100 protein-coding genes and 1 tRNA gene (2 of these 101 running past the window's edge) are annotated in these 115,343 nt (G+C 40.6%); 34 read left to right on the forward strand and 67 right to left on the reverse strand.

Annotated features, from left to right (window positions below; genetic code table 11):
• Both VXS03_RS03080 and bolA read right to left on the reverse strand, forming a co-directional pair.
• A protein-coding gene (locus tag VXS03_RS03080) for a Na(+)-translocating NADH-quinone reductase subunit A (protein ID WP_327761912.1) crosses the window boundary here: on the reverse strand, nt 1–346 show its beginning. 995 nt of this gene lie to the left of the window's left edge; only the first 346 of its 1,341 coding nucleotides appear in the window; its start codon is at nt 344–346; its stop codon lies beyond the left edge, outside the window.
• Between the two features lie 562 nt (nt 347–908).
• Nucleotides 909–1,223, reverse strand: coding sequence for a transcriptional regulator BolA (gene bolA, locus VXS03_RS03085; protein WP_327761913.1), 315 nt, complete (start codon nt 1,221–1,223; stop codon nt 909–911).
• A gap of 153 nt (nt 1,224–1,376) precedes the next feature.
• On the opposite strand from bolA, the gene VXS03_RS03090 reads away from it, so the two are divergent.
• From VXS03_RS03090 to VXS03_RS03125, 8 genes are all read left to right on the forward strand, one after another.
• Nucleotides 1,377–2,501 carry a methyltransferase gene (locus VXS03_RS03090; RefSeq protein ID WP_327762036.1) on the forward strand — a complete coding sequence of 375 codons (1,125 nt, stop codon included), beginning with the start codon at nt 1,377–1,379 and terminating at the stop codon, nt 2,499–2,501.
• An 81-nt stretch (nt 2,502–2,582) separates the two neighbouring features.
• Nucleotides 2,583–3,158, forward strand: a complete 576-nt coding sequence (locus VXS03_RS03095) for a YajG family lipoprotein (protein WP_327761914.1) — start codon at nt 2,583–2,585, stop codon at nt 3,156–3,158.
• Nucleotides 3,158–3,709: a peptidylprolyl isomerase gene (locus VXS03_RS03100; RefSeq protein WP_327761915.1), complete on the forward strand. Its 552-nt coding sequence runs from the start codon at nt 3,158–3,160 to the stop codon at nt 3,707–3,709. The genes VXS03_RS03095 and VXS03_RS03100 overlap by 1 nt, the downstream gene beginning before the upstream one ends.
• 48 nt (nt 3,710–3,757) lie before the next feature.
• The gene (locus VXS03_RS03105) at nt 3,758–4,126 is read left to right on the forward strand and encodes a hypothetical protein (protein WP_327761916.1); all 369 of its coding nucleotides are present in this window, start codon (nt 3,758–3,760) and stop codon (nt 4,124–4,126) included.
• Nucleotides 4,127–4,305: 179 nt separating this feature from the next.
• Nucleotides 4,306–5,694 (forward strand): AmpG family muropeptide MFS transporter, encoded by a 1,389-nt coding sequence (locus tag VXS03_RS03110; RefSeq protein ID WP_327761917.1) that lies wholly within the window; start codon nt 4,306–4,308, stop codon nt 5,692–5,694.
• A gap of 322 nt (nt 5,695–6,016) precedes the next feature.
• Nucleotides 6,017–6,823: a nucleoside-specific channel-forming Tsx family protein gene (locus VXS03_RS03115; protein WP_327761918.1), complete on the forward strand. Its 807-nt coding sequence runs from the start codon at nt 6,017–6,019 to the stop codon at nt 6,821–6,823.
• A gap of 107 nt (nt 6,824–6,930) precedes the next feature.
• Entirely contained in the window at nt 6,931–7,836 is a 906-nt protein-coding gene (gene panE, locus VXS03_RS03120) for a 2-dehydropantoate 2-reductase (protein ID WP_327761919.1), read from the forward strand.
• On the forward strand, nt 7,829–8,437 hold the full coding sequence (locus VXS03_RS03125) for a DJ-1 family glyoxalase III (protein ID WP_327761920.1): 609 nt from the start codon (nt 7,829–7,831) through the stop codon (nt 8,435–8,437). The genes panE and VXS03_RS03125 overlap by 8 nt, the downstream gene beginning before the upstream one ends.
• A 132-nt stretch (nt 8,438–8,569) precedes the next feature.
• Here VXS03_RS03125 and thiI read toward each other — a convergent pair whose 3' ends face one another.
• The 3 genes from thiI to pomA form a co-directional block, all read right to left on the reverse strand.
• Nucleotides 8,570–10,021, reverse strand: a complete 1,452-nt coding sequence (gene thiI / locus VXS03_RS03130; RefSeq protein WP_327761921.1) for a tRNA uracil 4-sulfurtransferase ThiI — start codon at nt 10,019–10,021, stop codon at nt 8,570–8,572.
• A 224-nt stretch (nt 10,022–10,245) separates the two neighbouring features.
• Nucleotides 10,246–11,148 carry a flagellar motor protein MotB gene (locus VXS03_RS03135; RefSeq protein ID WP_327762038.1) on the reverse strand — a complete coding sequence of 301 codons (903 nt, stop codon included), beginning with the start codon at nt 11,146–11,148 and terminating at the stop codon, nt 10,246–10,248.
• Nucleotides 11,149–11,157: 9 nt separating this feature from the next.
• Complete coding sequence (gene pomA, locus VXS03_RS03140) at nt 11,158–11,919, reverse strand: flagellar motor protein PomA (protein ID WP_080157137.1); 762 nt, start codon at nt 11,917–11,919, stop codon at nt 11,158–11,160.
• Between the two features lie 357 nt (nt 11,920–12,276).
• Here pomA and xseB point away from each other — a divergent pair, with 357 nt between their 5' ends.
• The 3 genes from xseB to dxs are packed head-to-tail and all read left to right on the forward strand — an operon-like array spanning nt 12,277 to nt 15,304.
• Nucleotides 12,277–12,522: an exodeoxyribonuclease VII small subunit gene (gene xseB / locus VXS03_RS03145; RefSeq protein ID WP_045037567.1), complete on the forward strand. Its 246-nt coding sequence runs from the start codon at nt 12,277–12,279 to the stop codon at nt 12,520–12,522.
• The gene (gene ispA / locus VXS03_RS03150; RefSeq protein ID WP_107276208.1) at nt 12,512–13,414 is read left to right on the forward strand and encodes a (2E,6E)-farnesyl diphosphate synthase; all 903 of its coding nucleotides are present in this window, start codon (nt 12,512–12,514) and stop codon (nt 13,412–13,414) included. The genes xseB and ispA overlap by 11 nt, the downstream gene beginning before the upstream one ends.
• A 24-nt stretch (nt 13,415–13,438) precedes the next feature.
• A complete protein-coding gene (dxs, locus tag VXS03_RS03155) occupies nt 13,439–15,304 on the forward strand; it encodes a 1-deoxy-D-xylulose-5-phosphate synthase (RefSeq protein ID WP_327761924.1) in 1,866 nt (621 codons plus the stop codon).
• A gap of 85 nt (nt 15,305–15,389) precedes the next feature.
• Here the strand turns inward: dxs and pgpA are convergent, their stop codons facing one another.
• From pgpA to purL, 12 genes are all read right to left on the reverse strand, one after another.
• Nucleotides 15,390–15,878 (reverse strand): phosphatidylglycerophosphatase A, encoded by a 489-nt coding sequence (gene pgpA, locus VXS03_RS03160; protein WP_327761925.1) that lies wholly within the window; start codon nt 15,876–15,878, stop codon nt 15,390–15,392.
• A gap of 9 nt (nt 15,879–15,887) precedes the next feature.
• Complete coding sequence (thiL, locus tag VXS03_RS03165) at nt 15,888–16,871, reverse strand: thiamine-phosphate kinase (protein WP_327761926.1); 984 nt, start codon at nt 16,869–16,871, stop codon at nt 15,888–15,890.
• 74 nt (nt 16,872–16,945) lie between these two features.
• Nucleotides 16,946–17,419: a transcription antitermination factor NusB gene (gene nusB, locus VXS03_RS03170; protein ID WP_080157149.1), complete on the reverse strand. Its 474-nt coding sequence runs from the start codon at nt 17,417–17,419 to the stop codon at nt 16,946–16,948.
• The gene (gene ribH / locus VXS03_RS03175; RefSeq protein ID WP_036795804.1) at nt 17,419–17,889 is read right to left on the reverse strand and encodes a 6,7-dimethyl-8-ribityllumazine synthase; all 471 of its coding nucleotides are present in this window, start codon (nt 17,887–17,889) and stop codon (nt 17,419–17,421) included. Before ribH ends, nusB begins: the two co-directional genes overlap by 1 nt.
• 202 nt (nt 17,890–18,091) lie before the next feature.
• Nucleotides 18,092–19,195: a bifunctional 3,4-dihydroxy-2-butanone-4-phosphate synthase/GTP cyclohydrolase II gene (gene ribBA / locus VXS03_RS03180; RefSeq protein WP_327762039.1), complete on the reverse strand. Its 1,104-nt coding sequence runs from the start codon at nt 19,193–19,195 to the stop codon at nt 18,092–18,094.
• A gap of 44 nt (nt 19,196–19,239) precedes the next feature.
• Nucleotides 19,240–19,896, reverse strand: coding sequence for a riboflavin synthase (locus tag VXS03_RS03185; RefSeq protein ID WP_327761928.1), 657 nt, complete (start codon nt 19,894–19,896; stop codon nt 19,240–19,242).
• Nucleotides 19,897–19,919: 23 nt separating this feature from the next.
• Nucleotides 19,920–21,047: a bifunctional diaminohydroxyphosphoribosylaminopyrimidine deaminase/5-amino-6-(5-phosphoribosylamino)uracil reductase RibD gene (gene ribD, locus VXS03_RS03190; RefSeq protein ID WP_442957415.1), complete on the reverse strand. Its 1,128-nt coding sequence runs from the start codon at nt 21,045–21,047 to the stop codon at nt 19,920–19,922.
• A 23-nt stretch (nt 21,048–21,070) separates the two neighbouring features.
• Nucleotides 21,071–21,520 (reverse strand): transcriptional regulator NrdR, encoded by a 450-nt coding sequence (gene nrdR, locus VXS03_RS03195; protein WP_327761930.1) that lies wholly within the window; start codon nt 21,518–21,520, stop codon nt 21,071–21,073.
• A gap of 218 nt (nt 21,521–21,738) precedes the next feature.
• Complete coding sequence (gene glyA / locus VXS03_RS03200) at nt 21,739–22,989, reverse strand: serine hydroxymethyltransferase (protein ID WP_327761931.1); 1,251 nt, start codon at nt 22,987–22,989, stop codon at nt 21,739–21,741.
• A 297-nt stretch (nt 22,990–23,286) separates the two neighbouring features.
• The gene (gene glnB, locus VXS03_RS03205) at nt 23,287–23,625 is read right to left on the reverse strand and encodes a nitrogen regulatory protein P-II (RefSeq protein ID WP_006646656.1); all 339 of its coding nucleotides are present in this window, start codon (nt 23,623–23,625) and stop codon (nt 23,287–23,289) included.
• A gap of 105 nt (nt 23,626–23,730) precedes the next feature.
• A complete protein-coding gene (locus tag VXS03_RS03210; RefSeq protein ID WP_327761933.1) occupies nt 23,731–24,135 on the reverse strand; it encodes a hypothetical protein in 405 nt (134 codons plus the stop codon).
• Between the two features lie 183 nt (nt 24,136–24,318).
• Nucleotides 24,319–28,236 carry a phosphoribosylformylglycinamidine synthase gene (gene purL / locus VXS03_RS03215; protein ID WP_327761934.1) on the reverse strand — a complete coding sequence of 1,306 codons (3,918 nt, stop codon included), beginning with the start codon at nt 28,234–28,236 and terminating at the stop codon, nt 24,319–24,321.
• A gap of 390 nt (nt 28,237–28,626) precedes the next feature.
• On the opposite strand from purL, the gene mltF reads away from it, so the two are divergent.
• Nucleotides 28,627–30,093, forward strand: a complete 1,467-nt coding sequence (gene mltF, locus VXS03_RS03220) for a membrane-bound lytic murein transglycosylase MltF (RefSeq protein ID WP_327762040.1) — start codon at nt 28,627–28,629, stop codon at nt 30,091–30,093.
• A 253-nt stretch (nt 30,094–30,346) separates the two neighbouring features.
• Entirely contained in the window at nt 30,347–30,517 is a 171-nt protein-coding gene (locus tag VXS03_RS03225) for a hypothetical protein (protein ID WP_327761935.1), read from the forward strand.
• A gap of 61 nt (nt 30,518–30,578) precedes the next feature.
• On the opposite strand, the gene tadA is transcribed toward VXS03_RS03225, so the two are convergent.
• Together tadA and VXS03_RS03235 are read right to left on the reverse strand one after the other, a co-directional pair.
• The gene (gene tadA / locus VXS03_RS03230; RefSeq protein WP_327761937.1) at nt 30,579–31,112 is read right to left on the reverse strand and encodes a tRNA adenosine(34) deaminase TadA; all 534 of its coding nucleotides are present in this window, start codon (nt 31,110–31,112) and stop codon (nt 30,579–30,581) included.
• Nucleotides 31,113–31,124: 12 nt separating this feature from the next.
• Complete coding sequence (locus VXS03_RS03235) at nt 31,125–32,015, reverse strand: LysR substrate-binding domain-containing protein (RefSeq protein WP_045037555.1); 891 nt, start codon at nt 32,013–32,015, stop codon at nt 31,125–31,127.
• Between the two features lie 226 nt (nt 32,016–32,241).
• Between VXS03_RS03235 and VXS03_RS03240 the strand changes: the two genes are divergently transcribed.
• Together VXS03_RS03240 and fghA are read left to right on the forward strand one after the other, a co-directional pair.
• Nucleotides 32,242–33,372, forward strand: a complete 1,131-nt coding sequence (locus VXS03_RS03240; RefSeq protein ID WP_327761938.1) for an S-(hydroxymethyl)glutathione dehydrogenase/class III alcohol dehydrogenase — start codon at nt 32,242–32,244, stop codon at nt 33,370–33,372.
• Between the two features lie 91 nt (nt 33,373–33,463).
• Complete coding sequence (fghA, locus tag VXS03_RS03245; protein WP_080158896.1) at nt 33,464–34,312, forward strand: S-formylglutathione hydrolase; 849 nt, start codon at nt 33,464–33,466, stop codon at nt 34,310–34,312.
• 172 nt (nt 34,313–34,484) lie between these two features.
• On the opposite strand, the gene VXS03_RS03250 is transcribed toward fghA, so the two are convergent.
• The 3 genes from VXS03_RS03250 to guaB form a co-directional block, all read right to left on the reverse strand.
• Nucleotides 34,485–36,044, reverse strand: coding sequence for an AbgT family transporter (locus VXS03_RS03250; RefSeq protein ID WP_327761939.1), 1,560 nt, complete (start codon nt 36,042–36,044; stop codon nt 34,485–34,487).
• Nucleotides 36,045–36,465: 421 nt separating this feature from the next.
• Nucleotides 36,466–38,049 (reverse strand): glutamine-hydrolyzing GMP synthase, encoded by a 1,584-nt coding sequence (guaA, locus tag VXS03_RS03255; protein WP_080158898.1) that lies wholly within the window; start codon nt 38,047–38,049, stop codon nt 36,466–36,468.
• A gap of 113 nt (nt 38,050–38,162) precedes the next feature.
• Nucleotides 38,163–39,626, reverse strand: coding sequence for an IMP dehydrogenase (gene guaB, locus VXS03_RS03260; RefSeq protein WP_327761940.1), 1,464 nt, complete (start codon nt 39,624–39,626; stop codon nt 38,163–38,165).
• A 272-nt stretch (nt 39,627–39,898) separates the two neighbouring features.
• Here guaB and xseA point away from each other — a divergent pair, with 272 nt between their 5' ends.
• Entirely contained in the window at nt 39,899–41,251 is a 1,353-nt protein-coding gene (gene xseA / locus VXS03_RS03265; protein WP_327761941.1) for an exodeoxyribonuclease VII large subunit, read from the forward strand.
• 71 nt (nt 41,252–41,322) lie between these two features.
• Here the strand turns inward: xseA and VXS03_RS03270 are convergent, their stop codons facing one another.
• The 22 genes from VXS03_RS03270 to trmJ all read right to left on the reverse strand — a co-directional run bounded on the left by VXS03_RS03270 (nt 41,323) and on the right by trmJ (nt 62,055).
• Nucleotides 41,323–41,553: a zinc ribbon domain-containing protein gene (locus VXS03_RS03270; RefSeq protein WP_327761942.1), complete on the reverse strand. Its 231-nt coding sequence runs from the start codon at nt 41,551–41,553 to the stop codon at nt 41,323–41,325.
• Nucleotides 41,554–42,084: 531 nt separating this feature from the next.
• The gene (locus VXS03_RS03275) at nt 42,085–42,993 is read right to left on the reverse strand and encodes an alanyl-tRNA editing protein (RefSeq protein ID WP_442957411.1); all 909 of its coding nucleotides are present in this window, start codon (nt 42,991–42,993) and stop codon (nt 42,085–42,087) included.
• A 76-nt stretch (nt 42,994–43,069) separates the two neighbouring features.
• Complete coding sequence (der, locus tag VXS03_RS03280) at nt 43,070–44,575, reverse strand: ribosome biogenesis GTPase Der (protein ID WP_327761944.1); 1,506 nt, start codon at nt 44,573–44,575, stop codon at nt 43,070–43,072.
• A gap of 176 nt (nt 44,576–44,751) precedes the next feature.
• The gene (bamB, locus tag VXS03_RS03285) at nt 44,752–45,915 is read right to left on the reverse strand and encodes an outer membrane protein assembly factor BamB (protein WP_080158903.1); all 1,164 of its coding nucleotides are present in this window, start codon (nt 45,913–45,915) and stop codon (nt 44,752–44,754) included.
• Nucleotides 45,916–45,925: 10 nt separating this feature from the next.
• Nucleotides 45,926–46,537: a YfgM family protein gene (locus tag VXS03_RS03290; protein ID WP_327761946.1), complete on the reverse strand. Its 612-nt coding sequence runs from the start codon at nt 46,535–46,537 to the stop codon at nt 45,926–45,928.
• A gap of 13 nt (nt 46,538–46,550) precedes the next feature.
• A complete protein-coding gene (hisS, locus tag VXS03_RS03295; protein ID WP_080158905.1) occupies nt 46,551–47,819 on the reverse strand; it encodes a histidine--tRNA ligase in 1,269 nt (422 codons plus the stop codon).
• 104 nt (nt 47,820–47,923) lie between these two features.
• Nucleotides 47,924–49,036 carry a flavodoxin-dependent (E)-4-hydroxy-3-methylbut-2-enyl-diphosphate synthase gene (ispG, locus tag VXS03_RS03300; protein WP_327761947.1) on the reverse strand — a complete coding sequence of 371 codons (1,113 nt, stop codon included), beginning with the start codon at nt 49,034–49,036 and terminating at the stop codon, nt 47,924–47,926.
• A gap of 16 nt (nt 49,037–49,052) precedes the next feature.
• Nucleotides 49,053–50,006: a cytoskeleton protein RodZ gene (gene rodZ, locus VXS03_RS03305; RefSeq protein ID WP_327761948.1), complete on the reverse strand. Its 954-nt coding sequence runs from the start codon at nt 50,004–50,006 to the stop codon at nt 49,053–49,055.
• Nucleotides 49,996–50,754, reverse strand: coding sequence for a type IV pilus biogenesis/stability protein PilW (gene pilW, locus VXS03_RS03310; protein WP_327761949.1), 759 nt, complete (start codon nt 50,752–50,754; stop codon nt 49,996–49,998). Before pilW ends, rodZ begins: the two co-directional genes overlap by 11 nt.
• A gap of 57 nt (nt 50,755–50,811) precedes the next feature.
• The gene (locus VXS03_RS03315) at nt 50,812–51,933 is read right to left on the reverse strand and encodes a bifunctional tRNA (adenosine(37)-C2)-methyltransferase TrmG/ribosomal RNA large subunit methyltransferase RlmN (RefSeq protein ID WP_327761950.1); all 1,122 of its coding nucleotides are present in this window, start codon (nt 51,931–51,933) and stop codon (nt 50,812–50,814) included.
• A 245-nt stretch (nt 51,934–52,178) separates the two neighbouring features.
• Nucleotides 52,179–52,610, reverse strand: a complete 432-nt coding sequence (gene ndk, locus VXS03_RS03320; RefSeq protein WP_327761951.1) for a nucleoside-diphosphate kinase — start codon at nt 52,608–52,610, stop codon at nt 52,179–52,181.
• A 77-nt stretch (nt 52,611–52,687) separates the two neighbouring features.
• Complete coding sequence (gene pepB / locus VXS03_RS03325; RefSeq protein WP_327761952.1) at nt 52,688–53,965, reverse strand: aminopeptidase PepB; 1,278 nt, start codon at nt 53,963–53,965, stop codon at nt 52,688–52,690.
• A 130-nt stretch (nt 53,966–54,095) separates the two neighbouring features.
• Nucleotides 54,096–55,379: an aminopeptidase PepB gene (gene pepB, locus VXS03_RS03330; RefSeq protein ID WP_327761953.1), complete on the reverse strand. Its 1,284-nt coding sequence runs from the start codon at nt 55,377–55,379 to the stop codon at nt 54,096–54,098.
• Between the two features lie 146 nt (nt 55,380–55,525).
• Nucleotides 55,526–55,723 carry a Fe-S cluster assembly protein IscX gene (iscX, locus tag VXS03_RS03335; RefSeq protein ID WP_327761954.1) on the reverse strand — a complete coding sequence of 66 codons (198 nt, stop codon included), beginning with the start codon at nt 55,721–55,723 and terminating at the stop codon, nt 55,526–55,528.
• Between the two features lie 125 nt (nt 55,724–55,848).
• Nucleotides 55,849–56,187: an ISC system 2Fe-2S type ferredoxin gene (gene fdx / locus VXS03_RS03340; protein ID WP_080158914.1), complete on the reverse strand. Its 339-nt coding sequence runs from the start codon at nt 56,185–56,187 to the stop codon at nt 55,849–55,851.
• Nucleotides 56,188–56,189: 2 nt separating this feature from the next.
• Nucleotides 56,190–58,043 carry a Fe-S protein assembly chaperone HscA gene (gene hscA / locus VXS03_RS03345; RefSeq protein ID WP_327761955.1) on the reverse strand — a complete coding sequence of 618 codons (1,854 nt, stop codon included), beginning with the start codon at nt 58,041–58,043 and terminating at the stop codon, nt 56,190–56,192.
• A 32-nt stretch (nt 58,044–58,075) separates the two neighbouring features.
• Nucleotides 58,076–58,591 carry a co-chaperone HscB gene (gene hscB / locus VXS03_RS03350; RefSeq protein WP_080158961.1) on the reverse strand — a complete coding sequence of 172 codons (516 nt, stop codon included), beginning with the start codon at nt 58,589–58,591 and terminating at the stop codon, nt 58,076–58,078.
• Nucleotides 58,592–58,679: 88 nt separating this feature from the next.
• Nucleotides 58,680–59,003: an iron-sulfur cluster assembly protein IscA gene (gene iscA / locus VXS03_RS03355; RefSeq protein WP_080158916.1), complete on the reverse strand. Its 324-nt coding sequence runs from the start codon at nt 59,001–59,003 to the stop codon at nt 58,680–58,682.
• Between the two features lie 20 nt (nt 59,004–59,023).
• The gene (gene iscU, locus VXS03_RS03360; protein ID WP_045030777.1) at nt 59,024–59,410 is read right to left on the reverse strand and encodes a Fe-S cluster assembly scaffold IscU; all 387 of its coding nucleotides are present in this window, start codon (nt 59,408–59,410) and stop codon (nt 59,024–59,026) included.
• 33 nt (nt 59,411–59,443) lie between these two features.
• Nucleotides 59,444–60,658 carry an IscS subfamily cysteine desulfurase gene (locus VXS03_RS03365; RefSeq protein WP_327761957.1) on the reverse strand — a complete coding sequence of 405 codons (1,215 nt, stop codon included), beginning with the start codon at nt 60,656–60,658 and terminating at the stop codon, nt 59,444–59,446.
• A 31-nt stretch (nt 60,659–60,689) separates the two neighbouring features.
• Nucleotides 60,690–61,205: a Fe-S cluster assembly transcriptional regulator IscR gene (iscR, locus tag VXS03_RS03370; RefSeq protein ID WP_045037132.1), complete on the reverse strand. Its 516-nt coding sequence runs from the start codon at nt 61,203–61,205 to the stop codon at nt 60,690–60,692.
• A gap of 109 nt (nt 61,206–61,314) precedes the next feature.
• Nucleotides 61,315–62,055, reverse strand: coding sequence for a tRNA (cytosine(32)/uridine(32)-2'-O)-methyltransferase TrmJ (gene trmJ / locus VXS03_RS03375; RefSeq protein WP_327761958.1), 741 nt, complete (start codon nt 62,053–62,055; stop codon nt 61,315–61,317).
• Between the two features lie 245 nt (nt 62,056–62,300).
• On the opposite strand from trmJ, the gene suhB reads away from it, so the two are divergent.
• Nucleotides 62,301–63,101 carry an inositol-1-monophosphatase gene (gene suhB / locus VXS03_RS03380; protein WP_080158919.1) on the forward strand — a complete coding sequence of 267 codons (801 nt, stop codon included), beginning with the start codon at nt 62,301–62,303 and terminating at the stop codon, nt 63,099–63,101.
• Between the two features lie 320 nt (nt 63,102–63,421).
• On the opposite strand, the gene secF is transcribed toward suhB, so the two are convergent.
• The 5 genes from secF to queA all read right to left on the reverse strand — a co-directional run bounded on the left by secF (nt 63,422) and on the right by queA (nt 69,113).
• A complete protein-coding gene (gene secF / locus VXS03_RS03385) occupies nt 63,422–64,369 on the reverse strand; it encodes a protein translocase subunit SecF (protein WP_080158920.1) in 948 nt (315 codons plus the stop codon).
• A 12-nt stretch (nt 64,370–64,381) separates the two neighbouring features.
• Nucleotides 64,382–66,235 carry a protein translocase subunit SecD gene (secD, locus tag VXS03_RS03390; RefSeq protein WP_080158921.1) on the reverse strand — a complete coding sequence of 618 codons (1,854 nt, stop codon included), beginning with the start codon at nt 66,233–66,235 and terminating at the stop codon, nt 64,382–64,384.
• Between the two features lie 37 nt (nt 66,236–66,272).
• Nucleotides 66,273–66,611, reverse strand: a complete 339-nt coding sequence (yajC, locus tag VXS03_RS03395; RefSeq protein WP_080158922.1) for a preprotein translocase subunit YajC — start codon at nt 66,609–66,611, stop codon at nt 66,273–66,275.
• Nucleotides 66,612–66,637: 26 nt separating this feature from the next.
• Complete coding sequence (gene tgt, locus VXS03_RS03400) at nt 66,638–67,765, reverse strand: tRNA guanosine(34) transglycosylase Tgt (protein WP_327761962.1); 1,128 nt, start codon at nt 67,763–67,765, stop codon at nt 66,638–66,640.
• A gap of 295 nt (nt 67,766–68,060) precedes the next feature.
• Complete coding sequence (gene queA / locus VXS03_RS03405; RefSeq protein WP_327761964.1) at nt 68,061–69,113, reverse strand: tRNA preQ1(34) S-adenosylmethionine ribosyltransferase-isomerase QueA; 1,053 nt, start codon at nt 69,111–69,113, stop codon at nt 68,061–68,063.
• Between the two features lie 273 nt (nt 69,114–69,386).
• On the opposite strand from queA, the gene VXS03_RS03410 reads away from it, so the two are divergent.
• On the forward strand, nt 69,387–69,869 hold the full coding sequence (locus tag VXS03_RS03410; protein ID WP_327761965.1) for a CBS domain-containing protein: 483 nt from the start codon (nt 69,387–69,389) through the stop codon (nt 69,867–69,869).
• Between the two features lie 69 nt (nt 69,870–69,938).
• Here the strand turns inward: VXS03_RS03410 and aceA are convergent, their stop codons facing one another.
• The 3 genes from aceA to VXS03_RS03425 all read right to left on the reverse strand — a co-directional run bounded on the left by aceA (nt 69,939) and on the right by VXS03_RS03425 (nt 74,492).
• On the reverse strand, nt 69,939–71,246 hold the full coding sequence (gene aceA / locus VXS03_RS03415) for an isocitrate lyase (protein ID WP_327761966.1): 1,308 nt from the start codon (nt 71,244–71,246) through the stop codon (nt 69,939–69,941).
• 37 nt (nt 71,247–71,283) lie between these two features.
• Nucleotides 71,284–72,897 carry a malate synthase A gene (gene aceB / locus VXS03_RS03420; protein WP_327761968.1) on the reverse strand — a complete coding sequence of 538 codons (1,614 nt, stop codon included), beginning with the start codon at nt 72,895–72,897 and terminating at the stop codon, nt 71,284–71,286.
• A 692-nt stretch (nt 72,898–73,589) separates the two neighbouring features.
• A complete protein-coding gene (locus tag VXS03_RS03425) occupies nt 73,590–74,492 on the reverse strand; it encodes a hydrogen peroxide-inducible genes activator (RefSeq protein ID WP_327761970.1) in 903 nt (300 codons plus the stop codon).
• Nucleotides 74,493–74,623: 131 nt separating this feature from the next.
• Here VXS03_RS03425 and VXS03_RS03430 point away from each other — a divergent pair, with 131 nt between their 5' ends.
• Nucleotides 74,624–75,232, forward strand: coding sequence for a peroxiredoxin C (locus VXS03_RS03430; RefSeq protein WP_080158929.1), 609 nt, complete (start codon nt 74,624–74,626; stop codon nt 75,230–75,232).
• A gap of 237 nt (nt 75,233–75,469) precedes the next feature.
• A complete protein-coding gene (locus VXS03_RS03435) occupies nt 75,470–76,210 on the forward strand; it encodes a copper homeostasis protein CutC (RefSeq protein WP_327761972.1) in 741 nt (246 codons plus the stop codon).
• Nucleotides 76,211–76,330: 120 nt separating this feature from the next.
• Here VXS03_RS03435 and phoU read toward each other — a convergent pair whose 3' ends face one another.
• The 4 genes from phoU to VXS03_RS03455 are packed head-to-tail and all read right to left on the reverse strand — an operon-like array spanning nt 76,331 to nt 81,796.
• Nucleotides 76,331–77,038, reverse strand: coding sequence for a phosphate signaling complex protein PhoU (gene phoU, locus VXS03_RS03440; RefSeq protein ID WP_327761973.1), 708 nt, complete (start codon nt 77,036–77,038; stop codon nt 76,331–76,333).
• Between the two features lie 11 nt (nt 77,039–77,049).
• A complete protein-coding gene (gene pstB / locus VXS03_RS03445) occupies nt 77,050–77,886 on the reverse strand; it encodes a phosphate ABC transporter ATP-binding protein PstB (RefSeq protein ID WP_327761974.1) in 837 nt (278 codons plus the stop codon).
• 29 nt (nt 77,887–77,915) lie between these two features.
• On the reverse strand, nt 77,916–79,553 hold the full coding sequence (gene pstA, locus VXS03_RS03450; protein WP_327761975.1) for a phosphate ABC transporter permease PstA: 1,638 nt from the start codon (nt 79,551–79,553) through the stop codon (nt 77,916–77,918).
• Nucleotides 79,554–79,567: 14 nt separating this feature from the next.
• Nucleotides 79,568–81,796 (reverse strand): ABC transporter permease subunit, encoded by a 2,229-nt coding sequence (locus tag VXS03_RS03455; RefSeq protein WP_327761976.1) that lies wholly within the window; start codon nt 81,794–81,796, stop codon nt 79,568–79,570.
• A gap of 175 nt (nt 81,797–81,971) precedes the next feature.
• On the opposite strand from VXS03_RS03455, the gene VXS03_RS03460 reads away from it, so the two are divergent.
• The 5 genes from VXS03_RS03460 (at nt 81,972) to VXS03_RS03480 (ending at nt 89,803) form a co-directional block, all read left to right on the forward strand.
• Entirely contained in the window at nt 81,972–82,478 is a 507-nt protein-coding gene (locus VXS03_RS03460; protein WP_327761977.1) for a glycine cleavage system protein R, read from the forward strand.
• A 102-nt stretch (nt 82,479–82,580) separates the two neighbouring features.
• Complete coding sequence (ppk1, locus tag VXS03_RS03465; protein ID WP_327761978.1) at nt 82,581–84,677, forward strand: polyphosphate kinase 1; 2,097 nt, start codon at nt 82,581–82,583, stop codon at nt 84,675–84,677.
• 34 nt (nt 84,678–84,711) lie between these two features.
• Nucleotides 84,712–86,211, forward strand: coding sequence for an exopolyphosphatase (gene ppx / locus VXS03_RS03470; RefSeq protein WP_327762042.1), 1,500 nt, complete (start codon nt 84,712–84,714; stop codon nt 86,209–86,211).
• Nucleotides 86,212–86,648: 437 nt separating this feature from the next.
• Nucleotides 86,649–87,179, forward strand: coding sequence for a type II secretion system protein (locus VXS03_RS03475; RefSeq protein WP_327761979.1), 531 nt, complete (start codon nt 86,649–86,651; stop codon nt 87,177–87,179).
• A gap of 446 nt (nt 87,180–87,625) precedes the next feature.
• Nucleotides 87,626–89,803: an autotransporter domain-containing protein gene (locus tag VXS03_RS03480; protein ID WP_327761980.1), complete on the forward strand. Its 2,178-nt coding sequence runs from the start codon at nt 87,626–87,628 to the stop codon at nt 89,801–89,803.
• A gap of 74 nt (nt 89,804–89,877) precedes the next feature.
• On the opposite strand, the gene VXS03_RS03485 is transcribed toward VXS03_RS03480, so the two are convergent.
• The 5 genes from VXS03_RS03485 to VXS03_RS03505 all read right to left on the reverse strand — a co-directional run bounded on the left by VXS03_RS03485 (nt 89,878) and on the right by VXS03_RS03505 (nt 98,288).
• A complete protein-coding gene (locus tag VXS03_RS03485) occupies nt 89,878–90,882 on the reverse strand; it encodes a PstS family phosphate ABC transporter substrate-binding protein (RefSeq protein ID WP_327761981.1) in 1,005 nt (334 codons plus the stop codon).
• A gap of 16 nt (nt 90,883–90,898) precedes the next feature.
• Complete coding sequence (gene phoR, locus VXS03_RS03490) at nt 90,899–92,224, reverse strand: phosphate regulon sensor histidine kinase PhoR (protein ID WP_327761983.1); 1,326 nt, start codon at nt 92,222–92,224, stop codon at nt 90,899–90,901.
• Nucleotides 92,225–92,376: 152 nt separating this feature from the next.
• A complete protein-coding gene (gene phoB / locus VXS03_RS03495; protein WP_327761984.1) occupies nt 92,377–93,066 on the reverse strand; it encodes a phosphate regulon transcriptional regulator PhoB in 690 nt (229 codons plus the stop codon).
• A gap of 177 nt (nt 93,067–93,243) precedes the next feature.
• Complete coding sequence (locus VXS03_RS03500; RefSeq protein ID WP_327761985.1) at nt 93,244–97,041, reverse strand: AAA family ATPase; 3,798 nt, start codon at nt 97,039–97,041, stop codon at nt 93,244–93,246.
• A gap of 14 nt (nt 97,042–97,055) precedes the next feature.
• A complete protein-coding gene (locus VXS03_RS03505; RefSeq protein WP_327761986.1) occupies nt 97,056–98,288 on the reverse strand; it encodes an exonuclease SbcCD subunit D C-terminal domain-containing protein in 1,233 nt (410 codons plus the stop codon).
• A gap of 208 nt (nt 98,289–98,496) precedes the next feature.
• Between VXS03_RS03505 and VXS03_RS03510 the strand changes: the two genes are divergently transcribed.
• The gene (locus VXS03_RS03510; protein WP_327761987.1) at nt 98,497–98,982 is read left to right on the forward strand and encodes a VOC family protein; all 486 of its coding nucleotides are present in this window, start codon (nt 98,497–98,499) and stop codon (nt 98,980–98,982) included.
• Nucleotides 98,983–99,108: 126 nt separating this feature from the next.
• Nucleotides 99,109–100,020 carry a recombination-associated protein RdgC gene (rdgC, locus tag VXS03_RS03515; protein ID WP_199190773.1) on the forward strand — a complete coding sequence of 304 codons (912 nt, stop codon included), beginning with the start codon at nt 99,109–99,111 and terminating at the stop codon, nt 100,018–100,020.
• A gap of 147 nt (nt 100,021–100,167) precedes the next feature.
• Here rdgC and VXS03_RS03520 read toward each other — a convergent pair whose 3' ends face one another.
• Nucleotides 100,168–101,667: a permease gene (locus VXS03_RS03520; RefSeq protein WP_327761989.1), complete on the reverse strand. Its 1,500-nt coding sequence runs from the start codon at nt 101,665–101,667 to the stop codon at nt 100,168–100,170.
• Between the two features lie 319 nt (nt 101,668–101,986).
• Here VXS03_RS03520 and trhP point away from each other — a divergent pair, with 319 nt between their 5' ends.
• Together trhP and VXS03_RS03530 are read left to right on the forward strand one after the other, a co-directional pair.
• Nucleotides 101,987–103,375, forward strand: a complete 1,389-nt coding sequence (trhP, locus tag VXS03_RS03525; protein ID WP_327761991.1) for a prephenate-dependent tRNA uridine(34) hydroxylase TrhP — start codon at nt 101,987–101,989, stop codon at nt 103,373–103,375.
• Between the two features lie 5 nt (nt 103,376–103,380).
• A complete protein-coding gene (locus VXS03_RS03530) occupies nt 103,381–103,635 on the forward strand; it encodes a YfhL family 4Fe-4S dicluster ferredoxin (RefSeq protein WP_327761993.1) in 255 nt (84 codons plus the stop codon).
• Between the two features lie 103 nt (nt 103,636–103,738).
• On the opposite strand, the gene mepA is transcribed toward VXS03_RS03530, so the two are convergent.
• Nucleotides 103,739–104,521, reverse strand: a complete 783-nt coding sequence (mepA, locus tag VXS03_RS03535) for a penicillin-insensitive murein endopeptidase (protein ID WP_327761995.1) — start codon at nt 104,519–104,521, stop codon at nt 103,739–103,741.
• A gap of 934 nt (nt 104,522–105,455) precedes the next feature.
• On the opposite strand from mepA, the gene fdnG reads away from it, so the two are divergent.
• The 5 genes from fdnG (at nt 105,456) to selB (ending at nt 112,913) form a co-directional block, all read left to right on the forward strand.
• A complete protein-coding gene (fdnG, locus tag VXS03_RS03540) occupies nt 105,456–108,470 on the forward strand; it encodes a formate dehydrogenase-N subunit alpha (protein WP_327761996.1) in 3,015 nt (1,004 codons plus the stop codon).
• 3 nt (nt 108,471–108,473) lie between these two features.
• Nucleotides 108,474–109,349 carry a formate dehydrogenase subunit beta gene (fdxH, locus tag VXS03_RS03545; RefSeq protein WP_327761998.1) on the forward strand — a complete coding sequence of 292 codons (876 nt, stop codon included), beginning with the start codon at nt 108,474–108,476 and terminating at the stop codon, nt 109,347–109,349.
• Entirely contained in the window at nt 109,346–109,981 is a 636-nt protein-coding gene (locus VXS03_RS03550) for a formate dehydrogenase subunit gamma (RefSeq protein ID WP_327762000.1), read from the forward strand. Before fdxH ends, VXS03_RS03550 begins: the two co-directional genes overlap by 4 nt.
• A 101-nt stretch (nt 109,982–110,082) precedes the next feature.
• Nucleotides 110,083–110,973 (forward strand): formate dehydrogenase accessory protein FdhE, encoded by an 891-nt coding sequence (locus VXS03_RS03555; RefSeq protein WP_327762002.1) that lies wholly within the window; start codon nt 110,083–110,085, stop codon nt 110,971–110,973.
• A gap of 17 nt (nt 110,974–110,990) precedes the next feature.
• Entirely contained in the window at nt 110,991–112,913 is a 1,923-nt protein-coding gene (gene selB, locus VXS03_RS03560) for a selenocysteine-specific translation elongation factor (RefSeq protein ID WP_327762004.1), read from the forward strand.
• Nucleotides 112,914–112,930: 17 nt separating this feature from the next.
• Here the strand turns inward: selB and VXS03_RS03565 are convergent.
• From VXS03_RS03565 to VXS03_RS03580, 4 genes are all read right to left on the reverse strand, one after another.
• Nucleotides 112,931–113,025, reverse strand: a tRNA-Sec gene (locus tag VXS03_RS03565).
• Nucleotides 113,026–113,132: 107 nt separating this feature from the next.
• Nucleotides 113,133–114,113, reverse strand: a complete 981-nt coding sequence (locus VXS03_RS03570) for a sugar-binding transcriptional regulator (RefSeq protein WP_327762005.1) — start codon at nt 114,111–114,113, stop codon at nt 113,133–113,135.
• 136 nt (nt 114,114–114,249) lie between these two features.
• Nucleotides 114,250–114,741 (reverse strand): fimbrial protein, encoded by a 492-nt coding sequence (locus tag VXS03_RS03575; protein WP_327762007.1) that lies wholly within the window; start codon nt 114,739–114,741, stop codon nt 114,250–114,252.
• A gap of 64 nt (nt 114,742–114,805) precedes the next feature.
• Nucleotides 114,806–115,343: the 3' portion of a hypothetical protein gene (locus VXS03_RS03580; RefSeq protein WP_327762008.1), read on the reverse strand. 527 nt of this gene lie beyond the right edge of the window; only the last 538 of its 1,065 coding nucleotides appear in the window; the start codon falls outside the window, past its right edge; its stop codon occupies nt 114,806–114,808.

The following is a 115,343-nucleotide window of genomic DNA, read 5'->3' on the forward strand; positions in this document are numbered from 1 at the left end:
CACGGCTTAACTGTGCTAATTGTGCTGCATCATATTTGTTAAACGTGATTTGCTCATCACCTTCTACAGCAATAACAACTGACTGTAGAACGCGCTTAGCACCACGGTTAACTTCTATTACCTTGCCGCTAGCCGGTGCAGTGAACTTAACACCAGGATTCTTTTTATCTTCAAAAAGAACCTGACCTTTTTTCACTACATCCCCTACGCGAGTATGCATTGTAGGACGCATACCAACATATTCTTCGCCAAGCAAGGCGACTTTAGAGATGGCATTACCATCATGTATCGCCTGGGCTGGAGTCCCTGAAATTGGGATATCCAAACCCTTTTTTATTGTAATCATACGCACTTGCACTACATTAAAGGGAAAAAAGAATTTTCATATTGCGTAATTAAGATACTACGTTCCTTGGCCTGATATCGATGAACAGGCAGTGGAAGAAACCACTGAACGACTCCGTATCGCAACATCCAGTTAACTATCGCGCCACAAACATTAATGCGCGAGTAATTTTTCAGCCCGCGATTCTACCATTAATTAACTCGTTTTTTCTATGGTAATCCACGCGATTCCGTGTGAAAACCAAGCAACAAATAAGACGCAATAGGTTTATTAACTAATAAACATGATCAACTGCACATTTACGGGATTTTTTCACATAAATATTAAATTCCAAACCCAACGATTTATTTAACATTGCTGTAAAAAAAAACACCCAATAACACATGATGTCAACATAAATACAAACTTATCAATAACCATGTGATAGTCAGTCTTATCCAAACCATAACATTAACAATCAAGCAACAACACAGCTAAGTAATAAGTAAGACAATAACCACTGCAAAATGCTATAAGAAAAAAGCCGTCTTATTAACGACTCTTATAATTATAGACACTCTTATCAATTATCTAATGTTGAACCACCATGGCAGTGTGGTGATGCGGGGGCATGCAGTTGCTGCTGCCATTCAAATTCAGTATAAGTATGAATCGCAAGTGCATGAATATGATTTGCTAATTCATCAGCTAAACACTGATTTACAGCGCGATGTCGAGTAATAAGGCGCTGACCTTCAAACTGCGCGCTCACGACAACGACTTTAAAATGACTTTCTGCACCTTCAGGAACGTTATGCATGTAGCTTTCATTGATAACCTCAAGATGAACAGGCATAAAATTGTGGTTTAATTTTGCTTCGATTTGGGGTTGAATCATAATGTCCTCAACTAAAAAAGCGGATTTTCAGCACCGATAATAACAATTCCTCATTATTATGGCGTTAACTTGATAGATTTCCTTTCAAGCTTTTCACTGTTCTGCGAAAATGCTCTATTATTTCTTCGTCAACATACTCGAAAGTTATTCTTAATGAAACCAGAGCTAACCTTGCATCAACGTACGTTAACGTTAACCCGTTTCCCTGTACGCAAAAATGAAACCCTGCAAGCATGGGATGCCGCAGATGAATATTTGATCAATCATTGTCATACAATGGATCTTGATCCTCAACGGCCCGTACTCATTCTCAATGATAATTTTGGTGCATTAAGTTGTTGGTTCGCAAATCAAGCACCAGTAACAACGGTGACAGATTCCTTCATTACCCAGCAAGCTATTATAAATAACCTCAGCGTAAATGAATTACCGTCTGTCGCAATTATTGATTGCCTCGCTGATTTACCTGTTGATCCACAGTTAATACTCATTAAGCAACCTAAAAATAACCGCCTCTTAAGTTGGCAGTTACAGCAACTTTGTCATTTATTACCTCAAGATTGTGTGGTTATTACCGCAGGTAAAGTGAAAGAGATTCACTCTTCAACCTTAAAATTATTTGAAAAATATTTAGGGGAAACCAAAACATCATTAGCGGTTAAAAAAGCACGATTAATTTTTACTAACGTCAATAAATCATTAGCAGCACCAATGCCACAACCAACAACGTGGACAGTACCTGATCATGATTTGACGATGACTAATTATGCTAATGTATTCTCAAGTGATAGTTTAGATATTGGCGGCAGATTTTTATTAGATTTCATTCCATCAAAAGTACAATATAACGACATTATTGACCTTGGTTGTGGTAATGGTGTTATTGGTATTAAAGCGGCTCGATTAAACCCAAATGCCAATATTACCTGTGTTGATGAAAGTTTTATGGCTGTTGCATCTTGTCGTGAGAATGCGCAGTTAAATCTGCCAACGACAGAAAAATTTAACGTAATTGCATCAAATTGCCTCGATAACTTTGACAATCAAAGTGCAGATCTGGTGTTATGTAACCCACCATTTCATCAGAACAATACCATTACCGATCATATTGCCTGGCAAATGTTCTGTGATGCTCAGCGAATATTACGTCAACATGGAGAGCTCATTATCATTGGTAATCGTCAGCTCAAATACCATGAAAAATTAAGCCGTATTTTCGCCAAGGTCGACACCATTGGTAATAATGATAAATTTGTCGTATTACGAGCAGTAAAATAAGCCACGAGTAATTGTTGTTTAAATCAAAACTAAAATAGCAGTAATAACTTTTCTTAACAAAATAGGCAAAGGGAATGCTTTATGATCAAAAAATACGTTGTTCTAGTATCAACATTGGTATTAAGCGCATGCGCAACGACACCACCAGCGCCCGTTGCATTAATGCCGACAGCTGTCTTTACCTCGCAGCCATGGGCAAATAATAAAGCACTTAACCTTACTTGTGTTGATCAAGCACCAAATAGCTATATTGCAGTTATTGATAATGGCAGCACTGAAAATGTTCAAGTCATTCAGCCACAACAGCCAATATCGTTAACATTACGTCAAGCTTTAGCACAACAACTGACAGGCCAAGGCTTTAACATTGCTGACAATGCAACATCAACAATGGCTGTTAAAGTTGAAAAAGCATTAGTCACTGTTGAACAAGGGCTAGTAAAATATGATATGCACAGTGAACTGCAATTACAGCTAACAGTAAGTACGCCTAATGGACAATTTTCTAAGCGTTATACAGGTCGCTCAAGTCGTGAAGATGCACTCACTGTATCAAATAAAGAGATTGCAACCAGCATGAATAAACTCATGAATTCCGTACTTCATGAAATCGCTAATGATAGTGAATTAAATAAATACCTTAAGGAGAATGTATAATGTCGCGTTTTTTATTAGCTTTATGCTTATTGATTGCCTTACCCGTTAGTGCTGCGACCAAAGTATTGGTAACAACTAATATTGGTAATTTCACCGTTGAATTAAATGAAGCAAAGGCACCAATCACGACCAAAAACTTTTTACGTTATGTTGATGATGGCAGCTATGTTGGTACTATTTTTCATCGCGTCATTCCTGGCTTTATGGCACAAGGTGGTGGTTTTGATAAAGCACTAAAACAACGCTCAAGCTACCCGCCAATCAAAAATGAAGCGGATAACGGCTTACCAAATGATATCGCAACCATTGCAATGGCACGTACTCAAAATCCCAATTCCGCTACGCGCCAATTTTATATCAACCTCGCAAATAATGCGTTCTTAAATACTCAAGGCAACCGAACAGGCTATGCTGTATTTGGTAAGGTAATAAAAGGCTTCCCTGTTGTTGAAAAAATGGCAACGATACCGACAACCTCAAACCCACAAACAGGTATGAGCGATATTCCACAACAACCGATTATTATTGAAGCCATGAAAGTCATTAAATAATGTGATTACGTCACCTGTACGTGATCACTCACGTAACAGGTGACATCTATGTTAACACTTGCTTATAATCGTGCCTCAATTCCGACTCAAGAACAGCATTTACAACAGTTTGTTGTCGATAATGCCCCTATCTTAGCCCTCAATGCCATCGCAGCTAGTCACGGTCAAATTACTTATATCCAACTACAAAATTTATTTAATCACCAATTAGCCCAATGGTGGATGCTTCCTTACGACAATCCACAACCTGCAAACCAATATGAAGCTAGTTATTGGTTGTTAATAGAAACATTAAGCGGCATTAATGATTATCAATTAATGGGAAATCGCTTTATTCAGCACAAAGTCGCCACACTTAGCTGCTATTTACTCAATATTGGACCTTGCCCTAAAATTACGCAGATAAATCGCCCGTAATGGAATTAATTTGCGTAAATAGAGCCAAAAATAGAATTAAATAGTAAAATATTTGTCTGAGAATCATCAAGTCAATGCGTAAAAATTTGAGAGCTGCTAAGCTTTCGTTTTACAATAAAAATTTCAAATCTTCAGTACGCTAGCAACAAGTATTGTGACCTTGATTTCCAGAGGAATATATGGATAAAGCGACACCTCAAGCAGACACCCAAGGTTGGCGAGTCTACGCCAACCCTAAAGCCTTGATCATGTTAGCACTTGGATTTTCATCAGGATTACCAATCTTATTAGTCTTTGGTACTCTGTCTTTTTGGCTACGTGAAGCCGATGTGAGTAAAACAAGCATTGGATTTTTCAGTTGGGTCGCCTTAGCTTATGGCTTTAAATGGGCATGGTCCCCTCTGGTCGATCGTTTTCCTTTACCTCTTTTTTCCCACTTATTTGGCCGGCGTCGCGGGTGGATGTTATTTTCACAAATTGTGATTATTTTATCTTTATGCGGCATGGCATTAAGTAATCCACAAACAGACCTGTTTCAATTCGCCCTTTTTGCCATTCTGGTTGCATTTGCTTCTGCAACCCAAGATATTGTTATCGATGCCTTTCGTATTGAACTTGCAACAGAACGCATGCAGGCCGCATTGTCAGCAACCTATTTAGCCGGTTACCGTTTAGCGATGATCATGGCAGGTGCTGGCGCTCTCGCTTTTGCCGCCTGGTTTGGATCTGATTCTGGTTACGATCCTAGTGGTTGGAAAAGTGCCTATTTCATTATGGCAGCTATGATGCTTATCGGGGTGATCACCACCCTTATTGTCAAAGAGCCAACCATAGATAACAGCGCTATCAACACCATTGAAGCCAATTACAAACAAGAACTTATTAATAAAGGCTATAATAAGCATCACGCAAATTTAAGTGCTTGGTTCTACACTGCGGTGATCATGCCGTTTCGAGACTTTTTTCAGCGCTACGGTAAAAATGCACTACTCATACTGTTATTAATCAGTTGTTACCGTATTTCAGATATTGTGATGGGCGTAATGGCGAATGTGTTCTATGTCGATATGGGCTTTACTAAAAATGAAGTCGCTTCAATATCAAAAGTATTTGGAGTCGCAATGACCATTGCTGGCGCAGGATTAGGCGGTATTTTAGTCAGTAAATTTGGAACACTAAAAATATTAGCATTAGGCGCACTGCTATCAGCTATTACTAACTTGTTATTTATTATGTTTAGCTATGTCGGTAATAATCTTGAAATGCTGACATTGGTTATTTCGGCAGATAATCTTGGGGCAGGCATTGCTACTGCGGCCTTTATTACTTTTATGTCAAGCTTAACCAATGTGGCATTCTCTGCGACTCAATATGCGTTATTTAGCTCGATAATGGTATTATTCCCTAAATTCCTTGCGGGGTTTTCGGGCGTCTATATTGATCACTTTGGTTACAATGTTTTTTTCTTAACCACCGCCTTAATGGGAGTACCCGTATTAATACTGATCCGTATGCTAGCCAATAATTCAGCACTTAATATTATTGCCGAGCCTACCCGCCCATCTTGATAAAATAAGTCATTTAACTTACTCAATCTCAAAGGCTGGCCATCACAGCTAGCTTTTGATCTTTCCTGCTAAAACTAATCATTATTATCGAGCTGAAGTTAGTCAGCCAAGATAAATTAAAGTTCATTCTTATTGATATTCAATGGATCAATATCACACTTTTAACTAATGTAATCGATTACACTAGATCGCGATCACAAATGGTAAAGGATTGCGCAAACGTTTCATTCCCAAACGTGTAATAAAGCACTAGAATCAGCGCCAACAAACGGGGCGGCCAAATCCCACCATCTATCTAGATCAACATGAGCGAGATAAAAAGATGCGCAAATCACTAGTAGCATTCAGCGTTTTAGCAGCAACAGCACTTCCTTCGTTAGCTAATGCAGCAGATTACTCTGACAACATCCACAAAAATGATTATAAGTGGATGCAGTTCAACCTAATGTACGCGTTAAAAGAATTACCTCGCCCTGCAGATGCACATACAGGTCACGATTACTTAGAGATGGAGTTTGGTGGTCGTTCAGGAATTTTTGACCTTTATGGTTATGTTGATGTATTTAACCTAACAAACTCTGATAGCAGCGATAAAACATCTGCAGACGATAAAATGTTCATGAAATTTGCGCCACGCATCTCTCTTGACGCATTAACAGGTAAAGATCTATCTTTCGGCCCAGTAAAAGAACTTTATGTAGCAACACTATTTAACTGGGGCGGTAACAACGGCGGCGTAAACAATTACTTCGTTGGTCTAGGGTCTGATATTGAAGTGCCATGGTTAGGTAAAATGGGCTTTAACGTTTACTCACTATATGACATGAACGTTAAAGACTGGAACGGTTACCAAGTATCGACTAACTGGTTCAAGCCGGTTTACACCTTTGAAAACGGTACTTTCATCTCTTACCAAGGTTACATTGATTACCAATTTGGTATGAAGAAAGAATACACATCAGCAAGCAATGGCGGCGTGATGTACAACGGTATCGTATGGCACACTGATCGCTACGCAGTTGGTTACGGTCTAAAAGCTTACCACAATGTCTACGGTATTGATGATGGTACTTTCGGTCTTAAATCATCAGGTGTTTCACAATACTTCAGCCTATCTTACAAGTTCTAAGCTGACGGTATAACACCATAAAAAAGGCGCTGATAGCGCCTTTTTTGATCGCTGTAATTAGCCACAATGTTATCATGCAACAAATTAAGCTAATAACGGATTAAACTGTGAACATAACTCTGCTAGGTGCTGGTGCTATTGGTGCATTATGGGCCATAAAATTAACCCAACAACGACACAATGTGCAGTTATGGACCAGAAACTCTGAAACCAAAGCAACGCTGCACTTTAATGAATTAACAACACCAGCAACCACGAATAGCTATTCTTTTAGCTGTAATAGCACAGATGAGCTCGCCGCTTGTGAACTGTTAATTGTTACTGTCAAAGCCTTTCAAGTAACCGCTGCACTCACACCACTATTACCTTATCTAAGCCCTGATTGTATTGTGGTAATTATGCATAATGGCATTGGTAGCCAGCAACAAGTTCAGCAATTATTACCCCATAACCCGATTATCTATGCCACGACCTCTCAAGCTGCCTTTAAACCCACCCCAACAACCATTCAGCACACAGGCTTAGGGCAAACCTCACTGGGCGCTATCAATGATCCTGCACAATCTCAGTCCCATATAGTCACTCTGTTTGATGGTGCTTTAGCACCTGCGCAGTGGCAAGCTAATATCTATCAGCCGCTATGGCAAAAACTGGCCATCAATTGTGCCATCAATCCACTGACAGCTATCCATCAATGCTGTAATGGCGATTTAGCCCGTCCTTGCTACCAATCACAACTCGATGGTATTTGTTTAGAAGTGGCACAAGTTATGACAGCGGAAGGCTTTGCAACTACTCAACAACAGCTACGCCACCAAGTTGATAATGTTATTAAAGCAACAGCCAGTAACTATTCATCCATGAATCGTGACATTTTTCATCATCGACTCACTGAAATCGATTATATTAATGGGTATTTAGTTCAACAAGCCCAACGCCATAACATTGATACTCCAATTAATTATCAATTATGGCAGGCTATTAAACACATGGAGTCACTAGACCATGCCTGAGTTATGTCCTCGCGTCGTTGTTTGTATTGCCCCTGGCAGTGAAGAAATGGAAGCAATTAATACCATTTCTATTTTAAAACGGGCTCAATTTGAGGTCATTGTTGCGAGTGCCGCAGAAGATGGCGGATTAATTATTGAAGGTTCACGAGGCATTAAACTGGTTGCTGATACTGCATTAATTACGATTGCTGATGAACAATTTGATGCAGTTGTATTACCCGGCGGCGTTGCCGGAGCTGAGCATTTTCGTGATAGCCCATTAGTGGTCGAATTTGTTAAACAGCACCACTATGATGGCAAATTGATTGCCGCAATTTGTGCAACACCAGCCATTATGTTTGCAGCCAATGACATGTTTCCTAAAGCGTTAATGACTTGTCATCCGGCTTTTCATGATCAAATTCCAGCACCACAATTGCGTCCTAAACGTGTTGTCTATGACAAGCATGCTCACTTACTGACTAGCCAGGGTCCAGGTACAGCACAAGAATTTGCACTTGATATTGTGACTCAACTAACTAATAAAGCCACAACAGCCGCTATTGCCGAATCAATGGTGGTGTGGCCAAACATGCATTACGATGTTATGCCTGAACGTTAATACCAATTGCGATCATTCTCTTAGTGACAGATTAAAAAGTGAAGTATAAAAAAGCCCTCAGTGATCAGATCATTGAGGGCTTTTTGATATCACAAGCGCGGTATTAGCTCCGCACACGTGACATAAATTAAATTATAGTGGGCGATAAACTTTAACGTTCTCAAAGCCATTCTCTTTCAAGTATAGCGCTTGTAAACGACTCATCACACCATGAGCACAGTAAAGTAAGTAAGTCTTCTCTTTTGGTAAATCACCAAACTGAGTCGCTAACTTGTAGAATGGAATATGTTTTACTTCCACACCGTCAAGCTCTAGCGGACTTTCGTCTTCTTCATCTGGACTACGAATATCAAGTACAACAGCATCAGCTGAGATATGCTCAACTAATTCAACTTCAGGGGCTTGTTCTTGGCTCTGTTTTTCGATTTCACGAATATCCATCACTCGTGCCTCATCTATAACGCGATCCAGAATAGTAAAATCAAATTTCGCTTCTTCAATTTCAAGCTTTGATTTTACAGCTTTGACTGTTGGGCTCTTTGAAATCACACCACAAAACTCTGGCATGGTTGCAGCAAAATCTTCAGTACCAATCTGACGAGAAACATCGATAATATCTTCTTTGTCCCAGTTGATCAGCGGACGCAGAATTAAAGTATCGGTTACATTATCAATATGGCGCAAGTTCGTTAGCGTTTGGCTTGAAACCTGACCTAACGCTTCACCTGTTACTAATGCCTGAATACCAAACTTCTCAGCGACACGACCCGCAGCACGCATAAACATACGTTTTAGGATCACACCCATTTGACCATCATCGACTTTTTCTAAGATCTCGCCAACAACAGGATCAAAATCAACAGCGATAAATTTAACTTTGGCGGATGAACCGTATTTTTTCCATAAGAAGTGTGCAACTTGCTTAACACCAATCTCATGTACAGGGCCACCAAGATTAAAGAAGCAGTAATGTACTTTACTACCACGCTTAATATGAAGGTAACTTGAAACACCTGAGTCAAAGCCACCAGAAATAAGGCTTAATACGTCTTCTTGCGTACCTAGAGGGAAACCACCTAGGCCTTTATGGCGGAATAACACTTGGTTAAGCAGATTATGCTCAATTTCAATGTTAACAGTAACGTCAGGTTTTTTCAGTCTAACTTTTGCAGATTCAATCGCTTGGTTAAGACCACCACCAACATAACGCTCAGCTTCAATTGAAGTGAAGTCATGTTGACCAACACGTTTCGCGCGTACACAGAATGTCTTACCTTCAAGGCTATCACCAACAAGGGCAAGTGTTTGCTCAAAGATATTATGAAGATCAGTAAATTCCGTCTGTTGAACTTCAAGTGAATGGTGAATACCAGGCGTTTGCGTTAAAGCAGCAAGCACCATCTCACGTTTAGTTTCATCAGGTTCGTTCACTTCTAATGAAAAGCGACGATTATAAACACTAACAGACTCAGACTGACGCTTTAAAATAATGCGCAGGTTAGACTCAAGAATTTTGATAAAACGCTTACGTACTGAGTCACTTTTAACAAAAATCTCTGGATGTGGTTTAACTATAAATTTCATAACACACTTCGCTTTACTGGGTCTAAAGTACCAAACAGAATAAAGTACCAAACGGAATTAAAGGCGCGAATTATACAGCAAGGTGCCTGCTACTGGAACAAGGATATACGAACAGCACAACTTATCTTGCTCAAGCTCGCGCATGTTATTGGTGTTTATACTGTGTTTACCTTAGTCATAATCACATCAACCAGCAAATATCATCACGAAAAAACACGGCTCACTTATTTCTTGTCAGCACTCACTTCTTCAGAATAATGAGGTCGCCCTTGTACAATTGAGATTTCAACTCGGCGGTTTCTACTTCGTCCCTCAGCGGTTTTATTATTCGCAATAGGTGCAGTATCTGCCATTCCCACAACTTGCATTCGCTTTCTATCAAACCCTTTTACTTGTTCCATAACCTGTGCGACAGATACCGCTCGTTGCGATGAAATATCCCAATTTGAACGATAAAGCTCAGAATCTAATGGGAGATTATCAGTATGGCCACTAATACGAATAATGCCTGGAACATCTTTGACTAACTCTGTGACTTGTTTAATAAGAGGAATAAATTTAGGTTGTAAAAAGGCAGAACCTTCAGGAAATGCACCTTTTTCTTTAATTCGAATGACCAATTGCTGCCCAAATGCTTCAACCTCAACCGTATTGTCACTAATTTCTCGCGCTAAAGCTTGAGTTAAGACTTGAGCCGTTTGTGACTGCGCTTGCATTTGTGCTTGCTGTTCATGTTCAGAATGCTCACTTGGACCATTGTTTGAGGTTGTATCCTCTTTACGCATTCCACCATCACGTTCATTCAAACCATCATGAAAATCTAAGGAACGCTTAGTAATATCGATTGTCTGTTGCATTATCACTTCAATCGGTGTTGGCTCTGGTCGTCCTGGTCGAAACTCTTGTGCAATAACACTGGTACCTTTAGGAATATCATTCACGTTTAATACATTTTGAACCCCAAAAGCATTTTTCATCGATCCAGCAATTTGCTGAAATTTAAGTACATCCATTTCAGAGAACGACAACAATAATACGAAAAAGCACATCAACAAGGTCGCAAGATCAGCAAAAGTAGCCATCCATGCCGGAGCACCTTTTTTCTGTTGCGGTGGTAAAGAATCCATCATCCACTCTTATTCATCAAAATTAATACGACGCTTTTTCTCATGCAGATAATTTTTTAAATAACTATCAATAACACGTGGGTTTTGACCTTCTTGAATCGCTAACACACCATCAAGAATCAATAGTCGATTCAACCGTTCTTCATTTTTACGCAGCATTAATTTATCAGCGATAGGCAAAGCCACCATGTTAGCCAAAATAGAACCATATAATGTAGTTAACAATGCCACCGCCATTGCCGGCCCAATTGACTTAGGATCATCCATATTCGATAGCATCGCCACCAAACCGATGAGTGTTCCTATCATTCCCATTGCAGGAGCAACATCCCCTAATGCAGAAAAAATACTAGCCCCTTGTTCATGACGCTCATTGGTCAATGCTATATCTTTTCTTAATATCATCCTTACCGTGTCCGCATCATGACCATCAACCAACAAATCAATGCCTTTACGTAAAAATGGGTTTTCTACTTCCATCTCTTCCAATGCTAAAAAACCGCCTTTACGAGCAGAATCTGCCATGGTGACAATTTGCGCAATAAGATCATCGGGTTTATCCGTTTTAAATATAAACGCTTTAGCCGCAATTTTAGCTGCGCCAAAAAATTGACTAATGTTGTATTTCATCAGCACGATAAATAAACTGCCACCAAAAACAATTAACACCGAGGAGGTATCGGCAAACATCACTAAATCGCCGCCCACCAACATTGCCATTAAAATAAAAGCGAATGACCCAACCAATCCGATAAGTGTTGCCAAATCCACGCAAGAACTCCTTCGCTGTCGTTTTTAATTTTTAATTTAACGATCTGACAGCCAATTAACATAGGATAAAAATTTACAAGGATAATGTTTACTGTCCATTAAGCAGCAACGCCATATCGTCTCATAAAATAAAACATTGCGATCATAGGATAAAACGTCAACAGCACTATCTATCGCAAGCTAACTCTTTATCGACCATAATCACGTTTCATTTAGGGTTTTATTTTCATCATTGAGTGATATTTATTGATCCCAACGATGAAAATTACTGTCTGTGGCACAGATTACTGTGACATAATTTGACCTTAGATAGTCACTACGTTATTTTTCTTGCACTTAGATAAGAGTGAAAATGATATGGCAGCAAAAAAACCTGAAAATATGGCATTCGAAGCCGCACTTGATGAGCTAGATGCCATTGTCAATGAACTAGAATCGGGTGATATCCCACTGGAAGATGCGCTGAAGAAATTTGAGCGTGGTATTTCATTGGCTCGCAACAGTCAGCTAAAGTTAACTCAAGCAGAACAGCGCGTAGAAATTTTATTACATGCTGATGATAATGCTCCACTAACCGACTTTGAGCCAAGCCATGACGAATAGTGTACCGCTATCGCAGACGCTTAAAACGCTGCAACAACGAAACAACCAATGCCTAATCGATTGGTTAAATAAACAACCTTTTTCAGACCAAACCCTGCTAAAAGCCATGAAGCATGGTACCCTATTGGGCGGAAAACGTGCTCGTCCCTATCTGACATATGTCACAGGTGAAATGTTGGGTGTCGATTATGATGATCTTGATACTGCCGCTGCGGCTGTTGAATGTATTCATGCATATTCGTTAATTCATGATGATTTGCCCGCAATGGATAACGATGCATTGCGCCGCGGTCAACCCACTTGCCATATCGCTTTTAATGAAGCGATCGCTATTTTAGCTGGTGATGGATTACAAACGTTAGCCTTTGAAATTATTGCTCAAGGTCGTTTAAGTCCAGAAGGACATCAACAACGTATCGCCATGGTTAGCGAATTAGCGCAAGCCTCTGGTGCTGCAGGTATGTGTCAAGGACAAGCACTCGATTTAGAAGCTGAAGGCCAACACGTTGGGCTAGAGCAACTAGAATTAATTCATAAACACAAAACAGGCGCCTTGATCCGTTGTGCGGTTCGCTTAGGTGCACTGGCTGCTGGTGAAAAAGGACGCGAAATTCTACCTCAGCTCGACAAGTATGCCGATGCCATAGGCCTTGCATTTCAAGTTCAAGATGACATCTTAGATGTAATCAGCGACACTGAAACGCTAGGTAAGCCTCAAGGTTCAGATCTTGAGTTAGATAAAAGTACCTATCCTGCACTACTTGGGTTAGAAGGTGCGCAACAAAAAGCGCAGCAACTTTATCTAGAAGCGCTACAAGCATTAGCAGCAATACCTTACAATACCTATCAATTGGAAGTTTTTGCCCGATATGTTATCGAGCGCAACAACTAAAATCAGTAAAAGCGCCGAACTGTTATGACTTTGGATATATCAAAATACCCGCATCTCGCATTAGCTAATACGCCAGATGAATTACGATTATTGCCCGCAGAAAGTCTGCCTCAAGTCTGTGATGAGTTACGTACTTATTTACTCAAGACGGTTAGCCAAACGAGCGGTCACTTTGCCTCCGGACTCGGTACAGTTGAACTTACCGTTGCGCTTCACTATGTCTATAATACCCCGTTTGATCATGTGATCTGGGATGTTGGCCATCAAGCTTACCCGCATAAAATTTTAACGGGCCGTCGCGATCAAATGTCGACCATTCGCCAAAAAGGTGGATTACATCCTTTTCCTTGGCGTGATGAAAGCGAATACGACGTTCTGTCTGTCGGTCACTCTTCAACGTCAATCAGTGCTGGTTTAGGCATGGCGATTGCGGCTGAAAAAGAAGGTCTTGACCGCAAAGTTGTCAGCATTATTGGTGATGGCGCGATTACGGCGGGTATGGCATTTGAAGCCATGAACCATGCCGGTGATATACATAGCGATATGTTAGTCATTCTTAATGATAATGAAATGTCGATTTCTGAAAATGTCGGTGGGTTAAGTAACCACTTAGCACATTTGTTGGCAGGTAACTTTTACGCATCCATTCGTGAAGGCGGTAAAAAAGTACTCTCTAATGCGCCACCAATTAAAGAAATCGTTAAACGCGCAGAAGAACACATTAAAGGTATGGTTGTTCCAAGCACCATGTTTGAAGAACTTGGCTTTAATTATATTGGTCCAATTGATGGCCATGATATTGATGAGTTAGTTAAAACACTCAAGAATATGCGTCATCTTAAAGGACCGCAATTTCTGCATATCATGACTAAAAAAGGCAAAGGCTATGCGCCAGCAGAAGCCGATCCAATTAATTATCACGCGGTTCCAAAATTTGATTTAAGTGAAAAACCACTGCCAAAAGCAAAAAATACTAGCCCAACATTTTCTAAGATTTTTGGTGACTGGCTTTGTGACATGGCCGCAGTTGACGATAAACTGATGGCTATTACACCTGCCATGCGTGAAGGTTCGGGCATGGTACGCTTTTCCAAAGAATACCCTGACCAATATTTTGATGTTGCAATTGCAGAACAGCACGCGGTTACACTCGCCAGCGGTATGGCCATTGGTGGTTATCACCCAGTTGTAGCAATTTATTCTACCTTTCTACAACGTGGTTATGACCAACTGATTCATGATGTTGCCATTATGAACTTACCAGTGATGTTTGCAATTGACCGTGCGGGCTTAGTCGGTGCTGATGGTCAAACCCATCAGGGTGCATTTGATATTAGCTTTATGCGCTGTATTCCGAACATGGTGATCATGGCACCAAGCGATGAAAACGAATGTCGCCAAATGCTTTATACTGGCCATCAACACCAAGGCCCAACAGCCGTGCGCTATCCGCGTGGTTGTGGTCTTGGCACTGATGTAGAAACGACCATGACAGCACTTGAAATTGGTAAAGGCATTGTCCGCCGTCAAGGCGAGAAAGTGGCCATTTTAAACTTTGGTGCCATGCTGGGTTATAGTTTGGATGCAGCGGAAAACTTAAATGCAACCGTTGCCGATATGCGTTTTGTTAAACCGCTTGATGAAGCTTTAATTCTTGAACTAGCCGCTAACCATGATGTGTTGGTTACTGTTGAAGAAAATGCGATTGCTGGCGGCGCAGGTAGCGGTGTGATTGAGTTTCTAATGCAGCAAAAGTGCATTAAACCAGTATTAAACATTGGTCTGCCCGATCGATTCATTGAACAAGGGACGCAAGCTGAATTACACCATATGTTAAAAATAGATGGTGCCGGTATAGAAAAACAAATTGTTGAATATCTTGCTAAATAAGCGTTAATTTACATTAGCAACGATCAAAAAAGCCATGAAGCATACACTTCATGGCTTTTTTACTGCTTACTCATTAAGGTAAAACTTAGAAACCTAACCAGTAACCAACAAACCACAATGAGATCATTGCCATAAAGCCAGCTAAAACATCATCAATCATGATGCCAAAACCACCCTCAACATGTTTATCAAGCCAACTTATCGGCCATGGTTTTAACATGTCAAAAAAGCGGAATAAAATAAAACCGGCTAATATCCACTGCCATGACACAGTTGGTGCGACTGCCATTGTGATCCAAAAACCAACAAACTCATCCCACACAATGCTGCCATGATCATGTACCTTCATGTCAGTAGAGGTAATATGGCAAATACGGATCCCGATCAACGCGGCAATCAATACAGCGACTAAATACCAACCAAAAGGCAATTGAGCAAGAATTAGGTATAACGGAATGGCGGCTAACGTTCCCATAGTACCAGGAATATATTTTGCTAAACCACTGCCAAATCCTGTGGCTAATAAATGCCAAGGATTATTCATTTTTAATAAATCTTTTGGATTTGTACTCACGTTAATACCCTAATTATTTGTTATACCAAAATGATCCCAACCGGATAATTTCCAGCGTAATGGTTCACCTAATTGCAATAACGATAAACCACACCCCGCAGTCACTTGACCAATACAGCTATATTTGACATTAGTATGCGCTAAAGCTACCGCTAATGCATCTCGATTAGCTTTTGAAGCCGTAAAGCACAGTTCATATTCTTCACCACTGGTTAAGGCTAACTGCTGTGCTTGTTGACGGTCACCATCACAAAATGCCAATAGCTCAGCAGATAACGGTAATTTTTCAACATCGATATCAATCGCAACTTGAGAGCGATCACTAATATGTGTTACATCAGCAATCACGCCATCAGAAATATCCAATGCCGCGGATGCAATACCACGTAAAGCTTCACCAACATTCACCCGTGGTTGTGCTTTAAAATGCCGTTCAATCAATGCAGCAGCCAGAGGTGAATCACATTGGGATTGATTTAATATCAAAGCAAGCCCTGCTGCACTATCGCCTAGATTTCCCGTCACATAAATATCATCACCCACTTGTGCGCCACTGCGGGTTAATGCCTGACCTTGTGGTACAAGACCTTGTATGGTTAAGGTAATACTTAATGGACCTTTGGTAGTATCGCCACCAATTAATTGAATATTATATCGATTAGCAAGTTCAAAAAAACTATGGCAAAAAGGCGCTAACCACGCTTCATCAATGGAGGGTAATGTCAGTGCTAAAGATACCCATGCCGGCGTTGCTCCCATTGCGGCTAAATCACTGATATTAGATGCTAATGCTTTATAAGCCACTAACGCAGGATCAGCATCAGCTAAAAAGTGTGTGCCTGCAACTAATGAATCAGTACTTATTGCAACATAATGATTCGCAGGAACATTCACTAGCGCACAATCATCACCAATCGCTAACACAACATCATCACGTTGTTGTTGTTGATGTGCAAAATACTGTTTGATGATATCAAATTCATTTTTTGCCATAGTTGTCTATTCCTTTAATAAAAAAAAAGCCAGCTAATAAGCTGACTTCTTTCATCGTACTTAACGTAAAAAAATTATTTATCTTTTTTACGTAAAGATGGTGCAGCTTTATCTAACACACCATTGACGAATTTGTGGCTATCTTCAGCACCGAAAAGTTTTGCTAATTCGATGGCTTCGTTGATCACAACTTTAAATGGTACGTCTTCACGCTTAACCATTTCGTACATTGCAAGACGAAGTAGAGCAAGTTCCATCTGGTCAAGATCCTGAAGCGGACGAGACAAGTATGGGCGCATTTTGCTATCAAGTTCTTGATGGCTTAATACAACACCTGCAAATAAATCACGGAAGTAGCTAACATCAGTTTCTGGCGCTTTACATACAGGCGCATCAGCTTGATGTTCTTCTTCTTCAAACTTATCGCCTGAAAGGAAATATTGCTCAATATCCGCAACATTACCTTTAGTAAGTTGCCAAGAATAAATTGCTTGTACAGCAAATTGACGTGCATTACGACGCGCGGCTGGTTTCACAGTAACCCCCATTAGGATTCGATTTGGGACAGGACATTTACCATTTCGAGCGCGCTTAGTGCAGCCTCTGCCCCTTTATTACCAGCCTTGGTACCGGCACGCTCAATGGCTTGTTCTATAGAATCAACAGTCAACACACCGAAAGCAACTGGAGTATTATACTCTAGTGCAACTTGTGCTAGACCTTTATTACACTCACCGGCAACATAGTCAAAATGAGGTGTTCCACCACGAATAACAGAGCCTAAAGCTACGATAGCATCATAGCGATCACTCTTCGCGACTTGCTGGGCAACAAGCGGTAGTTCATAAGCACCAGGGCAACGAACAACAGTGATATTATCTTCACTAACCTGACCTTGACGTTTCAGCGCATCTAATGCACCTGAAAGTAAACTTTCGTTAATAAAGCTATTAAAGCGTGCAATTACGATAGCAATTTTTGCGTTTGGTGCCGCGATGGCGCCTTCAATTACCTTCATGGGCCTTCCTGTGACTATGTCTTTCCAGTTTGAGAAACCGCGGGAGTCTAACACACTTTACGATATGTCTGCTACGCACAACCGTCGGTTTCAGTGGATTTGTTAATATTTATTGCTTATTCGTTGTAGAACCAACCAATAAGTGTGCATTATCAGTAATGATAATGCTCCGTGAATTCATTTCAGCAAATACAATGCGCTATTATTCGCAAATATATTCAACTACTTCAAGCCCAAAACCCGATAGTGAATGGTAACGTTGTGTACTTGATGACAATAAACGCATTTTACCAATACCTAAATCAGATAGAATTTGCGAACCGATACCAACTTGGCGTGAAGGATTATATGGATTCGCCTTCACTTGTGGGCGTCCTTCATTTTCAGCTGCAATATTTTTCACTTTATTGATAATACTATCGGTTGACTCTTGTTTACTCAAGACCACGAGTACACCATTCTCAGCACTAATACGTTGCATTGCTGCTGGCAGTGTCCACTGCGTAGCACCTGATTGAAGAATATCTTTAAAAGTATCTTGTAAATGCACTCGAACTAAGGTCGCACCATTTTCTTCAACGTCGCCTTTTCGTAATGCATAATGAATTTGATCATCGATCTTATCGCGATACGTGATCATATCAAACTCACCAAATTCGGTATTAAGCTTACACTCACCTACACGCTCAATCGTCGTTTCATGAAGATTACGATATTCAATAAGGTCAGCAATCGTACCTAATTTTAAGCCATGTTTTTCAGCAAAGACTTCTAATTGTGGGCGACGCGCCATAGTGCCATCGTCATTTAAAATTTCCACAATAACACTTGATGCTTCAAGACCAGCTAAACGTGCAACATCACAACCCGCTTCAGTATGTCCCGCGCGTGTAAGTACACCACCTTCTTGTGCCATTAATGGGAAGATATGACCAGGCATAACAATATCTGCAGCTGTTGCATCAGCAGCCACAGCCGCTTGTACTGTACGAGAACGATCCGCCGCTGAAATACCTGTCGTTACACCTGTTGCAGCTTCAATCGAAATAGTAAAAGGCGTTCCAAATTGTTCAGTATTATCCTGAACCATTAACGGTAAACCTAATTTCTGACAACGTGTTTTGCTTAATGTTAAACAAATTAAGCCACGGCCATTTGTCGCCATGAAGTTAATCGCTTCAGGGGTGATATGTTGTGATGCAATAATAAGATCGCCTTCGTTTTCACGATCTTCATCATCCATCAGAATAACCATTTTTCCTTGGCGAATATCATCAATGATTTCTTTTGCACTACTTATCATAATACTACCCTTAATCTTATGTTGCTTTATTAAGCATAAAGCAATGCTTAACCGAGAAACCCAGTTCTCGCCAATAAATCCATCGTTACTTGGGATTGCTTTTCCGCCGCTTTATCACCGAGCATTAATCGCTCTAGGTAGCGCGCGATAACATCAACCTCAAGGTTAATTTTTCGGCCAACTTTAAAATCAGCCATAGTCGTTTCAGCCGCTGTATGTGGCACAATCGTTAACTTAAACTCATCACCACGCACAGCATTAACGGTCAAGCTAATGCCATCAACAGCCACAGAGCCTTTCTCTGAAATATACTTAGCAAGTTGCGGTGGCACTTTAATCCAAAATTCAATCGCACGACCAATATGTTGACGCTCAATCACTTCAGCGACAGCATCAACATGGCCTGACACCATATGGCCACCAAAACGTGTCGTTGCCAACATCGCTTTTTCTAAATTAACCACTTGGCCTGCTTTATAATTGACAAAAGCAGTACGGTTTAATGTTTCCAATGAAAGATCAGCAACATAACCTTTACCCGTTAATTTAACGACGGTAAGGCAAACACCGTTAGTCGCAATACTATCGCCTAATTTAACATCTGATAAATCTAACGATCCTGAATCAACAGTAACAGAAACATCAGCACCTTTTGGTGTAATTGCTGATATTTTGCCAACAGCTTCTATAATTCCAGTGAACATGATAAACCCTTAATTTCACTACTTTAGTTATTGTTTTGTACTGTTGCTATAATACGAACATCATCACCAATCAACCTCACATCGGTAATAGTTAACAGTGGTGTTTGTGCCATGGTGGTTAACCCAGTGATATCAATCAATCCACGACTATCGCTGCCCATTAATTTAGGGGCTTGATATAAAATCAAACTATCAACTAATTGCTGTTGCAATAATGCTCCCGCTAAACCAGCACCCGCTTCAACCCAAATATGATTAATGCCATAGCCAGCTAACCGTGACAATAAAGCCACCAGATCAAGTTGGTTACTATTTAGTTGCGTTGGAATTTGCCATTGTTGTACGGAGTCTGGCCACGCTTCGGTACCGAGTATAGTGCGAGCGAGAATAGTCTCTCCCGGTAAGTTGAATAGTTGATATTCAGGTGTCAATCGATTCTGACTATCAATAATAATCCGTAGAGGTTGGCGTAAAGCTGACTGAGGATATTGTTGCTGAACAGATGCATCAAGCTCACTCCAGCGTACATTCAGTGATGGATCGTCAGCAATAACGGTGGCGCTGGTCGATAAAATAGCACCAGCACAGGCACGGAACTGTTGAACATCCGCTCGCGCTTTAGGACCTGTTATCCATTTACTCACACCATTTGCTAATGCGGTACGCCCATCTAAACTCGCTGCCAATTTAAGTTCAACATAAGGCATCTGGCAGGTCATTTGTTTAATAAAACCAGGATTTAGTGCTTGTGCTTGCGAGGCTAAAATACCAATGTCAACTTGAATACCTGCCGCTTGCAGCAATGCAATACCACGCCCAGCAACAACAGGATTAGGATCGACCATCGCACAAACAACCCGCGAAACATTGGCATTGATTAATGCTTCAGCACAAGGTGGTGTTCGACCATGATGAGAACACGGTTCTAAAGTAACATAGACGGTCGCCCCTTGAGCGCGCTGCTGTGCCTGCCGTAATGCAAACACTTCAGCATGGGGTTGTCCTGCTTGATAATGATACCCTTCACCAACAATGTCGCCATTATTTACAATCACGCAGCCTACCTTCGGGTTAGGCGCTGTGGTATAGCGACCGCGCTTAGCCAGTGCAATCGCTCGCGACATCATTTGTTGATCAGTATGTGTCATTATTGTGATCTTAACGATTATGTATTTTAACGTTCCAGTTTAGCGATTTCTTCACCAAACTCACGAATATCTTCAAAACTACGATAGACAGAAGCAAAGCGGATATAAGCGACTTTATCCAGTTCTTTTAAAGCTTCCATCACTAAATTACCAATCATCTCAGATGGTACTTCACGTTCACCGGTTGCTCGAAGACAAGATTTTATATTATTAACCGCACGTTCAATGTCGTCAGTACTCACCGGACGTTTTTCCAACGCACGTTGAATACCACCGCGTAATTTTTCTTCATTAAACGGATCACGGTTACCATTCGTTTTTACTACGCGAGGCATTACAAGTTCTGCCGTTTCAAACGTAGTATAGCGTTCATTACACGCTAAACATTGGCGACGTCGGCGCACTTGGTGGCCATCTGCAACCAATCGAGAATCGATTACTTTGGTGTCATTTGCACCGCAAAAAGGACAATGCATTTAGCCTCCTACATTCAATCGACTCAGTGTAACTCATTTCATCACTTTAATGAGACTATCCCCTTCCTTTTTTGTAATAAATAGCCTTAAAAGTAACAATTATCATTAATAATGGTGCATTTTATGTTATTCACAAAACAAAAAAGGCTCACCTATGAAACAGGTAAGCCTTATTTTGATACACAACAATGTGCAACTAATACTGCATCATGTGCAAATTATGCGTAAACAGGAAGACGCTTACAGATTTCAAGCACTTTCTCTTTTGTCGCTTCAATCACTGCAGCATCATTAACGTTATCTAAGATATCACACATCCAACCTGCAAGTTGACGTGCATCATCAGCATCAAAACCACGACGAGTAATTGATGGTGTACCGACACGAATACCCGAGGTTACAAATGGGCTACGTGGATCGTTGGGTACACTGTTTTTGTTAACAGTGATATTTGCAGCACCCAATGCCGCATCGGCTTCTTTACCTGTAATGCCTTTATCAATCAAATCGACAAGGAATAAATGGTTTTCAGTACTACCAGAAACGATGTTATAACCACGTTTAATAAATTCAGCCACCATCGCTTTAGCATTAACAACCACATTCGCTTGATAAACTTTAAACTCAGGTTCCATCGCTTCTTTAAAGGCCACCGCTTTCGCTGCGATAACATGCATTAACGGACCGCCCTGACCACCAGGAAAAACAGCAGAGTTAAGCTTTTTGTAAAGATCTTCACCTTCGTTTGACAAAATCAAACCGCCGCGAGGGCCAGCTAATGTTTTGTGAGTTGTAGTGGTAACAACATGCGCATGAGGTACAGGGTTTGGATAAACACCCGCCGCAATTAAGCCCGCAACGTGCGCCATATCAACAAATAAGTAAGCGCCAATTTTATCTGCGATTTCACGCATTTTTGCCCAATCAACAACTTGAGAGTAAGCAGAGAAGCCACCAATGATCATTTTTGGTTTATGCTCTAATGCCAATGCTTCCATTTCTTGGTAGTCAATCTGACCATTTTCATCGATACCATAAGGAATGATGTTGTATAACTTACCAGAGAAGTTTACAGGTGAGCCGTGCGTTAAGTGACCACCATGCGCCAAACTCATGCCTAATACCGTGTCACCTGCATTTAATAATGCCATGTAAACTGCATTATTGGCTTGAGAACCTGAGTGTGGCTGAACGTTCGCGTACTCTGCTCCAAATAGCTGACAAGCACGATCAATTGCAAGTTGCTCTGCTTTATCAACGAACTCACAACCACCGTAGTAACGCTTACCAGGATAACCTTCAGCATATTTATTTGTCAGCTGTGAACCTTGTGCTTCCATTACACGTGGGCTGGTGTAGTTTTCAGAAGCAATCAACTCGATGTGTTCTTCCTGACGGGCTGTTTCTTCCTGAATAGCTGCAAATAGTTCCGCATCATAATCAGCAATATTCATATCGCGTTTTAGCATCTGTATCTCCTGACTCGGCAAAGTTTTATACTATTTTTTAGTGGTAAACGAAAATCACAAACCTAGACGCCACGTGGACGCAATCGTTTTCGTTTTAATTTCTATCTGTAACCTATATTACATAAATTGATCTAAATCAGAAAGTCCTAAATGTGCTTTTCTTTGTGGTAACAGTAATCGATTACTAGACTGACTTCATGCTTCGACAGCTATTTATTAGCATAAAATGAAGTCATAAAAAAGGAGCTGCATAATTGCAACTCCTCTTAATGTTTCATCATGATTAACCATCACAAATTAAATAGCATCTTCATCTTCTTCGCCGGTACGAATACGTACCACACGCTCAATATCAAACATGAAGATTTTACCATCCCCAATCTTGCCGGTTTGAGCGGTTTCTACAATGGTGTCGATACATTGTTCTGCAACTTCATCAGTCACTACAATTTCGATTTTCACTTTAGGTAAAAAATCGACCATGTATTCAGCACCACGATAAAGCTCAGTATGGCCTTTTTGACGACCAAATCCTTTGACTTCTGATACTGTCATGCCCGTGATACCCACTTCCGCTAACGCTTCGCGAACATCATCAAGTTTAAATGGCTTAATAATGGCTTCAATTTTTTTCATTATCATCATCCTTTGCTGAGCAGAAGATCGGTACCGTGATTACGAACACCGACTTGATTAAATTAAGGCTATTATCACAGATTCAATGCAGTAATTTAATACCATTTAATATTCTTTAATGTAATTAGTCTCCATTCGTCGCAAAAGTAGCGACACGGAGTACAGTAATACCAAGCTATTGATCACCATAATAGCAATATCATGATGTTTAACAGGAAAAATATTAGGTATAAAAGGAATTAAACTCACTTGAAGAAATAACGTTGCAGCAGGAATGTAAAAATAGAGGGGGATAAATCCCCATTTTTTACCTCGAAATAACCCAATACAAGCAAGTATTCCTGAGATCAATACTAAGACAGTGATACTCATCGGCACCATACTCAGTAAATCAAAACGTAAGGCTTTAATTATCATATCAAAATGTTGAATAAGACCAATAACAACTAACACTGCAAGTAATTTAGTTGCACCAATTAGACGGTAACTACTGGGAACATCCCATCCCATTGTTTCATCCTTGTAACGACGCCGTGGTCATTTTTACGTATTCGTTACGTTAATTATCCCAATGTTCCCTCAAGGTTAATGTGATCAATATCAACTTCACCTTTAAATTTATAAGCGACACAGTTACACCATAAAAAAAGCTGCCAATAAATGACAGCTTTATATGTTTTATGAATGTAAAGCTTAACCTAGGTTAACGCGTGCATTACGGAACATTCGCATCCATGGGCTATTTTCGCTCCACTCATCTGGATGCCAAGAGTTAGCCACAGTACGGAATACTCGTTCTGGGTGTGGCATCATAATCGTGACACGTCCATCTTGAGTGGTTAAACCTGTAATACCATTTGGCGAACCATTAGGGTTAGCTGGGTAATTTTGAGTGACATTACCGTAGTTATCAAGATAACGCAGCGCAATCGTTCCTGACTGCTCAATCGCCGCCAAATGCTCATTATTACGTACTTCAACGCGACCTTCGCCATGTGAAACTGCGATTGGCATCCGTGAACCTGCCATTTCATTAAAAAATAATGAATCACTCTTTTGTACTTCAACCAAACTAAAACGCGCTTCAAAACGCTCTGATTCGTTACGCACAAAACGCGGCCACAAATCAGCACCAGGAATCAGTTCATGTAGGTTAGACATCATCTGACAACCATTACACACACCTAACGCCAGTGTATCTGGGCGAGTAAAGAATGCAGCAAATTGATCACGGGCAATATTGTTAAATAATACTGATTTTGCCCAGCCTTCACCTGCACCTAATACGTCACCATAAGAGAAGCCACCACACGCCACTAAGCCATTGAAGCCATCAAGTTGTACTTTGCCGCTAAGAATATCACTCATATGAACATCTTTAGCTTCAAAGCCTGCACGATCAAACGCAGCGGCCATTTCCACATGCGAGTTCACACCTTGCTCACGTAAAATTGCCATTTGCGGTTTAGCACCAAAATTAATGGAAGGAGCAATAAATGGCGCAGCAACATCCTCATTAAGATCAAATGTTAACTTAGTATGTAAGCCTGGATCTTGGGTATCTTTCTTCGCTTCAAATTCTTGTAATGCTCCCGCTGGATTATCACGCATCGCTTGCATTTGGTAAGTAGTTTCAGCCCAGATTGCACGTAATTCAGTGCGATTCTGTTCAAGCACTAAATCATTACCATTCCAAATCCGTAGCGTATCTTCATCGATTACTGTACCAATGATATGACTACATACTTCTAAACCATTAGCCGCTAATATTGCTTGAACAGCGTCAACATCGTCACTGCGCACCTGAATCACAGCACCTAGCTCTTCACTAAATAACGCTGCTAGCACATCATCACATGCATCCGTTGTCGTGGTATTAATATCAACTTCAATACCCGTGTGACCCGCAAATGCCATTTCAGCTAAAGTGACATATAAACCACCATCACCACGATCATGGTAAGCCAATAACTTCTCATCACGCACCAAGGTTTGCATCGCATTAAAGAAGCCTTTTAATAATTCAGGGCTATCAACATCAGCGGCTTTATCACCTAACTGCTTATAAACTTGTGCCAATGCTGTCGCACCCAAACGGTTTTGACCACAACCGAGATCAATCAACATTAAGCGAGATTCGCCTTTATCAGTGCGTAATTGCGGTGTCACGGTTTTACGGACATCTTCAACGCGACCAAAAGCGGTGATCACTAATGACAATGGTGATGTCACTTGTTTTTCTTCACCATCCTGCTGCCACTTGGTCTTCATCGACATTGAATCTTTACCGACAGGAATAGTTAATCCTAGTGCAGGACATAACTCTTCACCAATGGCTTTTACTGCTTCATATAGACCAGCATCTTCACCGGGGTGACCGGCTGGTGACATCCAATTAGCCGATAAGTTAATCCGCTTCATATCGCCAATATCAGTGCCTGCGATATTGGTGATTGCTTCACCTACCGCTAAACGCGCTGAAGCACCAAAGTTAAGCAGTGCAACAGGCGTACGCTCACCCATCGACATCGCTTCACCGTGATAGCTATCATAACTCGCCGCTGTTACCGCACAGTTAGCCACTGGCACCTGCCAAGGACCCACCATCTGATCACGCGCAACTAATCCAGTCACACTGCGATCACCAATGGTGATTAAGAATGTCTTTTCCGCGACAGCTGGTAAACGTAAAACTCGCTTGGTTGCATCTTCAATGGTTATTTCACTGCGATCAAGCGGTTGCCCTGCCACTGTTAATGTTGTGGCATCACGATGCATTTTTGGTGCTTTACCCAACAAAATATCCATTGGCATATCAATGGGAGTGTTATCAAAATGGCTATCTTCAAGGCTTAAATGACGCTCAGCTGTGGCTTCACCCACCACCGCATAAGGGGCACGCTCACGCTGACAAATAGCATCAAACGTAGCCATATTTTCAGGCGCAATTGCTAATACATAACGCTCTTGTGATTCATTACACCAAATCTCAAGAGGGCTCATGCCTGGTTCATCATTAGGTACATCACGTAATTGGAACTTACCACCACGCTCACCATCGTTAACTAATTCAGGTAAAGCGTTAGAAATACCACCTGCGCCAACATCGTGAATAAAGGCAATCGGGTTGTCGTCGCCCATTTGCCAACAGCCATCAATCACTTCCTGGCAACGACGTTCCATTTCTGGGTTTTCACGCTGTACAGATGCAAAGTCCAGATCTTCAGCTGATTGACCTGATGCCATTGACGACGCTGCACCGCCACCAAGACCAATATTCATAGCGGGACCACCCAGCACAATTAACTTGGCGCCAACAGGTATTTCTTTTTTCTGCACATGATCAGCACGAATATTACCCATGCCACCCGCAATCATAATTGGCTTATGGTAACCACGTACTTCCTCACCTGCATGAGAAGTAACTTTTTCTTCGTAAGTACGGAAATAACCTAGTAAGTTTGGACGACCAAATTCGTTGTTAAATGCTGCGCCACCAAGTGGGCCTTCTAGCATAATATCTAACGCGGTAACGATACGATCTGGCTTACCAAAATCGGTTTCCCACGGCTGTTCAAAACCAGGAACACGTAAGTTTGATACTGTAAAACCAACTAAACCTGCTTTAGGTTTACCACCAATACCCGTTGCGCCCTCATCACGAATTTCACCACCAGATCCTGTAGCTGCACCCGGCCATGGTGAAATTGCTGTTGGGTGGTTATGCGTTTCCACTTTCATCAAAATATGAGTATCTTCTTGATGATAAGTATATTGACGTGATTGTGGATCAGGGAAGAAACGCCCAACATGAGACCCTTCCATAACCGCAGCATTGTCTTTGTAAGCCGACAGCACGTGCTCATGGTTATGCTCGTAGGTGTTTTTGATCATTTTAAATAATGATTTTGGTTGATCGACACCATCAATCGTCCAATCGGCATTAAAGATCTTATGGCGGCAATGTTCTGAGTTCGCCTGAGCAAACATCATTAATTCAATGTCATTGGGATTACGTTCAAGCTTGATAAAATTTTCAACCAAGTAATCAATTTCATCTTCAGCCAATGCAAGGCCTAAGGTGAGATTCGCTTGCTCTAATGCTTGACGGCCCCCCGTTAGAATATCAACACTTTTCACTGCTGCAGGTTGCGCTTGTATAAATAATGCACCCGCGGCTTCAACATTATCTGTCACCACTTCCATCATTCGATCATGAAGTAATGCTTTTAAGTTATCTAATTGTACTGCAGTAAGTGGTAATGATGATTCAATATAATATGCTGTACCACGCTCAAGACGTTTAATCGTTGTTAAACCACAATTACGTGCAATATCGGTCGATTTTGAAGACCAAGGAGAAATCGTGCCAGGACGAGGAGTAACAAGTAGCAATAAACCTTTAGGCTCGTGCTCTGCAATCGTTGGACCGTATGTGAGTAGACGGGTAAGTTTAGCTTGTTCATCAGCGGTTAGCGTTGTCACCACATCAGCAAAATGGGCAAACTCAGCATAGATATGAGTAATTGGCAGATCTAACTCATGACAACGCTCAAGTAACTTATTAACGCGAAACTCAGACAAAGCGGGTGAACCACGCAAAATTTCCATGTGCAAAGGTCTCTCGATTAGCAGATTAAAAAAAGTGATATTGAGGTAAATTTCACACTGTAGAAACTTACTTCAATAGCACCTAGTACAAGACTATTCACTGCTTAACTATCACTACGTTATTCACGAGCACCTAGTATAAGGGAATTTTTTTTGTGACGTAACACCTGACGCAACCGTTTGCGTGTTTTTTTTTCAATCTTAATCAAAATATCAAAAAAACCTTCTTTGCTATTATTTTTGGGTCATTTTTTAACCGTGAAATAGCATAATGCAATTATATCCATTCCAATATCTAAATTATGATCATTAATTGAGCAGTTCAACTTTGCGCAATTAACAGGGTTTGGTATAAAGAGCGTTAATTTTCAGATTAGGTCTGCTTAGTTGATAAATATTCAGTTTTTCACTCTCGTGCGTCGTTTTATAAGTCTGCTATTACTCACGGTATTGATCAATGGCTGTCAATGGCAAGAAAATACCCCCACCAGCCTTGAGAAAATTCGAGACAGTGGCGTATTAAGAGTAGGAACCTTAAACAATCAACTGTCTTACTATATTGGTGCAGAAGGTCCAACAGGGTTGGATTATGAACTGGCACAAGCATTTGCTAAAAAACTCGGGGTTAAGCTTGAAATAACCGCCATGTTCACCCTCTCTGAATTATTTCCCGCATTAGAACGTGGCGATATTGATATTATTGCCGCAGGACTCACCGTGACACCCGACCGTCTTCAAGGCTACCATCCTGCACCCGCTTATTATTATGCGAGCCAAATAGTAGTCTATAAAAAAGGTCAACGTCGACCTCGAGATCTCGATGAACTAGCTCAAAATAATAAACGTTTAGCTGTTGTCAAAGGCTCAAGCCATGAGCAAAAATTAAAGCTTCTGCTTACCACTCACCCAACCTTGAAATGGCAATCAATTCCCGAGTCAGACATTAATGATCTATTAATCAAAGTTGCTACAGGTGAGCTTGACTATACCGTCGCCGATTCTGTTGACGTCGCATTACTACAACGTACACATCCTGATATTGCTATCGCTCTTGAACTCACGCAAGACGAACCCGTTAGTTGGTTCGTTAAACAAAGCGGCAACGATAGTTTATATGCATTGATGATTGAATTTTTTGGTCAAATGAAACAAAACGGCACTATGACACTGCTGGAAGAGAAATATTTCGGCCATATAGATCAATTTGATTATGTTGATACTCGCGCCTTTTTACGCGCGGTCAACACAACATTACCGCAATGGGAAGCACTCTTTAAACAGTATGCTAATGGATTTGATTGGCGTTTATTAGCAGCATTATCTTATCAAGAATCACATTGGAATCCACAAGCCGTATCACCAACAGGTGTCCGTGGCATGATGATGCTTACTTTACCAACGGCAGAATCAGTAGGGGTTACTAACCGTTTAGATCCTGAGCAGAGTATTCGCGGCGGCAGTGAGTATCTTCGTAAGATGATCGCCCGCGTACCCGATAGCATTGAAGATCATGAAAAGGTCTGGTTTGCACTCGCTTCTTATAATGTCGGCTTTGGACATTTAATGGATGCACGTCGGCTGACCAAAGCCCAAGGGGGAAACCCTGATACTTGGGTTGATGTAAAACAACGCTTGCCATTATTAGGTCAACGTAAATATTACATTCAATCACGCTATGGCTATGCGCGAGGTAATGAAGCACTTAATTATGTTGAAGGGATTCGCCGTTATTACCAAAGTATTATTGGTTATGAACGGGCTCATAGCAGCCAATTTGAAAGTGATAATTTGAAAATTATTGATGGTTTACAAACAATTACACCAACACCGTCGCCCCCAACCATCATCATTGAGTAACCATCCAGTTATTGGTATCAGAATAGTGATTTAATCGTATTCATCGGTATAGATTTAGAATAATCGACTTATTTTTTACACAATGAGAGTTTGATCAACGTTTGGTGACTAACTTATAAAGATCACTATCAAAAAGTGCACTGTCATGCATAATAAATGTATTGTATAAACAATGACATTATTAACGGTGACAGCGATATCTTAATTCGCTGATGAATGCTTTAGCCGTTATGTTAACGCGATGGATGGAACCATGAAAGTTATCAAATTAAGATCAAAAACACAGCGTATTGCAAAACACCTCACGACAGCAGCCACACGTCGTAAACGCCTTAGTAGCAATATTCGTAAAAAGATTCTATGGCGTCAGCGCAGTTGTATTCTGACGGCAACGACGAACATAGCAGTTCAAGCTATTAGCTAATAAGCTTGGAATCATTTATCTAATAATAAATCACCACCAAGCTTATTCGATTTAACTGAACTCATTCATCATGTTGCTGTTGTCTTGCTAATAATTTAGCGGCTTTTTTCTCAGCTCGACGGCGCTTAAAAAAGGCTTGTAATTGCGCACGGCATTCCATCGCTAATACATCACCTTGAAACAGCACATGGTGATTAACACCGTCATAGCTAAGTAAGTTCATCACACTGCCTGCGGCACCCGTTTTCGCATCATGCGCACCAAATACCACTTTACCAACGCGACTATGAACAATAGCCCCAGCACACATCGGACACGGCTCTAATGTGACATACAATGTCGTATCAATAAGACGGTAGTTTTGTAGCGTTTGTCCGGCTTGACGTAATGCCATCATTTCAGCATGGGCGGTCGCATCATGATGACCAATAGAGCGATTCCAGCCTTCGCCAATGATCACGCCATCATGTACCACAACCGCACCAACAGGCACTTCGCCTTCAGCTTCAGCTAGAGCGGCTAACTCCATTGCACGACGCATAAAAACATCATCTGTTGCTGCTGAATCCTCAGCATCTAATTCTTTATTTAACATCTGTATAAGTACTTACAAATCATAATGGCTAATGTGAGGTAATTGTTCAGCAAGGTAATCCACCAACATTCTCACTTTAGGTGATAAATGACGGTTATGCGGATAAAGCGCCCAAATGCCTTCATCAGGCTCTTGATAATTCGTTAAAATAGGAACAATAGCCCCTGATTCTAAATCCTTATCTATATAATAATCAGGCAATTGCGCTAAGCCGATCCCTTTAATCACCGCATCACGTAAACCATAACCACTATTACAATTAAGGGTACCGCTCACACGAATACTTTTTTCTTTACCTGATTCTTGAAAGCGCCAGTGATCGTAGTTACCAATCAAGCAATTATGCTGACGTAATTCAGATAATGAATGTGGAATACCAAATTTCTGTAAATAAGCGGGTGAAGCACAAACATACATGGTACGACTAGTTAACCGTTTCGCCATCATTGATGAGCTGGTCAAACGCCCTAAACGAATTGCGAGATCAAAACTGCCTTCTACTAAATCAACTTGACGGTTAGTTAAATCAATCGTCACTTCCACTTCCGGATATTGCAGCATAAAGTCATTAACTAACGGCATAATGTACTTTTCGCCATAAGTCACAGGCGCAGTTAATTTGATCAATCCTTGTGGCTTACCGCGTAAATTACTGATTGCACGCTCAGCATCTTCAAGGCCATCTAATACTTGACGGCAATGTTGATAATAAACATTGCCCTCTTCCGTTAATGAAACCTTACGCGTAGTACGATAGAATAACTTCGTGTTGAGTCTGTTCTCTAATGCACTTACCTGGCGGCTAACTTGTGCCGTAGAAATACCGAGTCGTTTTGATGCCGCAGTAAAACTTTCCGTTTCCGCAACAGCTACAAACTCAGTCACCCCTTCCCATAGAAACATTTTAAATACCTATTAGTAACATGAACGATCGTGAAAATGATGATTACGCGGCTTATTATTACACACATGTAAAAGTAATTTGCACTTTTAGGTAATTATCTTTATTCAAGAAACAAATACAATAGCTACCATCGAAACGGGGCAAGAAAATAATAACTTTTCCCTTTCCACCTAATTCTCATCTACTTTTGATGAAGTAGAAATAAATAAAACTAGAGTGAAGATTATGACTGACAAATTTATCAAATCAAAAGCGGCTATCGCATGGGGACCTAAACAACCTCTTTCTGTTGAAGAAATTGATGTAATGTTACCTCGCGCTGGCGAAGTATTAGTTCGTATCGTTGCAACTGGCGTATGTCACACAGATGCATTCACATTATCTGGTGACGATCCAGAAGGTATCTTCCCGGCGATCCTTGGTCACGAAGGTGGCGGTATCGTTGAAATGATCGGTGAAGGCGTAACAAGTGTTGAAGTAGGCGATCACGTTATCCCACTTTACACTGCTGAGTGTGGCAAGTGTAAATACTGCTTATCTGGTAAAACTAACCTTTGTCAGGCTGTACGTGAAACACAAGGTAAAGGCTTAATGCCAGACGGCACTACCCGTTTCTACAAAGACGGTCAACCGATCTTCCATTACATGGGTTGTTCTACTTTCTCTGAGTACACTGTACTTCCAGAAATCTCTTTAGCTAAAATCAGCAAAGAAGCACCACTTGAAGAAGTCTGTCTATTAGGTTGTGGCGTAACAACCGGTATGGGCGCAGTACTTAACACTGCTAAAGTTAAAGAAGGCGACACTATCGCTGTGTTTGGTCTTGGTGGTATCGGTCTTGCGGCTATCATCGGTGGCACGATGGCGAAAGCTAGCCGTATCATTGCGATTGATATCAACGAAAGTAAGTTCGATCTAGCAATGAAACTAGGTGCGACTGAATGTATCAACCCAATGAAATTCGACAAGCCAATTCAAGAAGTGATTGTTGAAATGACTGACGGCGGTGTTGATTACTCATTTGAGTGTATTGGTAACGTTAATGTAATGCGTTCAGCACTTGAGTGTTGTCACAAAGGTTGGGGCGAATCAGTGATCATTGGTGTTGCTGGTGCAGGTCAAGAGATCTCTACTCGTCCATTCCAACTCGTGACTGGTCGTGTATGGCGTGGTTCTGCATTTGGTGGTGTTAAAGGCCGTTCAGAGCTTCCAGGTATCGTTGACCGTTACATGGCGGGTGAATTCAAACTTGATGATTTCATCTCATTTAACATGGGTCTAGACGACATCAACAAGTCATTTGACCTACTACACGAAGGTAAGAGTATCCGTACGGTTATTCACTTCGATAAGTAAGCTTTTTATACATCAGTATTACTATAATAACGCCATAAAAAATGTGCAGAGTCCCGATACTCTGCGCAGCTTTAACAAGAGACCAAATCCAATGCCTTTAGAAAATATTAGCTGTAACAAAAGTGCTGGCGGCTGGCATAAGCAATATACTCACCGCTCAGAAGTTCTTAATTGTGATATGCGTTTTGCTATTTACCTGCCGCCGCAATGTGCCGCAGGGCAAAAAGTACCGGTTATTTACTGGTTATCAGGACTAACATGTACTGATGAAAACTTTATGCAAAAAGCAGGCGCACAACGCATGGCGGCAGAATTAGGTGTTGCGATTGTAGCTCCTGATACTAGCCCACGTGGCGAAGGCGTTGCCGACGATCCACAAGGTGCTTATGATTTTGGTCTAGGTGCTGGTTTCTATGTTAATGCTACAGAAGCGCCGTGGAATCGTCATTACCATATGTATGATTACATCGTAAATGAACTGCCAACATTAATTGAAGCACACTTCCCTGTCACTGAGCAGCGTGCAATCAGTGGTCACTCAATGGGTGGACATGGTGCACTCATGATCGCCTTGCGTAATCCGAAGCGTTATAGCTCTGCATCTGCATTTAGCCCAATCGTTAATCCAATGAATTGCGCTTGGGGCCAAAAAGCATTTACCGGTTATCTGGGTACTAATACTCAAAACTGGAAGCAATATGATGCAAGTGAATTGATGCGTATTGCTGAGATCAAATTACCAATGTTAGTTGATCAAGGTACGCACGATAACTTCTACAATGACGGTCAACTTCGAACTGAAACTCTGATTGCGGCAGCAGAAACCAATAGCTACCCCGTTGAGGTTCGTATGCAAGATGGTTATGACCACAGCTACTACTTTATGGCATCATTTATTGATGAGCATCTTCGTTTCCACGTTGAAAACTTCAATAAATAACCGCTAATTTATTAAACTCCTTTTTTGCAGACAGGGTTTAATAAGACACAAAAAAGCCTCGACCAGTCTAACTGTTCGAGGCTTTTTATTGTTTAACGATAACGCTGTATTAATACTAACTATATTAAAGCTAACTATATTAAAGCTAATTACCGTTATTACAGTCTATTAATTACATGCTGTAAGTGTAAGGCGCTTGAACACCTAGAGGAATACCTAGTGTCCAGAATACTAACAGGAAGATAGTCCAACCAATTAGCATCGCAATTGAGTACGGCATCATCATTGACGCTAAGGTACCAATACCCGAACTCTTAACATAACGCTGCATGTACACAACCACTAATGGGAAGAACACCATCATTGGCGAAATAATGTTAGAGACAGAGTCACCAACACGGTAAGCCGCTTGAGTAAGTTCAGGTGAAATACCAACAGCCATTAACATTGGAACCATGATTGGACCAATCAATGCCCATTTAGCAGAAGCAGAACCCACCAACAAGTTAACACTTGCAGTTAGTAAAATCATACCAACAATAGTTACTTGGCCGGGAAGGTTCATTTGTTGCAATAACTGTGCGCCAGAAAGAGCTAATAGTGTACCTAAGTTTGACTGAGTAAACGCAACTAAGAACTGAGCAATAAAGAACACCATCACCATAAAGCCAGCCATGCCCGCCATTGTGGTCGACATTGCTTTAATCACATCACTGCTTTGCTTAAATGTGCCCGCAACTTTACCGTAAATAATACCCGGAATAACAAACAGAATAAAAATCAACGGTACGATAGATTGCATCACTGGCGCATTAAAGGCCGCCACTTCACCCGTTGGTGAGCGTAATGGTGATGTTTCAGGCCAAACCGCAGCAACTAATAATACGATACCAACAACCATGGTCCAGCCAGCGTATGAAAATGCTTTACTTTCTAGTGGTGTAAAAGAGCCCATATCTGGAGCTTCTTCTGCATCTTCGTCAATCGCTGTTTTTTGTAAACGAGGCTCAATCACTTTATCAGTGATGTACCAGCCAATACCGACAATGACAAATGATGATAAACCAGTGAACATTAGGTTTGCTAACGGGTTAACAATGTAAGTTGGGTCCATGATACGTGCAGCTTCTTGAGTGAAGCCCGCTAATAATGGGTCGATACCAGAAGGAATAAAGTTAGCAGAGAAACCACCAGAAACACCCGCAAACGCAGCCGCAATACCAGCTAGAGGGTGACGACCCGCAGCGTGGAAGATAATACCACCAAGAGGAATAACCAATACATAACCGGCATCAGCCGCAGTGTGCGATACAATTGCCACTAAAATCAGCATCGGCGTTAATAGCTTAGCTGGCGTGACATTTAGCATTTTTTTCAGGCCTGTATTGATAAAGCCTGACGCTTCAGCAACACCAACACCTAACATAGCAACCAAAACAATACCTAATGGCGCAAAACCGGTGAAGTTTTTCACCATATTAGCCAAGAAGCTTGCCATGGCATCGCCCGTTAGCAAGTTATTAACTTGTACCACATCTTTAGTAACTGGGTGCACAAGACCAAAATCAAACTGTGATAATACAGCCGAAAGAATCCAAACGGTGACTAAACCCCAAAAGAACAGTAAAGCGGGATCAGGAATTTTATTACCTGCGCGCTCAATACCATTTAAAAACTTGTCCATCGCACTCGTCGATGGAGGTGGTGCTTGCTTCAGTGTTTTTTCGTTCATGGTAATGCCATGTCCTTATGCTGGTTATGTTTGCTGTTTGGATCTACTTACATGCAGTCGATCTCATTGTGTTTTTCGCCCAAATAAAATCTGAATATTCGCTGAACGATTGTAATGAAATTACCACAACAAACAGTGTTATAGACCTATTTATAACACTCTTATACCACAACATATTGTAACTAATCATTAATACGAAACTTACTAAAAACAATAAAAAAACATACCTGCAACATTTGTGGGGATTTACGATTTATCTCCCTCCTTACCTACCCCCTTATTAGGGCTACCCTCCTTTTGCTGATACACAAAAATAAACAACCACTATTAGCTTTTGTCCTTCAATCGCCTTAAATTACAGCAATAAAAAAAGCACCCGTAGGTGCTTTTTATTATTCAATTCGTGCTGATAAGCCCGTAATTATTCCCACTCAATCGTGGCTGGTGGCTTACCAGAAATATCGTAAACAACACGTGAAATGCCATTAACTTCATTGATGATACGGTTTGATACTTTACCTAAGAAATCGTAAGGTAAGTGAGCCCAATGCGCGGTCATAAAGTCGATAGTTTCTACCGCACGTAGCGATACAACCCAATCATACTTACGGCCATCGCCCATCACGCCTACAGAGCGTACAGGTAAGAATACAGTAAATGCTTGTGATACTTTATTGTAAAGATCAGCATTATGTAGCTCTTCAATGAAGATAGCATCAGCACGACGTAGTAAGTCACAGTACTCTTTCTTCACTTCACCTAATACACGTACACCTAAACCAGGTCCTGGGAATGGGTGGCGGTATAGCATGTTATAAGGTAAGCCAAGCTCTAGACCGATCTTACGTACTTCATCTTTAAATAATTCACGTAATGGTTCAACTAAGCCCATTTCCATATCATCAGGCAAACCGCCAACGTTATGATGTGACTTAATCACATGTGCTTTACCCGTTTTAGACGCTGCAGATTCGATAACATCAGGGTAGATAGTACCTTGTGCTAACCACTTAGCATTTTTTAGTTTCTTTGATTCTTCATCAAAAATATCAACAAACACGTGACCGATAATTTTACGTTTTGCTTCTGGCTCATCAACGCCCGCTAATGCCGTTAAGAAACGATCTTCAGCTTTAACGTGAATAATGTTTAGGCCGAATTTATCACCAAACATGTCCATTACTTGCTGACCTTCGTTAAGACGAAGTAAACCATTATCAACAAATACACATGTTAGCTTATCGCCAATTGCACGGTGAATAAGCATCGCAACCACTGATGAATCAACACCACCAGAAAGACCAAGGATAACTTCATCGTCACCCACTTGTTCTTTGATTCGTGCAATCGCATCTTCAATAATATTGGCTGAAGTCCATAGCTTTTCACAGCCACACACATTCATTACAAAGTTTTCAATTAACTTCATGCCTTGGCGGGTATGCGTTACTTCTGGGTGAAATTGCACTCCGTAGAAACGCTTGTCTTCATTTGCCATTGCCGCAAATGGACAGGTATCTGTTTCAGCGACTTTAATAAAATCTGCTGGAATTTCGACAACTTTGTCACCGTGGCTCATCCATACATCAAGTAATGGTGTACCATCCGCAGCAACAGCATCTTGAATATCTTTTAAGAAAGCAGTCTGCTCAACAATTTTAACTTGCGCATAACCAAATTCACGCTCATCAGAACCGGCAACTTTACCACCCAGTTGTTCTGCCATGGTCTGCATGCCGTAACATACGCCAAAAACAGGAACACCCGCTTCAAATACATATTGTGGTGCACGAGGAGAACCCGCTTCAGTTACACTTTCAGGACCACCAGAAAGAATAATACCGTTTGGATTGAAATCACGAATATCAGCTTCATCAACATCCCAGCTCCAAAGCTCACAGTAAACGCCGATTTCACGGATACGACGAGCAATTAACTGAGTGTATTGCGAACCAAAATCCAAAATAAGAATACGTTGGTCATGAATATTTGCGGTAGTGGTCATTATAGAGCTATCTCAAAAATTGAATGTATTGGGGGCTATATTTAGCCCCGATTTTATCTAACTTCGCAACTTAGGCAATCGTTTTCGTTTAATGAATACCGACTGCTTAATAATTAAGCCATACGGTAGTTAGGTGCTTCTTTTGTAATCGTCACGTCATGTACGTGTGACTCTTTCATACCTGCACCTGAAATACGTACAAATTCAGCTTTAGTGCGTAAGTCTTCAATTGTCGCAGAACCCGTTAGGCCCATGCTTGAGCGTAAACCACCCATTTGCTGATGCACAATTTCCTTCATCAAACCTTTGTAAGCCACACGACCTTCAATACCTTCTGGTACAAGTTTGTCTGCTGCATTATCTGATTGGAAGTAACGGTCAGAAGAGCCTTTTGACATTGCGCCAAGAGAACCCATACCACGGTATGATTTGTATGAACGGCCTTGGTACAGTTCAACTTCACCTGGTGCTTCTTCAGTACCTGCAAACATTGAACCAACCATTACACATGATGCACCCGCCGCAATAGCTTTACATAAATCACCAGAATAACGAATACCGCCATCCGCAATAACTGGAATACCATATTGATCAGCAACAGATGCCGCTTCTGAAATCGCTGTAATTTGTGGAACACCCACACCGGTTACGATACGAGTAGTACAGATTGAACCAGGGCCGATACCCACTTTAACCGCACTTACACCAGCTTCAATCAGTGCACGAGCACCTTCAGCAGTTGCAACGTTACCGCCAACGATAGGCAAATTCGGAAAAGCTGCACGTGTTTCACGAATACGTTGTAAAACACCTTCAGAATGACCGTGAGATGAATCGATAAGTAATACGTCAACGCCAGCTTCAACTAATGCAGCAACACGTTCTTCATTACCCGCACCAGCACCAACAGCAGCACCTACACGTAAGCTACCGCGCGCATCTTTACATGCATTAGGTTTACGTTCTGCTTTTTGGAAGTCTTTCGCTGTAATCATGCCTTTTAGGCGGAAGTTATCATCAACAAGCAGTACTTTTTCAACACGGTACTTTTGCATGATAGCTTCAACTTCTTCACGAGATGCACCTTCTTTAGCAGAGGCTAGTTTCTCTTTTGAAGTCATTACTTCTTCAACTTTAATTGAAAGGTCGGTAACAAAACGAACATCACGACCAGTAATAATACCGATCAATTCGTTGTTATCTGTAACCACAGGGTAACCTGCGAAACCATTTTCTTCCGTTAAACGCTTAACATCTGCAATAGTGTTATTTGGTTTAACGGTAACAGGCTCTGCAACAACGCCAGCTTCGAACTTTTTCACCATGCGAACTTCAGCCGCTTGTTGTTCGATTGACATATTCTTGTGGATAAAACCAATACCACCCTCCTGAGCAAGAGCAATAGCTAGGCGACCTTCAGTCACTGTGTCCATAGATGCTGATAGCATAGGAATGTTAAGAGCAATCTCTTTCGTGAGACGGGTGCGCAGATCGGCAGTGTTAGGTAGGACTGTAGAATGAGCAGGAACTAATAATACATCATCAAACGTCAACGCTTCTTTTTTAATTCGTAACATGCAATATCTCACACCAATTTAAAGGTTTACAAAGAAGATTAAAATATTGCGAACGGATTATACGTATGAAGCAATCGTTTGGCTAGCTTTATTTTTTATTTTTTTATTGACAAAAAACATTTGCTGTGTAGTATATTTCGGTTAACTATCCGGTGATGCGGTCGACGAAATACGGCCAAGATCTGTCCATTGATCTGCCTAGGCGTTTTTCGTTCTATTTGATAGTTTTCTGACCGCCTGCCGCCATTCATTCGTTAGCAGGTGCTTCCTTCGTGACTCTATTCGCTTCTCAAAGCCAATCCAACGATCGTATCTACACCGTTTCTAGTCTCAATGCGCAAGTCCGTCTAATCCTTGAAAATGAAATGGGAATAGTGTGGCTCGTCGGTGAATTATCAAATTTTTCAATGCCCGTTTCTGGTCATTGGTATTTCACCCTCAAAGATTCTCGAGCCCAAGTTAAATGCGCAATGTTCAAAGGCAATAATCGTCATGTCACCTTTAAACCGAGCAATGGTAATCAAGTATTAGTTAAAGCGCGCTTATCTATTTATGAGCCTCGCGGTGACTATCAATTGATTATTGAAAGTATGCAACCTGAAGGTGATGGCCGTTTACAGCAGCAATTTGAACAACTTAAAATGACCCTTGCCGCTGAAGGCTTATTTGCTCAATCATTAAAAAAACCATTACCACAACAACCGCAACGTGTCGGCATTATTACTTCTAAAACAGGCGCGGCTCTTCACGATATTCTGCACGTATTAAAACGTCGCGATCCAAGTTTAGCCGTGGTTATTTATCCCACAATGGTTCAAGGGGATGGGGCTGCGATATCAATAGCTCAAGCGATTGGACGGGCAAATGCACGCCAAGAATGTGATATTTTAATCGTTGGTCGTGGTGGCGGTTCATTAGAAGATTTATGGGCATTTAACGAAGAAATTGTTGCACGGACAATTGCAGCAAGTCAGATACCCATCGTAAGTGCAGTCGGCCATGAAGTCGATATCACTATTGCCGATTTTGTCGCAGATATGCGTGCACCTACCCCCTCAGCTGCAGCAGAATTAATCAGTCGAGATAGCACCGCACAAACTGATAAAATCGCTCAAAAGCAGCAACAATTGCGCCATGCTATTCAATTTTATTTTGCCGATAAAAAACAACATATTAATCAATTAAAGCATCGTTTAGATCGCCAACATCCACAATTACGCTTAAACCAACAACAACAGCATCTAGATGAGATCAGTCGTAGACTTCAGCAGATAATGCTGAAAAAAATACAAATACAGCAACAACGTATTACTCAGAACCAATATAAATTATCGCTTTATTCACCACAGCAGCAACTTCAGCATCACACTGCAACACTCATTAACACCAAGCGACGTTTATTGGATGCGATGGATCGACAATTATTAAATGCGAACCATAAATTAGTCTTAGCGGCAGAAAAATTAGATACGGTAAGCCCATTGGCAACGCTTAGCCGCGGTTACTCAATTACGCGAGATGACAAAGGAGAGCTTATTCGTCGTTGTGATCAAGTAAAAGTAGGGGATCAACTGATCACAACCGTTACCGATGGTAAGATCCATACCACAGTTAATAGCAATTAATACTCGCTACCTATTAGACTTCTATGCCGCAATATGGCTCTTTATTATTGCGGCATAACGGCATTAAAAGATTAACCTTCCGCTTTACTAAATACGATTTTTACTCGTGACTTTGATTTTAACTCATTGCAATAATGACAAAAATAACTAGCAGAACCACATGCTTGTAACTTCTCTAATTGTTCCGAACAATCAGGACAAAATGCTGTTTTAGTCACTCCTTGCTGGCAATAATCACAAAAATACCCCTGATCTTTCCAACTCAATTCACTCTCACATTGCGGACAAGTATTTTTAATCACTTTATTTCACTCCTAAATGAATTTGTTCTAGCATGCAAAATTATTGAGTGAGATGCTACTAAATTTAAATACCATTCTCTAAATCTTAGGCATACCCCTAACAATATTTCACCATTATCACGTTTTACCCATGATGGCAGTGAGACTAAGATCACCAAGATGATCATTACCCTTATGGGTGATCATTGTGTTTATTAAATCTGATCAGCGATCAGCTATCAAAAGAATATTTATCAATACACATCCCGAAAGCATAAGTTACATATTCTGCATATGGATTTTAAACAGTATAAAACTCCAATCTTTCTGCTTAAAAACCCACAGATCTAATATTTAATAAATTAAGATCATACTTAAAAAAGAATAAATATTGACCACATTTACCATGTTATACATTTCGATAATGTCGATTTATTCTTATTCAATAATAGTCACCTGTATAAAAAATCCCACTAACATTATAAAAAATAGACAATTACAGATATAAAAAAATCGTCCGTAGACGATTTATAAATAATAATGCCATCTTATTTATGCGACGATGGCGGTCGTTATCATGACAATTTCTTGCTCAGAGATAATCTCAAACTTTACCGTTAACGCGTAATATTCTGCTAAGGAAGTAGCATGTGTTCCGCCGCAGGGAATTTCAATTATCCCCTCATCACCAAGATCACATTGCCAATAGCGTGAGTCTGTTAATGCATCCCCTTCACGACGCATTACAATCGGCGTAGCAAGTTGGATCCATTGCGCCAGTTGCTGATTAATAGCTACGGTTATTTCTGCTAAGCTTGCTACCATTTCAGCACTATTTAGGCCTCTTTTACGCAAGGTTTTACCTAAACGATAATGATCGGTGCTGCGATTTTCACTAACAATACTCTTTTCTTGCGCATAACTATGAAAATCGTAATGACCTAATTCATCACATCGACTTGGATCTTTACGCCAGAAATCAGTATGTAATACTTTATTTAGCGCTAGTGATGATAAATGTCCTCCACTGTGACCACGGCTTAAACTCTGCTGATACCCTTTATCAACAACCAGTGTTACCTTCTCACCAACACAAAAGTTCACCGCTGACGCAACATGGTGTACCACAACAAATACCCAACCATCAGTATCACGCTTAACAGGAATATTGGCAGCAATATACAGTTGTTGAGTCGCTATTTCGATTGCGCCTACAACGCAATCGATCACCGAGTATTGCTCGGTTTGAAACACTAAGTCACCACGATCTGCAGGATGATCAGGCCAAATATGACTCACAGGATGAAACGGTGTTTGTTCAGTAACAATCCATGTACCGCCATTTTTATTAGCAACCGCACAAACAACAGCTGTGGTTATTTGCCATTTATTTTGCGTAAAAAGAACGGTGGTTGGGTTAATCATTATTGGTTTAGCAATCATTGGTATAACACCTGCCATGATATTTTCCTTATAAAAAAGCCCAACACTATGGTTGGGCTTTCACATTTAGAGACAACAGACTTAATCGCTAATATTACTTTCTGCGATCGTGTAAAGCACTCGTTAAGCGCTTACGTTGACGTTCTTGAGAAACAGTCAACTTCTGCTTTGTTGTTTCAAATGGGTTTTCACTATTCTGGAATTGAATTCGAATAGGTGTACCCATCATTTCTAATGACTTACGGTAGTAGTTCATCAAGTAACGTTTGTAAGAACCAGGAAGGTCATTTACTTGGTTACCGTGAATAACAATAATCGGTGGGTTGTAACCACCAGCATGGGCATATTTTAGTTTCACACGACGGCCACGAATCATTGGTGGCTGGTGATCATCTTGCGCCATTTGCATAATACGGGTTAGCAATGATGTACTAATACGCTTAGTTGCTGACTTGTATGCTTCAATAACTGATTCATATAAGTGACCAACACCAGTACCGTGTAATGCAGAAATAAAGTGAATACGTGCAAAGTCAACAAAACCAAGACGACGATCAAGTTCAGATTTAACACGCTCTTTAACGTCGTTATCTAAACCATCCCACTTATTAACTGCAATCACTAATGAACGACCAGAGTTCAGAACAAAACCAAGTAGGCTTAAATCCTGATCTGAAATATTTTCACGCGCATCAATAACGAGTAATACAACGTTAGCATCTTCGATAGCTTTCAATGTTTGAATAACAGAAAACTTCTCAACAGCCATGCTCATATTCTTACGACGACGAACACCTGCGGTATCAATCAATACGTATTCTTGACCATCACGTTCCATTGGAATGTAAATAGAGTCGCGTGTTGTTCCAGGCATATCGTAAACAACAACACGCTCTTCACCAAGAATACGGTTAGTTAACGTTGATTTACCCACATTAGGACGGCCAATAATAGCCATCTTAATTGGTTGTTCTTGCAGACGTTTATACGCAGCTTCAGCATCTTCTTCAGAAAGGTTTGCTTTCTCGATGTCTTCAACTGAGGTTAAATCTTCAAGAGACAATTCACCATCTTCACCATTTTCAGCCGCTAACTCTGCATTTAACTTATCAGAGAATGGCGCTAACGCACGCTCCATTAATGCCGTTACACCGCGGTTTTGAGTTGCTGCAATTTGGAACATCGCATCAACGCCTAAGCGCCAAAACTCAGCACAAGCAGTATCAGGATCAATACCGTCAACTTTGTTAACCACTAAAAATGTTGGCTTTTCACGGCTGCGAAGGTGTTTTGCAATTGCTTCATCAGCAGAAGTTAATCCCGCACGACCATCAACAAGGAACAGTACAACGTCTGCTTCTTCGATTGCCGCTAATGACTGTTCAGCCATTTTGGTTTCAACACCTTCCTCTGTGCCATCAATACCACCGGTATCAATAACAATAAATTCGTGCTCTTCTAGCTCAGCTCTACCGTATTTACGATCCCTAGTTAAACCAGGAAAGTCTGCAACTAGTGCATCCCTCGTGCGGGTAAGACGATTGAACAACGTCGATTTACCCACGTTTGGGCGCCCGACAAGGGCAACAACAGGAATCATAACTACCTCTTACTTTTCATAGTCTTAATTGACATTTTACCGTTCATTCTTGCCTCAAATAAGCATATTTACTTATCTTCATCCGACAATAATATACACAACGGATATAACAACAACGGCTCCAACTGCATAAGACAGCTGGAGCCGACAAATTAATCTAGCGACAGTATACCGACTTATTTCGATATTTGCATTTTGTTGATTTCACCATCACGAGTAACAACAATGAAGCCATTGTCATCAAGTGCAACGGGTGGAACCGCAATACCGCTACCATCAACTGATTCTTGTGAAACAAATTCACCTGATTGAGTATCTAACCAATGTAGATATCCTTCAGCATCACCGGTCACCAAATAGCCATCAATAACTGCAGGCGCACTTAGTTGGCGGTATTGAAGATCTTTGTTTTGCCATAACTCAGTGCCACTACGTGCATCAACAGCAACGATATGATCTTTAGCTGTCACTAAGAACAACTCATTACCATCAACCACAAAATTTGTTGCTGATGAGTAATTACGTTTCCACGCAATTTGACCACTACGAAGATCAATCGATACTAGTGATCCATTATAGCCGATAGCATATAAACGATCGCCAGAAATCACAGGAGCAGCATCAACATCCACTAAACGATCAATTTCAGTTGAGCCTTTAGGGGTTGAAATTGTTTGCTGCCACAATACACGGCCATCATTTAAGATAGCACCTTCTAAACGGCCATTTGATAGCCCCCAGAAAACACCACCAGAAATCGCAACTGGAGAACTTGTACCACGTAATGTTAACGTTGGAATCTCATTGTTGATTTGCCATTTGCTCTTACCTGTATCAGCATTAAGCGCTTCAAGCACACCACTACTGGTGTTAACAACAACAATACCGCTATCAACTAAAGGTTGTGATAACACTTCACCAGCGACTTTAGCACGCCAAACTTCTTTACCTGTTGCTGCATCTAATGCGATTACGTCAGCATTTTCAGTACCGATAAAGATTTTTCCTTCCGCTAAAACTAAGCCTCCAGAAATTTTAACGCTCGTCTCTTTCTCTAAATCATTTTTCCATAGCACTTTGCCGTTGCTAGAATCTAGAGCTTCAACTAAACCATCACGATCAGCAACAAAGACTTTACCTTGACCAACAGCGGGCGTTAGCTTTGAATAGTAACCAGAAACACCGTCACCAACACTACGACTCCAATCTGTTTTAGGCGTAAAAGTATTGTCTACTTTAGGCAATGGTGCCATGTGAATAGAATCAACTTCGCTCGCACAACCAGATAATACGCTCACAGCAATTGCTACGGCTAAAGCGCGTTTTAACACCTTATGCATTCTGTTCGCCTTATTGAGCTAAGTCATTAAGCTTCATTTGCAATGCTGGTGATGAACCATCTTGCTGAGCTTCTATATATGCATCACGAGCTGCTTGAATATCGCCTTTTTGCAGTAAGATATCACCGCGTAATTCTGCAATATTTTCATTCCAGCTTGGAATCGTTACTTTTTTCAGTTCAGCTAACGCTTCAGTAAACTTCTGCTGTTCTGCGTAAATACGTGCTAGACGTGTTACTGCTAACGGTAAAATAGCGTTATCTTTAGTGTTATTGATCACCCAATTAAGTTGTTCAATCGCACCATCAAGATGATTATTTTCAACTTGAACTTTCGCTAATTGTAATGCAGCAAGAACAGCATACTGACTGTCTTTGTTAGCTTCGATGAACGTTTGCGCTTCAGTAACAGCAGTTTTACTATTATTGTCGAGAGCTGTAACTACTTGAGTATAGGAGTCAGATGCTAAATGTTTAGCAGTATGGACTTCAGACTGGTAATAACGCCAACCTAATAGACCGCCTAAACCAATCACGGCGCCTAGAACAACGGCTTTGCCGTTATCTTGCCACCACGATTTTATCGCTTCAACCTGTTGTTCTTCTGTGGCGTACTCGTTCACTTCCTGTCCTCTCTTAAATCAATGCTGCCAGCTTCGCGGCAACCTCATCCTGTGCCATGGTTGTTTGTTCACCGCCATGTAGATCTTTAACTACAACGGTGTTTTCTGCCATTTCATTTTCACCAAGAACCAATGCAATTGCTGCACCTACGTTATCAGCGCGTTTAAATTGCTTTTTAAAATTACCGCCACCAAAGTTAGACATAATGCGTAACTGAGGTAATTGATCTCGTAATTTTTCTGCAAGCATCATACCTGCTGCTAAAGTGCCTTCTCCAGCAGTTACCATGTAAACATCAACTGAACGACGAACATCGTCTTGCTCTAATGCTTCCATCAGTAATACTAGGCGTTCAAGTCCCATAGCAAAACCAACTGATGAGGTTGCTTTACCGCCTAGTTGTTCAACTAGACCGTCATAACGACCACCACCACATACTGTACCTTGTGCACCTAAGCTATCAGTGATCCACTCAAATACAGTACGGTTATAATAATCTAAACCACGTACAAGGCGTTCATTTACTTGATATTTGATGCCAGCAGCGTCTAATAGTTCACATAATCCAGTAAAATGTTGCTGTGATTCTGGATCTAGGTATGCAGAAAGCATTGGTGCATCAACAAGAATTTCTTGAATTGCAGGGTTCTTAGTATCTAAAACACGCAATGGATTGGTGTACATACGACGCTTAGCATCTTCGTCTAACACGTCCATATGTTGTTCAAGGAACGCAATCAATGCAACACGGTAATCTGCACGCGCTTGCAGTGAACCAATAGAGTTTAACTCTAGACGAACATGGTCATTAATACCAAGCTCACGCCATAAACGTGCTGTCATCATGATAAGTTCAGCATCAACATCAGGACCATCAATACCAAATACTTCGACACCAACTTGGTGGAATTGACGGTAGCGGCCTTTTTGTGGACGCTCATGACGGAACATTGGACCCATGTACCACAGGCGTTGTTCTTGATTGTAAAGCAGACCATTTTCAACACCAGCACGCACACAACTAGCTGTGCCTTCTGGACGTAATGTTAAGCTATCACCATTACGATCTTCAAAAGTGTACATTTCTTTTTCAACAACATCAGTGACTTCACCGATCGCACGTTTAAACAAATGTGTCGACTCAACAATTGGCATACGTATTTCATTGTAACCATATGCACTGATCACTTGTTTAACTGTACCTTCGACTTTTTGCCAAAGTGGAGTTTGTGTTGGAAGGCAATCGTTCATGCCTCGAATTGCTTGAATTTGTTTCGCCACGATTATTCTCAGTTTTCGATGGGGATTTAAATCGAATATATAATTTATTGCAGAAATAGTGAACCACACTGTCACAATAACAGCATGGTTTTTGCTATTTTATCCTATTGCGTAATATCAATACGATTGTTTAGGTTTAAGATTGAGGCTTTTGCGCGGATTTTAGCCTCAAGCTGATCAATAACGTCATCGTTATCAAAGCGCTCTTTTTGACGAATACCATCTTCATAGAAAGCACTCTTACGGTTACCACCAGCAATACCTAAGTGAGAAGCTTCTGCTTCACCTGGGCCATTCACTACACAACCAATAATAGAAACGTCCATCGGTGTGATAATGTCTTCTAATCGTTGTTCTAACGCATTTACTGTCGCAATAACATCAAATTCTTGACGAGAACAAGTTGGGCAGGCGATAAAATTAATACCGCGCGAACGAATACGTAATGATTTTAAAATATCAAAACCAACTTTGATCTCTTCAACAGGATCTGCTGCTAATGAAATACGTAACGTATCACCAATACCTTCAGCAAGGAGCATACCTAAGCCCACTGCAGATTTTACTGATCCAGCACGCGCACCACCAGCTTCAGTAATACCTAAATGCAGCGGTTGTACAATTTGTTTTGCTAACTGACGGTAAGACTCAACCGCTAAAAACACATCAGAAGCTTTAACACTGACTTTGAATTGATCAAAGTTCAAACGATCTAAAATCTCAACATGGCGCATTGCGGATTCAACTAATGCTTCTGGTGTTGGTTCACCGTATTTTTGCTGAATTTCTTTTTCTAACGAACCACCGTTCACACCGATTCGAATCGGAATATTCTTATCACGCGCACATTCAACTACCGCGCGAATACGATCTTCTCGACCAATATTACCAGGGTTAATACGCAAACAATCAACGCCGTATTCAGCGACTTTTAGTGCAATGCGGTAATCAAAATGAATATCAGCAACCAACGGAACATTGACTTGTTGTTTGATCAATTTAAACGCTTCAGCAGCATCCATTGTCGGTACAGAAACACGTACAATATCAGCCCCTACTTTTTCCAATGCGCGAATTTGGGCCACCGTTGCATCTACATCGGTGGTTAACGTGTTAGTCATTGATTGAACTGCAATTGGAGCGCCATCGCCAATAGGCACATTACCGACATAAATTCGGCTTGATTGACGACGTATAATGGGTGATTCGTTATGCATGTCTTATCATTCTCTATTACTGCGGCAACGTTAACGTTATAGGTCGACCTGCCGGATAGCGACTAAGATCGAAAGGTTGCCCTTTAAGTTCTATTTTAACGGCACTCGGTGCACCAAGTCGAACTCGAAATGGCGCCTTACCATTAATATCAAGTGTTTGACCTGCGGTCTTAATACCACTTTCGAGACGTTTACCATTGGCGTCACGAATATCGATCCAACAATCTGCGGCAAAGGCCAATTGTAATGCAGGAGCGGCCTCTTCCTCAGCTGTAACCGTAGGTGTTACAACTGTAGGTTCTTTTATTTCATCGCTTACTGTCGTTGCTGCTACAGCCTCAGGTGCTGTTGTAACAACATCCGTTATTACAGCTGGCGTTGATACTGTATCTGAATTAACAGGCGCAGTGGTTATCGATTGTGTTGTATCGGTTGCCGTTGCAGTCGATGCATCAATAGCAGGAGATGTAACTACCTCAGCCGTTGTTGTCTCTGCTGCAGGGGTTACCTTGTCAACATTAGCAACCTCAACTGCAGGCGTTGTATCTCGATCTAAATGGCTATTTTGCCACCACCATACAGCTGTCACACCGACAAAGATAACCGCAAGGATCCATGTTAACCCCATTATACGGCTATCATGCGCTTCACGGTTAGTGCGGCGTGAGAAACTTTGCATTTCTTGCGCTTTAGGTTTCGAGTGGCCGTAGTCATCCAGTAAAGCGACAACAGCAACGTCATCTAGTCCAACATACTTTGCATACGACCTCACATACCCTCGAGTAAATGTAGATATTTGCTCACTGTCGAAACAGTTACTTTCAATATCATTAATAACAGATAAACGTAATCGTAAACGATTGGCGATATCTATTTGCGAGTAACCAAGTTGCTCTCGTGCTTGACGAAGCATATCACCTGGGCGAGCCGCATTTTCTGGTTGTGGTGAGTCGTTATTTTCAGTATTCATTGGCTAGATAATTCTGATATTGCTGAGAATTAGGAAATTGTTCTTTTAATAAGTTAGCGTATTTATTGACCAAAGTTAACCGTCCATCTTGGTTTTCTAACTGAATGAGCAACAACAAACTATTTGCTGTATATCCGTATCGCTTATTAAATTTAAACAACCGTACGCGAGCGTCTTTATAATTATTAGCCTCTAATTCTAACTGCGCCAGTTGTAACATTGATTTTGGACGATATGGATCATGTGAAAGTGCTTTTTCAAAATAATCTATCGCTTGTTCGTCTGCACCTTGTTTAATACTACATAAACCGGCGTTTTCATAACTTGCTGAAATAAGATAATAATAAGGTTGGTTAATCGCTTTAACAAACGTATTAATCGCTTCATCATAACGCCCTTCGCTACACAAAAAGGCCCCATAATTATTAAGTACATCACCATTTCGAGGTGAGTCTCTTAAGGCTTGCTTATACATTTTTTCTGCTGATTCGTTTTCACCAACCTTTTGATAATAATAGGCCATGGCATTTTGCACACGGTAATAATCAGGTGCATAATTTAAAGCTTGCTCTAAATTCTCACGCGCACGCTGCCATTGACCTACTTTTAAATAATTTAACCCTAATGTCATTCGTGCTTCCGCAGCATCAATGGCATTAAATTGTTCAGCGCTATCTTCTACTGTTACAGAGGCACATCCAGCCAACAGCAAACAAGAAAATAATGGATACTTCATCCATCGTATCATTTTTACTCACCTTAACATCCGTGTTAAATCGCGAAGTGATTATAATCGCTGATCTAATTAAAGGGCTTTAACTGCAATAGATTCACCCATTGATAGCTTTGCTTGAGTACGTTTAGTGCGGTCAATTACATCACCTACTAATTGGCCGCAAGCAGCATCAATGTCATCACCACGAGTTTTACGTACAGTTACTGTGTAATCATACTCCATTAGAGTTTTCATAAAGCGATCTATACGTGAATTACTAGGTTTTTTGTAAGGAGAACCTGGATATGGGTTAAATGGAATCAAGTTAATTTTAGCTGGTGTATCTTTTAATAGACGACCAAGCTGACGTGCATGCTCCATATCATCATTAACATGATCAAGTAACACGTATTCGATCGTTACACGACCACGGTTTGCATTAGTAGAATTAACATAACGACGCACAGCATCAAGGAACGTTTCTATATTCCAGCGATCGTTAATCGGCATAATTTGTGAACGTAATTCATCCGTTGGCGCATGCAATGAAATAGCCAAAGCTACATCAATAGTGCCGATCATTTGCTCTAAACCAGAAACAACACCTGAAGTTGAAACCGTAACGCGACGCTTAGATAAACCAAAACCTAAATCATCAAGCATAATCTCTAATGCTGGAATTAAGTTTTTCATGTTCAGTAATGGCTCACCCATACCCATCATTACGATGTTAGTAATAGGACGACGACCTGTTTCTTTTTGAAGACCGATCTCTTTTGATGCACGCCACACTTGACCAATAATCTCAGATACACGTAGATTACGGTTAAAGCCTTGTTGGCCAGTTGAACAGAATTTACACTCTAACGCACAACCTACTTGAGAAGAAACACATAAAGTTGCGCGATCTTCATCAGGAATATAAACGGTTTCGACGTCTTGATCGCCAACACGCATCGCCCATTTGATAGTGCCATCATTTGAGTACTGCGCATTAGAAACCTCAGGAGCACGAATTTCAGCAACGCGCTGCAATTTTTCACGCAACTTTTTATTGATATTGTTCATTTGATCAAAGTCATCACAACCGAAATGATAAATCCATTTCATTATCTGATCTGCTCGGAATGGCTTTTCATTTAGCTCTTCGGCAAAGTATTTACGCAGACCTTTGCGATCGAAATCCAGCAGATTAATTTTGACAGTTGTCATCGGTTGGTGCCTCACTAAAAATGACTATTGCTGCGCCTTTATAACTCGGAGATCTGCAAATGGCAGTCTCATCGTAGTTATCAGGGTTTAAGGCGCGAAATTGTACAGCCTTTAGGCGCGAGTTTCCACCCGTGCAATGTATGGTTATTTTAGTGGTAATAACAATCTTGATGCTTAAAATAATAAAGGGAAGCCTTAGCCTCCCTTTAGTGTTTGGTTTCGCTTATTTTTTCAGCAACTACTCATTACTCACTGCGTGGACATAACTCATCAGCGGCAAAGAAATAGCTAATCTCACGTTCAGCGGATATTGGACTATCTGAGCCATGAACGGAGTTATAACGTAAGCTAAGTGCAAAATCAGCACGAATAGTGCCACAAGCAGCTTCTTCTGGGTTCGTTTTACCCATCAATTCTCGATAACGAACAATCGCATTTTCCCCTTCAAGCACTTGCACCATCACAGGACCTGAAGTCATAAAATCAACTAATTCACCATAGAAAGGTTTGCCTTCATGTTCAGCATAAAACCCTTGAGCTTGAGTTTTTGTTAACTGCAACATTTTAGCAGCAACAATTTTTAAGCCTGCATTTTCGAAACGTTGATAAATAGCGCCAATTAAATTTCGTTTAACAGCATCCGGCTTTACGATTGAAAAAGTTTTTTCTATTGTCATTATTATAATTTCCTTTTGAGTCTAGTTGCCGTCCATTTACTTAGTGGTACTTAACACCATTGATAACTATCATTAACTTACAATAGTAACCCTGCAATATTTGCAATACCTAAGCCCGTCGCACCGACTGCCCAACGTGGATCGGCGCTATCACGATAACATGCAGCCAAATCAAAATGAATCCAACTGCAATTATTCGTATCGACAAAGCGCGATAAAAATCCTGCTGCATTAGATGCACCTCCCATACCCCCACCTTTTTGAACGCGGCTATTGGCGGTATCTGCAAATGCAGAAGGGCAGTAGCCTTGATGCCATTTTTCAAGAGGCAACGGCCATGCAGGTTCATTCACTAGCTCTGACAATTGTTGAGCACGAGTTAATAATGTTTTATCAAACCCAAAGATAGCATTGTAATCACTACCAACAGCCATCATTGCGGCACCGGTTAATGTTGCGGCATCAATAATTAGTGGTGCTTTAGTTGCCGACGCCATTAATAAGCCATCGGCAAGTACCAACCGCCCTTCAGCATCGGTATTTACAATTTCAACCGATACCCCATTGCTATACGTTAGCACATCGCCAAGTTTATAAGCATCGCCTGACACCATATTTTCAGCACAACAAAGAATAAGTTTGACCCGCTGCGTCAAACCTTGTGCAATGGCATACCCTAATGCAGCAGTAACTGTTGCAGCGCCCCCCATATCGCACTTCATACTGACCATGCCTGCGCTGGGTTTTAAGCTGTAACCGCCAGAATCAAAGGTGATCCCTTTACCTACCAAACAAGCACTAACAGGGGCATCAGGATCGGTAGTCGGGTTATAATCAACCGTTAATAATACTGGCGGGTGCTGACTGCCTCGACCAACACTGTGAATACCAATCCAACCATCAGCCAAAAGCTCATCACCAACAATCATCTGGGCATGAATATGTTCACCCCCAATTTCAGTCAAAAAGCTCACGGCTGCTGTTGCTAATTGTTGTGGATATAGCGTATCAGGACCGGTATTGATAAGTTTTCGAGCCCAATCATGGCTATGCCGACGCGCATTTAATAATTCAAGTTCATCTTCATCAATCGACGCCCATTTGATAGTGACGGTTTCCATTGTGGCGGCAAAACCACAATAAAAGGCCCATTGGCGTTCATAATTCCAACCGTTACCGCCTAAACTTACCGCTTCAACCCCTTGCGTTTGAATTTGTCTGCCTGCTTGTTGAATACGACGCAAACTAAAAGCGTCGTTATAATGCACTGTAACACTGTCAGTTTGATAGCTAATTAAAGCATTACCCCCCCAAGGAGCACCTGCAGGTAAGTCAGATAAATTTACTGTCAACATAATCGATAACCTCTTGTTTTATTTATAGTCTATATTTTTAAATTGACGTAATTTAAATATAAAAAAAGCCCTCTTAGACGATTTTAACGAGAAAAAATCATTAAGAAGGCTTACTACTGCATAATCTATATTATTGAGCGAGAATACGTGCCAAGGTTTTTACTCCCATACCCGTCGCGCCTGCTGCCCATTGATCATTACCACTCTTACGATAAGTACCACTAGCATCAATATGCATCCAACCTTGCTGGTAATCTTCAACAAAATAAGATAAAAATGCCGCGGCTGTACTGGCTCCAGGCATAAAATCACCACCAGAGATATTGGCAAGATCGGCAAAGTTAGATGGCAACATTTTACGGTGAATTTCAGCTAATGGTAATGGCCACATACCTTCACCTTCATGTTCTGCCGCCGTTAATGCATGACGAGATAGCACCGGATCAAAACTTAATAACGCATGGTAGTCATTACCTAACGCCATTTTTGCAGAACCCGTTAACGTTGCACAATCAATGATCAACTCAGGATGTTGGCTATTGGCATACATAAGTCCATCAGCTAATACCAATCGTCCTTCAGCATCAGTATTTAGCACTTCAACCGTCTTACCATTTTTATATTTAATGATATCGCCAAGTTTTAATGCTCGACCCGAAATCATGTTTTCAGCGCAACATAAAACTAATTTAATCCGCTTATTAAGCCCGCGCGCCATTGCTAATGCTAGCCCACCTGTTGCTAATGCTGCGCCGCCCATATCAGCCTTCATTGCCGTCATACCCGCAGAAGGCTTAATGCTATAACCACCGGAATCAAAGGTAATACCTTTACCTACTACACAGGCAAAAACAGGCGCATCAGCATCACCCGTTGGATTGTAATCTAAGCGTAGCATTGCTGGACGGTGATCAGAGCCACGACCAACAGCATGAATACCATTCCAACCTTCATCTAATAAGTCGTTACCTTTCACAATTTTATAAGTTACATGTTCGGGTGCTAATGACTTAATAAACTCACCAGCACGCGCAGCTAATTGTGAAGGCGCAACAACATCAGCGGGTTGATTGATAATATCGCACACCCAATTAGTGGTTTTAATTCGCGCTTGCAATTCGGCTTCATCAGCTTTATTTAATAACTCCCAAGTTACCGAATTATCCATCTTTGGATTACGATAGCCTTGTAAAAATGCCCAAATTGCATCTAAGCCCCATGCCATGCCGATTAGATTAACCGCTTTAATGCCTTGCGCATCAAACCGACGACCAGCACGTTGAATATCGCCCAACAAATCATGGGTCGACACATGAATCACGCTACCTTCTGCACCAAAACTAATTAATGCATTTGTTCCCCATTGCGACCCTGCCGCTTGATGAGAAAGACTCACAGACATTATGGTAGACATTGATAAGCTCCTTGATAAATACCACACAGCCAAAGTAATTCAATAAAACTAATTACTGCGTCATTGTTATACTATTTTTATAACCAATAAGACTATGCCCATCCCCTTTGAGAGGCAACAATAAACAGGCTTTTTAGTGGTTCCAATTATTGTTCGTCAATCCAACACATCTGTACGGCTTCTAATATTTTTTCATTACAATGGTCAATGTCATCGTCAAACCCATCAAGGGCGACGATCCAGTCTCTTAAATCAGTAAACCGCACTTGGGTTGGATCAACCTCTGGGTATAGCTCAATCAGTTCAATAGCAATGTCACGTGAATCAATCCATTGTAAACTCATAATAAATCCTCATTTTTTGAATACAATTAACAAATTAACTTAACTATCACTTAAATAAATAGCCATAAGCCTAATCAACAGCTAAAAAAATAGGCCACCATCATGGTGACCTATCTTCATGTCAATTATTGAGCTTCAGAAGCAAGATTGACGGTATAGCGTGGAATATCAACCACTAAATCTTCATCTGCCACTCGAGCCTGGCAACTTAAACGAGATTCAGGCTCAAGTCCCCATGCCTTATCAAGCATGTCATCTTCCAGTTCATCACTCTCTTTAAGAGAATCAAACCCTTCACGAACAACAACATGACAAGTGGTACACGCACAAGATTTTTCACACGCATGCTCAATTTCAATACCATTGCGCAATGCAACATCTAGGATCGTTTCGCCTGATTGCGCTTCTAAAATAGCGCCTTCTGGACAATGTTCTTCATTCGGTAAAATTATAATCTTAGGCATGCCTAAACCTCATCAATAGACTGACCAGCGAGCGCTTGACGAATAGATTGATCCATTCGACGTGACGCAAACTCTTGGCTGGCCTTATCTGTTTTCTTAATTCCAGCTTCAATTGTACGAGCGTCGCCACTCTGACGTAATTGAACCAGTTCCATCATTACAGTTTCTAACTCTTCACGTTCTTGAGTCGTTAACAACGTATCGCCATCTGTAGCCAGAGCAGCAATCAGTCCTTCAAGAACACGATCGGCTTCTACCTGTTGTTCCGCTAATGCACGTGCATCTTTGTCATCTTGAGCAAATGTCATTGAATCTCGTAACATGGTAGCAATTTCATCATCGGACAAGCCGTAAGATGGCTTCACTTGAATAGAAGATTGCACACCACTACTTTTTTCCATTGCCGTTACCGACAATAAGCCATCAGCATCGACCTGATAAGTCACTCGAATGTGCGCAGCACCTGCCGCCATGGGTGGAATACCGCGTAAAGTAAATCGGGCTAATGAACGACAATCGCTCACCATCTCACGTTCACCTTGAACAATATGAACCGACATTGCTGTTTGACCATCTTTAAAGGTGGTAAATTCTTGTGCGCGAGCAACTGGCAACGTGGTATTACGCGGAATAATCTTCTCAACCATACCGCCCATGGTCTCAATACCCAGCGATAGTGGAATCACATCAAGCAATAACATGTCGGCATCGGGCTTATTACCCACCAAAATATCAGCCTGAATCGCAGCACCAATAGCAACCACTTGATCAGGGTCAATCGAGGTTAGTGGTGTTTTACCAAAAAAGTTACCCACTAATTGACGCACTAATGGCACACGAGTTGAGCCACCAACCATGACGGTTTCAATCACATCATCAATAGTGATATCTGCATCTTTTAATGCACGACGACAGGCAAGTAAGGTTTTCTTTATCAATGGCGTAATTAAATCATCAAATTGTTCACGAGTGATATCACCCTGCCAACCTAATACATTAATAGTCACGCTATCAGCATCACTTAATGCTACTTTCGCTTGTTGAGCTGCATCTTGTAATTCACGACGTTGCTGAGGCGTAAGTGTTTCACCTAATTGCGCTTGAAGTAAAATCCAATCCGCAAGCAACTGATCAAAATCATCTCCGCCTAATGCAGAATCACCACCCGTAGCTAAGACTTCAAACACGCCTTTAGACAGGCGTAAAATTGAAATATCAAAGGTACCACCACCAAGATCATACACCGCAATCACGCCTTCTTGACCGGAATCGAGGCCATATGCAATTGCTGCTGCTGTTGGTTCATTAAGTAAGCGCAAAACATTGAGATTAGCTAACTTAGCGGCATCTTTGGTGCCTGCACGCTGCGCATCATCAAAATAAGCAGGAACGGTAATCACCACCCCTTCAAGATCACCACCTAAACTTTCAACTGCACGCTGACTTAATGATTTTAAAATTTCAGCGGATACCTGAACTGGGTTCATCGTTCCTTGACGAGTCACAAGTTGCGGTAATCCATTCGCTGATGCCGTAAATTGATAAGGCAACTGAGGATAACGCTGCTCAATATCAACCAATGAGCGTCCCATTAAACGTTTTACCGATAGGATAGTATTCGCAGGATCGCGTTGTGCATAAGCACGTGCGGCGTCCCCCGTTACCACATGTTCTTCAGCATAATGCACTACTGATGGTAATATTGAACGCCCTTCAGCATCTTTCAATGTTTCAGCAACACCGCTACGAACGGTTGCAACTAATGAGTTTGTCGTCCCTAAATCAATACCAACCGCCAATTTCTGTTGATGCGGTGCTGCACTTTGACCGGGTTCGGAAATCTGTAAAAATGCCATTATCGTTCCTGTCTAAATAACGCAAGTGCTGATTAGTCGAATAATGATTCTTCAAGACGTTCGACTTCATCACGCAACTTAACAATAAACTTTAACTTACGTACTGCATCTGCAGCTTCAAACCAATTTTCTTGACTCAATAAACACGTTAATTTATCCAACTGTGCCTTATACATAGCTGTTGCCTGTTGTTCAAAATCAAACAAAGCAGCTTCAGGATCGGTTGAATCAGAAATAACTTCCAGCGCTTCACGTAGTTCCATTTGCTGCATCAAGAAATCCATATCTTGCAGCGTCTTTTGCTCACCACGAATATCTTCATCGCGTTCAGCAAGCATATATTCAGCACGGGAAACAGGATTTTTGAGCGTTTGAAAAGCATCATTAATCTGAGCCGCTTTTTGTACCGACAATAATCGATCACGTTCAGATGCAGTAGCAAAGTTGTCAGGATGGAATCGACGTTGTAATTCGCGGAATTGTGTTGCCAGTAAACCGCCATCAACATCAAATTGAAACGGTAATCCAAATAATTCGAAATGATTCATAATCGCAGCCATATATAAAAAATAAACCTGACAACTCACTCACCATAATGGCGGCCAGCAGCCAGGTTTAATAAAACACTATGAGCAATTATACGTTGAAGCTTTCACCACAACCACATTCGCTTGATACGTTAGGGTTGTTAAATTGAAAGCCTTCATTTAGGCCTTCTTTGGCAAAATCAAGCTCAGTACCATCAAGGTAGACCATGCTTTTTGCATCAACGATAATTTTTACACCTTGCTCTTCAAAGACCTGATCCCCTTCGTCAAGTTCATCGACGAACTCAAGGATATACGCCATACCCGAACACCCTGAAGTGCGAACGCCGAGGCGTAAACCAATGCCTTTGCCTCGGTTAGCTAAAAAAGTCGATACGCGACTAGCTGCCGCTTCAGTGATAGTAATGGCCATACTTCTTCAAACCTCAGAAATTATTTTTGTTCGTGTTTCTTTTTATAATCGCTAACTGCTGCTTTAATTGCATCTTCTGCAAGAATTGAACAGTGAACCTTAACCGGCGGTAACTCAAGTTCTTCTGCAATCGCAGAGTTCTTAATTGATGCAGCTTCGTCTAATGTCTTACCTTTCACCCATTCAGTGATCAGTGAGCTTGATGCGATAGCAGAACCACAACCGTAAGTTTTAAATTTTGCATCTTCAATGATGCCATCTTCAGTTACTTTGATCTGAAGTTTCATTACATCGCCACAGGCTGGTGCACCCACCATACCGCTACCAATGCTTTTATCGTCGTTATCAAATGAACCCACGTTACGCGGATTTTCATAATGATCGATGACTTTTTCACTATATGCCATGATAAATTTCCTCGAATAATGCCTAACCGCAGATTAGTGGTGTGCCCACTCAACTGTATTTAAATCAATGCCATCTTTGAACATATCCCAAAGAGGTGACATTGCGCGTAACTTATCTACTGCTTGTTTAATTTGAACAACAGCATAGTCAATTTCTTCAGCGGTAGTAAAACGACCAAAAGAGAAACGGATTGAACTATGCGCTAGTTCATCATTAAGGCCTAATGCACGTAGTACATATGATGGCTCTAAGCTTGCAGAAGTACATGCAGAACCTGATGATACAGCAAGATCTTTCAATGCCATTAGCAATGACTCGCCTTCAACAAACGCAAAACTGATATTCAGGTTGTTAGGAATACGGTGTTCTACATCACCATTGATTGACATTTCTTCAATGCCTTCAAGGCCTTTTAGTAGACGCTCACGCATCTCAACTGCGTGTTGGTAATCTTGCGCCATCTCAAGCTTAGCAATACGGAAAGCTTCACCCATACCCACAATTTGGTGAGTAGGTAAAGTACCAGAACGAAAACCACGTTCATGACCGCCACCGTGCATTTGCGCTTCGAGACGAATACGAGGTTTACGACGCACATACAGTGCACCAATACCTTTAGGACCGTAAATTTTGTGGGCAGAGAATGAAATTAGATCAACTTTCGTTGTTTGTACATCAATCGGCAGTTTACCTGCTGATTGGGCGGCATCAACATGGAAAATAGTCTTATTTTCACGACAAATTTCACCAATCGCTGCAATGTCTTGAATAACACCAATTTCATTATTCACATGCATAATAGAAACCAGCACAGTATCTTCACGCATTGCGTCGCGTAGTTTAGCCAAATCAATAAGACCATTTGACTCAGGCTCAAGGTATGTTACCTCATAACCTTCACGCTCTAATTGACGACATGGGTCAAGAACCGCTTTGTGCTCAGTTTTGCATGTAATGATGTGCTTACCTTTCTTGTTGTAGAAATGTGCAGCACCTTTTATTGCAAGGTTATCAGACTCTGTAGCACCTGAAGTAAATACGATTTCACGCGGATCAGCATTCACTAACTCAGCAATATACTCACGAGCAGCATCAACTGCTTCTTCCGCTTGCCAGCCATAACGGTGTGAACGTGACGCTGGGTTACCAAACGTACCATCCATAGTTAAACACTGAACCATTTTCTCAGCAACACGAGGATCTACCGGGCAAGTTGCAGAGTAATCAAAATATATTGGCAGTTTCATTTTCTTCTCCGAAAACACGAACGTCTGGTCTCTAGGAGCGGACATCGACACCGATAGGGGCACTGTCGTGTGATTTTTTATTTGCAAATGATGGTTGGTTATTACTGCGTAGGATCACATCCTGACGATCGGCAATAACTTGTACATCATTATCCTTCATCAACTCACCAAGAGTGATGTTATTTAAAAATCCGCTGATACGATCACTTAAATCATGCCATAGAGTGTGAGTTAAACAACGCACTCCGCCTTGACATCCGCCTTTCCCTTGGCACTTAGTTGCATCAACTGATTCATCAACCGCAGCGATAACCATACCAACAGCGATATTGCTAGCATCTTCACCCAAGCGGTAACCACCACCAGGACCACGGACACTTGTTACCAAGCCCGCTTTTCGAAGACGCGAAAATAATTGTTCTAGGTAGGACAGTGAGATCCCTTGACGTTCTGAAATATCAGCCAACGGTACTGGTCCATTATGTGAGTGCAATGCTACATCTAACATTGCAGTCACCGCATATCTTCCTTTTGAGGTCAACTTCATAACATGGCTACCTACTTGAATGTATACAAGCAGTCTCCCATACCTGACTATTTTAGTCAAGTATTTAACCTACTAAAACAATAGGTCTTTCGCTATATTGCGACCAAGATTACTTGTTGTTCTTCTCTAAGGTTTCAATCGTTTTTTCTACTGACGATAAAATACCACGTAAAATGTTTAACTCTTGTTGCTCAGGGCGAGCGCGAGTAAACATACGGCGTAATTTTACCATTACCATGCCAGGGTGATTTTTATTAATAAATCGCGTTTGGCTAGTGACTTTTTCTAGATGCTGGTAAAAACGTTCAAGTTCCTCAGCACGTGGATATTCATCAACAACAGGTGCTGATTGATGCTTTGTCGCATCAAGATATGCCATACGAACTTCATAAGTCACTGTTTGTACTGCCATTGCTAAGTTTAGCGAGCTATATTCAGGGTTAGCTGGAATATAAACATGGCAATGACACTTTTGTAATTCTTCGTTGGTCAAGCCGATACGCTCACGACCAAATAAAATAGCTACCGGATGCTGTTCTGATTCAGCAACCACTTTTATGCCATTTTCACGCGGATCTAATTGTGGCCATTCCAAGGTACGAGAACGCGCACTAGAACCAACAACTAGTCCGCAATCTGCAACGGCTTCATCTAATGTTTTTACAATCTTAGCGTTCTCAACTACATCTGCAGCGCCAGCCGCTAAAGCAATTGTATGACTATCAATTTCGCATGCAGGATCAACAAGAACAAGATTCGTTAATCCCATTACTTTCATTGCGCGAGCTGCAGAACCAATATTTCCAGGATGTGACGTGCCGATGAGGACAACGCGAATTTTATCTAACATGATGTCGCTATATTCCAGTCTAATTTAACGCTCAGAGATAGTAGCACAGCCATCACAAAAATGAAGAAAACATGTTTATTTGATGAACGTTATTACCTATTACTTCCATCAAAAAATAAAATACAGTCTTTTTCATTTTATTCCACATCGACTAACGTCGAAAAAATAACCACTTCCTTTTTTTTATAGCTCTGTTATACTCGCCGCCGCTTTTTATGTTCTTTAACATCCGTTGGGAAAATCCTATGCATCCGATGCTTAATATTGCCATTCGCGCTGTGCGAAAGGCTGGTGACCATGTCATTAAATCTCTAGAAAAACCTCAATCTATTGAGGTTGCTAATAAAGGTAATGATGTTGTTACCAATATCGATCATGAAGCAGAAGCTATCATCATCGAGACAATCCTAAAATCTTACCCTGATCACTGCATCATCGCAGCTGAGTCTGGTACGAAAGAAGGACGTGACAAAGAGTGTCAGTGGATTATTGACCCAGTGGATGGCACCAAGAACTTCGTTCGTGGTTATCCTCACTATGCAGTTTCTATCGCTCTACGCATGCGTGGCCGTACAGAAGTTGCAGCCGTTTACGACCCAGCTCGTAACGAACTATTCACAGCTACTCGTGGTGCAGGCGCGCAACTTAACAGCCTACGTCTACGTGCATCACAACCTCGTGATCTAACGGGTACTGTATTAGCAACAGGTCTTCCTTTTGCCGCTAAGCAACACGCTGAAAGCTACCTAAAAATCCAAAATGCTTTATTTGTAGAATGTGATGACATGCGTCAATCAGGTTGTACTGCATTGGATCTTTGTTACCTAGCTGCTGGCCGTGTTGATGGCGTATTCAAACTAGGCCAAAAGCCTTGGGAACTTGCTGCTGGTGAATTAATCGCGCGTGAAGCTGGTGCTATCTGTGCTGACTTTACGGGTAACACTAACTACCTAACGACTGGCAACATTGTTGCTGGTAACGCACGTGTAGTTAAGCCAATGCTAGCTAAAATCCGTGAACTCGGTAGCGAAGCATTGACTAAGTAATCATTGATTACTACCTGTTAATAAAAACGCCCCGCTGATATCCACCAGCGGGGCGTTTTTGTTTCTATTATATTTATTTCTATTACTACTTGTATCTAACACTGCCAACCTCGGCTTTATTGCCCCATTCTTACTCTCCTATCACAAATACTCGTGATACTCACACATTACTTCGGCAACCTTTTTACCTAAACCATTGACTCAAAAACTCTTTTATTCATAGTGTTATTACAAAAATCCTTATTTGTCATATAAAAAAACGGAGCCCAAAGACTCCGTCTAGATAGATAGTTATTACAACATCTATTTATGCGTTACCGTTAAGGCATGGCATCCAGTTCTTCACCTTCTTTATCTATCGGCGTCGGCATTAAGTGCTCTCGAGTAATACCCAATTTAAGCGCTAACGCAGATGCTACATAGATTGAAGAGTAAGTACCAACCGTGATACCAATTAATAAGGCTAAGGCAAAACCTTGAATCATTGCGCCGCCTTTTAAGAACAAGGCAATCACAACAAACAAAGTAGTACTGGACGTAATTAATGTTCGACTTAATGTTTGAGAAAGTGAACAGTTCATAATTTCTTCAGCGGTTTGCTTACGCATCTTACGGAAGTTTTCTCGAATACGGTCAAACACCACGATAGTATCGTTAAGTGAGTAACCCACTACGGTTAGCAATGCAGCCACAATAGTTAAATCAACTTCAATTTGTAATATCGAAAAAATACCAACCGTAATAATAATGTCGTGTGCTAACGACAATACTGCACCAGCAGCTAAACGCCATTCAAAACGCACAGAGACATAAAGCAGAATACACAGCAATGCGATAAGAATCGCCAAGCCACCGGCTTCAGCTAATTCATCACCCACATTAGGGCCGACAAATTCTACACGGCGCATTTCAACTTGTTGACCGGTACCGGTTTTTAAAGCATCAATGATCTGGTTCCCCAGAATCTCACCTTTAATACCTTCACGGGGCTGTAAGCGCACCATCACATCACGCGCAGTACCAAAGTTCTGCACAATCGCATCGCCAAAACCTGACTTTGCTAGTGAATCACGAATTAACGGTAAATCCGCAGGGTTTTGAAAGCTAACTTCAATTAGCGTACCGCCAGTAAAGTCTAAGCCCCAATTTAACCCTTTGGTTGATATTGTCGCTATAGAAGCTGTAATCATCATTAGCGAAAAAATAAACGCTAATTTTGACCAACGCATAAAGTCAGTAACTTTATCGGTATTCAATAATTGTTTCATTTATGCGCCCTCCTAAATTGACAACTTATCTACGCGTTTGCCGCCGTAGATTAAGTTAACCACAGCACGAGTACCGATAATTGCCGTAAACATCGAGGTTAAAATACCGATCGATAGTGTCACTGCAAAGCCTTTAATTGCCCCCGTACCAACAGCAAATAAAATAATCGCTGTCATTAAGGTGGTGATATTGGCATCTGCAATGGTACTAAACGCATTACCGTAACCTTGTTGAATTGCTTGTTGCGGGCTGCGTCCATCACGTAACTCTTCACGAATACGTTCAAAAATAAGCACGTTAGCATCAACCGCCATACCAACTGTTAATACAATACCGGCAATACCTGGCAAGGTCATGGTTGCCCCTGGAATCATTGACATAACACCAATAATTAACACCAAGTTCATCATCAATGCGAGATTAGCAATCAAACCAAAACCACGGTAATACAATAAGGTAAATAGCATTACAGCGACCATACCCCAGATACACGCCTGAATACCCATATCAATATTCTGTTGACCCATAGATGGACCAATGGTGCGCTCTTCAACAATGGATATCGGTGCAATCAACGCACCTGCACGTAATAACAATGCAAGGTTGTGTGCTTCTGGCTGTGAATCAATGCCTGTAATACGGAAGTTACGTCCAAGTGCCGTTTGAATGGTCGCTTGGTTGATCACTTCTTCGTGCTTTTCAAGAATGACTTTACCTTCAGAAGTACGATTACCGCTGTCTTTATACTCAGTAAATACAGTCGCCATTAATTTGCCGACATTATTACGTGAGAACGCCGTCATTTTGCTACCGCCTTCGGTATCAAGTGAAATATTCACTTGAGGACGTCCATATTCATCAGCACTTGATGTTGCATCAGTAATATGAGAACCCGCTAAAATAACGCGCTTTTTCAATACAGCAGGACGACCATCACGGGTCATCTTCACTTCACTACCCGCAGGAACTCGTCCTGCAGCGGCAGCCGCAAGATCGGCACTACTATCAACTTCACGGAACTCAAGTGTTGCAGTAGCGCCTAAGATTTCTTTTGCGCGCGCAGTATCTTGAACGCCTGGTAACTCAACCACAATACGGTTAGCACCTTGACGCTGTACTAATGGTTCAGCTACGCCTAATTCATTAACACGGTTACGTAAAATCGTAATATTTTGATCAACAGCATAATTACGAATTTCTTGAAGACGCGCTTCAGAGAAACTAGCGATTAATACAAAACGTCCTTTCGCTTCACTTTCAGTAAAGATCATATCGGGATGAAGAGGCTCTAATACCGCTTTTGCTTGCTCAAGTTGAGCGGCATCGCGTAAACGCACAGAAACCGTTTCTTTACTTTTATCAATGGCACGATAACGAATTTTATCTTGGCGTAGTTCAGTTCTGAATGTTTCTTCTTGCTGACCTAATAGTTTTTCCATCGCCGCATCCATATCCACTTCCATAAGGAAATGAACACCACCACGTAGGTCTAAACCGAGCTTCATTGGTGTAGCACCAATAGCTTCTAACCAAGAGGGGGTTGATGGCGCGAGGTTAAGAGCAACAATATAGTTGTCGCCTAACTCACTATTAAGAATATCGCGGGCACTAATTTGGGTATCAGTATCTTGAAAACGGACCAATACAGAGCCTTTTTCAAATACAACTGACTTATAGGGGATATTGTTCTTTTTTAAATCTTCGGTGACAGTATCCAGAGCGTTCATAGTAACTGAGGCGCCACGCGCCCCAGTTATTTGAATCGCTGGATCTTCACCGTATACGTTGGGAAGTGCATAAAGCAAACCTATAATTAGTGCGAACAACACTAACAAGTTCTTCCACAGAGGGTATCGGTTAAGCACTGCTATGATCCTTCAAAGCGAATGTTTTTTTATAGTCTTATAAAGACTTCATTGTGCCTTTTGGCAAAACGGCTGTGATGAAGTCTTTTTTGATAGTAACTTCAGTGTTGTCGTTTAGCGCAATAACAATGTAATCACTTTCAGATGAAGACTTAGTAATGCGACCTAAAAGACCACCGTTTGTCATTACTTCATCGCCTTTACTCATCGAGCTCATTAGCGTTTTATGTTCTTTAACACGCTTAGCTTGTGGACGGTAAATCATGAAGTAAAAAATGACAGCAAACAGACCCAGCATAATGAATAACTGGTACGGTGAACCACCTTGAGCAGCACCTTCAGTTGCGGCATGTGCTTGAGAGATAAAAAAGCTCATTTATAACGTCCTCGGTTTATTATGATTTATACAATTTGTAATGGTGGAACTTCACGGTCACGACGCGCGTAGAATTCTTCTACAAACGCATCGAAACGATCTTCTTCAATCGACTTACGAATACTTGCCATCAAACGCTGGTAGTAACGTAGGTTGTGAATTGTATTTAAGCGCGCACCTAGAATTTCATTACATTTGTCTAGGTGATATAGATACGCTTTTGAGTAATGACGACAAGTGTAACAGTCACACTCAGGATCTAGTGGTGTTGTATCTGTTTTATGTTTCGCATTACGGATCTTGATCACACCGCCAGTCACAAACAAGTGTGCATTTCGTGCATTTCGCGTTGGCATTACACAGTCAAACATGTCGATACCGCGACGTACGCCTTCAACAAGATCTTCAGGCTTGCCTACACCCATAAGGTAGCGCGGCTTGTCTTGCGGTAATTTTGGACAAGTATGCTCAAGAATACGGTGCATATCTTCTTTTGGCTCACCAACAGCCAAACCGCCTACAGCATAGCCGTCAAAACCAATATTCGTTAGGCCTTCAACAGAAACATCACGCAAATCTTCATATACGCCACCTTGTACGATACCAAATAGCGCATTTGGATTTTCTAGCTTATCGAAATGATTACGACTACGTTGAGCCCAACGAAGTGACATTTCCATCGACTTTTTAGCTTCATCGTGGGTTGCTGGGTATGGCGTACACTCGTCGAAAATCATTACGATATCAGAGCCTAAGTCATACTGAATTTCCATCGACTTTTCTGCATCCATGAAAATCTTGTCACCGTTTACAGGGTTACGGAAATGTACACCCTCTTCAGTGATTTTACGCAGTGCACCAAGACTAAATACTTGGAAACCGCCTGAATCGGTTAAGATTGGACCTTTCCATTGCATAAAGTCATGCAAATCACCGTGCATCTTCATCACTTCTTGTCCAGGACGTAGCCACAAGTGGAACGTATTACCTAGAATGATTTGTGCACCTGTGTCTTCAACTTCTTCAGGTGTCATACCTTTAACGGTACCGTAAGTACCTACAGGCATAAATGCAGGGGTTTCAACCGTACCGCGTTCAAACTGCAAACGACCGCGACGTGCACGACCCTGAGTTTTATCTAATTCAAATTTCACAAGACCTCCAAAAGCCAGAGAAACAATCTGACAGATTCCCATTACGGGATTAAGCCCCACAGGCGATTGCCTGATCAGCCACAAAAATAATGGTCGTTAATAACGGCCATTGTCACTCTCAACATTAGTGTTATCGTAAGTAAGCATAACGACAAAGTGGAGCGCTAAAGTATTTATTGTGTTGTAAATGCTACATAAATGAATCTATCGTATGAAGCAGAGACAACAAAGGCTGCAATTGTAACAAAAAGCAGCCTAAATACTTAATTTTTAATAAGTGTTAACGTAATCAATATCACACATTTTTACGGGTAATAAACATCGAGTCGCCATAACTAAAGAAACGATATTGATTAGCCACTGCTTGATGATAAGCATTCATGGTGTACTCATAACTAGCAAATGCACTCACAAGCATAATCAATGTTGATTCAGGCAAATGGAAATTAGTAATTAATACATCCACCAACTGGAACTGATACCCAGGGAAAATAAAGATTTCAGTATCCCCAAAGAAGGGTTTTAACTCAGTACCATTTTTAATCGCATCTTGTGCTGCACTTTCTAGTGAGCGTACAGAGGTAGTACCTACAGCAATGACACGACCACCATTAGCACGAGTTTCATTAACCGCAGTAACCACTTCTTGTGGCACTTCTACATACTCAGAGTGCATGTGGTGATCATTAATATCATCAACACGTACAGGCTGGAACGTTCCGGCACCAACATGCAATGTTACAAAAGCAAAATTAACACCTTTCGCTTTAAGATCAGCCATTAACTTATCGTCAAAGTGTAGGCCCGCAGTAGGTGCAGCAACCGCGCCTGGTTTTGCATTATAAACCGTTTGATAACGCTCTTTATCTGCATCTTCGTCAGGGCGATCAATGTACGGTGGTAATGGCATATGCCCCACCGCATCTAAAATCTCTAATACTGTTTTATCGCTGTTAAAACGAATTTCAAATAGTGCATCATGACGAGCGACCATTTCAGCAGAAAACTCACCATTTTCACCTAATAACAATTCGTTACCAGGCTTTGGTGGTTTAGATGCGCGCACATGAGCAAGAATGGATTTATCATCCAGCATTCGCTCAACTAACACTTCAATTTTACCACCAGACGCTTTATGACCATACATACGCGCAGGAATAACACGGGTATTGTTAAAAACCAATAAATCCCCAGCCTCAACCAGATCTAACACATCTTTAAAACCTTTATGTGCTAATTCACCAGTATTGCCAGTCATATGTAGCAAACGACTTGCGGTACGTTCAGGTTGTGGGTAGCGAGCAATTAGCTCATCTGGTAACTCAAAATCAAAATCAGAAACTTGCATCGTAATACGCCTTAAATAACAGCAAGCGGGCATTATACTTAACTCCACCAAAGATGCGAAACTCAGAAGCAATTAAAGCGTAGATTCCATAACAAAAACGCCATTGCCTAAGTTAATCAGGCATGACTCACGCATAAAATATAACGTTTAATCATTGGTGATATTTGAAATTTATGACCACTGTCATGGGATAATCTTCCATAATTCGCTACATTCAAAAGAGTAGATTACGAAATAATATCTTCGCTAGTAGATAACAGACGGGAGGTTTCTATGTTTACTGTTGCCGATATGATGACCCTAAAACCGCACACATTATCACGTAATGACACTTTATCTGATGCCAAAGAGATGATGCAAACCCTGTCTATTCGCCATATACCCATAACTGATCATAGCCATCATTTACTGGGATTAATTTCGCAACGGGATGTACTTGCAGCTCAAGATTCTAATTTAAAATCCGTTATTGTCAGTCACTCTCATTCCCCACTAGATGTGTTGCTTGAGCATTGCATGAACCGTAATATTTTCAGTGTTGATAGTCACGCAGGACTTAAAGAAGCCGCACTGTATATGCAAAAACATCAAATTGGCTGCTTACCTGTACTTGAAAATAAACAACTGGTGGGAATTATTACCAACAGTGATTTTGTCGCAATTGCGGTAACATTATTAGAAATGCAAGATGAAGTGGATCCTATCGAGCCGGAACAAGATCACCTTGAAGGTGACGATCTACTGCGTCAGCTGTAATTTTCTGATATGCCTAAAAAAGGGAGCACCATGCTCCCCTCGATAGTTCAATCGCTATATAAAATACGCTTATTTAAACTGTTCTTCTTCCGTTGATCCAGTCAATGCGGTTACTGACGAATTACCACCTTGAATGGTATTGGTCATGGTATCAAAGTAACCCGTACCCACTTCTTGTTGATGGGCTACAAAGGTGTAGCCTTTATTCGCCGCTTCAAACTCAGGACGCTGCACTTTTTCAACATAATGACGCATACCTTCGCCTTGCGCATAAGCATGTGCTAATTCAAACATGTTAAACCACATATTATGAATACCTGCGAGCGTAATAAACTGGTACTTATAACCCATGTCCGCTAATTCTTGTTGGAATTTAGCGATGGTTTCAGCATCAAGGTTCTTTTCCCAATTAAATGACGGTGAACAGTTGTAGGCTAATAACTGTTCAGGATATTGCTCATGAATAGCTTCGGCAAATTTACGTGCTTCTTCTAAACATGGTTTGGCCGTTTCACACCAAATTAAATCCGCATAAGGTGCATACGCAAGACCGCGTGAAATAGCCTGATCAATCCCTGCACGAACACGATAAAAGCCTTCAGCAGAGCGATCACCGATAATAAAATCTTTATCGTATGAATCACAATCTGACGTCAACAGATCCGCCGCATTAGCATCAGTACGAGCAATAACCAAGGTTGTCGTTCCAGCAACATCGGCCGCTAAACGTGCCGCCACTAATTTTTGTACCGCTTCTTGAGTGGGAACTAAAACCTTGCCGCCCATATGACCACATTTTTTCACTGACGCTAATTGGTCTTCAAAGTGAACCCCAGCAGCACCCGCTTCAATCATGTTACGCATTAATTCATAAGCATTGAGCACACCGCCAAATCCAGCTTCTGCATCAGCAACAATCGGCAAGAAATAATCGACACCGTCTGCTGGTGAACCACCATTAGACCATTGAATTTGATCAGCACGACGGAAAGAGTTATTGATACGCTTCACCACCGCAGGCACAGAATCTACTGGATATAACGACTGATCAGGGTACATGGCAGACGCTGTATTATTATCCGCAGCAACTTGCCAGCCAGATAAATAAATTGCTTCAATACCAGCTTTTGCCTGCTGTACCGCTTGTCCACCCGTTAAAGCACCTAAACAGTTAACATAACCTTTTTTAGCACTACCATTAACTAATTCCCATAATTTATCAGCACCGCGTTGAGCGATGGTATTTTCAGGAATAAATGAACCACGAAGATTAACGACTTCTTCTGCGGTGTAAGTACGCTTAACGTGTTTCCAGCGTGGGTTTTCAGCCCAATCTTGTTCTAGGGCAGCAATTTGTTGTTGGCGAGTTAATGTCATAATAATATCCCTCTAGTCAATTGGCAGTAATCCGTTATTACACTAAATAGTCATAACCTTTTAAGGTTAAAAAGTTATCTAATTCATCACTGGTTGCTAAGTGCGACATTAAATAGGTTGCCTCGTCAAAGCGCCCAGTTTCAATCCGCTCTTGGCCTAACTCTTGCTGTAAGACCTGCATTTCTTCAGTCAACATTTGCGCAAATAAGGCTTTAGTTACCACTTGACCATTGGATAACGTTTTTCCATGTTTTATCCATTGCCAAATTGACGCTCGAGCAATTTCTGCCGTTGCTGCATCTTCCATCAAGCCATAAATAGGCACACAACCATTGCCTGAGATCCACGCTTCAATATATTGCACAGCCACACGAATATTATGTCGCATTCCCGCTTCTGTTCGTTCGCCATCACAAGGGGCTAATAATTCAGCCGCAGTAATTGGCACGTCCTCTTCACGGCTGACATTTAATTGATTGATACGCTGATCGAGCACTTCATCAAAAATAGCGCGCGCAGTATCCGCTAGCCCTGGATGAGCAACCCAAGTACCATCGTGGCCATTATTCGCTTCCAGCGCTTTATCAGTTTGAATCTTATTTAACACCCATGCTTGTTGTTTGGGATCTTTCGCTGGAATAAAGGCGGCCATTCCCCCCATTGCTAATGCACCGCGACGATGACAAGTACGAACTAATAACCGTGAATAGGCGTTAAGAAATGGTTTTTCCATGGTCACCACTTGGCGATCAGGCAAAATACGCTCAGGGAAATTACGTAAGGTTTTTATATAACTAAAGATATAATCCCAACGGCCACAATTCAGCCCAACGATATGCTCTTTAAGATTAAATAAGATTTCATCCATCTCAAATGCGGCGGGTAAGGTTTCAATCAATACGGTTGCTTTAATGGTGCCGCGTGTTAAACCAAATTCATCTTCAGTAAAACTAAACACATCACTCCACCACGCCGCTTCTCTAAAACTTTGTAGTTTAGGTAAATAGAAATAAGGACCACTGCCTTTGGCTAATAATGCTTGGTGGTTCAAATAAAAATACAACGCAAAATCAAGTAATGCACCAGGGATCGGCAGCCCGTTCCAAAAGATGTTTTTTTCAACTAAATGCAGACCACGGACACGACAAATTAATACAGCAGGATCATCATCAAGTTGATACAGTTTACCCGTTTGAGGATGGGTATAATTGATGGTGCCATTAACGGCATCACGCAAATTTTGATGACCATCAAGAATCGCATTCCATGATGGTGAAAAAGAATCTTCAAAATCTGCCATAAATACTTTTACATTAGCATTTAATGCATTGATCACCATTTTACGATCAACCGGACCGGTAATTTCGACACGACGATCTTGTAAATCATGTGGAATATTTTGTATTTTCCACTCTGATTCTCTAATAGCGTGAGTCTCAGGTAAAAAATCGGGAAGTTGACCACGATCAATCGCTAATTGCTGCAATTCGCGGGCCTCTAACAATAACGGTACTCGCTCAGCAAATCGTTCAACTAACCGTGCAATAAAGGATAATGCATCTGCAGTTAAAATCTGTTGTTGCTGTTCCGTCAGAGGTTGCTGCAGTAATAACTGAGAATGAGCATTGGCTTGAATGGCTGTATCTGTCATATTGCACCTCCAGCATGTAACTTAATCACTACTTTTATCAATAACAAAAGCAATGACTCCCTGTTGAATTATTCTAAGCACTTATTTACGTTGCCGTAACCTGCGTCAGAATGCAAATAACACCGATTTCACCCAACCTAGAGCAAAAAAACAAAAACAAATATATTCAACAGGTTACAAATAAAGCATACCTGTGCAATATACTTAATTCATAAAAATCTTAGCAATTAACTCGGAATTTGGGTTTTTGCGTAAACAATGCTTTTTTGTGGCTAGTTACGTAATTAAATTACAAAGCATGGCGCAATAGCGATTATTTAAAAAAGTGTTTTAAACAAAGAGCAGAATTTATATTAAATATAACCGCATGATTAATATAATTATTAGTTTAAATGAAAGCCAAAAATAAAATAAGCGAAAGTCATAAGAACTAAAATAAATATTCGCTTAGTTTGTAGAGAGAAATAAATTTAACCAACAAAACAGTAACTTATAGATAACTCACTCGATAATATAATATTTTAGTTATTATTAGAAAGTTGCTATTTTCAACTAAAAACAGCCCCAAATAGCTATAGTAGAATACAACCCCAATAAAAAAGCCTGAACAACGATAATAACGCCAAAAATAATAGTGTGCGTTATTCATCATTACTTCAGGCATTTTATGTCATTATCATAATAAAGAAGGCTTACAATAAACTTTTAACGATATCGCCTAACTTATCAAACGTTGCTATACGGCTTGATGTTGGTCGCCATACTAAGCCAATTTCACGGTAAGCATCTTGACCGGGCGGTTCAATAACCACTAAATTTTGATTTTCTAAAATTCCATGATTTATTGCCATTTGTGGAATAAACGTCGTTCCCAAGCCATTGGCAACCATTTGTACCACAGTATGTAAACTCGTTGCCGTAAAGGGATTAATTTTCTCTTTCGCCGTCAATTGACATGCAGATACGGCATGTTCAGTTAAGCAATGTTCTTTTTCTAATAAGAACACGGATTTATCGGGTAAATCAGCATAATGCAATGGCATCGTCACAGAATCTGCTTGGTGCTTACTGATCACCATCTTAAACGCATCCCGCCCAACCACTTTACTTGCCATTCCGTTAATATCGACGGGTAACGCTAAAATTAACACATCCATTTCGCCATGTTGCAGCGCGGCTAATAAATTGGTAGTGGTATCTTCTCGCAATAATAAATTCAATTTAGGGTATAACGCATTCACCTGCTGCACTAAACCACACAACAAAAATGGAGCAATAGTAGGAATACAGCCAACCCGTAATGGGCCTTCCATACCATCACCACAACAACGAGAAAGCTCTACCAAGTCGCGACTGCACGCCAATAATTCACGTGCTCTATCAACCACCTGCTCACCCATAGACGTAAAAACCAAGGTTTTCGCTTTGGTATCACGCTCAACAAGGTGACAATCGAGTAAGTCTTCAAGATTTTGAATACCAGAACTTAATGTCGACTGGCTCACAAAACACCGTTTAGCTGCTTCGCCAAAATGGTGTGTTTCCGATAGAGTAACTAAATAATGTAGCTGTTTAAGTGATGGAAATTTATTCATCGTATTTTTCGATTACTTTAATCTGTTTATTCCGCTTTTTTCAATTTAACAGTTTAGCTATAGTTTGTCTCGTCCAAGTATGGAGCCCGCCTAAAAAGGTTGGCAACCCCCAATATTTAAGGAGCACCAAAATGGTACTAGTAGGTCGTCAAGCACCAGATTTTACTGCTGCAGCGGTTCTAGGTAACGGCGAAATCGTTGATACTTTCAACTTTGCAGAATTTACTAAAGGTAAAAAAGCAGTAGTTTTCTTTTACCCACTAGACTTTACTTTCGTATGCCCATCAGAGCTTATTGCTTTTGATAAACGCTTTGAAGATTTCCAAGCGAAAGGCGTAGAAATTATTGGTGTTTCAATTGATTCACAGTTCTCACACAACGCATGGCGTAACACTGCTATTGAAGATGGCGGTATCGGTCAAGTTAAATACCCGCTAGTTGCTGATATTAAGCACGAAATCTGTAAAGCTTACGATGTTGAGCATCCAGAAGCTGGTGTTGCTTTCCGTGGTTCTTTCCTTATCGATGAAGACGGCATGGTTCGTCACCAAGTAATTAACGATCTACCACTAGGTCGTAACATCGATGAAATGCTACGTATGGTTGATGCATTGAACTTCCACCAGAAGCATGGCGAAGTATGTCCAGCTCAGTGGGAAGAAGGTAAAGCAGGTATGGACGCATCACCAAAAGGTGTAGCGGACTACCTATCTGAGCACACTGCAGATCTAGGTAAGTAATTACCTGCTAACACCACGCTCACGGTGTTATAAATTGCATTAGTGCTACATAGAGCCAAAGTCAGCTCAAATAAAAATAGAATGAGGCCCGGAATATACCGGGCCCTTTTTTTATCTCGAATTTACCCCGTTATTTCATTTTCAACCAACCGCACATTATCAATCACAGCTATTCGCCCCCTCAGCAATAATCTTCTACACTAAATACCCTCTTAAACACCATACTGTTAATAAATCATGACTATTCAACTTGAAGTGTGTATCGATAATCTTGAATCTCTCCATAATGCGCAACAAGCAGGTGCAACCCGTATTGAACTTTGCTCATCGCTAGCATTGGGTGGACTAACACCTAGCGCCGGATTTATGCAGGCTGCAGCTAAATATGCCACCATTCCGGTTTACGCGATGATTCGCCCGCGCCAAGGTGATTTTTTATTCAGTAATGAAGATGTTGAAGTCATGCTGGCAGATATTTTTGCGGCTAAAAAAGCAGGATTACAAGGGGTCGTTGTCGGTGTATTAACCGCACAGGGCTTAGTGGATAACACTATTCTTACGAGTCTCGTTAAACAAGCTCAGGGAATGGGGATTACCTTTCATCGCGCGATTGATCAATGTGTTGAGCCAATGGCTGCACTTGATACGATTATGGCGGCTGGCTGTGAACGGATTCTTACTTCTGGTTTACAAGCCAATGCTTATGACGGTATTGGTATGATTAACCAAATGCACCAATACTGTGGCAATCGCTTAAAAATTATGGCGGGTGCGGGCGTCAATAGTCATAACGTCCGTGACATCATTGCTCGAACAGGCATCAACGAGATCCACCTTTCGGGTAAAACCACCCGTCCAAGTCATATGATTACAGTAGCAAAACAAGCACATATGGGCAGTGCAGACATTGACGATTTCGCGATTCCAATCACAGGTGTCGAAAATATAGCGGCAGTGGTGGCTCAACTTAAGCTGTAATGATCATTACTATTACAAACAAAAAAAGGGACATATCATCTTATTTAAGATCATTCCGTCCCTTTTATTTTCCGATATAGCTTAATTTTAGTATTGCCACCACATAAGCCATAATTATTGCTAAAGTATATTTTTAATATCTTCAGGATTTGTGTGGCGAATATCTTTGCCTTGTACAAAATAGATAATATATTCACAAATATTTTGGCAGCGATCCCCTACCCGTTCAATCGAACGCGCAGCCCACATTACCTTCATCACATTCGGTATTGAATTAGGATCTTCCATCATATAAGTCATTAATTGCCGTATGATCGCTTCATATTCACGATCAATACGATCATCCTCTTGATATACTTCAATCGCCGCTTTTACATCCATTCGTGCAAATGCATCTAAAGTTTCATGCAACATTCGCACCGCGTGTTGCCCTAACGACTCCAGTGAAACTAATAAGTTATATTGCTTATTGGTGAAATTTTCCGATGCCACTTTTGCAATACTTTCAGCAACATCACCAATACGCTCTAAATCAGTAATGGTTTTAATAATAGCAATCACTAACCGTAAATCACTGGCTGTCGGTTGCCGCTTGGCAATGATACGCGTGCAAGCTTCGTCAATGGCCACTTCCATCGCATTAACTTTATGATCGTCTCTAATCACCCGCTTGGCTAATTCTTCATTTTGTTTATGTAATGCTTTTAAGCTATCGGCTAACTGCTGTTCAACCAAGCCACCCATGGCTAACACATGGGTGCGAATGCTTTCCAATTCATGATTGAACTGACCAGAAATATGACGACCAAGGCTAATTGTATTTAACATGTTGTTGTTCCTTAACCATAACGCCCGGTTATATAATCCTCAGTACGTTTTTCTTTGGGAGTGGTAAATATATCATTGGTACTGGTATATTCCACTAGCTCACCCATATGCATAAAAGCAGTTTGATCGGAAACTCGCGCCGCTTGCTGCATATTATGAGTAACGATAATAACGGTATATTTTGCTTTAAGCTCATTAATCAACTCTTCTATGGTCAAGGTTGATATCGGATCCAAGGCTGATGTCGGCTCATCTAATAATAAAATTTCAGGTTCGATGGCTATTGCTCTAGCAATCACTAATCGTTGTTGCTGACCGCCTGACAAACCAAATGCATTCTCATGTAACCGCCCTTTTACTTCATCCCACAATGCCGCTGAACGCAGTGAACTTTCAACCGCATCATCAAGCACTCGGCGATCATTGATCCCTTGCAATCGCAGTCCGTAAACAACATTTTCATAAATGGATTTAGGAAAAGGATTAGGGCGTTGAAATACCATTCCGACTTGACGCCGCAGCGCTGCAACATCAACATTTTTATCGTACACATTCTGACCATGAAGCATGACTTTACCATCAATATGACAGCCATCAATCAGATCATTCATGCGATTAACACAGCTTAACAAGGTTGATTTACCACAACCTGAAGGTCCGATAAATGCTGTCACCTGACCTTTAGCAATTCGCATATTGATATCAAATAATGCCTGCGTTTGCCCATAATGCAGATTCAATCCTTCAATGGACAAGGCCGTTTTGTCTTCAGCTAATAGCGATAAATCTAAAGGCTCAAATAACCCCATCGGAGGATGGTCAGTAAAGAGCGAACGATCGTTATACATAGTTGTTCTCATCTTATTGATACTTAGGGTTATTGCTCTAAAGCGCGGAATTTTTCTCGAAGGTGATTACGAATAGCAATAGCCGTTAAGTTTAAACTGATAATAACGGTGACTAATAGAAACGAGGTTGCGTACACTAATGGGCGAGCAGCTTCAACATTAGGGCTTTGAAAAGCAACATCATACACATGATAGCCTAAGTGCATGAATTTTCTATCTAAGTGTACATATGGGAAGTGCATATCTAGCGGTAATGTCGGTGCCATTTTCACCACCCCCACCAGCATCAATGGCGCAACTTCTCCTGCAGCTCGTGCAACAGCAAGAATTAATCCCGTCATAATAGCAGGGCTTGCCATTGGCAATACAATGCGCCATAAGGTTTCAGCTTGTGTCGCTCCTAGTGCTAATGAGCCGTTACGTACCGAGCTTGGTATGCGAGAAAGCCCTTCTTCAGTCGACACAATCACCACAGGCAATGTCATGATCGCTAACGTTAATGCTGACCATAAAATACCCGGCGTGCCAAAAGTAGGGGTTGGTAATTGCGCAGAGAAAAACACATCATCGATAGTGCCGCCTACCATATACACAAAAAAACCTAATCCAAACACACCATACACAATTGAGGGTACGCCCGCGAGATTGATCACCGCAATACGAATTAAATTAGTAAACCGATTATTACTCGCATATTCATGTAAATATACCGCCGCAAGCACCCCTAACGGCGTCACCATGATACTCATTAGTAACACCATAAATACGGTACCAAAAATGGCAGGAAAAACACCACCTTCCGTATTGGCTTCTCGTGGTGCTTCAGCTAAAAATTTATAAACGTGGTAACTCCAATGCTGAACTTTTTCAAGCCACGATAAATTATTGGGTTGCCACATATCCAGCACTTGCATCATCGGAATAGTGACATTAGTGCCACTTTGATCACGAAGCACTAACGCGTCGTGATCTAATTGCCCTTGTAAGGCAAATAATCGATTCTCAATATTTTTGTAAATAGTATTGTAGTTGGCTTGCTCACGATCAATCCGTTGTCCATCCGCCACTGTGAGTTTACCGCTTAACTCTAAGCGTCGTTTTTCAATTCTTAATCGCTCTAAATTCCAGTTAATATTAGCAATTTCATTACTTTGCAATGAACGTAATTCCGAACGGACTTTATTAGCTTGTGCTAATGCTAGCGGCAGTTGAGAGAGCGGTTGAGGTTCACCGCCTTCAATCACACTTACAGGATAGCCATAAAACTTACCATTACTTTCACGATCAACCACCGCAATATTATTAGCAATTTGTTGATGAATAATTTGAGTGCTTAATACAGTTAAGAAATCAAGCGCACCCTGACCACGATTACCAGTTTTAATTAAATACCGTGGCACGCTGTCTTCAGTAAATTGACTAACGTCGACTCCAGCATCGGCAAGTTGATCTACCGGCACCATAGTACGTTGATAAAGCTCACCAATAACAACTTGCGGTTTGCCATTGAGGTTAACATCAAACTGATACACAGGGGCTGGCCAAAAATAGCTCAAGCCTTTATAGCCAATCAATAACAATAAACCGAGTACAGCAACCAAGCTCAAGCTGACGGCACCCGCAGTTAACCAAATCCATGGCGAACCAGATTTAAACCATTTAATCATTGCTGTATCACTTATTATAACGAACTGTATTTTGCACGTAGTCGTTGACGAACAACTTCAGCAATCGTATTAAAGATAAAGGTAAATACAAACAGCACAAAAGCGGCAAGGAATAACACTCGATAATGCGAACTCCCCACTTCAGATTCGGGCATTTCAATGGCGATAGTGGCTGCTAGAGTTCGTAATCCTTGCAGTAAATTCCAATCCATTACCGGAGTATTACCCGTTGCCATTAATACAATCATAGTTTCACCGACAGCACGCCCCAATCCCATCATGATCGCAGAAAAAATACCGGGACTTGCAGTAAGTAATACCACTTTAGTTAAGGTCTGCCATTGAGTCGCCCCTAAAGCTAGTGAGCCTTTAGTTAAATGCGTGGGCACTGAGAAAATAGCATCTTCAGCAATGGTAAAAATCGTCGGAATAACGGCAAATCCCATCGCAATACCGACAATAAGCGCATTACGCTGATCATAACCGATACCTAAATGATTATTTAAATAGCCTTGTAAATCACCATTAAAAAACTGTGTTTCAATCCAAGGACTTAAACCAAAACAACCATAGGTTACCGCCACAATAACCGGAATTAACAAAGCAATATGAAAACCATTAGGAATTCGTGAGCGCCATTGCCCAGGCAGCATTGACCAACTCCAGCCAATCACAATAATGGCTAACGGTAAAATTACGATCCCTAGCGCTATTCCTGCCAGATATTGTTCAACAATAGGCGCTAACCATACTCCCGCTAAAAATCCCAAAATAACCGTTGGTAATGCTTCCATCAATTCAACGGTCGGTTTGATCACTCTTCTTACTTTATTTGACATAAAGTAAGCGGTATAAATCGCGCCAGCTAATGCTAATGGAATCGCAAAAAACATTGAATAAACCGCCGCTTTAAGAGTACCAAACACTATCGGAACAAGACTTAACTTCGGCTCAAATTCATCACTAGCAGAGGTTGATTGCCATACATAATCCGGCTCAGCATAACCCTCATACCACACTTTTTGTAATAACGATGATAATCCAATATCAGGATGTGCATTTTTGACTTGATAGCTCTGCCATTGTCCATTATCAAGCGTTACTAATAAATTCGCTTTGGGGGAAATGGCAATATCCGTTGGAACCTTCGTGAAGACTTTATCTTTGTATATGACTTTGCGTTCAGCAGTATAATAAGCCGACGTCGTGCCATCTTTTTGAATCGCAAAAAAGCCTTTACGGTAATATTCCGGCACTATTTTAACTAATGGGCTGGCAGAAAAATGAAAAGTTCTAACATTGATTAACTGACGCTGCCCTTGCTTCACCACTTCAAACCATTGCGAGATCGTATTATCAGAATTGGTGATCAATAATGAATTAGCCCCAGACAACAGAGTCATCGATACGGGTTTACTATTACCAGTGGTGACATTTTCAATTTTACGCAGAAATGCTGTATTAGCCGTTAACTTATATAAATATAAATTTGATCCACTCAGCACATATAATGTCTTACCATCTGGGGTTAATTGAAAATCATCAATTTTAGCGGGAGTATTATTAATCTCAAACCGCTGCTGTTGCCAGCCATTTGCCCGCTGCACCACATTTTCAGGCAGCAATAAACTCAATCCATAAAGGTGGTTGGTCGCTGTTTTTCCGACCACGATAGTACGATCATCACGCCCTGAAATGGCTAATTGAGTAATGGCCTCTCCTGCGGGAACTAGCACTAATGGCGTTTGACCAAAAGGATATTCAATACTGGGTTGTAAGTGCTTATTAGCCGCTGCAAACGTAAGCGAAAATTCAGGTTTAGCAATCTTAACCCGCCCTTGTGCCGTACCATAAGCAACCATACCATCACGAGGTAAACTTAGACCGTATGCAGTTGGATTATTGATAATAGTCTGCTGTTTTAGCACCTGCGCTTGTTGCGTTGATGACTGAAGATCGACAAAAATAACCTTACCATCGCGACTAAAGCGATAAGCAATGTTATTACTATCATCCACCCCTAACAACGCTGTTTTACTGCTAACCGATAATGATAAGTGCTGTTTAGGATTAACAGCAACCGATGAGAAAATAGGCACAATCACATACAGTAAATAAAAGAAAATCAGCATCAAGGTGATCAGCACAAAAATACCACCCGCTGTAACGCCAACTCGAGCTAAGTTGTCTTTACCTCGACGAAAACGATTTTCTTTCCTTAGTAATGTGCTGGCGTTTGCCATTATGACCTCTAACCTATTTATACGCTCAAAAGTGTATTGCTATTTAATGACAGATTTATGACAACGCCCCTGGTAACGATGATTTGAGTTGGCTAAACCTGGTTTTACAGCCATGCTTAAAAAACAACCTTCAAATAATCACCACCATCATGTTATAACGACAAGGACTGACGTAATGAAACAACTGATTGTGACCATTATTGGCAAAGATGAACCCGGACTAGTAGAACAGCTCTCCGATACTATTTATTTCAACCATGCAAATTGGCTAAGCAGTTCGCTTAGTCAGCTTGGCGGGCAGTTTGCGGGAATAATACAAATAGATGTTGCGGATAAACACCTGCTCTCGCTGCGTCAAGCATTAGCCAATATTGAAGCATTACACATTCACGTCGTAGAAGATCACACTCAAACCGTGACCACTTATGTTGCTCAACAACTCACAGTAACAGGTAACGATCGTCGAGGCATAGTAAAAGAGGTAACACGCCATTTAACTCAACTTGGAATTAATATCGCCAAATTAAAAACCGAGACTCAAAGTGCTCCTAATTGGGGGTACCCTATTTTCATTGCTGAATTTCAATTACAAACACCAAGTGAAATTAGTGCCAACATGATTCAACAGCAACTGGAACAGTTAGCCGATGATTTAACGATTGATATTGAAACACTGAGCTAAATCAACCAGATGACATACACTATGGCAATGTAACGCGAATCATGATGTTTTACCATGTCATTTGACGTTGTTAACGCTAAAGTAGTAAGGATATGACCCCTAATGGCCATCAATCAGATTTATCTTGAAAAAGAGCTTAGCTGGCTCGCCTTTAATCAGCGAGTCCTTCAAGAAGCGGCGGATAAATCGGTGCCACTACTAGAACGGGTTCGCTTTCTTGGTATCTATACCAATAATCTTGATGAGTTTTACAAAGTCCGTGTCGCTAAAGTTAAACGTCAGCTATTACGTGTACGTGGAAATAATCAAGATAGTGCCGCACATTCATTGCTAAACCAAATCCAGCACCAGACGCAACAAGCCCAACAAGCGTTTGAGAAAATCTATGCTGCATTGATCAGTGAAATGGCACTGTGTGGTATTTATCTTAATAATGAACAACAACTCACACCTAAGCACCAGCAATGGTTATTGGCTTATTTTCGCCAGCATATTTTGCCACATATCATAGTCATCCCCCTGACAGACACCTTTGAAATCGAGCAATATATACACCCTCACGGCTCATACCTAGCGGTAATGATAAAGCATCATCATGATATCAAATATGCGCTTATTGAAATGCCGACGGCTCAATTACCACGCTTTGTACAACTCCCATCGCATGATAATACTCATCATCTTATGGTTATCGAAAATATCATTCGTCACCATATTCGAGACATTTTTAATGATCTTCCCTCAACGGCTCAATTGAGTGTTTATACGATAAAAATAACGCGAGATGCTGACTATCAATTGCAGCAAAACAGTGGTGATAATTTATTACAACAACTAGCACAAGGGCTCACCCAACGTTTAACGGCCCCCCCACTTCGGTTTACCTATCAACCGACAATGCCAGCAGCAATGCAGCACTTTTTTTATCGCAATCTTAATCTCTCCGACTACGATACAGTGATGGCCACAGAGTGTTCTCAGCACTTTAACGATTTAAGTGCTTTTCCGATTATTGGTAATAAATACCTTAGCTATGCGCCATTACCTACCATCGATAGTTACCCGTTTCGTCATGCTAAAACTGTTTTCGATGCCATAAAACATCAAGACATTCTGTTGTATTACCCTTATCACAGCTTTGATCATGTCACTGATTTTGTACAACAAGCCGCATTCGATCCTACCGTTAGCCATATTCGCATCAGTATTTATCGCGTAGCCAAACAATCTATTATTATCGATAACCTCATTAATGCCGCGAACAATGGTAAACAAGTCACGGTGGTGGTTGAGCTACAAGCCCGTTTTGATGAACAAGCCAATATTCGCTGGGCGCAACAATTAACCGCCGCAGGGATCACGGTCTTATTTGGGGTTGCCAACGTCAAAATTCATTCAAAATTGTGTCTAATTACTCGGCAGGAACAACATCAATCCATAGATTATGCTCATATTGGCACCGGTAACTTTAACGAAAAAACTGCTACTTGCTATACTGATTTTTCATTGTTTACTGCACACTCAAAAATAACCGCAGAAGTGCAGCAACTATTTGATTATATTGCAAATCCAACCAAGAAAACTCACTACAATTACTTGCTCATATCACCAACCGATACACGCACACGGTTATACCAATTAATAACAAATGAGATTGATAACGCTCAACAAAACCGTCCTGCTGGCATCACCCTTAAACTGAATAATTTAATCGATAAGGGGTTAATCGATAAACTTTATTACGCCAATCAACAAGGCGTGAAAATTCAATTAATTATTCGCGGCATGTGTCGCTTAATCGCAGGCATAAAAGGCATCAGTGACAATATTACCGTTATCAGTATTGTTGATCGTTTTCTTGAACATTCACGAGTGTATATCTTTACTAATAATAACGATCCGAAGGTGTTTATTTCTTCAGCCGATTGGATGTACCGTAATATTGATCGCCGTATTGAAGTCGGTTGCCCTATTTTGGCGCCTGTACTTAAGCAACGTATTATTGATATCACCCACCTACAACTGGCTGATAATGTCAAAGCACGTATCCTTGATCAATCAATGAGCAACCGTTATGTCAGTCGTGGTAAGAAGCAAAAAATACGCGCTCAAACTGCTATTTATCATTACTTAAAACGCAGTGAAGATTACTGTCAGCGACGTGCACATAAGGAGCTAAAATACCATGCAAAACCATAATCAATCCCCAGCTCCACAACCACCAATACCACCAATGCCACCAATGCCACCACGACACATTGCAGCACTTGATCTTGGATCTAACAGTTTTCATCTTGTGATTGCGCGCGTTGTTGGTCACAACTTACAAATTGTTAGTCGTTATAAACAGCGGGTACATTTAGCATCAGGGCTTGATAATCAATATAACCTCAGCCAAGCCGCCATTGAACGAGGTTTAGCCTGTTTGGCAATGTTTGCAGAACGACTGCAAGGGTTTGCACCACAAAATGTTCGAGTTGCAGCGACGTATACGCTGCGCCAAGCACGTAACGCTGATATTTTCATTCGTCGAGCTGAAGCGATAATGCCGTTTCCAATTGAAATTATTGCGGGGGCAGAAGAAGCGCGGTTAATTTATTTAGGCGTGACCCATACTCAGCCCGATCACGGTAAAAAATTAGTGATTGATATTGGTGGAGGCAGCACTGAATTCATCATTGGATCAGGATTTGAAACCGATATTGTACATAGTAAGCACATAGGTTGTGTAAGCTATAATCAAACCTTTTTTGCAAATGGTAAGCTCGATAGCGTTAATTTTGCCAAGGCACAATTAGCTGTTCACCAAAAATTAGAAACAATAATTAATCCATATCAACATATTGGCTGGCAAAAAGTCATCGGTGCGTCCGGTACGATTAAAGCGATTCAAGAGGTATTGATAGCGCAAGGCCATCATGATGGAATAATAACCCAACCACGCTTACACCAACTTATTACAACAATCATCGCCTGTAAGCACCAACACCAATTAGTATTAAGCGGCTTAAATGACGATCGAAAACCTGTTTTTGCTGCTGGCGTAGCGATTGTGAGTGCTATTTTTTCAGCCTTTAATATCGATAAAATGCACTTTTCCGCAGGGGCTTTACGCGAAGGCGTATTGTATGAAATGGAACAACGTTTCCGTCATAGTGACATACGCAGTCGAACCGCAACCGCAATGGCTGAACAATATAATATCGATAAGCCTCAAGCTGAGCGCGTAAAAAATACCGCCCTTGCTCTTTATAACCAACTAACGTTACCACCGACAGATCAGCAACCGACCTTAACCACGTTGTTAGCATGGGGGGCATTACTGCATGAAGTAGGTCTCAGTATTAGTTACCCCGGTTTTCATCGTCACTCCGCGTATTTATTACGTTTTAGCACCATGCCTGGATTTAATATCGATCAACAAACCTTGCTCGCCACCTTAGCCCGCTGCCAACGAAAACGACTTAAACTTGATGAACTACCACCATTAACAATCTATAAGCGTAAACAGCTATACCCGTTAATTCGTGCCTTACGATTAGCTGTCATATTAAATGGTCAACGCAGTTCGGTTCCACTGCCACCAATAACCATCACCGCCAATAACGAACATTGGCAATTAATGTTGCCAAAAGATTGGCTCGCAACCAATACTCTCCTCGCCGCCGATCTGGCAACCGAGCAACAATATTGGCATAAGGCTGGCTGGAAATTGAGTATTGAGAATAGTTAAGTGGTGAATGGCTCAAGACGAAACCTTGAACACCACAACCAGTAGCGCTGATTATAATTACAAAATTAAAATCTAATAAATACCCTTCTTTTTGGGAATTCTTCTCAACACACGGTGTCAAGAAAAATAACACAAAAAAGTCCTAACCACATAATTTAAATATATTTTTTAGCTAAAAGTAATCTCGTTGTCTGACCCTTTATTATAAGCCCTTTTTTATAATAACTTTAAAAATGAGTATAACATATAGCATAACCATGGGGGGTAATTCGAAGTCAGTATAACCAATATATATTTGGTTTAATTATTGATGAACATAAGTTTACCGTCATTATATAACTTTCCTGTTTTATATTGAGAGCAGAGGCTATAGATAGTTATTTATGTTACCATTTGATTCGTTTTAATTACTATTATAAATGATGATTATTGATCAAATGAAAAGTAAAGGTTTTACATTAATTGAATTGGTAGTTGTAATTGTTATTCTAGGAATCTTAGCTGTTATTGCTGCACCTAAGTTTATGGGATTACAGAAAGATGCACGTATTGCGGATTTAAAAGGACTTGAAGGTAGTTTAAAAGCTGCTAATGAAATGGTTTATACAAAAGCAGCAATTAAAGGTCTCGATCAATCTCAAAGAGAAGATGGTGGCGGTGGTGGTAATGCGGAAAAAAATCAAATTATTATTAATGGACAACCTATTAATTTACATTTTGGGTATATAACTGCAACCAAAGAAAATATAAAACGAATTCTTAATGTTAGTAATACAGATTGGAATATTTTAGGTTATGCAGGATTTTTTTCTCCCATCTATTTAACGCCAAAAACAGCTCCTGCTTTTAATGCAACAAGTCCTGCAGATATTGAAAAATCGAACTGTTATTTATCTTATGGTTTTCTTAATCCTCATGATGGAGCATGGGATATACCTCAATATCATCTAGTTACATCTGGTTGTTAATTTTTAATTAAAATTACAAACTGTTCGCACGCCAGCAAACAGTAACAATTTAATTACAACTCTCTGTTTATATAAACAAAGGTTATTTTTTAAGAAAAAGTATGCATAAATAGTTTTATATTAAGGCTACTTCTGTAGCCTTAAACCTTCCAATAGCAATATATATTTCATTAACACAGTTATTGATATCAAATTATATTCCTCGTTTAGAATAATTATATAAAATAACCAAACAAATATAATTTTTTATAGGACCATAAAATATCCTATAATTACTTAAATTTACAAAATACTTTGCATTATATAATTAAAAATAATATTGTGGTTGTTATAATTTAATTTTATGTAGTAAAAACGAAATTAAAATATGCATTAATTAATAAATCAATTTTTTTAAACAGTGATATATTCACGCATCTTTTTATATTACCTTTATAAGCTATCGTATGATTTCAGATATAAACATTAACCAGCCTATCTATTTCTCATCCATCAATAATATTACAATCACAGCAAAAATAGGTAATAGTAAAGATGGTGATCGAACAAACTATATAGGTAATGACACATTAAATAATGCTACTATTTTACCTGGTGGAAAATTATCAATAACTAACGATGTTGTCGCAAATAAAACAATAGCTAAAAGTACAGCGGATCGAGCATCAGGAAAAGGGGCTTATTTTTACGTTTCTGGTAATGCGAAGTCAAATAATGCCACCATTGAAGAAAATGCTTATTTAAATGTTGGTAATGTTCGACAACAAGAATACAAAAATGGCCATTGGATTTATAAACCTTTATCTGAACAAATTACTAAAAATAAAGCCGCGGCGATTAATACTCACCTATTAAAAGGCGGCGTTTTGTGGACTGGTATAAACTCCATAACAAAAAACACAATCAATGATGGAGGTGTGCTGAATGAATATTATGGTTCAGTTTCAGACTCTGTAAATATCAACAAAGGAAGAGAGTATACTTTTTCACCTGTAATCTCTTCAAACTCAACTTTCAATCATAGCTATGATTACGTTGGGCTTAAAAGTAAAAAAGGAGGAATTCAAAATAATGTATCAGCCGAAAAAAACAGTGTTATTAATGTAACTAACGATGGAACAATAAATAATATAAAAAGTATCGATAGCACTATAAATTCAAATAACAAGGGAACAATTAATAATATTGATAGTCAACATAGCATTATCAACATTGAAAATGGTGGTGTTATTTCTCATATTACAGCCATTAAAAATAGCATCATAAACAATAAAAACATAATTAAAAACAAAAATATCATAACTAACAGTACCTTGAACATGAATACTGGTTCAAAAGCAGACACTGTAACTTTAAATAATTCATTAGTTAATGTTAATGGGACATCAACCATTTCAAACATCATCAGTAATGAAAAGAGTAATACGATTTCATTTACAAAAAAAATGCCCGTCACCTTAAACTCAAATACAATTATAGGTAACTACATTGTTAAAATGTCATCAAATCTAAATACTTTTTCCTCTGATTTAATTAATGTTAAACATCAAATCAAAGGAAATTTGAAATTAGATTTCAGCGGCTTAGGTAAAACAGGTAGAAATACCATTGGCAATGGTATTAAGGTCATTAATAATGAATCACAGTCTTCTAGCCAACATGTAACAATGACAAAACCTATCAATCGAGGTATGCTCATTTATAATTTAAAAAACATTAATAATGATTATTATCTTCAATCTTCGTTAAATAAAATTAACTATATTAATGTTTATACACCATTGGCTCTGTCTAATTATTCATTATCAAATACGGGTAGTCTCTATCAACGCCAAGGTGCATTTATTTTCCCCGACAAAAATAACGTATGGGTAAAATATAATTCAAAAAAACAGCAGGTTAATGATGGCCAACTATCAAGTGACACATTAACATTAGGATATACATTTTATAATAATAATAACATTCAAAAGCATATTGATTCTGGGTTTATGTTAAACCTTGGAAAATTAAATTTTTCATACAATAGCGAAGTAAATAATACTGATGCAATAAGCTTATATAACTATACAACAATCAAGAAACAAAACTATTATTTTGATTTTGTAAATGGATTCGGATTATATAAATCAAAAATAAATCCATCAATATCAACTGATAGTGAATCTTTTGATTCAAAAATATTTATATCTTCTATTGAAACTGGTTACTTTTTCCAATATCACAACTTTAATATTATCCCTCAAACTCAATTAATATATCAAAACTATAACCAAAATAGCTATAATTTAGTAGGTTATGAGTCTGACACTAAAATGGATACAGTAAAGCAAAACAATATCATTGGTAGAGTGGGTGTAAATATTAATCGAGATATCAAGAAAGAATATTTATATCAACCATTTATTCAGCTTAGCGTCTATAATAAATTTAACAAAAGTCACAATATTACAGCAACAGATATTAATGTTAATCAATATGCTAACATAAAAGATGATAAAACTTGGCTTAACATTACAGCAGGGATAAATATTAAGGTATCGCCAAAGTCTAATATATACGCAGATGTTATTTATGATCATCACGATATCAATGAGTTAATTGCATACCGCTATAGTTTTTAATTTTTAAAATCAAACGACATAAAAAATGATGTTAAGGCTACAATAGCCATTGGATTCGTAGTCTTAACTTTACCCTAATTTTTTAACCCCAACTTCACCATGTTTTCATTCACAATCGCAACAGGTAAAGGAATATAACCATCTTTTTGCACTATATTTTGCCCATTACTGGATAAAATAAACCGTAAAAATTCTTGCTCCATCGGTGCTAGAGCTTTGTTAGGATGTTTATTGATATATAAATATAAATAACGTGATAACGGGTAATTACCATTAATTGAGTTCTCTACTGTTGCCTCAACATAATCAGTGCCTTCACGAGCAACTGGAATAGCGCGAATGCCCGTAGTTTTATAGCCAATACCTGAATAGCCGATGGCATTAAGCGAGGTTGAAACAGACTGCACTACCGAAGCTGAGCCCGGTTGTTCATTAACGTTATTGCGAAAATCGCCACGACATAAAGCACGCTTTTTAAAGTCACCATAGGTGCCAGATACAGAATTACGCCCAAATAATTGAATATCCCGTTGTTGCCAACTATTAGGTAAGCCTAGTTGTCCCCATTGAGTAATAGGTACTAGTGCACCGCAACGTAAAGTTCGTGAGTATATTGCATCTAACTGCTCGAAATTAATGCCTTTAAGCGGGTTATCTTCATGTACAAATACTGCGAGTGCATCCACTGCAACTTTGATCGCCGTTGGTTTATAACCATATTCATTTTCAAACGCTTCAATTTCTTTGGTCTTCATTTCACGGCTCATGGGTCCTAACTGCGCCGTTGCTTCCACCAGCGCGGTTGGAGCCGTTGATGAGCCCGAGGTTTGAATTTGAATATTAACGTTAGGATATTGACGTTTAAATGCCTCAGTCCAATAGGTCATTAAGTTAGCTAGCGTGTCTGATCCTACCGATGATAAATTACCCGAAATGCCACTGACTTTATGATAAGGCTGCAATTGAGTATCAACGGTAGAGGTCATCGCTGCCATGACTGGAACCCATGCAGTCACGCTCCACAACGTAACCGCGTAGAGAGTCGTTGAGACTATTTTAGTAAGTAGTGACAGTAGCATCAGGTATCCTTACCGTTTAGGAGTGAGCATTAGTAACGGTTAAACTTGTATCAGCCACTAATCGACTTGGTAACGTAAATGAGAAGGTACTGCCCTTATCAATTTCACTTTCAATTTCTAGATGTGCGTCATGATGACTTAACGCATGCTTAACAATAGCGAGTCCTAAACCACTGCCACCAGTTTCGCGTGAGCGGGCTTTATCAACTCGATAGAAACGTTCAGTTAAACGATGAATATGTTGAGCCTCAATACCTTCACCACTGTCCGTCACTTCTAATCGTGGTCCTGTCGGTGAGCGATACCAACGAACACGAATCGCTGCATCATTCGGAGTATGTTTAACCGCGTTATAAACTAAATTGGAAATAGCACTGCGGAGTTGATCATTATCGCCAAAGACTTTTAAGCTGTTATCAACCTCAAAGGTAAATGATTGCTCTTTATTACTACTGAGTGACATCGCTTCTTTTTCTAAAATATCAAGCATTGCAGGCACATCAACCATTTCTTCTAGTTCAATCGTCGGTGCCGCTTCAATTTTAGATAACGTTAATAACTGCTCAACCAGTGCATTCATACGTGCCAATTGTTCAGTCATCACGCCATGAGCACGATCCCACATTGGTCCCATCAGCATTTCAGGATCTTGTGCCATTTCAAGATACCCTTGCAATACCGTCATTGGTGTACGTAACTCATGCGACACATTGGCAAAGAAATTACGGCGCATGCCTTCCAGTTGTTTTAACTGTGACACATCACGTACTGCCATGAGGTATTCGCCCTCAGTGTAGCGCATGATTCGCAATTCTAAAGTACGATCATAATTCATTGGAGATGTAATTTCTAACGGATTATCAAATACTTGACGAGAAAGATAGCGCACAAAATCAGGACTGCGCAATAAGTTGCTAATCGGTTGACCACTGTCATCAGGCCAACGTAAACCTAATAATTGTTGCGCTAATTTGTTACACCACACAATATTACCTTCACTACGAAACACCACTACCGCATCGGGCAGTGATTCTGCACCATTACGGAAACGACGAATTAAGGTAGTGAGCTCTTTGCGGCGACGACGATTGCGCTGTTGTAAGCGATAAATGCCATTAAATAGCGGCTCCCAACTGCCAGAGCCTGAAGGTGGGGTTAGGCTACGATCTTTCCATAACCAATTCGACATTTTAAGCTGGTTATGAAAATGCCATCCAAGCTGAATCCAACTAGCGATCAACAAAAACCACGGTAGGTAGCCAAAAATAACGCCAAGTATAAGCCAAGGCAGATAAAATAATATTAGCTCCCCGACCAACCTTTTCCATGTCAATCTTTCCACATGTTTACTCCTAGCAGCAACGGAGTAGCACAGTGGTTCCGTTACGCTATTTTTCTATTCGATAAAACTGACACAACCTTCATTATTATCATAGACACATGATAATAATGAAGGTAACGAGTTTGCCACTGCTGCTGAGCACAATGGAATATTTACATGCGTGTTGAAAAACGGTATCCCGCTCCACGTACGGTTTGAATCATTTTGTCATGGCCACCATTTTCAAGTGCTTTACGTAAGCGACGAATATGGACATCAACGGTGCGATCTTCAACATAAACATTGGTGCCCCACACATTATTAAGCAACTGCTCGCGGCTATAAACACGTTCTTGGTGAGTCATAAAAAAGTGCAACATCTTAAACTCAGTCGGGCCCATGTCTAGTGGTTCATCATCTGAGGTTACGCGATGTGAAACAGGGTCTAACTTCAAACCTTGAACATCAATCACATCATCTAAAGCAGTTGGTGAAGCGCGACGCATGACAGCTTTTAAGCGTGCCATTAACTCTTTCGGTGAAAAAGGTTTGGTAATGTAATCATCCGCACCCACTTCAAGACCGCGCACTTTATCTTCTTCTTCACCACGCGCAGTTAACATCACCACTGGAATTTGGCGAGTCAGTTCGTCGCGTTTAAAGTGTTTGATCAAATTAATGCCAGAGCCTCCAGGTAACATCCAATCCATTAAGATTAACTCAGGATACGGCTCACACATTTTGTCTAATGCACTATCGTAATCTTCAGCTTCTATTGCTTGATATCCATTTTGCTCAAGTACAAAACACAACATTTCGCGAATCGGTGCTTCGTCTTCTACTACAAGAATCCGTCTTGCCATAATAAAATATACCTAGTCGTTGTTTTCTCTGACATGCATCATTATGTGTGTTCATTATGACACTTTTGTGACTTTTTCAGATAAAGCGCGTTTTAATATAATCAATAATAATTATTCTAAATAAGCTTATCGATTGATACTACAATAAAAATAGCCCTGCAATAAGTGGCAATCTTATTACCCTTTAATGACAATTTGACTACGTCCACCACCAATAGCTTCGACGGCAACTTGAACCCCAATCCGCTCCACTAAAGTACCAACATGCGAAATCACGCCAATCTGACGCCCATCCGCTTGCAAAGCATCTAAGCAAGCCAATGCCATCTCTAAACTATCAGGATCGAGAGTACCAAAACCTTCATCAATAAACAGCGATCCCAACTGACGTGTATCTGCCGCAAGCGATGCTAATGCCAACGCCAATGACAACGACACTAAGAAACTTTCACCACCAGAAAGCGATTCCACACTGCGGACTTCATCGCCCATATCATGGTCAATAACTTGTAACGCTAACGGGCTACCAGGTACAGGTTGCAAAGCATAACGCGGGGCTAAATCTTGCAAATGTTCGTTAGCTGCTAACACCAATTGTTGTAAGGTTAACCCTTGTGCCAAGGTTCTAAATTTATTACCTGTTGCTGAACCAATCAACTCATTCATTTGTAACCACAACTCGGTTTGGATCTGTTGTGTCGCTAACGCAGATCGTAGATCCCCTACCTGTTGTTCTGCTTGCTCGGCATGGACTAATTGCTGGCGTAACTGAAAAACCTGATCATCACTGTGCTGTTTTTGAGCCAGCCATTCCGTCATGGTTTGTTGTTGTGAACTCACATCATTGTTGATGTCATGAGCAGTAAACCAACCTGTCGCTAATTCGACCAACGGCTGATGCTCAACATCTGCTTGCTGACGCTCTTTTAATACTGTTTGGCTAGCAGATAATGCCTGTTCTATTTGTTTAAGTTCAGCCCGTTGTTGTTGCAACCATGTGTTATCTTTACTCAACAATGCTGTCAATTCAGCTTCGGTAAGGGCTAATTTTTCAAACCAATATAATAAAGTATGCTGTAATTTTTCTTGCTCTTGAGTTACTTCTAACAATTGCTGCGTCGCATGGTGATTGTGTGCCTCATTCGCCGCCATCGCTTCAGCTAACTGATTAAGCCGAGTTTGCTGTTGCTGTAATTTTTGTTGCTGATGTTCAAGCTCAGCTTTGGCTTTATTTTCAATGACATCTAACGATTGCTCACCAATGAGCTCAAGTCGTTGTTGCCAATATAGCGTTTGTTGTTGCATTAACTGATGATCTTTATTGGTCATCGTCTGTAACTGCTGCTCGTTATGCTCAACGCCACTGATTAACTGAGCCAATACAGGAGCACGTTTAGCTAACTGCTTTTCAAGTTGCTGTTGTTGACTAACATTAGTTTGATATTGTGCTATTTGTTGCTCAAGTTCGGCAATAAAACTATTTTTACCTTGCTGAGATAATACTGTTAACCACGTATCATTTCCGTAAATTGCATTCAATGCTTGTTGTCTTTGTTCGTAGACTTTTTGTTGGCTTTCACATTGTGACACTAACGCTTTTTGCTGTTCTTGCGCTTGCGTTTGTTGTTGCGACAATTGATGGTAAGTCTCTTTGAACTCCGCTTGTTGATGACCTAATTGCAGCAACTGTTGCTGTTGCTGTTTAACCTCGGTGATCAATTTTTTACGCAGCTCTCCTTGGGTTTTAATGGTCTGCATTTGTGCTATCGCATTATCCTGCGCTTGTGACCAATTGGCTTGATAATGTACCAATTGAGCCACATCACTGACGGCGGATAAGCTAATTTCAGCCAACGTTATCGCATCAAGATCAAGCGCCATTAAATCAGACCAATAACATTGTTGCTGACTGACTAATGTTTGAATATTCAGATTAAGCCCATCGATATCTTGCGCTAATTCGGTTTGGATGTGTTGATCTTGCGTGATGGTTTGGATCAGTTGACGCTGCTCGGCATGAACATCTTGCAATTGTTGGGCTAGCTGCTGCAATCGCTGCTGTTGCTGACTAATAATGGTGGAAACTTGCGGATTATGTTGCTGATATGGATGTTCAAGCGCACCACATAACGGACATGCTTCGCCCTCAATCAATTGATCACGATAATCAGTTAAGTTCATCACCGCGCGAGTTTGAGTCAGTTGATGATCAACTTCTTTATGTTGCGCGTCTAATTGTAATAATTCAGGGGCTAATGCGGTTAAACGGTGTTGATTATTGGTGATCGTTACCGCTAATGCTTGCTGCTGTAACTGCAATTTATCACGCTGCTGTAGCTGCCCATGCCACTTATCTAAGCCATATAAACTGTCTTTTAATTGGCTATTACACTGTTGATAAGCACTATAATCCTGACGTTGTTGATCTTGTATGTGTTCTAATTGAGCAAGATCATGCGCTGCAACTTGTGCCGTTAACTGTTGCTGTTGTGCCGCGAAACCTGACAGCTGTTGTTCTAAGTCAGTTTGTTGTTGAGTGATTGTGGTTAATGTTATTTGACGTTGTTTGATATCCGCTTGCAGTTGAGTAATATCAATTTGTGCTTGCTGAAATTGGTTAACGTTATCTTTAATCGCGTTATGCTGTTCGGCTAATGCTTTCACCGCTTGTGTTGTCTCTAACTCAACTACCAACTGTTGGTACTGTTGCTGAGAGGCCTGTTGTTGCTGTTGCTGCTTTAATAATTGCTCACGGTTAAGCGCTAACGCGTTGGTTAACTGTGAAATTTGCAGCTGTAACTCATCGCGTTGCACCTGTAAGCCATGACGTTGTTGTTCAATGGTGGCTGCTTGCTTTAATTTTGGTTCTAGCGCATTAAACGCCTGTTGTTTTTGAGTCAGTAACTGTTGGCATTGCTCAGTGCTTGCTTGCAATTGCGCTTGCTGTTGGTAATTTTCTTTTAAGGTAGCGCTGCTTTGTTGCTCTGTTGCCGTCCACTTACTGACTTGCTGTTTAGCTTGTGCTAATAACGTAAAATCACCACGGGCAGGCAAAGCTTGTTCGTATTGTTGTAACTCAATATAACGCGGTGCTGCTTGTTGTTGAATGAACTCCGCTTGCTGTAACTGTTGCTCACTGTCAGTGATCCGTAACTGTAACTTTGCCGCAGTTAGCATGACATCCTGATGCTGTTTTAATTGCTCAAGCTGTTGTTGCTGAGTATTAACTTGCTGACGTACAACCTCTAACTGACTATTTAATGCCAATTTTTGCTCATCCGTTAATAAGGCCACATCACCAAGCTTATCTTGTAACTGAACCAGTTTTTGTTTTTCCTCAGCTGAACGCTTATAAGCCGCCATCGACAACCGACCGTAAATTTCACCGCCCGTCATTCGTTCAAGTAAGGTGGCTCGCTCATCAGCCCCCGCTTTTAAAAATGCCGCAAATTCACCTTGAGGTAACATCACAGCACGACGGAACTGATCAAAGCTCAACCCAATTAAGCGTTCTATTTCAGCTTGTAACTCTTGTTTTTTACCTGCAAAACGTTGTCCAGTTTCAATGTTCTCTAACCATTGTTCAGCGGCTTGCATTTTGCCTTCAGCACGGCCACGAGCACGACGCACTTGCCAATGGGTACGCCAATGCGAACCATCGTTAGCAATAAAATCCACCTCAGCAAAACCCTCGGCTTTACCGCGCGATAAAATACTGCGTACATCGTTGGCTTTAATGCGGTTATCGTCATCATCACGCCCGATTTCAGCATCATTTTTTTTATTAGATTGCAGGCGAGGAATACGATCGTATAACGCTAAACAAATCGCATCGAGTAAGGTTGATTTACCCGCGCCTGTTTTACCTGTGATCGCAAATAAGCCCGCTTCACCTAAGCGTCCACCAGCAAAATCAATCTCAAACTTGGTTTGTAAACTTGCTAAATTTTCACCACGCAGTGCAAGTATTTTCATTTTATTATTCTCTCTTATTGTTGTTCTTCAACTTGCACTAATAAACTTTCAAAAGCGGCTGTCATCGCTGCATCAGGTTCACCATCGTATTTTTTATTCCAGCTCAGCGAAAATACTTGTTGTGGTGACACTTCGGATAAACGTTGATGCTGCAAACCTTGTTGCTGTTCAATTTGTTGATAATGCGGGGTGATTTTAGCCAACCGAACCGATTTACCTTCCAATGCTTGCAACACTTTTTCACGTAATAAAGCTTGGGGCTTATCAAGTAACACATGCACTTCTAAAAACGGTTGTTGATCGCGAGGTAATTCATCATCAGGTAAAGCTTTTAATTCAGCTAACACTTCATCTAAGAGCGCAGGTTTGGTTGGTACTTTTAGCATATCAACACAACGAGGAATGGTGATTGGCTCAATGTTAGTAACATCAGTGCCGTCTAATTCAACCACTACGATTTGATGGCTATAATTACGCTCAGCCATTGATAATGGTATTGGTGAGCCGCAATAACGCACATGTTCTTGCTTGGCAACTTTCTGAGCTAAGTGCAAATGTCCAAGGGCAACGTAACTAACATCGTCAGCAAAAATCGTCGCTGGTAGCGCATGTTGATTACCGCCTAATACTCGTCGCTCTGACATTTCAGAAATCTTCCCTGACGCCATATACGCATGACCCATACCGATTAACGCTTGTTGAGGCTGTTTACGCTCACGGGCAGCGGCAGTTATTTCGGCATACAACACCTCAACCCCTTTAATCAGGCGATCATCGTCATCGGTTAAATTTTCAGTGCGTAAATCAGCGCTACGTAAAAATGGCACCGCTAATACCCATGCAGCTTGTTCACCGTTGGCGTTGGTTAATGGCACTAACATTCGCTCGCAATCTAACTCGCCATTGTCTAATCGATGAATACCACCGACTAAATGCAGATCAAAGGCTTTTAATAACGCTTGGGGCGCATCGAGTTTACTTGGCGAATCATGATTACCACCGATCATTACCACATCTAATTTGGGCAATGTTTTAGCTAATCGCGCTAAGAATCGATATAACATTTCCCACGCACTGGCGGCAGGGTTAGCAGTATCAAAAATATCCCCTGCCACTAATAAGGCATCCGCTTGTTGTTGCTCAAGGGTATCAGCAAGCCAATCTAAAAATGCTTGATGTTCAGTTGCGCGGCTATAGCCATGTAATTGATGACCGAGATGCCAATCAGATGTATGGATAATTTTCATAATGGAATAACACTACCAGCCAGAAATAATCATCAGATTGTACCGTGAGAACCCCCCAACTACACAGAGTTTTGATGATTCACAAATAGCCGACATAACAAAATATTATCATTTCAATAAATATTGATAATTTTATATTATTTAAAGCTTGGCATAGTATTACCAGCAACAGAAATGACCAATTAATCATCAATATTTGAGGTAAGTTATGAAAATGAATCACGTAGGCATCATGGTTGGCGATATGGATACCGCGGTTGAGTTTTATACCAAAGCATTGGGTCTTGATGTTGTGATGGGTAACACCAAAGTAACAGAAGAGCGTGAAACAGCGATTGGTCGTATGTGTATTGCTGTTTTTGGTGAAGGCTTTAAAGGGTTTAATATTGCCCATTTATTAACTAAAGATGGCATCGGCTTTGAACTGTTTGAAATGAAAGACCGTCAGCAACGTCATGAGGTTGATTTCTCTCGCATTGGTATTTTCCATTTCTGTCTTCAAACCGATGACTTTCATGGCGTTATTGCTCGAACTGAACAATATGGCGGTAAAGTACGTATGGATATCATGCGTTACCACCCAGAGGATGACAGCAACACCTCCCAAATGGTTTATTTAGAAGACCCTTTTGGTAACTTATTTGAGCTGTATTCACATACTTATGAAGAGACTTACTCCACAAAGTATGAATAATATTTTTGAGTTAAAGGATTGGTGATCGCCAATCCTTGCAACAATCACAAACGCTACTTAGTAATTTACAGCGGTTGAGTTAAGATAAGCCCCCAACTGTTTACCCTAGGAAGTGTGACTAGCATGATGTGGTTTAAAAATATACTGACTTACCGTTTTACGCGTGAGATTGACTTAAATGCAGACCAAATAGAAAAACAGCTGGAAGAATTCCGCTTTACACCTTGCGGTAGCCAAGACATTCAAAAATTTGGCTGGGCACACGCATTAGGTAAACATGGCGATATGTTTACCCATGTTTCTGGTGACAACATTTTAATTTGTGCTCGCAAAGAAGAAAAAATGCTACCAGCGTCAGTGATCAAAGAATCATTGAACAACAAAATTGAAATGCAGGAAAAAGATCTTGGTCGTAAATTGAAAAAGACTGAGAAAGATACCCTCAAAGACGAAATCGTGATGGATTTATTACCACGCGCATTCAGTCGTCAACATCAAACTTACGCGTTAATCATGCCAAAGTTAGGCTATATCGTGGTTGATGCAGGTAGCTACAAAAAAGCCGAAGATGTATTAGCATTACTACGTAAATCTATTGGTAGTCTGCCTGTTGTTCCGGTTGTGCCTGAAAAACCATTAGCATTAACCCTGACAGAATGGGTACGTAGCAATCAATCACCACAAGGTTTTACCATTGGTGAAGAAGCTGAGTTTAAAGCTGTTGAAGAAGACGGTGGCGTGATCCGCTGTAAGCAGCAAGATCTAAATTGTGATGAGATTCTAGCGCACATTGAAGCGAATAAAGTAGTCACTAAACTAGCACTGAATTGGCAAGACCGTATCGATTTTATTCTAGCGGATGACTTAACCGTTAAACGTCTTAAGTTCTCTGATGAGTTAAAAGATCAAAACGAAGATATCGACCGTGAAGATATGGCACAGCGTATTGATGCTGACCTATCATTAATGGGCGGCGAGTTCTCTGCATTTTTACCCAACCTATTTGATGTTATCGGCGGCTTAGAAAACAAAGGCTAATCTCTATATTTTCGAGATTAGGTTTTCAGTTATATAAGTATTGCTTGAATAACAAAAACAGCCGTCAGGTGTTAACACATGACGGCTGTTTTGCTCTTTATATTCTTTTACTGATAATAATTCGTTCGCTATAAACGTTTATCCGCGTTACATGCTCATTCCCATGCTTGCATTGGCTTTTTTACCTAAACGGTAATACCAAATAGAAACAGGAATAAAGATAAGGTTCATCACGGTGGTGAAGTTCAAACCAAAGCCTGATTGATTTAATGCACGTACTGTTTGGTCAGCGGTAACCCAACCAAAACCATTAAAGATTGCATCAACACACAAACCAGTAAATAAGATAGACACGAATAACAATCCAACCATCCATTTCGTTGGACGTTTACCGTAGTATTTTTGGTAAACACGAATCATTGGAATAGTTAACACATCCGATAGAATGAAGCCAATCACGCCACCAAATGAAATACCACCATGCCACAATGCTGCCGCTAAAATTAGATTACCCACAGAACAAACATAAGCAATCATTGCCACAAAAATACCAATAATCACATCTAAAAACGAATGTAACCACACAGGTAAGCCAGCATCATTACTAATAAACAGATCGCGCCAACCATCTTGAGGCATTAATGCTATTAAAATGGAAGATACCACTACCCCAATCAGGATTTCTTTACCAATCATGGCAATATCCATTTGGAAGAAACCCGCAGACTTGGTAATTTTTTCCATCGTAGCCGATTGAGGCTCAGCAGCCATCTTCATTGCAGAATGATCGCCAGACTTCATGCTTGACATGTCCATACCGCAATCACTGTCATCAGATTTCATGTTCGACATATCCATGCCGCAGTCACTGTCGTTAGATTTCATGTTCGACATATCCATGCCGCAATCACTGTCATCAGATTTCATGTTCGACATATCCATGCCGCAGTCACTATCATCAGCTTTCATCTTTGACATATCCATGCCACAATCACTGTCGCTAGCCTTCATCTTTGACATATCCATGCCGCAATCACTGTCGCTAGCCTTCATCTTTGACATATCCATGCCGCAGTCACTATCATCAGCTTTCATCTTTGACATATCCATGCCGCAGTCACTGTGATCACCGCTCATTTCGGACATGTCCATACCACAACTTGCTTTTTGCGGTTGTGCATCATCTAAATGCTGGCGTAATTCTTGTTCAACATCTTTAGGATAAAAACGACTAAATAAAAATCCAACGGTTACAATTAGAATCAAGCCACCAATTACTTCTCCCCATAAAAACGTCCACCCCATTAATGCAACTAAGACAATAAACATTTCTATAATCAAGTTGGTACTTGAAACTAAAAATGCCATTGCGTTAGCAACAGTCGCTTTCTTCGTCAGCAAAGTATGAGACAGTGACGCCGCAGCATATGAACATGATGATGACACCATACCTAAAAAGGTTGTAAAACCAAGACTCACTACGGTTGTTTTACCTAAGTGCTTAACCACGCTTGAAACGGGTAATAAATTACGTATCCATGACGACAGTATTAAACCAAATGCCAGTGGCCAAAAAATTTGCCAGACCATATTCCCAAATGTAGAAAATAAGTGAATGACCAACCCACCAATATCTTGCCCTATCATATATACCTTCTTAATATATCATTATTAAATTAGTAGCAACATTGTGCAAATACTCTTCACATGTTGCACTAAAATATAACTAATGTATTTAATGCATACTAAGTATGTATTTTAGTGCGTTAATGAATGAATAAAATACAAACTATTACGATTGAGAATAAAGCTCACATTCTATTTCAGCGGAATAAATTGAGTGAGTGAATCATTATTTCCAAGAAAATTGGCAATGTGGGAATGAAAAAAGTAGAATCTTGCCTCCTCCCTATAGCACTAGGTGTTATAGGCTGATTTGGAATCAGACATCTAAGAGAATTGAGCAATGTTTAAACCAGAATTATTATCTCCAGCCGGTAGCCTTAAAAACATGCGCTATGCATTTGCCTATGGTGCAGATGCTGTCTACGCAGGTCAACCACGTTACAGCCTTCGCGTTCGTAACAATGAATTCAATCACGATAACCTTAAACTGGGTATCGATGAAGCGCACGCACAAGGTAAAAAGCTGTATGTGGTTTGTAATATTCAACCACATAACTCTAAGCTTAAAACCTTTATTCGTGATTTAAAGCCAATTGTCGACATGGGTCCTGATGCGCTTATCATGTCAGATCCAGGTCTGATCATGATGGTTCGTGAAGCGTTTCCTGAAGTTGTTATTCACCTGTCAGTACAAGCAAATGCTGTTAACTGGGCAACCGTTAAATTCTGGGCAAGTCAAGGTGTTGAGCGTGTGATTCTCTCTCGTGAGTTATCACTAGAAGAAATCGAAGAAATTCGTGAGCATTGCCCAGATACTGAACTAGAAATCTTTGTTCATGGCGCACTTTGCATGGCATATTCTGGTCGTTGTTTATTATCTGGCTACATCAACAAACGCGATCCAAACCAAGGTACATGCACCAACTCATGTCGTTGGGAATACAAAGTAGAAAAAGCGGTTGAGAACGATTCGGGCCAAATCGTAGAAGCTCAAGATGCAATCCAAATTCAAGAAATTGAAGAGCGTCCAAACAATACATTAGGTCTAGGTAAGCCAATTGATGATGTTGTGCTACTAAGTGAATCTCACCGTCCTGAAGAAAAAATGGCGGCATTTGAAGATGAACATGGTACTTACATCATGAACTCTAAAGATCTGCGTGCGGTACAGCATGTTGAGCGCCTAACTAAAATGGGTGTGCACTCACTAAAAATTGAAGGCCGTACTAAATCGTTCTACTACTGTGCTCGTACAGCGCAAGTTTACCGTAAAGCGATCGATGACGCCGTTGCTGGCAAACCATTTGATGACTCATTGCTGGGTACATTAGAAAGCCTAGCGCACCGTGGCTACACTGAAGGTTTCCTTCGCCGCCACACTCATGATGCTTACCAGAACTATGATTACGGTTACTCAATTTCAGAAACTCAACAATTTGTTGGTGAGTTCACAGGTAAACGCCGTGGCGATCTTGCTGAAGTTGAAGTGAAGAACAAATTCATTGTCGGTGACAGCCTTGAAGTTATGACACCACAAGGTAACGTTGTCTTCAAACTTGAAACCATGGAAAACCGTAAATCAGAAGTAATTGATGATGCTAAAGGTAATGGTCACTTTGTGTTTATTCCAATGCCATCAGACATGGATCTAAGTTTTGGTCTACTGATGCGTAATTTGAGTAACGGTGAAGATACTCGTAATCCACACGCACCTAAAGACGGTAAATAAGCATTATGGCACTGCTCATTACAACTAAATGCATTAACTGTGATATGTGTGATCCTGAATGTCCAAATGAGGCCATTACCATGGGGGATGAATTTTACGAAATTAATCCTGATCGCTGCACTGAATGTAAAGGGCACTATGATAAGCCAACCTGCCAGTCAGTTTGTCCTATCACCAATTGCATTATTACTGATCCTGAACATATCGAATCAGATAACGAACTACTTGAAAAGTTTGTCACCCTGCAAGGTCTTGCTTAGTTATCACTAACAAACCGTATAGAAAAAGCGCCGCTCAGTTAACTGGGCGGCGCTTTTTTATGTTATGTATCATTGACGAGCAATTACGAGTAACAAACAAAACCTAACTCTTTAATACCCTCTCACACATCGGCGGTAACACTTTTTTAGGTTTTGGTTTCGGCTTAACATCGGCAACCGGTTTTGTAGTCACTGGTGGCTTATAATTTGGCGACCATGAAGCAAGCTCAGTACCACAACCATCACCTGCTGGCGGTGGTGTTTGTGGCTTACAAGTTGTGCTCCCGTCTGGGCAATGTAAACGAATATGAAAATGATAATAATGGCCAAACCAAGGTCGTACTTTACTTAACCAATCACGCTGCTTCCATTGCGTTTTACATAATTGCTGTTTGATCACTGGATGAACAAAAATACGCGCAACGCGATCATCACTGGCTGCCAGTTGAATCAATTGTGCCTGTTTTATACTCCAGTTTTTTTCAATGATTTTATAATTATTTATATCAACCATTGGTAAAGCTGACACTGTTTTTAGCTGGTTAGCCGTTAATGGCTTTTCAGGTATCCGTAACCAAATATCGGCATCAAGCCCAGTTTGATGACTTGCATGGCCTGATGAAAAACGTCCACCTCGAGGCATTGCAATATCACCCACCAGCACATTGCCTATATTTAGTTGTTGTGATCGCTTCATTAATTGCTGTAAAAAAACAATCATTTCACTATGGCCATAATAACGTCCACGTTCTGAACGTATCACTTGATAGCCATCACCTTGTAAGGGTAAACGTTCACCACCAGCAAGACATCCATTAGCATATGAACCAATTGAGCTAGAATCACCACGGCTTGGCGTTTTTACTTTTTCCCATGGTGTTGCCATTACGCTCTGATTTATACAAACCAGAATCAATCCTGTAATTATCGTCCTTAACACTTTACTCTTCCTTTTTATCATCAGTATTTGTAATGATACCGCAACCATTAGATGATGCAAAATTCATCCACTAACAAGTCTGTTGTAGTTTAGCCTTATCGTTAGCTAATAAATAATAGTTATTCAGATAGTCGCAATGCATTGTTTTTTATTTTTTCAAATAGGAAATAACAACTAACACTCATAATTTTCGAAATAATAAATATTTACAAATCTAACAGTAAGTCTTACTTTTTATAAAACAAGGTTATATTTTAAAATTAATAATCTTAACATTGTTTATTAAATAACCCTTTACCTTTCCAATACTGATACTTAAGATTGCATTTAATTAGTGTTATTTGGTGGTTTATATATGCTTTCCGTTTTTAAGTTTTATTATTTCGTTGCAATTAATGAATAACACACCACAAGAAAAACGCCCCAAAACAAGAGATAACAATTTGATTTTAATAGTAAATAAAAACATCGCCGCTTTACTTTAAAATCACTAAAAAAAGAAGATAACACCACAAGAAAAGATATTAGTTTATATAAATATCACTTTAATAATACGTTATTAATTTATCACACAATATATAAATATATTTACCATTAAAAATGAAACATGACTAAATATAGTAATGCAGTCATCACTTTAAATGACAATGATTATTAGTACACTATAAGTAACGATAACTTTGATGCAAATCATTATCCTCACATCATTACCTGTCATGAGTTATTAATGATATTTAAATAGTTATTTATATTATTTAATTTATTATTTTGTTTTTTATCCCATTGCCTCTAATAGCAAAATTTGACGACTTTATATTGCCCCATATAATAACCACTTAGATTTCACCCTCTTCTTTATTTCTAATAAGGTCTTTTTAGATTGAATATAAGTAGACGTCAATTATTTAAATTGTGCGCGGGAGCTGTAGCAACGACGACCATTGCTTCGCTTGCCACAATTCCGCAAAAAGCATGGGCACAAGCCCGTGAATTCAAATTAACCGCAGCCAAAGAAACGCGTAATACGTGTTCTTATTGTTCAGTTGGTTGTGGCACATTACTGTATAGTACAGGTGCTACTGGCGGAAACATTAAACAAAAAGTATTCCACGTTGAAGGCGATCCCGATCATCCAGTAAGCCGTGGTGCATTATGTCCTAAAGGTGCGGGCCTAGCTGGTTTTGTCAACAGCGAACAACGTTTGAAATTCCCAGAATACCGTGCTCCAGGCTCTGATAAATGGCAACGTCTAACATGGGACGAAGCCTTTAGCCGTATCGCTAAACTGATGAAACAAGACCGTGACGAAAACCTTATTCAGAAAAATGAACAAGGCACCACGGTTAACCGCTGGCTAACAACAGGCATGCTTTGTGCCTCAGCGGAAAGTAATGAAAATGGTTGGTTAACTCAGAAATTTGCCCGTGGTTTGGGTATGGTTCCTGTAGACACTCAAGCGCGTATTTGACACGGTCCAACGGTAGCAAGTCTTGCTCCAACATTTGGCCGCGGCGCGATGACCAACAACTGGGTTGATATTAAAAATGCCGACCTTATTCTTGTTATGGGCGGTAACGCAGCAGAAGCACACCCTGTAGGCTTCCGCTGGGCGATTGAAGCTCAAAAAACCAATAACGCTGAAATTATCGTGGTTGATCCACGCTTCACGCGTACAGCAGCAGTGGCAGATCACTATGCACCGATCCGTTCGGGTGCTGATATTGCTTTCCTTTTAGGTGCGATTCGTTACCTAATGGCAAGCAGTCAAGTGAATCATGAGTATGTTAAAGCATACACCAACGCTAGCTTTATTGTGCGTGATGACTATGCATTCCACGATGGTCTATTCTCTGGCTATGATGCAGAGAAACGTCAGTATGATCGTAGCAGCTGGTTCTACCAACTTGACGATAAAGGCTATGCATTAAAGGATGAATCACTACAACATCCTCGTTGTGTATGGAACTTACTTAAAGATCACGTATCTCGTTACACACCTGATGTTGTTGCTAATATCACCGGTACACCGATTGATATGTTTGATCACGTCTGTAAAGCATTAGGTAGTACTGCAGCGGATAACCGTGTTGCCACTATTTTGTATGCGACAGGCTGGACTCAGCACTCTAAAGGCGCTGAAAACATCCGTTGTATGGCAATGATCCAATTACTATTAGGTAATATGGGCATGGCTGGCGGTGGTGTTAATGCCTTGCGTGGTCACTCTAATATTCAAGGTATTACTGACCTTGGTTTATTAGCACAAAGCCTACCGGGTTACTTAAAACTACCGTCAGACAAAGATGTTGATTTAGCCGCTCACCTTAAGCACCACACTCCAGTGGCACTTGAAGCAGATCAAACCAACTATTGGCAGCATTACCCAGCATTCTTCGTGTCATTACTGAAGTCTTTCTACGGCAAAAGTGCAACAGCTGAGAATAACTTTGGTTACGATATGATGCCGAAGTGGGATCAAGGCTACGACATGTTGCGCGTGTTCGAAATGATGAACAAAGGCGAAATGAATGGCTATATCTGTCAAGGTTTCAACCCTGTTGCATCAATGTCTAACAAGCAAAAAACATTGGATGCTTTATCTAAGTTGAAATACTTAGTAGTTGTCGATCCGCTTGCAACTGAAACCTCTACGTTCTGGCAAAATAAACCTAACGTTAATGAAGTTGATACTGCAAGCATTGACACTGAAGTGTTCCGTTTACCTTGTGCATGTTTTGCTGAAGAAGATGGCACTATCGTAAGTTCAGCGCGCTGGTTACAGTGGCACTGGAAAGCAGCTGATATGCCAGGAGAAGCAAAAGGTGATGCTGAGATTCTAGCGGGTATCTTCTTGAAGATGCGCAATATGTATCAACAAGAAGGCGGTACATATCCAGATCCAATCCTATCGCTTGATTGGAATTATGCGATCCCTGCAGCGCCAAATACCAAAGAGCTAGCACAAGAACTTAACGGCAAAGATGCTAACGGTAAGCAATTATCAAGTTTTAGCAAACTAAAAGCAGATGGTTCAACCAACGCGGCTTGTTGGTTATACACTGGTAGTTGGACTGAAGCAGGTAACCAAACTGCACGTCGTGACAACAGCGATCCTTCTGGTTTAGGTATTGCACCAAACTGGGCTTGGTCTTGGCCTGCTAACCGTCGTGTATTGTACAACCGTGCATCAACACGTCCTGACGGTAGCCCATGGAATAAAGCGCGTATGTTAGTGGAATGGAACGGTAACAAATGGGTTGGCCCAGATGTACCTGACTTTAACGCTAAATTGCCACCATCAAGTAATGCGGGTCCATTTATCATGCAACCTGAAGGCGTTGGCCGTTTGTTTGCACTTGATAAAATGGCTGAGGGTCCATTCCCTGAGCACTACGAACCATTTGAAACACCGATTGGTACTAACCCATTACATAAAAATGTGGTTTCAAACCCTGCGGCACGTTTATTCAAAGATGATGCTGCGCAGTTAGGCACAAAAGCGGATTTCCCATTTGTAGGTACCACTTACCGCCTAACTGAACACTTCCATACTTGGACGAGTCACTCTCATTTCAACGCTGTATTACAACCAGAACAATTTGTTGAAATTGGTGAAGGTTTAGCGAAAGAGCGTGGCATTAACAATGCTGATATGGTGCGTGTAACCTCTAAGCGTGGCGCTATTATCGCTAAAGCTTATGTGTCTAAGCGTATTACACCACTGCATGTTAACGGCCAAGCAGTTCACACTGTCGGTATTCCTATTCACTGGGGTTACGAAGGCGATACTAAGCCAGGTTACCTTGCGAATACGCTATCGCCATGTGTGGGTGACGCTAACTCACAAACACCGGAATACAAAGCATTTTTGGTTAACGTAGAGAAGGTGAAGTAAGCCATGGGTATGGAATCACAGAATATTGTTCGTAGTTCTGCTACATCGTCGCTTACTCCATCACCTGATGCGCGTGAACGTCAAATTCAAGTAACTAAATTAATTGATGTTACTTGCTGTACGGGCTGTAAAGGCTGTATGGATGCGTGTAGCGAGTGGAATAATTTACGCGGTAAAGTAGGCACCTTTGAAGGTTCTTACCAAAATCCGCCCAATACCACAGCTGAAACGTGGACCACTATTCACTTCAAAGAAATTGAAGAAGATAACAAATTTAAGTGGTTATTTAGTAAACACAGTTGCATGCACTGCTCTGATCCTGGTTGCTTAAAAGCATGTCCAGAACCCGGTGCTATCGTGCAATATGAAAACGGTGTTGTCGATTTCAACTCGGAAAAATGTGTTGGTTGCGGTTACTGTATCGCTGGCTGCCCATTTGATATTCCGCGAATGAACCCCGTTGATAACCGTGTTTACAAATGTACGTTATGTCTTGATCGCCTTCAGGCTGGTCAAGTGCCATCGTGTGCAAAAACCTGTCCAACAGGTGCATTACGTTTTGGTCCTCGTGAAGAAATTCTTGAGTATGCCAATCAACGTGTTGCTGCACTGCAAGCTAAAGGTCATAAAAAAGCAGGTATCTACAACCCACAAGGCGTGGGCGGTACGCATGTGATTTATGTTCTACACGATATCACTGATCCTGAGCGTTATGATCTACCAAAAGATCCTAAAATCAGCGAAACAGTGAAGTTATGGAAAGATGATCTTAAGCCACTTGCCGCTGCTGGTTTAGTCGGTACTTTGGCTCTTGCTGCTATTCACCGTGTAACAGTGGGTCGTAGTCGTGTGGCTGAAGATGAAGGAGATGAGAAATGAGTTTGAATAAAACAATTTTACGTCATAAACCTTTAGATCGTGTTGTGCACTGGACAGTCGCATTAACAGGTATCTGGACTTTATTGTCTGGCTTATCTTTTATGTTTGCGCCACTGCACTTCCTTAGCTATGTCTATGGTTCGCCACAGCTTGCACGTATTTTGCATCCATTTGGTGCGATTATAATGACTGTAGGTTTATGCTTCTTAGTCTGTCGTTATTGGAGTCATAACCACTTTGAAAAAGGTGATCTCCAATGGATGTTAAAAGTTAAAGATGTTTTAACTGAAAACGAAGAAAGCGTACCAGAAGCAGGTCAATACAACGCAGGACAAAAAATGCTTCTGCGTCAATTTATTGCCTGTGCCGTATTGTTGCTAGTAACGGGCCTAATTGCATGGCGTGCTTACTTTTCAGCTTACTTCAGCATTGATGTTGTACGTATAGCCTTAATTGTTCACTCAATCGCAGCCCTTGTATTTGCTTTAAGCTTAATTGTGCATGTTTACATGGCGTATTGGGTAAAAGGCTCAATCGATGGCATGTTAGAAGGTAAAGTTTCTCCCGCTTGGGCAAAGAAACATCACCCACGTTGGTTCCGTTCGCTAACTAGCAACAAAAACCAACACTAACAACAAGCTCTAGAACGGATAATCCTTGATGTTTATCCGCTCTTTATTTCTATACCAACCTCGGTTTACCGGGGTTGGTATTCTTATAATTGGATACTTGCATGAGCGTTAAAATTTTAGATAAAAACACCATCGTTAAGCAAAAAAGTGATGGCTTTAATCCGTTAATCATTGGTAACCCTGCAACCATTTTTCATGCCCGCGCCGCACGTTTACGTCAGTTGGCACAAGATTCTTTTATGGCAGATTATCTATTACTAGCGGGTCAAATAGTGCAGCAACAAGTGCATTTAGTTGAAACGTTTAATAGCGCCGTACAACAACAATTACAAACAAAAACGCTAACATGGCCGATTGAAATAGACAGCACTTGGCAAGCAATTTTAGACCCAATGCTAACCCAGTTAACCTCTGCATTACGTTCGATTGCAAGTGATGATATCGTTAAAGTTATTGATAGCATTAGCCAAATCGATCAACAAACATTACAGCATTACTTTCATGCCCTGCAACAAAACCAACCGGAACGTGTTCCTGCTGATATTGCGATTATTCTTTGGGGTTGTATCAATACACTAATGAGCTTAATTGTTACTAATACCCAATTAGAGTGGCAACCAGAAGCCAATGCCAAACAATCACATTGCCCTCTTTGCGGTGGCGCACCTGCGACAAGTTTAATTCAAGGCAGTGGTCATCGTTACTTACATTGCAGTCAATGTGAAGCAGAGTGGCATCGACTACGTGCTGAATGCACTCAATGTGGTGACGGCGAGAATATTCAACTGCAAAGTGAATCACTAGAAGACAGTGTTCGTGCTGAAACCTGTAGTCATTGCCAAAGTTATTTAAAGATGCTGGTACTTGAGAAGAACCCTCAATTAGATCCCATTGCCGATGATTTAGCAACAATAGTTTTAGATCAAAAACTAAGTCAAATGGAATTCTACCGTAGCGGCTTCAACCCATTTTTACTGCCTCTGGCTCAATAACGCTTTAGAGTAACGCTATGATTATTGCTACAGCTGGCCATGTCGATCATGGTAAAACCAAACTGTTACAAGCCCTTACTGGGATCAATGCCGATCGACTGCCAGAAGAGCAACAACGCGGGCTCACGATAGATTTAGGCTACGCATTTATGCCGTATCACTCAACAAAATCTAACCACCAACAACGGTTAGGTTTTATTGATGTGCCCGGCCATGAAAAATTTATCTCCAATATGCTAGCTGGCGTAGGCACCGCCCATCACGCAATGCTGATTGTTGCGGGTGATGAAGGTATGATGCCGCAAAGCTACGAGCACCTAGCCATTTTACGCTTACTTGCGATGGATAGTTTAACGGTAGTGATCACTAAATCCGATCTCACCAGCCTTGAGCAACAACAGCAACTCGAAGCGACATTACACCAATTATTACTTCAATATGGCTTTACTCAATCAACTATTTTTCATTGTTCAGCGCATACAAATGACGGTATTGATGAACTTAAACAACACCTGATTGACCTTGCGGATAATGAACAGCAATATGACAATACCCTCAATTTTAAGCTTGCTATCGATCGCGCCTTTCACGTTAAAGGTTCAGGATTAGTTGTTACTGGCACCGCATTAAATGGTCATATCAATGTTGGTGATAGCTTGTGTTTAGTGAGCCATAATCAGCTTAAAAAAGGCCATGCCCAACCGCAAACCGTACGCATAAAAAGTATTCATGCACAGGGACAGGCAACGGAATCTGCGACGGCAAACCAACGGGTTGCACTTAATATCAGTGGCGATATTGATAAAACAAATCTAAGCCGTGGTGACTGGTTATTACAGACGGCACCCACTCAAATAATTAAGCGGTTTACGGTAAAATTAACCGTAAACCATCTAATTAAGCACTGGCAAAATATTCAGATTTTCCATGCAGCGACTCACACTACTGGTCGTATTGCATTATTAGAAGATCAGCAATTAGTACCAGGTGATACCACGATTGCAGAAATAACCCTTGATACGCCACTATGCTTAACCGAACAAGATCGATTATTACTCCGTGATCCGGCAAAAAAAATAAATCTTGGCAGTGCCGTTGTTATTGATCTATTACCGCCAAATAGAGGCAAACGTGCTCCGCAGCGACTTGCATACCTCAATCAACGAGCAGCCTTGCATTCACTCAATGATATTGTTGTATTTAAGCTTCAGCATGCACCACAGTCACAGCAACAATTACTTGAACAACATCAGTGCCAAACCCGTGTTCTTAACCAACTCGTGGCCGCTGATAGCAGCATAAAACAATATGGTGATTACCTGTGTTTTGATAGCTATCAACAAGCGCTACAGCAACACATTATCGCTACGCTAGAACAGTACCATCAGCAAGCACAAGACACGCTTGGTATCGGTAAAGATCGGTTATACCGCATGGCGGCACTTAATCAGCCCCAAGTCATCTTTAATGCCATTATTAGCCAATTACTCAACCAACAGTTGTTAGTAAATACCCGTGGTTGGCTGCATTTAGCAGCGCATCAGTTACAGTTAACACCGTCAGAACTCCACTGTTGGACCCAAATAGAGCAATTGATGGCAACCAATCCTCAGCCTTGGTGGGTACGCGATCTTGCCTTTGAAATAGGTGAGAATGAAGACAACTTACGCAAACTCAGTTATAAACTAGCGCAATTAAGTTATATTGCTGCGATAGTGAAAGATCGCTATGTCAGTCATCAATATCTGGTAAAAATGGCAAACGCGGTGCGTCAACATACCGTTCAACATCAGAAATTAGAAACTGCTGAATTTAGAGATATTAGTCAATTAGGCCGTAAAGTTGCGATTCAGTTATTAGAGTATTTTGATAAGATTGGTTTTACTAAGCGTAAATTTAATTATCGCGAATTAAAAGATCAGGATTTATTGCAAGAATAGGAATACAGCAAAGAAAGTGGCGGAAGAACATAGGAGTCGAACCTACCCAGGACTGCTGGCAGCCCTACCCGGATTTGAAATCCGGACGCATCACCGGATACGACGTTCTTCCTTTATTTTGAAGCTGTATTTTATTGCTTAAAGGTATAATTCGCAACCGCTATCTACATTCAATTATGATAGCGGTTTCTTTTATAGATCAAATGATTAAATAAACATCTATTTCATCTGCTGATCAAGATTAAGAATCGTCAATGCATTACTAACACTGGTTGCAAGTACATCAACTACTCCTGAACGCAACGCCCCCAATAAAGCCAATGCCTTACTGTTTTCAGCCGCAGTCACCACTACCGTTGGAATATGACGTAATTCATCCATGGTTAAACCAATCACACGATCACTCATCATGGTATCAGCTTGCTTACCTTGGCTATCAAAAAAATCATACCCAGCAATATCACCTACAACCCCTTTTCGAATACGTGCTTCGACTATTTCTTGAGGTGTGAACCAACCTAATTTAACCATGTGACTATTTTCATTCATATCACCCACGCCAACTAATGCCACATCAGCGCGACGAGCACGATCTAAGGTTTCTTTAACCGTGCCGTTTTTCATAAATGCTTCTTTAACAATAATATCTTCCACATAAGCCGGGGCATATAATGTTTCACTAATACCATCATATTTTTTTGCCAGCTGTCGGCAAATATGATCGGCATTAATCGCATTACCAGAACGGTGAGTACCACCAATTCCACACACAAAACGACAATTACGATGTGGCACCACACCAACATGATTCGCAATAGAAGCAATGTTACGGCCTTGCCCAACCGCCACCACCATATCATCAGATAATGTTGCTGCCAGATAGCCAGAAACCAAGCTCGCGACCTGTTGGCGTTGAGTTTCATCATCAGGTTGATCAAGAGCGATAAGTGCGCGCTTTAATTTAAACCGTTCAATCAATTGTTGTTCAAGCTTTTCACTGAATACCGGGTGATATTTAACGGTAATTTCAACCACCCCTTCTTCTCTTGCACGACGAAGTAAGCGACCAATTTTAGCGCGAGACATACCAAAACGTTGTGATATCTCTTCTTGCGTAGCACCTTCTTGATAGTAAGCAATAGCAATTTCAGTTAGTTGATCACTCTCCGCATGATTATTATCGTTATTCAAACTGCTCATCACTTTGTCCTCACACTACAGATACATATCAATAATTCATTCTACCACTGTGATATCAAAACAGAGAATCATTACCCATCACTGATAATCTAGCTATGCAGTAGTTTTTGTACCAGCATTATCAATAAAAATACCTCTAAGCATAAGACAATGTAACGATAATCCCCGCTGCGAATTTTCCACTTTTTATCGCATCATTGTCATTTTCAATAATTGGCTGAGCATTAATAGTAAACGAATGATTATTATCACTTGATATTATATAAGGAGAATAAAAAACAAGTGGACTGTTATTCCCTTGATTATTGCTCTTTACATTATATGAAGAGCTAAACGCTGATCCATAAGTTGTTAATAAAATACCTAAATTTTTGGTCGTTGTATTTAATATTCCTAACGATGGTAATCCAAAGTGACCACTCTCACTTAAGGGCTTAAATGATAACGCTATATTTTCATTTTTATAGTTTCCTGTACACGTTATGGTAATCGGTATTGAAATTATATTTCCACGTCGTTTTTTTAATTGATCAACACTCACTATATTGAAATTAACATTATGTTTAGGTATATATAACTCACAAATATTAGAAATAATCAACGATATATTTAATTTTGCACTCGTCACATACGAGCCATTACTTGCGCAGACTAAATTTGAAAATAAAACCATTATTAATACAAAAAAAAGTTTAATCATAATTAACTACCATATTGATAGATGCTGATACTAATCCTGACTTTATTTTAGTATGTGTGTTTAATAATAACGGTTTAACATTTATTGTTGTACTAAAATGTGTTGGTATATTATATTCATGATTAAACTTAAATTTATTATCTTTAATATCATTCGATAAATAATTCCACCATATTTTAAACCCAATATTACTTAACTTTCCATTTTGATTACCTTGTATAATATCGCCACCTATATTATCTATTGATCTTTTTTTAAAGATTAATGTTTGTGTCTCTGTATTTTTACATTCAATAAGTAAATTTGCACTTTCTGATTTAGATGATGCATTTTTGATATCTAATGCAGATACATTTTTAAAATTAACATTAATTGGCTTTATATTACAAGTTGGAATACGAGGCTTTTTATTTATGACATTTATGATAATATTGGGAAGATTACCATTCCCTAAAAGATTATTACCATTATTTGTTTGGTCATCAAGATCATTAAAATCACTTAAATTAACATAACCTGATGATGATGTT

Origin of the sequence: Photobacterium sp. S4TG1 (genome assembly GCF_036040035.1) — a bacterium.
In the GTDB taxonomy this organism is placed as follows: domain Bacteria; phylum Pseudomonadota; class Gammaproteobacteria; order Enterobacterales; family Vibrionaceae; genus Photobacterium.

Coding starts and splice junctions, on each gene's coding strand:
- VXS03_RS03275 (WP_442957411.1), bottom strand. CDS start 42,993: ATGGCAGGTGTTATACCAATGATTGCTAAACCAATAATGATTAACCCA.
- VXS03_RS03095 (WP_327761914.1), top strand. CDS start 2,583: ATGATCAAAAAATACGTTGTTCTAGTATCAACATTGGTATTAAGCGCA.
- hscA (WP_327761955.1), bottom strand. CDS start 58,043: ATGGCATTTTTACAGATTTCCGAACCCGGTCAAAGTGCAGCACCGCAT.
- glnB (WP_006646656.1), bottom strand. CDS start 23,625: ATGAAAAAAATTGAAGCCATTATTAAGCCATTTAAACTTGATGATGTT.
- VXS03_RS03530 (WP_327761993.1), top strand. CDS start 103,381: ATGGCACTGCTCATTACAACTAAATGCATTAACTGTGATATGTGTGAT.
- thiI (WP_327761921.1), bottom strand. CDS start 10,021: ATGAAATTTATAGTTAAACCACATCCAGAGATTTTTGTTAAAAGTGAC.
- VXS03_RS03250 (WP_327761939.1), bottom strand. CDS start 36,044: ATGAACGAAAAAACACTGAAGCAAGCACCACCTCCATCGACGAGTGCG.
- VXS03_RS03460 (WP_327761977.1), top strand. CDS start 81,972: ATGAAACAACTGATTGTGACCATTATTGGCAAAGATGAACCCGGACTA.
- VXS03_RS03315 (WP_327761950.1), bottom strand. CDS start 51,933: ATGACAACTGTCAAAATTAATCTGCTGGATTTCGATCGCAAAGGTCTG.
- pepB (WP_327761952.1), bottom strand. CDS start 53,965: ATGTTGACAGTAAATTTATCTGACTTACCTGCAGGTGCTCCTTGGGGG.
- VXS03_RS03185 (WP_327761928.1), bottom strand. CDS start 19,896: ATGTTCACTGGAATTATAGAAGCTGTTGGCAAAATATCAGCAATTACA.
- VXS03_RS03510 (WP_327761987.1), top strand. CDS start 98,497: ATGAAAATGAATCACGTAGGCATCATGGTTGGCGATATGGATACCGCG.
- ppx (WP_327762042.1), top strand. CDS start 84,712: ATGCCACCAATGCCACCACGACACATTGCAGCACTTGATCTTGGATCT.
- guaB (WP_327761940.1), bottom strand. CDS start 39,626: ATGTTACGAATTAAAAAAGAAGCGTTGACGTTTGATGATGTATTATTA.
- VXS03_RS03430 (WP_080158929.1), top strand. CDS start 74,624: ATGGTACTAGTAGGTCGTCAAGCACCAGATTTTACTGCTGCAGCGGTT.
- VXS03_RS03570 (WP_327762005.1), bottom strand. CDS start 114,113: ATGAGCAGTTTGAATAACGATAATAATCATGCGGAGAGTGATCAACTA.
- purL (WP_327761934.1), bottom strand. CDS start 28,236: ATGGAAATTTTGCGTGGTTCACCCGCTTTGTCTGAGTTTCGCGTTAAT.
- VXS03_RS03135 (WP_327762038.1), bottom strand. CDS start 11,148: ATGGATTCTTTACCACCGCAACAGAAAAAAGGTGCTCCGGCATGGATG.
- fghA (WP_080158896.1), top strand. CDS start 33,464: ATGCCTTTAGAAAATATTAGCTGTAACAAAAGTGCTGGCGGCTGGCAT.
- VXS03_RS03115 (WP_327761918.1), top strand. CDS start 6,017: ATGCGCAAATCACTAGTAGCATTCAGCGTTTTAGCAGCAACAGCACTT.
- suhB (WP_080158919.1), top strand. CDS start 62,301: ATGCATCCGATGCTTAATATTGCCATTCGCGCTGTGCGAAAGGCTGGT.
- pstB (WP_327761974.1), bottom strand. CDS start 77,886: ATGTATAACGATCGTTCGCTCTTTACTGACCATCCTCCGATGGGGTTA.
- rdgC (WP_199190773.1), top strand. CDS start 99,109: ATGTGGTTTAAAAATATACTGACTTACCGTTTTACGCGTGAGATTGAC.
- VXS03_RS03520 (WP_327761989.1), bottom strand. CDS start 101,667: ATGATAGGGCAAGATATTGGTGGGTTGGTCATTCACTTATTTTCTACA.
- nusB (WP_080157149.1), bottom strand. CDS start 17,419: ATGGGGGTTACTGTGAAACCAGCCGCGCGTCGTAATGCACGTCAATTT.
- aceB (WP_327761968.1), bottom strand. CDS start 72,897: ATGACAGATACAGCCATTCAAGCCAATGCTCATTCTCAGTTATTACTG.
- VXS03_RS03235 (WP_045037555.1), bottom strand. CDS start 32,015: ATGTTTCTATGGGAAGGGGTGACTGAGTTTGTAGCTGTTGCGGAAACG.
- xseB (WP_045037567.1), top strand. CDS start 12,277: ATGGCAGCAAAAAAACCTGAAAATATGGCATTCGAAGCCGCACTTGAT.
- bamB (WP_080158903.1), bottom strand. CDS start 45,915: ATGCATAAGGTGTTAAAACGCGCTTTAGCCGTAGCAATTGCTGTGAGC.
- guaA (WP_080158898.1), bottom strand. CDS start 38,049: ATGACCACTACCGCAAATATTCATGACCAACGTATTCTTATTTTGGAT.
- VXS03_RS03475 (WP_327761979.1), top strand. CDS start 86,649: ATGAAAAGTAAAGGTTTTACATTAATTGAATTGGTAGTTGTAATTGTT.
- phoU (WP_327761973.1), bottom strand. CDS start 77,038: ATGTTAAATACAATTAGCCTTGGTCGTCATATTTCTGGTCAGTTCAAT.
- VXS03_RS03100 (WP_327761915.1), top strand. CDS start 3,158: ATGTCGCGTTTTTTATTAGCTTTATGCTTATTGATTGCCTTACCCGTT.
- pilW (WP_327761949.1), bottom strand. CDS start 50,754: ATGATACGATGGATGAAGTATCCATTATTTTCTTGTTTGCTGTTGGCT.
- pstA (WP_327761975.1), bottom strand. CDS start 79,553: ATGATTAAATGGTTTAAATCTGGTTCGCCATGGATTTGGTTAACTGCG.
- der (WP_327761944.1), bottom strand. CDS start 44,575: ATGATTCCTGTTGTTGCCCTTGTCGGGCGCCCAAACGTGGGTAAATCG.
- VXS03_RS03365 (WP_327761957.1), bottom strand. CDS start 60,658: ATGAAACTGCCAATATATTTTGATTACTCTGCAACTTGCCCGGTAGAT.
- trmJ (WP_327761958.1), bottom strand. CDS start 62,055: ATGTTAGATAAAATTCGCGTTGTCCTCATCGGCACGTCACATCCTGGA.
- VXS03_RS03410 (WP_327761965.1), top strand. CDS start 69,387: ATGTTTACTGTTGCCGATATGATGACCCTAAAACCGCACACATTATCA.
- nrdR (WP_327761930.1), bottom strand. CDS start 21,520: ATGCATTGTCCTTTTTGCGGTGCAAATGACACCAAAGTAATCGATTCT.
- VXS03_RS03485 (WP_327761981.1), bottom strand. CDS start 90,882: ATGCTACTGTCACTACTTACTAAAATAGTCTCAACGACTCTCTACGCG.
- VXS03_RS03105 (WP_327761916.1), top strand. CDS start 3,758: ATGTTAACACTTGCTTATAATCGTGCCTCAATTCCGACTCAAGAACAG.
- VXS03_RS03090 (WP_327762036.1), top strand. CDS start 1,377: ATGAAACCAGAGCTAACCTTGCATCAACGTACGTTAACGTTAACCCGT.
- ribH (WP_036795804.1), bottom strand. CDS start 17,889: ATGAAGGTAATTGAAGGCGCCATCGCGGCACCAAACGCAAAAATTGCT.
- dxs (WP_327761924.1), top strand. CDS start 13,439: ATGACTTTGGATATATCAAAATACCCGCATCTCGCATTAGCTAATACG.
- queA (WP_327761964.1), bottom strand. CDS start 69,113: ATGCAAGTTTCTGATTTTGATTTTGAGTTACCAGATGAGCTAATTGCT.
- VXS03_RS03210 (WP_327761933.1), bottom strand. CDS start 24,135: ATGGGATGGGATGTTCCCAGTAGTTACCGTCTAATTGGTGCAACTAAA.
- ndk (WP_327761951.1), bottom strand. CDS start 52,610: ATGACAATAGAAAAAACTTTTTCAATCGTAAAGCCGGATGCTGTTAAA.
- VXS03_RS03240 (WP_327761938.1), top strand. CDS start 32,242: ATGACTGACAAATTTATCAAATCAAAAGCGGCTATCGCATGGGGACCT.
- fdxH (WP_327761998.1), top strand. CDS start 108,474: ATGGGTATGGAATCACAGAATATTGTTCGTAGTTCTGCTACATCGTCG.
- secF (WP_080158920.1), bottom strand. CDS start 64,369: ATGAAACAATTATTGAATACCGATAAAGTTACTGACTTTATGCGTTGG.
- iscU (WP_045030777.1), bottom strand. CDS start 59,410: ATGGCATATAGTGAAAAAGTCATCGATCATTATGAAAATCCGCGTAAC.
- VXS03_RS03555 (WP_327762002.1), top strand. CDS start 110,083: ATGAGCGTTAAAATTTTAGATAAAAACACCATCGTTAAGCAAAAAAGT.
- VXS03_RS03225 (WP_327761935.1), top strand. CDS start 30,347: ATGAAAGTTATCAAATTAAGATCAAAAACACAGCGTATTGCAAAACAC.
- tadA (WP_327761937.1), bottom strand. CDS start 31,112: ATGTTAAATAAAGAATTAGATGCTGAGGATTCAGCAGCAACAGATGAT.
- VXS03_RS03505 (WP_327761986.1), bottom strand. CDS start 98,288: ATGAAAATTATCCATACATCTGATTGGCATCTCGGTCATCAATTACAT.
- mepA (WP_327761995.1), bottom strand. CDS start 104,521: ATGGCAACACCATGGGAAAAAGTAAAAACGCCAAGCCGTGGTGATTCT.
- hscB (WP_080158961.1), bottom strand. CDS start 58,591: ATGAATCATTTCGAATTATTTGGATTACCGTTTCAATTTGATGTTGAT.
- bolA (WP_327761913.1), bottom strand. CDS start 1,223: ATGATTCAACCCCAAATCGAAGCAAAATTAAACCACAATTTTATGCCT.
- iscA (WP_080158916.1), bottom strand. CDS start 59,003: ATGGCCATTACTATCACTGAAGCGGCAGCTAGTCGCGTATCGACTTTT.
- pepB (WP_327761953.1), bottom strand. CDS start 55,379: ATGTCTACCATAATGTCTGTGAGTCTTTCTCATCAAGCGGCAGGGTCG.
- thiL (WP_327761926.1), bottom strand. CDS start 16,871: ATGGCAAAAAATGAATTTGATATCATCAAACAGTATTTTGCACATCAA.
- phoB (WP_327761984.1), bottom strand. CDS start 93,066: ATGGCAAGACGGATTCTTGTAGTAGAAGACGAAGCACCGATTCGCGAA.
- iscR (WP_045037132.1), bottom strand. CDS start 61,205: ATGAAGTTGACCTCAAAAGGAAGATATGCGGTGACTGCAATGTTAGAT.
- aceA (WP_327761966.1), bottom strand. CDS start 71,246: ATGACATTAACTCGCCAACAACAAATTGCTGCCCTAGAACAAGATTGG.
- yajC (WP_080158922.1), bottom strand. CDS start 66,611: ATGAGCTTTTTTATCTCTCAAGCACATGCCGCAACTGAAGGTGCTGCT.
- ispA (WP_107276208.1), top strand. CDS start 12,512: ATGACGAATAGTGTACCGCTATCGCAGACGCTTAAAACGCTGCAACAA.
- VXS03_RS03110 (WP_327761917.1), top strand. CDS start 4,306: ATGGATAAAGCGACACCTCAAGCAGACACCCAAGGTTGGCGAGTCTAC.
- trhP (WP_327761991.1), top strand. CDS start 101,987: ATGTTTAAACCAGAATTATTATCTCCAGCCGGTAGCCTTAAAAACATG.
- VXS03_RS03125 (WP_327761920.1), top strand. CDS start 7,829: ATGCCTGAGTTATGTCCTCGCGTCGTTGTTTGTATTGCCCCTGGCAGT.
- fdx (WP_080158914.1), bottom strand. CDS start 56,187: ATGCCTAAGATTATAATTTTACCGAATGAAGAACATTGTCCAGAAGGC.
- iscX (WP_327761954.1), bottom strand. CDS start 55,723: ATGAGTTTACAATGGATTGATTCACGTGACATTGCTATTGAACTGATT.
- VXS03_RS03425 (WP_327761970.1), bottom strand. CDS start 74,492: ATGAATAAATTTCCATCACTTAAACAGCTACATTATTTAGTTACTCTA.
- VXS03_RS03455 (WP_327761976.1), bottom strand. CDS start 81,796: ATGGCAAACGCCAGCACATTACTAAGGAAAGAAAATCGTTTTCGTCGA.
- VXS03_RS03480 (WP_327761980.1), top strand. CDS start 87,626: ATGATTTCAGATATAAACATTAACCAGCCTATCTATTTCTCATCCATC.
- selB (WP_327762004.1), top strand. CDS start 110,991: ATGATTATTGCTACAGCTGGCCATGTCGATCATGGTAAAACCAAACTG.
- ispG (WP_327761947.1), bottom strand. CDS start 49,036: ATGCATAACGAATCACCCATTATACGTCGTCAATCAAGCCGAATTTAT.
- VXS03_RS03500 (WP_327761985.1), bottom strand. CDS start 97,041: ATGAAAATACTTGCACTGCGTGGTGAAAATTTAGCAAGTTTACAAACC.
- ppk1 (WP_327761978.1), top strand. CDS start 82,581: ATGGCCATCAATCAGATTTATCTTGAAAAAGAGCTTAGCTGGCTCGCC.
- VXS03_RS03550 (WP_327762000.1), top strand. CDS start 109,346: ATGAGTTTGAATAAAACAATTTTACGTCATAAACCTTTAGATCGTGTT.
- glyA (WP_327761931.1), bottom strand. CDS start 22,989: ATGCTAAAACGCGATATGAATATTGCTGATTATGATGCGGAACTATTT.
- VXS03_RS03435 (WP_327761972.1), top strand. CDS start 75,470: ATGACTATTCAACTTGAAGTGTGTATCGATAATCTTGAATCTCTCCAT.
- rodZ (WP_327761948.1), bottom strand. CDS start 50,006: ATGAATACTGAAAATAACGACTCACCACAACCAGAAAATGCGGCTCGC.